At 72.9% G+C, this 115,027-nt stretch carries 105 protein-coding genes (2 of these 105 running past the window's edge); 44 read left to right on the forward strand and 61 right to left on the reverse strand.

The window, feature by feature from the left end; genetic code table 11:
- On the forward strand, nt 1-61 hold the end of the coding sequence (glpX, locus tag DB033_RS10750) for a class II fructose-bisphosphatase (protein ID WP_111766666.1). It extends 938 nt beyond the left edge of the window; only the last 61 of its 999 coding nucleotides appear in the window; its start codon lies off the left edge, out of view; it ends in the stop codon at nt 59-61.
- An 800-nt stretch (nt 62-861) separates the two neighbouring features.
- On the opposite strand, the gene DB033_RS10755 is transcribed toward glpX, so the two are convergent.
- The 3 genes from DB033_RS10755 to DB033_RS10765 are packed head-to-tail and all read right to left on the reverse strand — an operon-like array spanning nt 862 to nt 4,458.
- Complete coding sequence (locus tag DB033_RS10755; RefSeq protein WP_111766667.1) at nt 862-1,527, reverse strand: pentapeptide repeat-containing protein; 666 nt, start codon at nt 1,525-1,527, stop codon at nt 862-864.
- Nucleotides 1,527-2,771: an MFS transporter gene (locus tag DB033_RS10760; RefSeq protein ID WP_111766668.1), complete on the reverse strand. Its 1,245-nt coding sequence runs from the start codon at nt 2,769-2,771 to the stop codon at nt 1,527-1,529. Before DB033_RS10760 ends, DB033_RS10755 begins: the two co-directional genes overlap by 1 nt.
- A gap of 46 nt (nt 2,772-2,817) precedes the next feature.
- Entirely contained in the window at nt 2,818-4,458 is a 1,641-nt protein-coding gene (locus DB033_RS10765) for a glycoside hydrolase family 13 protein (protein ID WP_240615833.1), read from the reverse strand.
- 247 nt (nt 4,459-4,705) lie between these two features.
- On the opposite strand from DB033_RS10765, the gene DB033_RS10770 reads away from it, so the two are divergent.
- Together DB033_RS10770 and DB033_RS10775 are read left to right on the forward strand one after the other, a co-directional pair.
- Nucleotides 4,706-5,773: a LacI family DNA-binding transcriptional regulator gene (locus tag DB033_RS10770; RefSeq protein WP_111766670.1), complete on the forward strand. Its 1,068-nt coding sequence runs from the start codon at nt 4,706-4,708 to the stop codon at nt 5,771-5,773.
- Nucleotides 5,774-5,816: 43 nt separating this feature from the next.
- A complete protein-coding gene (locus tag DB033_RS10775) occupies nt 5,817-6,401 on the forward strand; it encodes a DinB family protein (protein ID WP_111766671.1) in 585 nt (194 codons plus the stop codon).
- A gap of 18 nt (nt 6,402-6,419) precedes the next feature.
- On the opposite strand, the gene DB033_RS10780 is transcribed toward DB033_RS10775, so the two are convergent.
- Complete coding sequence (locus tag DB033_RS10780) at nt 6,420-6,794, reverse strand: VOC family protein (protein WP_111766672.1); 375 nt, start codon at nt 6,792-6,794, stop codon at nt 6,420-6,422.
- A gap of 41 nt (nt 6,795-6,835) precedes the next feature.
- Complete coding sequence (locus DB033_RS10785; RefSeq protein ID WP_205843755.1) at nt 6,836-8,098, reverse strand: DUF445 domain-containing protein; 1,263 nt, start codon at nt 8,096-8,098, stop codon at nt 6,836-6,838.
- Nucleotides 8,099-8,190: 92 nt separating this feature from the next.
- Between DB033_RS10785 and DB033_RS10790 the strand changes: the two genes are divergently transcribed.
- Nucleotides 8,191-9,369, forward strand: a complete 1,179-nt coding sequence (locus tag DB033_RS10790) for a pyridoxal phosphate-dependent aminotransferase (RefSeq protein ID WP_111766673.1) — start codon at nt 8,191-8,193, stop codon at nt 9,367-9,369.
- A 26-nt stretch (nt 9,370-9,395) separates the two neighbouring features.
- Entirely contained in the window at nt 9,396-10,565 is a 1,170-nt protein-coding gene (locus DB033_RS10795) for a dipeptidase (RefSeq protein WP_111766674.1), read from the forward strand.
- Here DB033_RS10795 and DB033_RS10800 read toward each other — a convergent pair.
- Nucleotides 10,562-10,849 carry a hypothetical protein gene (locus DB033_RS10800; RefSeq protein ID WP_157970626.1) on the reverse strand — a complete coding sequence of 96 codons (288 nt, stop codon included), beginning with the start codon at nt 10,847-10,849 and terminating at the stop codon, nt 10,562-10,564. The two genes, DB033_RS10795 and DB033_RS10800, sit on opposite strands and share 4 nt — an antisense overlap.
- A gap of 567 nt (nt 10,850-11,416) precedes the next feature.
- On the opposite strand from DB033_RS10800, the gene DB033_RS10805 reads away from it, so the two are divergent.
- Nucleotides 11,417-11,878, forward strand: a complete 462-nt coding sequence (locus DB033_RS10805) for an Hsp20/alpha crystallin family protein (RefSeq protein ID WP_111766676.1) — start codon at nt 11,417-11,419, stop codon at nt 11,876-11,878.
- Between the two features lie 297 nt (nt 11,879-12,175).
- On the opposite strand, the gene dhaM is transcribed toward DB033_RS10805, so the two are convergent.
- The 6 genes from dhaM to DB033_RS10835 form a co-directional block, all read right to left on the reverse strand.
- Nucleotides 12,176-12,874, reverse strand: coding sequence for a dihydroxyacetone kinase phosphoryl donor subunit DhaM (dhaM, locus tag DB033_RS10810; RefSeq protein WP_111766677.1), 699 nt, complete (start codon nt 12,872-12,874; stop codon nt 12,176-12,178).
- Entirely contained in the window at nt 12,871-13,503 is a 633-nt protein-coding gene (dhaL, locus tag DB033_RS10815; protein WP_111766678.1) for a dihydroxyacetone kinase subunit DhaL, read from the reverse strand. Before dhaL ends, dhaM begins: the two co-directional genes overlap by 4 nt.
- 2 nt (nt 13,504-13,505) lie before the next feature.
- Nucleotides 13,506-14,507: a dihydroxyacetone kinase subunit DhaK gene (gene dhaK, locus DB033_RS10820; RefSeq protein WP_111766679.1), complete on the reverse strand. Its 1,002-nt coding sequence runs from the start codon at nt 14,505-14,507 to the stop codon at nt 13,506-13,508.
- A 132-nt stretch (nt 14,508-14,639) separates the two neighbouring features.
- Nucleotides 14,640-14,993, reverse strand: a complete 354-nt coding sequence (locus DB033_RS10825) for an MmcQ/YjbR family DNA-binding protein (protein ID WP_111766680.1) — start codon at nt 14,991-14,993, stop codon at nt 14,640-14,642.
- A 13-nt stretch (nt 14,994-15,006) separates the two neighbouring features.
- Complete coding sequence (locus DB033_RS10830; RefSeq protein ID WP_111766681.1) at nt 15,007-16,305, reverse strand: aspartate aminotransferase type Ic; 1,299 nt, start codon at nt 16,303-16,305, stop codon at nt 15,007-15,009.
- A gap of 53 nt (nt 16,306-16,358) precedes the next feature.
- Nucleotides 16,359-17,300 carry a DNA-formamidopyrimidine glycosylase family protein gene (locus tag DB033_RS10835; RefSeq protein WP_111766682.1) on the reverse strand — a complete coding sequence of 314 codons (942 nt, stop codon included), beginning with the start codon at nt 17,298-17,300 and terminating at the stop codon, nt 16,359-16,361.
- Nucleotides 17,301-17,384: 84 nt separating this feature from the next.
- Between DB033_RS10835 and DB033_RS10840 the strand changes: the two genes are divergently transcribed.
- Nucleotides 17,385-18,248, forward strand: a complete 864-nt coding sequence (locus DB033_RS10840) for a helix-turn-helix domain-containing protein (RefSeq protein WP_111766683.1) — start codon at nt 17,385-17,387, stop codon at nt 18,246-18,248.
- Nucleotides 18,245-18,679 (forward strand): VOC family protein, encoded by a 435-nt coding sequence (locus DB033_RS10845; RefSeq protein WP_111767415.1) that lies wholly within the window; start codon nt 18,245-18,247, stop codon nt 18,677-18,679. The genes DB033_RS10840 and DB033_RS10845 overlap by 4 nt, the downstream gene beginning before the upstream one ends.
- A 13-nt stretch (nt 18,680-18,692) precedes the next feature.
- On the opposite strand, the gene DB033_RS10850 is transcribed toward DB033_RS10845, so the two are convergent.
- From DB033_RS10850 to DB033_RS10870, 5 genes are all read right to left on the reverse strand, one after another.
- Nucleotides 18,693-19,562, reverse strand: a complete 870-nt coding sequence (locus DB033_RS10850; protein WP_111766684.1) for an HAD family hydrolase — start codon at nt 19,560-19,562, stop codon at nt 18,693-18,695.
- A gap of 368 nt (nt 19,563-19,930) precedes the next feature.
- Nucleotides 19,931-21,232 carry a CHAP domain-containing protein gene (locus DB033_RS21115; protein ID WP_205843756.1) on the reverse strand — a complete coding sequence of 434 codons (1,302 nt, stop codon included), beginning with the start codon at nt 21,230-21,232 and terminating at the stop codon, nt 19,931-19,933.
- 909 nt (nt 21,233-22,141) lie between these two features.
- Complete coding sequence (locus DB033_RS10860; RefSeq protein ID WP_111767416.1) at nt 22,142-26,917, reverse strand: ATP-dependent helicase; 4,776 nt, start codon at nt 26,915-26,917, stop codon at nt 22,142-22,144.
- A 46-nt stretch (nt 26,918-26,963) separates the two neighbouring features.
- Entirely contained in the window at nt 26,964-27,614 is a 651-nt protein-coding gene (locus DB033_RS10865; RefSeq protein ID WP_111766685.1) for a hypothetical protein, read from the reverse strand.
- 39 nt (nt 27,615-27,653) lie between these two features.
- Entirely contained in the window at nt 27,654-28,583 is a 930-nt protein-coding gene (locus DB033_RS10870; RefSeq protein ID WP_111767417.1) for an EamA family transporter, read from the reverse strand.
- A 69-nt stretch (nt 28,584-28,652) separates the two neighbouring features.
- On the opposite strand from DB033_RS10870, the gene DB033_RS10875 reads away from it, so the two are divergent.
- The 5 genes from DB033_RS10875 (at nt 28,653) to DB033_RS10895 (ending at nt 37,219) form a co-directional block, all read left to right on the forward strand.
- Nucleotides 28,653-29,513 (forward strand): LysR family transcriptional regulator, encoded by an 861-nt coding sequence (locus DB033_RS10875; RefSeq protein ID WP_111766686.1) that lies wholly within the window; start codon nt 28,653-28,655, stop codon nt 29,511-29,513.
- 77 nt (nt 29,514-29,590) lie between these two features.
- Complete coding sequence (locus DB033_RS10880) at nt 29,591-31,135, forward strand: amino acid permease (protein WP_111766687.1); 1,545 nt, start codon at nt 29,591-29,593, stop codon at nt 31,133-31,135.
- Between the two features lie 82 nt (nt 31,136-31,217).
- Nucleotides 31,218-32,951 (forward strand): ABC transporter ATP-binding protein, encoded by a 1,734-nt coding sequence (locus tag DB033_RS10885; protein WP_111767418.1) that lies wholly within the window; start codon nt 31,218-31,220, stop codon nt 32,949-32,951.
- Nucleotides 32,948-34,966, forward strand: a complete 2,019-nt coding sequence (locus tag DB033_RS10890) for an ABC transporter ATP-binding protein (RefSeq protein ID WP_111766688.1) — start codon at nt 32,948-32,950, stop codon at nt 34,964-34,966. Before DB033_RS10885 ends, DB033_RS10890 begins: the two co-directional genes overlap by 4 nt.
- Nucleotides 34,967-35,608: 642 nt before the next feature.
- Complete coding sequence (locus DB033_RS10895; RefSeq protein ID WP_111766689.1) at nt 35,609-37,219, forward strand: DEAD/DEAH box helicase; 1,611 nt, start codon at nt 35,609-35,611, stop codon at nt 37,217-37,219.
- Nucleotides 37,220-37,894: 675 nt separating this feature from the next.
- On the opposite strand, the gene DB033_RS10900 is transcribed toward DB033_RS10895, so the two are convergent.
- Nucleotides 37,895-38,575: a TetR/AcrR family transcriptional regulator gene (locus DB033_RS10900; protein ID WP_111766690.1), complete on the reverse strand. Its 681-nt coding sequence runs from the start codon at nt 38,573-38,575 to the stop codon at nt 37,895-37,897.
- A gap of 129 nt (nt 38,576-38,704) precedes the next feature.
- Here DB033_RS10900 and DB033_RS10905 point away from each other — a divergent pair, with 129 nt between their 5' ends.
- Nucleotides 38,705-39,643: an NAD-dependent epimerase/dehydratase family protein gene (locus DB033_RS10905; protein WP_111766691.1), complete on the forward strand. Its 939-nt coding sequence runs from the start codon at nt 38,705-38,707 to the stop codon at nt 39,641-39,643.
- A gap of 3 nt (nt 39,644-39,646) precedes the next feature.
- Here DB033_RS10905 and arfB read toward each other — a convergent pair whose 3' ends face one another.
- From arfB to efeU, 8 genes are all read right to left on the reverse strand, one after another.
- Nucleotides 39,647-40,075: an alternative ribosome rescue aminoacyl-tRNA hydrolase ArfB gene (gene arfB / locus DB033_RS10910; protein WP_240615834.1), complete on the reverse strand. Its 429-nt coding sequence runs from the start codon at nt 40,073-40,075 to the stop codon at nt 39,647-39,649.
- Between the two features lie 528 nt (nt 40,076-40,603).
- Nucleotides 40,604-41,608, reverse strand: coding sequence for a M48 family metallopeptidase (locus DB033_RS10915; protein ID WP_420814059.1), 1,005 nt, complete (start codon nt 41,606-41,608; stop codon nt 40,604-40,606).
- A gap of 214 nt (nt 41,609-41,822) precedes the next feature.
- On the reverse strand, nt 41,823-42,827 hold the full coding sequence (locus DB033_RS10920; RefSeq protein WP_111766694.1) for a 3-hydroxyisobutyryl-CoA hydrolase: 1,005 nt from the start codon (nt 42,825-42,827) through the stop codon (nt 41,823-41,825).
- Between the two features lie 35 nt (nt 42,828-42,862).
- Nucleotides 42,863-44,812 (reverse strand): VanW family protein, encoded by a 1,950-nt coding sequence (locus DB033_RS10925; protein WP_111766695.1) that lies wholly within the window; start codon nt 44,810-44,812, stop codon nt 42,863-42,865.
- 213 nt (nt 44,813-45,025) lie between these two features.
- A complete protein-coding gene (locus DB033_RS10930; protein ID WP_157970627.1) occupies nt 45,026-45,541 on the reverse strand; it encodes a helix-turn-helix domain-containing protein in 516 nt (171 codons plus the stop codon).
- Between the two features lie 701 nt (nt 45,542-46,242).
- Entirely contained in the window at nt 46,243-47,634 is a 1,392-nt protein-coding gene (gene efeB / locus DB033_RS10935) for an iron uptake transporter deferrochelatase/peroxidase subunit (protein ID WP_111766697.1), read from the reverse strand.
- Between the two features lie 71 nt (nt 47,635-47,705).
- Complete coding sequence (gene efeO / locus DB033_RS10940) at nt 47,706-48,971, reverse strand: iron uptake system protein EfeO (RefSeq protein ID WP_111766698.1); 1,266 nt, start codon at nt 48,969-48,971, stop codon at nt 47,706-47,708.
- A gap of 63 nt (nt 48,972-49,034) precedes the next feature.
- Entirely contained in the window at nt 49,035-50,693 is a 1,659-nt protein-coding gene (efeU, locus tag DB033_RS10945) for an iron uptake transporter permease EfeU (protein WP_111766699.1), read from the reverse strand.
- 232 nt (nt 50,694-50,925) lie between these two features.
- Here efeU and DB033_RS10950 point away from each other — a divergent pair, with 232 nt between their 5' ends.
- Both DB033_RS10950 and DB033_RS10955 read left to right on the forward strand, forming a co-directional pair.
- The gene (locus tag DB033_RS10950; RefSeq protein ID WP_111766700.1) at nt 50,926-51,498 is read left to right on the forward strand and encodes a peptide deformylase; all 573 of its coding nucleotides are present in this window, start codon (nt 50,926-50,928) and stop codon (nt 51,496-51,498) included.
- Nucleotides 51,499-51,601: 103 nt separating this feature from the next.
- A complete protein-coding gene (locus DB033_RS10955) occupies nt 51,602-53,914 on the forward strand; it encodes a bifunctional alpha,alpha-trehalose-phosphate synthase (UDP-forming)/trehalose-phosphatase (RefSeq protein WP_420814032.1) in 2,313 nt (770 codons plus the stop codon).
- Between the two features lie 380 nt (nt 53,915-54,294).
- Here the strand turns inward: DB033_RS10955 and DB033_RS10965 are convergent, their stop codons facing one another.
- Together DB033_RS10965 and DB033_RS10970 are read right to left on the reverse strand one after the other, a co-directional pair.
- Nucleotides 54,295-54,483 (reverse strand): hypothetical protein, encoded by a 189-nt coding sequence (locus DB033_RS10965; RefSeq protein ID WP_111766701.1) that lies wholly within the window; start codon nt 54,481-54,483, stop codon nt 54,295-54,297.
- A gap of 16 nt (nt 54,484-54,499) precedes the next feature.
- Nucleotides 54,500-55,576 carry a LacI family DNA-binding transcriptional regulator gene (locus DB033_RS10970; RefSeq protein ID WP_111766702.1) on the reverse strand — a complete coding sequence of 359 codons (1,077 nt, stop codon included), beginning with the start codon at nt 55,574-55,576 and terminating at the stop codon, nt 54,500-54,502.
- A gap of 272 nt (nt 55,577-55,848) precedes the next feature.
- Here DB033_RS10970 and DB033_RS10975 point away from each other — a divergent pair, with 272 nt between their 5' ends.
- The 5 genes from DB033_RS10975 to DB033_RS10995 all read left to right on the forward strand — a co-directional run bounded on the left by DB033_RS10975 (nt 55,849) and on the right by DB033_RS10995 (nt 60,476).
- The gene (locus DB033_RS10975) at nt 55,849-56,946 is read left to right on the forward strand and encodes an ABC transporter ATP-binding protein (RefSeq protein WP_111766703.1); all 1,098 of its coding nucleotides are present in this window, start codon (nt 55,849-55,851) and stop codon (nt 56,944-56,946) included.
- 168 nt (nt 56,947-57,114) lie between these two features.
- Nucleotides 57,115-58,071 carry a metal ABC transporter solute-binding protein, Zn/Mn family gene (locus tag DB033_RS20670; RefSeq protein ID WP_157970628.1) on the forward strand — a complete coding sequence of 319 codons (957 nt, stop codon included), beginning with the start codon at nt 57,115-57,117 and terminating at the stop codon, nt 58,069-58,071.
- Between the two features lie 128 nt (nt 58,072-58,199).
- A complete protein-coding gene (locus DB033_RS10985; RefSeq protein WP_111767420.1) occupies nt 58,200-59,036 on the forward strand; it encodes a metal ABC transporter ATP-binding protein in 837 nt (278 codons plus the stop codon).
- An 11-nt stretch (nt 59,037-59,047) separates the two neighbouring features.
- Nucleotides 59,048-59,917, forward strand: coding sequence for a metal ABC transporter permease (locus DB033_RS10990; protein ID WP_420814060.1), 870 nt, complete (start codon nt 59,048-59,050; stop codon nt 59,915-59,917).
- 43 nt (nt 59,918-59,960) lie between these two features.
- A complete protein-coding gene (locus DB033_RS10995; RefSeq protein WP_111766704.1) occupies nt 59,961-60,476 on the forward strand; it encodes a GNAT family N-acetyltransferase in 516 nt (171 codons plus the stop codon).
- A 22-nt stretch (nt 60,477-60,498) separates the two neighbouring features.
- On the opposite strand, the gene DB033_RS11000 is transcribed toward DB033_RS10995, so the two are convergent.
- The 6 genes from DB033_RS11000 to DB033_RS11025 form a co-directional block, all read right to left on the reverse strand.
- Nucleotides 60,499-60,906 (reverse strand): DUF3224 domain-containing protein, encoded by a 408-nt coding sequence (locus tag DB033_RS11000; protein ID WP_111766705.1) that lies wholly within the window; start codon nt 60,904-60,906, stop codon nt 60,499-60,501.
- A 65-nt stretch (nt 60,907-60,971) separates the two neighbouring features.
- The gene (locus tag DB033_RS11005; RefSeq protein ID WP_111766706.1) at nt 60,972-62,444 is read right to left on the reverse strand and encodes an AAA family ATPase; all 1,473 of its coding nucleotides are present in this window, start codon (nt 62,442-62,444) and stop codon (nt 60,972-60,974) included.
- A 72-nt stretch (nt 62,445-62,516) separates the two neighbouring features.
- Nucleotides 62,517-63,284, reverse strand: coding sequence for a lipoate--protein ligase family protein (locus DB033_RS20675; RefSeq protein WP_157970629.1), 768 nt, complete (start codon nt 63,282-63,284; stop codon nt 62,517-62,519).
- 35 nt (nt 63,285-63,319) lie between these two features.
- Nucleotides 63,320-64,291 (reverse strand): 23S rRNA (guanosine(2251)-2'-O)-methyltransferase RlmB, encoded by a 972-nt coding sequence (gene rlmB / locus DB033_RS11015; RefSeq protein WP_111766707.1) that lies wholly within the window; start codon nt 64,289-64,291, stop codon nt 63,320-63,322.
- 44 nt (nt 64,292-64,335) lie between these two features.
- Nucleotides 64,336-65,724: a cysteine--tRNA ligase gene (gene cysS, locus DB033_RS11020; protein WP_111766708.1), complete on the reverse strand. Its 1,389-nt coding sequence runs from the start codon at nt 65,722-65,724 to the stop codon at nt 64,336-64,338.
- A 58-nt stretch (nt 65,725-65,782) separates the two neighbouring features.
- Complete coding sequence (locus DB033_RS11025; protein ID WP_111766709.1) at nt 65,783-66,004, reverse strand: hypothetical protein; 222 nt, start codon at nt 66,002-66,004, stop codon at nt 65,783-65,785.
- A gap of 402 nt (nt 66,005-66,406) precedes the next feature.
- Between DB033_RS11025 and DB033_RS20680 the strand changes: the two genes are divergently transcribed.
- Together DB033_RS20680 and DB033_RS11030 are read left to right on the forward strand one after the other, a co-directional pair.
- Nucleotides 66,407-66,631 (forward strand): hypothetical protein, encoded by a 225-nt coding sequence (locus DB033_RS20680; protein ID WP_157970630.1) that lies wholly within the window; start codon nt 66,407-66,409, stop codon nt 66,629-66,631.
- A 61-nt stretch (nt 66,632-66,692) separates the two neighbouring features.
- Nucleotides 66,693-67,184, forward strand: coding sequence for a ribonuclease H family protein (locus DB033_RS11030; RefSeq protein WP_157970631.1), 492 nt, complete (start codon nt 66,693-66,695; stop codon nt 67,182-67,184).
- Between the two features lie 3 nt (nt 67,185-67,187).
- Here DB033_RS11030 and DB033_RS11035 read toward each other — a convergent pair whose 3' ends face one another.
- From DB033_RS11035 to DB033_RS11055, 5 genes are all read right to left on the reverse strand, one after another.
- Nucleotides 67,188-67,991 (reverse strand): sugar phosphate isomerase/epimerase family protein, encoded by an 804-nt coding sequence (locus DB033_RS11035; RefSeq protein ID WP_111767423.1) that lies wholly within the window; start codon nt 67,989-67,991, stop codon nt 67,188-67,190.
- A 58-nt stretch (nt 67,992-68,049) separates the two neighbouring features.
- Nucleotides 68,050-68,730 (reverse strand): response regulator transcription factor, encoded by a 681-nt coding sequence (locus tag DB033_RS11040; protein ID WP_111766711.1) that lies wholly within the window; start codon nt 68,728-68,730, stop codon nt 68,050-68,052.
- Nucleotides 68,727-69,977 (reverse strand): sensor histidine kinase, encoded by a 1,251-nt coding sequence (locus tag DB033_RS11045; protein WP_111766712.1) that lies wholly within the window; start codon nt 69,975-69,977, stop codon nt 68,727-68,729. Before DB033_RS11045 ends, DB033_RS11040 begins: the two co-directional genes overlap by 4 nt.
- A gap of 156 nt (nt 69,978-70,133) precedes the next feature.
- On the reverse strand, nt 70,134-70,877 hold the full coding sequence (locus tag DB033_RS11050) for a phosphoglyceromutase (protein ID WP_111766713.1): 744 nt from the start codon (nt 70,875-70,877) through the stop codon (nt 70,134-70,136).
- Nucleotides 70,878-70,928: 51 nt separating this feature from the next.
- Entirely contained in the window at nt 70,929-71,954 is a 1,026-nt protein-coding gene (locus tag DB033_RS11055; RefSeq protein ID WP_111766714.1) for a DUF4349 domain-containing protein, read from the reverse strand.
- Between the two features lie 147 nt (nt 71,955-72,101).
- Here DB033_RS11055 and DB033_RS11060 point away from each other — a divergent pair, with 147 nt between their 5' ends.
- On the forward strand, nt 72,102-72,671 hold the full coding sequence (locus DB033_RS11060) for a TIGR03086 family metal-binding protein (protein WP_157970632.1): 570 nt from the start codon (nt 72,102-72,104) through the stop codon (nt 72,669-72,671).
- Nucleotides 72,672-72,677: 6 nt separating this feature from the next.
- On the opposite strand, the gene DB033_RS11065 is transcribed toward DB033_RS11060, so the two are convergent.
- The 3 genes from DB033_RS11065 to DB033_RS20945 form a co-directional block, all read right to left on the reverse strand.
- Entirely contained in the window at nt 72,678-73,319 is a 642-nt protein-coding gene (locus tag DB033_RS11065; protein WP_111766716.1) for a trimeric intracellular cation channel family protein, read from the reverse strand.
- A gap of 67 nt (nt 73,320-73,386) precedes the next feature.
- The gene (locus DB033_RS11070) at nt 73,387-74,172 is read right to left on the reverse strand and encodes a DUF2199 domain-containing protein (RefSeq protein ID WP_111766717.1); all 786 of its coding nucleotides are present in this window, start codon (nt 74,170-74,172) and stop codon (nt 73,387-73,389) included.
- Between the two features lie 85 nt (nt 74,173-74,257).
- Nucleotides 74,258-74,398: a hypothetical protein gene (locus tag DB033_RS20945; protein ID WP_170315516.1), complete on the reverse strand. Its 141-nt coding sequence runs from the start codon at nt 74,396-74,398 to the stop codon at nt 74,258-74,260.
- Between the two features lie 72 nt (nt 74,399-74,470).
- Here DB033_RS20945 and DB033_RS20950 point away from each other — a divergent pair, with 72 nt between their 5' ends.
- Nucleotides 74,471-75,418: a LysR family transcriptional regulator gene (locus DB033_RS20950; RefSeq protein ID WP_170315517.1), complete on the forward strand. Its 948-nt coding sequence runs from the start codon at nt 74,471-74,473 to the stop codon at nt 75,416-75,418.
- 28 nt (nt 75,419-75,446) lie between these two features.
- Here DB033_RS20950 and DB033_RS11085 read toward each other — a convergent pair whose 3' ends face one another.
- The 5 genes from DB033_RS11085 to DB033_RS11105 form a co-directional block, all read right to left on the reverse strand.
- Complete coding sequence (locus DB033_RS11085) at nt 75,447-75,998, reverse strand: DUF6328 family protein (RefSeq protein ID WP_240615836.1); 552 nt, start codon at nt 75,996-75,998, stop codon at nt 75,447-75,449.
- Nucleotides 75,995-76,492, reverse strand: coding sequence for a type III secretion system chaperone family protein (locus DB033_RS11090; RefSeq protein WP_111766719.1), 498 nt, complete (start codon nt 76,490-76,492; stop codon nt 75,995-75,997). The genes DB033_RS11085 and DB033_RS11090 overlap by 4 nt, the downstream gene beginning before the upstream one ends.
- Nucleotides 76,489-77,739, reverse strand: coding sequence for a D-inositol-3-phosphate glycosyltransferase (gene mshA / locus DB033_RS11095; RefSeq protein WP_111766720.1), 1,251 nt, complete (start codon nt 77,737-77,739; stop codon nt 76,489-76,491). Before mshA ends, DB033_RS11090 begins: the two co-directional genes overlap by 4 nt.
- Before the next feature lie 39 nt (nt 77,740-77,778).
- Nucleotides 77,779-79,074, reverse strand: coding sequence for a L,D-transpeptidase (locus tag DB033_RS11100; protein WP_157970635.1), 1,296 nt, complete (start codon nt 79,072-79,074; stop codon nt 77,779-77,781).
- 154 nt (nt 79,075-79,228) lie between these two features.
- Nucleotides 79,229-80,278 (reverse strand): UDP-N-acetylmuramate dehydrogenase, encoded by a 1,050-nt coding sequence (locus tag DB033_RS11105; protein ID WP_111766722.1) that lies wholly within the window; start codon nt 80,276-80,278, stop codon nt 79,229-79,231.
- A 605-nt stretch (nt 80,279-80,883) separates the two neighbouring features.
- Between DB033_RS11105 and DB033_RS20690 the strand changes: the two genes are divergently transcribed.
- From DB033_RS20690 to DB033_RS11135, 6 genes are all read left to right on the forward strand, one after another.
- Entirely contained in the window at nt 80,884-81,384 is a 501-nt protein-coding gene (locus DB033_RS20690; RefSeq protein WP_157970636.1) for a DUF2505 domain-containing protein, read from the forward strand.
- On the forward strand, nt 81,381-82,208 hold the full coding sequence (locus DB033_RS11115) for a hypothetical protein (protein WP_240615837.1): 828 nt from the start codon (nt 81,381-81,383) through the stop codon (nt 82,206-82,208). Before DB033_RS20690 ends, DB033_RS11115 begins: the two co-directional genes overlap by 4 nt.
- A 59-nt stretch (nt 82,209-82,267) precedes the next feature.
- Nucleotides 82,268-82,615, forward strand: coding sequence for a hypothetical protein (locus tag DB033_RS11120; protein ID WP_157970637.1), 348 nt, complete (start codon nt 82,268-82,270; stop codon nt 82,613-82,615).
- A gap of 22 nt (nt 82,616-82,637) precedes the next feature.
- Complete coding sequence (gene purU / locus DB033_RS11125; RefSeq protein WP_111766725.1) at nt 82,638-83,519, forward strand: formyltetrahydrofolate deformylase; 882 nt, start codon at nt 82,638-82,640, stop codon at nt 83,517-83,519.
- 718 nt (nt 83,520-84,237) lie between these two features.
- Nucleotides 84,238-85,437 (forward strand): AI-2E family transporter, encoded by a 1,200-nt coding sequence (locus DB033_RS11130; protein WP_111766726.1) that lies wholly within the window; start codon nt 84,238-84,240, stop codon nt 85,435-85,437.
- 141 nt (nt 85,438-85,578) lie between these two features.
- Entirely contained in the window at nt 85,579-86,481 is a 903-nt protein-coding gene (locus DB033_RS11135) for a PAC2 family protein (protein WP_111766727.1), read from the forward strand.
- Nucleotides 86,482-87,692: 1,211 nt separating this feature from the next.
- Here the strand turns inward: DB033_RS11135 and DB033_RS11140 are convergent.
- Nucleotides 87,693-88,637 carry a hypothetical protein gene (locus DB033_RS11140; RefSeq protein ID WP_157970638.1) on the reverse strand — a complete coding sequence of 315 codons (945 nt, stop codon included), beginning with the start codon at nt 88,635-88,637 and terminating at the stop codon, nt 87,693-87,695.
- 526 nt (nt 88,638-89,163) lie between these two features.
- Entirely contained in the window at nt 89,164-90,402 is a 1,239-nt protein-coding gene (locus DB033_RS11145; RefSeq protein WP_111766729.1) for a hypothetical protein, read from the reverse strand.
- Nucleotides 90,403-91,012: 610 nt separating this feature from the next.
- Here DB033_RS11145 and DB033_RS11150 point away from each other — a divergent pair.
- The gene (locus tag DB033_RS11150; RefSeq protein WP_240615838.1) at nt 91,013-92,161 is read left to right on the forward strand and encodes a potassium channel family protein; all 1,149 of its coding nucleotides are present in this window, start codon (nt 91,013-91,015) and stop codon (nt 92,159-92,161) included.
- 14 nt (nt 92,162-92,175) lie between these two features.
- Here DB033_RS11150 and DB033_RS11155 read toward each other — a convergent pair whose 3' ends face one another.
- Nucleotides 92,176-92,388, reverse strand: coding sequence for a hypothetical protein (locus DB033_RS11155; RefSeq protein WP_111766730.1), 213 nt, complete (start codon nt 92,386-92,388; stop codon nt 92,176-92,178).
- 63 nt (nt 92,389-92,451) lie between these two features.
- Here DB033_RS11155 and DB033_RS11160 point away from each other — a divergent pair, with 63 nt between their 5' ends.
- Nucleotides 92,452-92,973, forward strand: a complete 522-nt coding sequence (locus tag DB033_RS11160; RefSeq protein WP_111766731.1) for a SixA phosphatase family protein — start codon at nt 92,452-92,454, stop codon at nt 92,971-92,973.
- 18 nt (nt 92,974-92,991) lie between these two features.
- Here the strand turns inward: DB033_RS11160 and DB033_RS11165 are convergent, their stop codons facing one another.
- Entirely contained in the window at nt 92,992-93,531 is a 540-nt protein-coding gene (locus DB033_RS11165; RefSeq protein ID WP_157970639.1) for a hypothetical protein, read from the reverse strand.
- Between the two features lie 304 nt (nt 93,532-93,835).
- Here DB033_RS11165 and DB033_RS11170 point away from each other — a divergent pair, with 304 nt between their 5' ends.
- The gene (locus tag DB033_RS11170; RefSeq protein ID WP_205843758.1) at nt 93,836-95,173 is read left to right on the forward strand and encodes a glycoside hydrolase family 1 protein; all 1,338 of its coding nucleotides are present in this window, start codon (nt 93,836-93,838) and stop codon (nt 95,171-95,173) included.
- Nucleotides 95,174-95,264: 91 nt separating this feature from the next.
- Here DB033_RS11170 and DB033_RS11175 read toward each other — a convergent pair whose 3' ends face one another.
- From DB033_RS11175 to DB033_RS11185, 3 genes are all read right to left on the reverse strand, one after another.
- Entirely contained in the window at nt 95,265-97,622 is a 2,358-nt protein-coding gene (locus DB033_RS11175; RefSeq protein ID WP_205843759.1) for a bifunctional metallophosphatase/5'-nucleotidase, read from the reverse strand.
- 161 nt (nt 97,623-97,783) lie between these two features.
- Nucleotides 97,784-98,584 (reverse strand): inositol monophosphatase family protein, encoded by an 801-nt coding sequence (locus DB033_RS11180; RefSeq protein ID WP_240615839.1) that lies wholly within the window; start codon nt 98,582-98,584, stop codon nt 97,784-97,786.
- Between the two features lie 46 nt (nt 98,585-98,630).
- A complete protein-coding gene (locus DB033_RS11185) occupies nt 98,631-99,176 on the reverse strand; it encodes a YbaK/EbsC family protein (RefSeq protein ID WP_111766736.1) in 546 nt (181 codons plus the stop codon).
- 69 nt (nt 99,177-99,245) lie between these two features.
- Between DB033_RS11185 and dusB the strand changes: the two genes are divergently transcribed.
- The 10 genes from dusB (at nt 99,246) to DB033_RS11235 (ending at nt 109,338) form a co-directional block, all read left to right on the forward strand.
- On the forward strand, nt 99,246-100,490 hold the full coding sequence (gene dusB, locus DB033_RS11190; protein ID WP_111766737.1) for a tRNA dihydrouridine synthase DusB: 1,245 nt from the start codon (nt 99,246-99,248) through the stop codon (nt 100,488-100,490).
- Nucleotides 100,483-101,001 carry a hypothetical protein gene (locus DB033_RS11195; RefSeq protein WP_111766738.1) on the forward strand — a complete coding sequence of 173 codons (519 nt, stop codon included), beginning with the start codon at nt 100,483-100,485 and terminating at the stop codon, nt 100,999-101,001. Before dusB ends, DB033_RS11195 begins: the two co-directional genes overlap by 8 nt.
- A 402-nt stretch (nt 101,002-101,403) precedes the next feature.
- Nucleotides 101,404-103,074: an LCP family protein gene (locus tag DB033_RS11200; RefSeq protein WP_170315518.1), complete on the forward strand. Its 1,671-nt coding sequence runs from the start codon at nt 101,404-101,406 to the stop codon at nt 103,072-103,074.
- Nucleotides 103,075-103,215: 141 nt separating this feature from the next.
- The gene (gene phoU / locus DB033_RS11205; protein WP_111766740.1) at nt 103,216-103,899 is read left to right on the forward strand and encodes a phosphate signaling complex protein PhoU; all 684 of its coding nucleotides are present in this window, start codon (nt 103,216-103,218) and stop codon (nt 103,897-103,899) included.
- A 125-nt stretch (nt 103,900-104,024) separates the two neighbouring features.
- Nucleotides 104,025-104,777 carry a pyrimidine reductase family protein gene (locus DB033_RS11210; protein ID WP_111766741.1) on the forward strand — a complete coding sequence of 251 codons (753 nt, stop codon included), beginning with the start codon at nt 104,025-104,027 and terminating at the stop codon, nt 104,775-104,777.
- 59 nt (nt 104,778-104,836) lie between these two features.
- Nucleotides 104,837-105,658 (forward strand): dihydropteroate synthase, encoded by an 822-nt coding sequence (gene folP / locus DB033_RS11215; RefSeq protein ID WP_111767427.1) that lies wholly within the window; start codon nt 104,837-104,839, stop codon nt 105,656-105,658.
- Nucleotides 105,659-105,794: 136 nt separating this feature from the next.
- Complete coding sequence (locus tag DB033_RS11220; RefSeq protein WP_205843760.1) at nt 105,795-106,166, forward strand: DUF7793 family protein; 372 nt, start codon at nt 105,795-105,797, stop codon at nt 106,164-106,166.
- Entirely contained in the window at nt 106,163-107,728 is a 1,566-nt protein-coding gene (locus DB033_RS11225; protein WP_111766743.1) for a bifunctional diguanylate cyclase/phosphodiesterase, read from the forward strand. Before DB033_RS11220 ends, DB033_RS11225 begins: the two co-directional genes overlap by 4 nt.
- Before the next feature lie 18 nt (nt 107,729-107,746).
- Nucleotides 107,747-108,613: a class I SAM-dependent methyltransferase gene (locus DB033_RS11230; RefSeq protein ID WP_111766744.1), complete on the forward strand. Its 867-nt coding sequence runs from the start codon at nt 107,747-107,749 to the stop codon at nt 108,611-108,613.
- 185 nt (nt 108,614-108,798) lie between these two features.
- The gene (locus tag DB033_RS11235) at nt 108,799-109,338 is read left to right on the forward strand and encodes a hypothetical protein (protein ID WP_157970640.1); all 540 of its coding nucleotides are present in this window, start codon (nt 108,799-108,801) and stop codon (nt 109,336-109,338) included.
- A gap of 4 nt (nt 109,339-109,342) precedes the next feature.
- Here DB033_RS11235 and DB033_RS11240 read toward each other — a convergent pair whose 3' ends face one another.
- The 7 genes from DB033_RS11240 to DB033_RS11270 all read right to left on the reverse strand — a co-directional run.
- Nucleotides 109,343-109,690, reverse strand: coding sequence for a hypothetical protein (locus DB033_RS11240; protein WP_111766746.1), 348 nt, complete (start codon nt 109,688-109,690; stop codon nt 109,343-109,345).
- A 135-nt stretch (nt 109,691-109,825) separates the two neighbouring features.
- Complete coding sequence (pstB, locus tag DB033_RS11245; protein ID WP_111766747.1) at nt 109,826-110,605, reverse strand: phosphate ABC transporter ATP-binding protein PstB; 780 nt, start codon at nt 110,603-110,605, stop codon at nt 109,826-109,828.
- Between the two features lie 49 nt (nt 110,606-110,654).
- Nucleotides 110,655-111,740, reverse strand: coding sequence for a phosphate ABC transporter permease PstA (pstA, locus tag DB033_RS11250; protein ID WP_111766748.1), 1,086 nt, complete (start codon nt 111,738-111,740; stop codon nt 110,655-110,657).
- Nucleotides 111,740-112,729, reverse strand: coding sequence for a phosphate ABC transporter permease subunit PstC (gene pstC, locus DB033_RS11255; RefSeq protein WP_420814061.1), 990 nt, complete (start codon nt 112,727-112,729; stop codon nt 111,740-111,742). Before pstC ends, pstA begins: the two co-directional genes overlap by 1 nt.
- Before the next feature lie 270 nt (nt 112,730-112,999).
- Entirely contained in the window at nt 113,000-114,223 is a 1,224-nt protein-coding gene (gene pstS / locus DB033_RS11260; RefSeq protein ID WP_111766749.1) for a phosphate ABC transporter substrate-binding protein PstS, read from the reverse strand.
- A gap of 323 nt (nt 114,224-114,546) precedes the next feature.
- Nucleotides 114,547-114,858 (reverse strand): hypothetical protein, encoded by a 312-nt coding sequence (locus tag DB033_RS11265; protein WP_111766750.1) that lies wholly within the window; start codon nt 114,856-114,858, stop codon nt 114,547-114,549.
- Between the two features lie 149 nt (nt 114,859-115,007).
- Nucleotides 115,008-115,027: the end of a hypothetical protein gene (locus DB033_RS11270; RefSeq protein ID WP_111766751.1), read on the reverse strand. The gene runs 211 nt beyond the window's last position; only the last 20 of its 231 coding nucleotides appear in the window; its start codon lies off the right edge, out of view — the gene reads right to left on this strand; its stop codon occupies nt 115,008-115,010.

Genomic DNA, 115,027 nt, shown 5'->3' on the forward strand with positions numbered 1-115,027 from the left:
CGTCCGGTCGATCACCGGTGAGCACTCGCTGAAGAAGATCGCCAAGGTCACCCAGGGATAGGTCGCCGGCCCGTCGTTCTGCCGACGGGCGGCCCCTGACGCGCAGGCCCCGCTGGCGCCGGTCGCCCGGCTGTCGCGGTCAGCGGACCAGCTCCGCACCCACGGCCGGCTGAGCTGGCGCGGAGCCGCAGCTGCGCGGGCCAGCGCGCCAACTCCGCGACAGGTCCCACGTCTTCGCGACACGTCCAGCCACACGGAGCTGTCGCGAAGCAGACGAAGATGTCGCGAAGTCAACTGCGGATCAGGCCGAGTTCGCATCACCTTCGTCACCGGCGCACCCGTTGCAACTGACGCGCGGATTACGGAATCGACGCGGAGGTGGGGCTGCGCGGGCCACCCCGGCAACTCCGCGACAGGTTCGGCGACTCCGCGACATGTTCAGGCAGACGGAGCTGTCGCGAAGTGGGCGGAGTTGTTGCGAAGTCAGTTGCGGAATGAGCAGGCCGCCTGCGCACCGTCTCTGTCACCGGCGCATCCGTTGCAACCGGTGCGCGAACGACGTCGATGCGGAGCTGAAGCGGCGCCGCCGGGCCCGCTCCGCGGCAGCTTCCACCGCATTAACTCCGCGACAGGTTCGGCAACTTCGCGACGAGTCCGACCAGACGGAGCTGTCGCAAAGCCGGCCATGCTGTCGCTGAGCCGGCCGTGCCGTCCGAGCAGACGGAGCTGTCGTACCGCCCGCCAGCCTGTCGCTGAGCCCGCCGTGCCACCGCGAACCAGACGCAGCTGTCGCGACCGGCGAAGCTGTCGCGAAGTCGGCCGAGCACCGCCGGACTCGGCCAGCGGGACCGCCCCGGTCCGCTACTCGACGCGCAGTCCGAGGCCGACGGCGAGGGCGGGTGCCAGGTCGGCGAGCTGCGCGGCGTCGACGACGGCCCCGCGGAGCGACGTGACGTCACCGGTGACGTCGAGGCTGCGCGCCCCGCGGAAGTCGACGTCGGTCAGCGTGGTGTCGTTGAGGCGCAACCGCGACACGGTCGATCCGGGGAACCGCACGCGCGTCGCCTTCAGCCCGCCGAAGTCGACGTCGGTCAGCTCGCACCGGTCGAAGAGGACATCGGTGAGCGTGGCGAACTTCAGGTTGACGGACTCTATCCGGCACTCCACGAGGTGCACCCGCCGCCAGGTCGCTCCCGACATGCCGGTGGCGGTCAGCGCGCAACCGACCACGGTGACGTCGCGGAGGTCGACCTGGGTGAGATCGGTGCCGATCCAGCGGGACCGCCCGATCCAGCTGTCGTGCCAGCGGCTGCGGCCGAAGTCGCCGCCGGTGACGGTCATCCCCGACACCGCCGTGTCGGCGAAGCGGGTGCCGCCGGCGTCGACGCGGTCCCACGAGCCGCCCTCCCACGACGCGTGTTCGTGGTCGTCGCCGTCCAGGGGATCACGGTCCTGCGCGGTGAGCGCCCGCGCGTACGGCAGGTCGGCGAGGGCGGTGACGGCGGGGCCCGGCGCCCAGGCGGGCATCAGCGCGCCGGGTCGGCGACCGGCCGGCCGGCCGGGGTCACGACCGTCTTCGGCTCGCGCGCCCCACCCGAGATCAGGCCGGCGACGACGATCAACGCCACCACCACGAGCAGGGCGTTGAGCAGGCCGAAGTGATCGCCGAGGAAGCCCAGCAACGGCGGCCCGACGAGGAAGGCGACGTAGCCGATGGTGGCGACGGCGCTCACCCGGGCACCGGCGGTGGCCGGATCGTCCGCGGCGGCGCTCATCCCGACCGGGAAGCCCAGCGAGGCCCCGAGTCCCCAGAGCACGACGCCGACGACGGCGATCGGGGTGGGCGCGAAGATGACCACCAGCAGCCCCACCACGGCCAGCGCCGCGGTGGCCCGCAGCACCGGGACGCGGCCGTACCGGTCGAGCACCTTGACCCCGGCGATCCGGCCGATGGTCATCGCGGTGAGGAAGACACCGAGGATGAGGGCCCCGGAGGCGTTGCTGACCCCGTGACCGTCGACCATGGCCAGCGCGAGCCAGTCGTTGGCCGACCCTTCGGCGAAGGCCATGCCCAGCACGATGAGTCCGATCAGGATGGTCCGGCGGTCGCGCCAGATGGCCATCCGCTCCCGCCAGCCCGACGGCACCGCGGTGTCTCCGGAGATGACGTCCTGGTGCGGCTGCAGCCGGGTCACCGCGAACAACGCCCCACCGACAAGCGCCACCGCGACGACCAGGATGTGCACGAGCACCGACACCCCGAGCTTCTCGGCGAGCGCGCCCAGCCCGGCGCCGGCCATGGTCCCGCCGGAGAACGCGGCGTGGAACAGCGGCATCACGGTGCGGCCGAGCGCGCGCTCGTTGGCGGCGCCCTCGACGTTCATCGACACGTCGGCGGCACCGTTGCTGGCACCGAAGACCACCAGTCCGGCGATGACCACGACAGGGTTCTCCAGGGCGGTGGCCCCGATCCCGGCGATCACCAGCCCGACCGCGGCCCCGCTGAGGGTCACCGCGATCGTGCGCCGCGGCCCGAACCGCGCCAGGACCGAGCTCGACAGCAGCAGGCCGATGATCGAACCCACCGCGATGCCGAAGACGATCCACCCCATCTGGGCCGTGGTCGCTCCGAGCAGGTCGCGGATGTTCGGCGTCCGCGACAACCACGTCGAGATGGCCAGCCCGCACAGCGCGAAGATGACGAACACCGCGTTGCGCCAACGGGTCAGGTCCCGACGGGTCAACGTCGTCGGCTGGGCCTGGTCGCTCATGGTGTTCCTCGTGCTCGGGTGACGCGGGTGGACGGTGCCGGCCGGTTCAGGCGGTGGTGAACCAGGTGGTGGTGTTCGCGGGGATCACGCCGGGCGCGCCCGGGGTGCTGGTGACGAGCACGGTGGCACCGACCAGCGCGGCCGGCACCGGCTCCTCGGCGTCGGTGAAGTTCGTGACGCTGACGAAGTGGTCGCCGCGGCGCAGGGCGAGGACGCCCGGGTCGGTGTCGAGCCAGCCCATCGGCCCGTCCCCGAGCCCCGCGGACCGCCGGGCGGCCAGCGCCGCCCGGTACAGGTTCAGCGTCGACGACGGGTCGGCGTCCTGGACCTCGGCGGTCTGGGTGGCCCAGTCGGCCGGCTGCGGCAGCCACGGGGTGCCGCCCGGGCCGAAGCCGAACGGCGCCTCGGTACCCGACCACGGCAGCGGCACACGGCAACCGTCGCGGCCGATCCGCTCGCCGTTCGTCCGGGCGAAGATCGGGTCCTGCCGGAGCGCGCCGGGGATGTCCTCGACCTCCTCCAGTCCCAGCTCCTCACCCTGGTAGACGTAGGCGCCGCCGGGCAGCGCCAGCGTCAGCAGGGTGCCGGCCGTGGCGCGGGCCAGGCCGACGTCGCCGCCGCCGAAGCGGGTGCGGTGCCGGGTGACGTCGTGGTTGGACAGCACCCAGGTCGCCGGCGCACCGACGCTGCGAAGCTCCTCGAGGGTCTTGTCCACGACCTTCCGGACGGCGTCGGCGTCCCAGCCGGCCACCAGGTAGTCGAAGTTGAACGCGGTGTGCAGCTCGTCGGGCCGCAGGTACTGGGCGAAGCGGTCGGGGTTGGGCACCCACGCCTCGCCGCAGAACACCCGGTCGCCGGCGTATTCGTCCAGGACCTTGCGCCAGCCGCGGTAGATGTCGTGCACGCCGTCGCGGTCCCAGTGCGGGTGGTCGCCCACGTTCTCCGCGGTCAGCAGGTGGCCGCCCGGCATGTCCGGCAGGTCCGGGTCCTTGACCATGCCGTGGGCGACGTCGATGCGGAAGCCGTCGACGCCGAGGTCGAGCCAGAACCGCAGGATGTCGTGGAACTCGGCGACGACCTCATCGTTGGTCCAGTCCAGGTCGGGCTGCTCCGGGGCGAACAGGTGCAGGTACCAGCTGCCGTCCTCGACGCGGGTCCACGCCGGACCGCCGAAGTTGGACTCCCAGTTGTTCGGCGGCAGCTCGCCGTGCTCGCCGCGGCCGTCCCGGAAGATGTAGCGCGCCCGCTCCGGACTGCCCGGACCGGCGGCCAACGCCGCCTGGAACCAGACGTGCCGGTACGACGTGTGGTTGGGGACGAGGTCGACGACGACCCGCAGGCCGGCGTCGTGCGCCTCGGTGATCATGGCCGTCGCGTCGGCCAGGGTGCCGAAGACGGGATCGACGTCGCGGTAGTCGGCGACGTCGTAGCCGGCGTCGGCCTGCGGCGACGGGTAGAACGGGCTCAGCCAGATCGCGTCGACACCCAGGTCGGCGAGGTAGCCGATCTTGCCGCGCACCCCGTTCAGGTCGCCCATGCCGTCGCCGTCGGAGTCGGCGAAGCTGCGCGGATAGATCTGGTAGATCACCGCGGAGCGCCACCACGGGGCGGTCGGGCCGCCCGTGGGCTGTGCGTCGGCGGTCGTCCGGGAGTCGGCCGGGGCGGGCGCGGTGGTGGTGACGGACACGGAGCGGTCCTCTCGTCCTCGGGTGGGGCTCAGGCGGGCGGATGGTCGACGAGCCGGGGCAGTGGTCGGCCGCACCGCACCGGTCGGGCGCACGATGCTGGTCTCTCGATTAAAACGGTTCACAGCTCGACCGGTCAAGTCCATCCGCGCAGGCTTGTCAAGCCCCTCCAGGCCGTCGTAAAGTCGATTTAACGGTTAACCCCGCGATCGCTCCGCATCCGTCCCGACCTCAGGAACGCCACTCCCCATGCCCCGCCGGATCACCGCACGCGCCTCGCTGACCACCGTCGCCGCCGAGCTCGGGGTGTCCACCGCCACGGTGTCCAACGTCTACAACCGCCCGGAGAAGGTCTCTCCGGAGCTACGCCGGCGCGTGCTGGCCGCCGCCGAACGGCAGGGCTACGCCGGACCCGACCCGGCGGCCCGCCAACTCAGCCGCGGCCGTACCGACACCCTGGGACTGCTGTTCACCGGCGAGCTGTCCTACGCGTTCAAGGACCCCGCCGCGGTCGCGTTCCTCGAGGGGCTGTCGTCCAGCTGCCAGACCGCCGAACTGAACCTGCTGATCATCTCGGCCGAGTCGACCAGTCACCGCAGCGGCGCCGTGGGCAACGCCATCGTGGACGGCTTCGTGGTCTACGCGGTCGGCGACGACGACCCCCACTTCCGCCAGATCATCGACCGTCAGCTGCCGACGGTCGTGGTGGACTCCCCCCGCCACACCCCGGGCGTCGACTGGGTCGGGCCCGACGACCGGGCCGGCGCGCGGGCGCTCGGGGAGGTGCTGGTCAGGATGGGCCACCGCCGCATCGGCGCGATCGCCGCCGGCACCGGTGGACAGTCGTTCAGCGGCCCCGCCGACGACGTCGCCTTCGGCCCGGCGGCCGCCTCGGTGTTCCAGGACCGGGCGCGCGGGCTGCGGGACGCCCTGGCCGTCGTCGGAGTCACCGACCTGCCGGTGGAGCTGCGGCCGGCGAACACCGTCGCCGACGGCGTCAGTGCCTGCCACGCCCTGTTGGACCGGCGCCCGGACCTGACCGCGGTGTGCGCCCTGATGGACGTGATGGCCCTCGGGGCGCTGGAGGCGGCGGCCGCCCGCGGCCTGTCGGTCCCCGGCGATCTGACCGTCACCGGCTACGACGACATCCCCCGGGCGGCCGCCATCGGCCTGACCACGGTCAGCCAGCCGCTGGTGGACAAGGGACGCATCGCCGGGGAGCTGTACCTGAGCCACCGGCGGGGCGCGGCACCACGCCGCCGTGTGCTGCCCACGCACGTGCAGCTGCGCGCGTCCAGCGGCCCGGCCCGCGCCTGACCATCCGCGTGCGTCACCACGGGCCACCTGCCAGGCTCGGTGGATGAGCGACGCCAAGGACGATCTGCACCACTATCTCCTCGCAGGACGGGAGGCGCTGCTGTGGAAGCTGGACGGCCTGTCCGACTACGACGTCCGGCGGCCGATCACGCCGACCGGCACCAACCTGCTGGGCCTGGTCAAGCACGTGGCAGGCACCTCGGTGGACTACCTGGGCCTGGTCTTCGGCCGGCCGTTCGGTGAGCCCTCACGGGGACTGGGCGAGGACGACGAGGACAACGCCGACATGTGGGCGACGGCGGACGAGTCTCGGGCGGACCTGCTGGCGTACTGGCACCGGGCGTGGGCGCACGCGGACGCGACCGTGGCCGCCCTCGATCTCGACGCCACCGGCACCGTGCCGTGGTGGCCGCCGGACCGGGCGACGGTGACGCTGCACCGGGTGCTGGTGCACGTGGCGACCGAGGTGCACCGGCACGCCGGCCACGCCGACATCGTCCGCGAGACGATCGACGGCACCGCCGGTCTGCGGGACAGCGCGTCGAACCTGCCCGACCGGCAACCGGACTGGTGGGAGCGCTACCGGAACCGGCTCGAGGACACCGCCCGCCGCTTCCGCGACCAGTAGCTCACCGCAGGCACCGGCTCACTGCACGCACAGGCAGAACGGATGTCCGGCCGGGTCCAGGAACGCCCGGAAGCCCGCGCCCTCGGCGCCGTGCACGCGGGTGGCTCCGAGCCGCACCGCGAACGCCTCGGACTCGTCCAGGTCGTCGACGTCGAAGTCGATGTGCAGCTGCTGCGGGACCGCGGGATCGGGCCAGGTCGGTGCAACCAGGTCGGGCGCGAGCTGGAAGGCCAGGCCCGGGCCGCCGGGGCCCCGCACGGTCACCCAGTCGTCCTCGGAGCGCACGACGTCCCAGCCGAGCAGCTCTGCGTAGAAGGTCGCCGACGCCATCGGGTCGGGCGTGTCGAGCACGGTGAGGTCGAAGCCGACGCGGGGCTTCCGGGGAGCGTTCATGCCGGAATCCTGCCCACCCCCGACGGTCCCGGCAACCGGGTTCAGCCCAGGAAGTTGTGCGCGACCGTGTAGATGACCAGGCCGGCGAGTGAGCCGACGACGGTGCCGTTGATCCGGATGAACTGCAGGTCCCGGCCGACGAGCAGTTCGAGTTTGCGGCTGGTGGCCTCGCCGTCCCAGTTCGCGACGGTGTCGTTGATGATCGCGGCCACTTCGTGGGCGTAGTGCCGGGCGCCGTAGCCCGCGGCATCGCCGATCCAGCGGTCGATCTTGCCGGCCAGCTCGGCGTCGTCGAGCAGCTTCCGCCCGAAGTCGCCGATGGTCGCCGCGGCCCGCACCCGGAGCGTGGACGTGGGGTCGTTCGCGGCGTCGAGCAGGGTGGCCTTCACCGAGCCCCACGCCGACCGGACCAGTTTCTGCACCTCCGGGTTGTCGACGATGCGCTGCTTGACGGTCTCGGCGCGGGCCCGGGTGATCTCGTCGTGCTGCAGGTCGTCGGCGAGCTCGGCGAGGAAACGGTCGACGGCGATCCGCAGCTGATGGTTCTTGTCGTCGCGGACGCCCCGGACGAACCGCTCGACCTCGTTGAACAGCCGGTCGGTGACGATGACGTCGAGGAACTTCGGCGTCCACGACGGCGCCCGGTTCAGCACCGCCCCGCTGACCAGGTGCTCGTTGCGCAGCACCCACTCGTGGATGCGCTCGACGAGCACGTCGACGAGGTCGAGGTGGTCGCCGCGGGAGACGACGTCGCCCAGCACGCGTCCCAGCGGCGGCCCGACCTCGAAGTCGGTGGCCCGGCGCTGGATCATCGACGCCATCACGTCGCTCACGTCGTCGTCGTCGAGGACGTTGCCGATGCCGTTGAGAGCCGCCCCCAGCTCCGCCGAGACGCGTTCCGCGGACTCGGGTCTGGACAACCACTGACCCGCCCGGTGGGCCACCGAGAAACGGGCCAGCTTGGCACGCACCACGTCCTCGTTCAGGAAGTTGTCGGCGACGAATGACGTCAACGACTCCCCGATGGCGTCCTTGCGCTCCGGGATGATCGCGGTGTGCGGGATGGGCAGCCCGAGCGGACGCCGGAACAGCGCGGTGACCGCGAACCAGTCCGCGAGCGCGCCGACCATGCCGGCCTCCGACATCGCCCGCACGTACCCCCAGGCCGGGTGGGTGTCCTGCAGCGTCCACGCGATCACGAAGACGACCGCCATCAGCCCCAGCAGGCTGGTGGCGACGACCTTCATCCGGCGCAACGCCACGGCCCGCGCCCGGTCGGCGGGCGACTCCATCGTGATGCTCATCCGTCCAGTCTGGCCGACGGGCGGCCCGGTCGGCGCCGGCGGCCCGCGGTCCGCCGCGGGCGGGTCGGCCGCCGCCCGGGTAGGAAGGAGCCATGACTGCGTCCCGGGCGGCACTGGTGCCGCGGATGGCCCCGTTCACCACGACGATCTTCGCCGAGATGAGCGCGCTGGCCGCGGCCACCGGCGCGGTGAACCTGGGCCAGGGCTTCCCCGACTCCGACGGGCCGGCCGCGATGCTGCGGGTGGCGCAGGAGGCCATCGGGTCGGGACTCAACCAGTACCCGCCGGGACCGGGACTCCCGGTGCTGCGCAACGCGATCGCCCACGCCCGGTCGCGCGACCACGACCAGGAGTTCGACCCGGACACCGAGATCCTGGTGACGGTGGGGGCCACCGAGGCGATCGCCGCGGCGGTCCTGGCGTTCTGCGAACCCGGCGACGAGGTGCTGACCCTGGACCCGTTCTACGACTCGTACCCGGCCGTGGCGGCGATGGCCCACGCGCGGCACGTCGCGGTCCCGCTGCGCCGGGACGGCACCGGCCGGCTCGCTCTGGACGTGGAGGAGTTCGCCGCCGCCGTCACCGACCGCACCCGGATCGTGCTGCTCAACTCCCCGCACAACCCGACCGGGACGGTGCTCACCCGCGAGGAACTGACCGGGATCGCGACGGTCTGCCGGGAGCGGGACCTGCTCGTCGTCACCGACGAGGTCTACGAGTACCTGACCTTGGACGGGGTCGCCCACGTCCCGATCGGCACGCTGCCGGGGATGGCCGAACGGACGCTGACCGTGTCCAGCGGTGGCAAGACGTTCTCGGCGACGGGCTGGAAGATCGGCTGGGTGTGCGGCCCGGCGCCGCTGGTCGCCGCGGTGCGGGCGGTCAAGCAGTTCCTGACCTTCGTCGCCGGGCCGGCGTTCCAGGTCGCCGTCGCGCACGGCCTACGGCACGAGAAGTCCTGGGTGGACGCCCTCGCCGTCGACCTGGGGCGCAAGCGCGACCGGCTCTGCGCGGGGCTGGTTGCCGCCGGCTTCGAGGTGTTCCGGCCGCAGGGCACGTACTTCGTGCTGGCCGACATCACCCCCCTCGGCGGTACCGACGGGGTGGGGTTCTGCCTTGAGCTGCCCTCCCGGGCGGGGGTGGTCGCCATCCCCGCGCAGGTGTTCTCCGCCGACGCCGACCGCTGGCGGACCATCGTCCGGTTCGCCTTCTGCAAGGCCGATGCGGTCATCGACGACGCCTGCGCCCGGTTGTCCCGGCTGTCGGCCTGACCTGAACCGCCTGCGATGCTGGACCGATGACGGAAACCGCGGACCGCATCCGCACCCTGCTCGCCGACCACCCCGTGTTCGACGGGCACAACGACCTGCCCTGGGCCCTGCGCACCAAGGCCGGCTACGACCTCGAGGCGATGGACATCGCCGAGCCGCAGCCGACCCTGCACACCGACATCCCCCGACTGCGCGCCGGCGGCGTCGGCGCCCAGTTCTGGTCGGTGTACGTGCCCAGCGACATGCCGGGATCCAGCGCGGTGACCGCCACACTGGAGCAGATCGACTGCGTGCGGCGGATGGTCGCGAAGTACCCGCAGACCTTCGCACTCGCCCGGACGGCCACCGAGGTCCGCGACATCATGGGCGGCGGCCGGATCGCTTCCCTGCTGGGCGCGGAAGGCGGGCACAGCATCGACAGCTCGCTCGGGACGCTGCGGATGCTCCGGGCGCTGGGCGTCGCCTACATGACGCTCACCCACAACCACAACACGCCGTGGGCGGACTCGGCCACCGACGAGCCGCGCTCGGGCGGGCTCAGCGACGTCGGCCGGGACATCGTCCGGGAGATGAACCGGATCGGGATGCTCGTCGACATCTCGCACGTCGCCCCCGCCACCATGCGCGACGCGCTGGCGACATCGTCGGCGCCGCTGATCTTCTCGCACTCGTCGTGCCGCGCGCTGTGCGACCACGTGCGGGACGCCCCGGACGACGTGCTCACCGGGCTCAAGGACAACGGCGGCGTCATCATGGTGACGTTCGTGCCGCAGTTCGTCTCGCAGGAATGCGCCGACCACGACGCCGCCGAAAAGGCCGAGCACGCCCGACTGGGCCTCACCCCCCACACCGTGTACAGCCTCGACGCTCCCGCCGGCGACCCGGCGGCCCTCGCCGAGATCGACCGGTGGCGCGCCGAGAACCCGGTCCCGCGGGCGACTCTCGCCCAGGTCGCCGACCATGTGGAGCACGCCCGCGAGGTCGCCGGGGTCGAGCACATCGGCCTCGGCGGCGACTTCGACGGCGTCGCGGTGCTGCCCGACGGGCTCGAGGACGTGGCGAGCTACCCGCGGCTGCTCGGCGAGCTCGCCGGCCGGGGGTGGTCGGACACCGAGCTGGCCGGGCTCACCTCCGGCAACGTGCTGCGGGTGCTCGGCCGCGCCGAGGAGATCGCCGATCCGGGCTTCGGGATCTAGATCGCGGCGTCGTGCCGGGCGGTGACGCCGGTGCCGGTGGACTGCAGTCGCCAGATCCGGACGTCGCGCCCCTCGTGGTCCGGGTCCTTCTGGTAGAAGCGCACGTCCGTGCCGCCGGCGTCGAGCACCCCGGTGCCGCAGACCAGCGAGTGCCGGCCCGCCTGGTGCACCAGGAACGCGGTGTCGCCGACGAACTCCAGGACCGCGCCGGCGGGGCTGCCGTCGGCCCGGGTGACGGCGTAGGGCACGCCGGAGACGACGGAATCGGTCGCGAGGTCGGTCATGGTGGGTCCGTCCATCCGGTGTCGGGGGCGGGCGGCGACGGTCGTCGCGGCTCCGTCGATGCGGGGGAACTCCGGCGATCGGCGTCGTCGACGACCGGCCGGCCCGCGGTGCTGCCGCCGGGCCGACACGTCGAGTCTGGACCGGCCCCCGCGCCCTGCGCCACCCCCCGGAGGGTGGGAAAACGGTACGGGCCGGCGGCACGGACCGCCGACCGGTCGTGCCTCCACCGCAGTGGCCCGGAACCGACGCTCCCCGTGATCGTGTCCCGGCTGCCGGCCCCGGCGACGTGTCGACGGCGTACCGGCGACGGCGCACCGGCGACGGCGACGGCGGTACGCCGTCGAGCGGCTCCGGCGCACCGTCTGTCGGCACCGCGACCGGTGTCCGTGACGATGGGCGGAAAATTTTCCGGGAAGCCCTTGGCACTCAGCGGTGCCGAGTGCTAAAAAAGTGACTGTAGCTGTACCGCAGGGGTTCTCGGACCGACTGGAGCGGCGACCGGGGCGCCTGCGGCTCACACCACGTCCCCGGACGGTCCGGGGACGGACCGTGAGGAGGTGGTTGGTGTGGCTACCCGATTCGATCCCTTCCGCGAGTTCGAGCGCCTCTTCGACACGGCGCAGGCCACGAACCGCGCCGCGTCGGCGATGCCGATGGACCTGTTCCGGACCGGTGATCACTTCGTCATCCGGGTGGATCTGCCCGGCGCCGATCCCGGGTCGATCGACGTCAGCGTCGACGACCGCATGCTCACCATCCGCGCCGAGCGCACGCCGTCGGACCAGGGCGAGGCGCAGTGGCTCGTCCACGAGCGTCCGACCGGCACCTACGCCCGGCAGATCGCCCTCGGCCGTGGGGTCGCGCTGGACGACATCTCGGCGACCTACACCGACGGTGTGCTCACGCTGACCATCCCGGTGGCCGCCGAGGCGAAGCCACGGCGCATCGAGGTGGCGCACAGCGGCCAGCAGCGCCAGGTCGGCGACGGTACGACCGCTGACGACAGCCGCGTGGTCACGTCCGGCTGAGGCACCACGGATCCACGGGTTCACCGGGCGGAGGGAGGTCCGATCGCGCGACACGCACGTAACAGTCAGCGGTCCCGGCACCCTGCGGGGGGCGGGACCACCGCGGTGAGCCGACGGAGGGAGACCTGATCGACTGACAGCACATCCTGTATCGACGACGACGTGAGCCCGCGCCGCCCGACGGCGCGGGCTCACGCGCGCGTCCGGGGGCTCGGTCGAGCCTGCACAGCGTGGGCTCGGCCCCGTGTCCGAGGCTCGGTCGCGCCCGGACGGCGGAGGTTCAGCCCCGTCCGGGACTCAGTCGAGGCCGGCGTCGATCATCCGGGCCAGCGTGGCCGCCGCATCCTCGGAACCGTCGCCGCCGGCCGTGAACTCGACCGTCTCCCCCTGCCGGAGCCCCAGACCGATCAGCTGCAGCACATCCGTCACCGGGACCGGCGATTCCCCGGGGCGGCCCAGCCTGACGGTGGCACCGGGCCAGCGTCCCGCCTCCCGGGCCAGCAGCGACGCCGGCCGGGCGTGGACGCCGTCGGCGTCCGCGACCGTCGCGGTGCGACGGACCGCACCTGCGGTGTCCGGCGCCGGGTCGGTGCCGGTCTCACCGGAGCCGTCCCAGCTCGCACCGGCCCGCCGTGCCGCGGTCGCCACGGACGCGAGGTCGGTGCCGCTCTGGGCGGCCACGGCGGCGGCCACCGCCCCCTCGACCAGCGGGGCGTCGACGACCGTGATGCGCCCGGCCGCGTCGGGATCGCTGAACTCCAGGGCGGTCTCGGTGGTCAGCAGCGCGCTGCCGAGGTCGTAGAGCACCACCACCCCGTCGCCGCTGTCGGCGTCGGCGAGGGCGGCGGTGACCAGGTCGAAGGACGTCCCGACGCCGCCGTCGTCGGTGCCGCCGGCGACGGCGATGGTCACCTCCGGTGCCATCTGGGCCGCGAGCTCCCGGACGCCGGCGGCCAGCGCCGCGCTGTGCGAGACGATGACCAGACCGACGGTCATGCCGCCCCGGGCGTCAGCGCGCCGAGCAGGTGGCCGACGCTCGTCGCGCCCGGGTCGGCGTGCCCGATCGAGCGTTCGCCGAGGTAGCTGGCCCGTCCCTTGCGTGCCCGCAACGGCACGGTGTCCGCCGCGCCGGTCACCGCAGCGGCCGCGGCCGCGGCCAGCACCGCGGCCACATCACCGCCCCCGTCGGCCGTCGCGGTCGCCGCGGCGACCGCGGGCGTCAGCGCGTCGACCATCGTCTTGTCCCCGGGCTCAGCCTTGCCGCGGGCCACCACCCCGGTGCGAGCGGCCTCCAGCGCACTGGCGACCGCCGGGCCGTCCAGCTCTGCGGCATCCCCGACGGACGTCGCCGCCCGCAGGAACGCGGTGCCGAACAGCGGCCCGGACGCGCCGCCCACCGTCGAGATGAGCGTCGTGGCAACCAGTTTGAGCACCGCTCCCGGCGTCTCGGGGGTGGCCGCGTCCAGCTTGGTCAGCACCGCCGCGAACCCCTTGGCCAAGTTCTCGCCGTGGTCGCCGTCACCGATCTCGCGGTCGAGGTGGGTGAGTTCGGTCTTGTGCTCGGCGACGGCGGCGGCCATCGCACGGACCGCCGCGACGACGTCGGACGCGGTGCAGCCGGCCATCGTCAGACCCCCCACCGCAGGGCGGCGGTGTGCACCGGGGCGTCCCACAGCGACACCATCTCGTCGTCGAGCTTGAGCAGGGTGATGGAGCAGCCCTGCATCTCCAACGAGGTGATGTAGTTGCCGACCAGCGACCGCTCGACCTCGATTCCCTTACCGGCGAGGTACTTCCGGGCCGCGTTGTAGGCCAGGTACAGCTCGACCTGCGGGGTGCCGCCGAGGCCGTTGACGAACAGCAGCGTCCGGTCGCCGGCCGCGAACGGCAGGTCCTCGGTCACCGAGCTGAGCAGGATCTCGACGATGTCGTCGGCGGGGACCAGCTTCATCCGCTCCCGGCCGGGCTCACCGTGGATACCGACGCCCATCTCGATCTCGTCGTCGGCCAGGGTGAACGAGGGCTCCCCCGAGTGCGGCACCGTGCACGGGGTCAGCGCGACGCCCATCGTGCGGACTCCGGCGACCACCCGCTCGGCGATGGCGGCCACCGCGTCGAGGTCGTCGCCCCGGGCCGCGGCCGCGCCGGCGATCTTCTCCACCAGCACGGTGCCGCCGACGCCGCGGCGGCCGGCCGTCCAGGTCGAGTCCTCCACGGCGACGTCGTCGTCGACCAGCACCGTATGTACCGGGGTGCCCTCGGCGTCCATCAGCTCGGCGGCGGTCTCGAAGTTCAGCACGTCGCCGGTGTAGTTCTTCACGATCAGCAGCACCCCGGCGCCGCCGTCGACGGCGGCCGCGGCGGCCGAGACCTGGTCGGGGGTGGGCGAGGTGAACATCGCCCCGGGGCAGGCGGCGGCGAGCATGCCGGCGCCGACGAAGCCGCCGTGCAGTGGTTCGTGACCGGAGCCGCCGCCCGAGACCAGCGCCACCTGCCCGGTGGCCGGGGCGTCGGCCCGGGTGATGAACATCGGGTCGTAGGACACCTTCAACAGGTCCGGGTGGGCCGCGGCCATCCCGGCCAACGCCTCCTCGACCACCGTCGCGGGGTCGTTGATGATCTTCTTCACGGGGGTTCCTCCGCTCGACACTGAACGACGTGGGGGTCGCCGGGACTGACGGGCCCCCGGCGACAGGCCGAGCCTGTCACGGCTCCCGCAGGGCCGCGAGCGGCGTCGTTCGGGATTGTCGAACCGCGGTCGTCAGCGCGGCGGGTGGTCCTCGTCGAAGGCCCGGACCCGGGCGGCCGGCGCGATCCGCCGCCAGGCGGCGGTGAGGATCTCGGTCAGTTCCGCCTCGTCCAGGCGCGGCAGCCGCGCCCGGGCGAAGTGGTAGCGGTCGTCGTGCCCAGGCTCGAGGAAGTAGGTGTCCGGGTCGGAGGCGATCAACCCGGTGCGTTCGTCCCGGTCGATCGAGAATCCCAGCACCTGGTCGCCGTCGTCCAGGGACGCGAAGATCCGGTCGCGCACCCGGAAGCAGGGCTGTCCCCAGGCCGCCTTCTCGGCGGCACCCGGCAGGGTGCCGACGATGCGGCGGACGTCCTCGGCGGTGGCCATCCCGGTCGGAGGGTCAGGCGGCGGCGAGCCGCTGCTCGGTGGCCGCCAGCAGCACGCACAGCGTAAGTGCCTCGGTGGCCGTCGCGACGTCGTCCGGTGACGGGAAGGTCGGCGCGATCCGGATGTTGCGGTCCTGCGGGTCCCGGCCGTAGGGGAAGGTCGCACCGGCCGGGGTCAACGCCACGCCGGCGCCCTTGGCCAGCGCGACGACCCGGGACGCGGTGTTCGGCAGCACGTCGAGGCTGATGAAGTAACCGCCGGTGGGTGTCGTCCAGACCGCGGTGCCGGTGCCGGTCAACCGTTCGTCGAGGATCTCCAGCACCCGGGCGAACTTCGGCGCGATGATCTCGCGGTGCCGGCGCATCAGCTCCTGCACGTGCAGGTGATCGGGCAGGAAGCGGAAGTGGCGGAGCTCGTTGAGCTTGTCCGGGCCGATCGTCCGGCGGGACAGGAACTTCTGCATCCACGCCACGTTCGCCGGCGAGCCGCCGAAGAAGGACATACCCGAGCCGGCGGTGGTGATCTTGGAGGTGGAGCCGAAGACGACGGCCCGGTCCGGGTGGCCGGCCTCGGCGGTCAGGGTGAGGATGTCGGGCACCCTGGGCTCGGCCTCGGTGAGGTGGTGCACGGCGTAGGCGTTGTCCCACAGGATACGGAAATCGTCGGCGGCGGTGGGCATCTCGGCCAGCCGGCGGGCGACGTCGGTGGTGTAGGAGACGCCGGTCGGGTTGCTGTAGGACGGCATCCCCCAGATCCCGCGGATCGACGCGTCCCCGGCGACGAGGGACGCCACGACCTCCATGTCGGGGCCGGTGGCGGTCATCGGCACGTTGATCATCCGGATGCCGAGGCCTTCCAGGATGGTGAAGTGGCGGTCGTAGCCCGGCACGGGGCAGAGGACCGCGACGCCGCCCTCGACCTGTCCCCACGGGGTGGCGCCGGCGCCCGTGCCGTTGAGGACGAAGTTGGTCAGGCAGTCGTGCATCAGGGCGAGGCTGGAGTTGCCGGCCTCCAGGACCTGGTCGGTCGGGATGTCGAAGATCTGGCCCCACAGCTCGCGGATCTCCTCGATACCGGCGAGGCCGCCGTAGTTGCGGCAGTCGGTGCCGTCCTTGGCGGTGAAGTCGCCCTCCCCCGGCAGCGACAGCAGCGGGTCGGACAGCGACAGCTGAGCCGACGACGGCTTGCCCCGGGTCAGGTCCAGCCGCAGGCCGCGGTCGACGAGCCGGTCGTAGTCCGCCTGCAGGTCCGCGTGCAGCGCGGCGAGGGTCTCACGGTCGGCGGTGGTCACGTCGATGCTGGGTGCAGACATGGGCCAGACGTTACCGTCCGGGCCGGAACGGTCGCGAACGCCGCAGCGACCGGTCAACCCTTCCGGTACGAGCCGCCGCGCCCACCGGACGTACCCAGCGGGGCCTGGGCACGGCCGTCGTCGGTCGGCGTGGGACCCACCTGGCAGCGCGGGCAGTAGAACGCGGTGCGCTCGATGCCCGCGGTCTGACCGGGACTGCGGCGGTGCACCTCGATCATCGCCACCCGCACCGGGATCCCGCAGCGCCGGCACGGCTGCCCGGACCGGGCGTGCACGTACTGCCGCTGACCGTTGCGCAGGTCACCGGTGGTGCTGGGGGTGGCGCGCACGACGTTGGTCGCGAGCATCCGGCGGGCGCGGTCGACCACCGCGACCGGGTCGGAGACGTCCCCGATCGGCGTCCAGGGCGAGATGCCCTTGGAGAACAGCGCCTCGGACATGTAGAACGTGCCGATCCCGGCGAGGTTGCGCTGGTCGAGCAGGGCGGCCCCGATCGCGGTGGCGGGGTCGGTGGTGAGCCGGCGGACGGCCTCGGTGATCCCCCACGGCGAGGCCGGGTCGGCGAAGTCGTCGGCGAGGATGTCCGGTCCGAGATGCCCGACGAGCGTGGACTCCTCCGCGGTGGCCACGAGGTCGAGCATGCCCAGCGTCATCCCGACGGCGGTCCACTCGGCGTTGGCGAGCGCGGCCCGCACCCCGGGCCGGTTCGGATGCGGCCACGACGACGGGCCGGTGGCCGCCACCCGCCAGGAGCCGTCCATCCGCAGGTGGGAATGCAGCGTCAACGCCACGTCCCCGTCGGGGGCATCGGTGGTCGCGGGCGCCAGCCGGGTCAAGATGTGCTTGCCGTAGGCGAGGACCTCGGTGACGGTGCGGCCGGCCAGCTGCACCGCGCCGAGGTTCGGCCAGCGCAGCTCGGCGCGGGTCAGCTCACGGCCGGCCAGGGCCTGGTGCAGCCGTCCGGCGCTGCGCCGGACGGTGTCCCCTTCGGGCATGCTCGGCTCCCACCGGTGCGATCGGTCTTCGCGGCCACGGTACGCGGCGGGCCGCAACGGGCGGCCCGTCGTAGGGTGGGCCGCATGCCGGGGACGGGCACCGAACGCGCGTCGCGGACGCCGCTGGGTCTGCCCCTCCGACGCCCGGCACCCCCGCTCGCCCCGTACGTCACCGGGATGACCGGGTACGACATGGCCGGGGTCGACGTCGTGCACCACGGCGTGCCGTCGCCGGAGCTGACGTTCATCCTGGCGATCGGCCGACCGCTGAGTGTCGGCTGGTCGGCCGACCGGAGCCGGAGCCGCGACTTCTCCGGGATGGTCTCGGGCCTGCACGACGCACCGGCGTTCATCTTCCCGACGGCGGGACACGCCGGCGTCCAGCTGGGGCTGACGCCGCTCGGCGCGCGGGCACTGTTCGGGCTGCCGGCCGGTGCGATGGCGGCGGGGATCGTCGGGTTGGACGAGCTGTGGGGCCCGGTCGCCGACGATCTGCTGGGCCGGCTCGAGGACGGCGACGGCTGGGCGGACCGCTTCGACCGGATCGAGGCGGCGCTGATCGCGCGGCTCGCGCCGGAGTCGGCGATCCGGCCCGAGCTGGCTTGGGCCTGGCGACGGATCGTCCACGGCGGGGTCACCGCCACCGGCGGGCTGGCCGACGAGATCGGCTGGAGCCGGGGCTACTTCGCGCGCCTGTTCGCCACCGAGTTCGGGTTGAGGCCGAAGGAGACGGCCCGGGTCGCCCGGTTCACCCGGGCCCGGGCGGCCGCCGCCCGGCCGGGCACCGGCCTGGCCGCCGTCGCCGCCGCACACGGCTACGCCGACCAGGCGCACCTGACCCGGGAGTGGCGCCGCCTGGCCGGGTGCACGCCCACCGACTGGCGCGCGGAGATGTCGACATTCGTTCAAGACGACGCCGACGGAACCGGCGCAGAGTGGTCGTCATGAGCGACAACACCACGGACGACGCCCGCCCCGCACCGCAGATCTGGCCCGGGCTGCGCTACCGCGACGCCCCCGCCGCCCTGGAGTACCTGACCGGCGTGCTGGGGTTCCGGCTGGTCGCGGCCTACCGCAGCGCCGACGACGACCGCATCGTCGAGCACGCCCAGCTCAACTGGCCCGAGGGCGGCGGCATCATGATCGGCTCGCACCGCGACAGTCCGGAATGGCCCGCGCAGCCGGGGACCGGCACGAACTACGTCGTCACCGGGCACGCCGCCGAGATCGCCGAGCGGGTCCGCCGGGCACCCGGCTTCGAGGTGCTCACAGAGCTGGCCGACGATCCGTACGACGCCGGCGGCGGCGCCTCGATCGGGGTGCGCGATCCCGAGGGCAACCTGTGGAGCTTCGGGACCTACCGGGGCGAGCCGGGGTGAGCCGCCGCCGGTCTCAGGCCAGCCAGGACGCGGCGGCGGCGAGGGCGTGGGCGACCCCGTCGGCGGCGACCTCGGGGACGACCAGGTGCGCCGCCTGCTGCACCACGGCGGGCGCCTGACCCATGGCGATGGCGGTGCCGGCGACGGTGAGCATCGACAGGTCGTTGGGGCCGTCGCCGACGGCGACCACGTTCTCGATCCCGATCCCGAGGTACCCGGCGGCCCACCGCACGGCCCGGCCCTTGTCGGCCTGCGGGCTGGTGACGTTGATGAACTGGTCGCCGGGGAACACCGGCGAGGTGGAGGTCTCGGCGGTCAGGCCGAGCGCGCGGAGACCGGCCAGCAGCGTGTCCGCGCCGCGTCCCTGGTACGCGACGACCGTGGCCTTGATGACATCGGCGCTGCGCCAGTCGATGTCGCCCACGACGCCGTGCGGGTCGCCGCTGATCAGGTCCCAGAAGGTCTGCGCGGCGGGCTGACGCTCGGTGACGACGAACTCCTCGCCGAGGTAGAACTCGGCGTAGAGACCGCGGGCGACGCACCAGTCGACGAGCGCGGATGCGACCGGCCGATCCAGCGACCACGTGTGGATCGGCAGACCGGCTTCGCGGACCTGCGCGCCGTTGTGCACGATGTGCGGCCCGGGGACCCGCAGCTGGTCGTGCAGGTCGCGCAGACCGGCCGGCAGCCGGCCGGTGGCGAAGCCGACCCGAAGCCCGGCGGCGGTGGCGTCGGCGACCGCCGCGGCCACCCCGGGCGTGGCGGTGGACCCCTCGAGGATCAGCGTCCCGTCCACGTCGGCGACCACGTACCCGGCCGTGGGGCGCCGCCAGGTGTCGAAGCGTCCGCCCGGGCGGAGACCGGCGGGAAGAGTGTGCGGCATACCGGGCACGGTAGGGCACGGCGAGCCCCGGTCCGGCGTCGCGCCGGCCGGACGGGCGGCACCGGCGGACGGACACCACCGGCGGACGGGCAGCACCGCCGGACGGGCAGCACCGCCGGACGGGTGGCACCGCCGGACGGGTGGCACGGGCGGTCGGGCGGCACCGGCGATCGGACAGCACCGCCGGACGGGCAGCACCGGCGGACGGACAGCACCGACAGTCGGACAGCACCGACAGTCGGACAGCACCGGCGATCGGGCGGCACGGGCGGACGGGCGGCACCGGCGGCCGGACAGCACCGACAGTCGGACAGCACCGGCAGTCGGGCGGCACCGACGGTCCGGCGGCCGGGCCACCACACGCCCGGTCAGCCCAGGTGGCTCCACAGTCCGGGGCCGCCGGCGTTGTCGATGGCGACCTGGTCGACGGCGATGCTGGGCTGGGGGCCGCCGATCTGCGACCAGTCCGACACGTACACCGGGTGGCCGCCGCGGATGACGTAGACGCGACCGGTCTGGCCACCGCGGATCACGGTGCCCTCGTGCGGTCGCATGGCCACGTGGTTCCAGCGGCCACCGCCACTGCCGCGGTCCACGACGACCTGGTCGACGGTCAGCATCGGCGCCCACCCGCCGATGGCGTCGAACGTGGAGACGTACAGCGGCGCGCCGCCCGCGAAGCGGTAGACCTCGCCGTTCGGCCAGGTCGTCACGGTGGTGCCGTCGGCGGGCTGGATGCGCAGGTGGCTCCAGACACCGTCGGCGCCGGCGTTGTCGAGGGCGGCCTGGTCGACCCAGGTCACCGCCTGCGGCCCGCCGATCGCGTCGAACGTGGACAGGTACAGCGGGGCACCGCCGGTCACGCGGTACACCTCGCCGGTCTGCGCACCGGCGAGGATGGTGCCGTCCCGGACGACCGACCGCAGGCTCGCGAACTCGGCGTCGGTGAGGGTGGTCGAGGGCTGCGGTCCACCGACGGCGTCGTAGGTCGACACGTACAGCGGCGCGCCACCCACGATCTTGTAGACGTCACCCCGGAAGTCGACGAGGGCGTTCTCCCCGATGGCGCCCTGCTGCACCCGGTCGACCGGCGGCGGCGGCGCGGCCACGGCGGCGGGCTGCGCGTCGCGGACGTGGATGAAGTCGGCGTCGGCGAACATCTGGCTGCTGCGCTCGATCCGGCGGATCGTCGAGGTGCCGGACCCGCTGGAGGCGAAGTTGTCCTCGCTGACGTGGATGTAGGTGTCGGTCACCAGGTCGACGTGACCGACGTGGCCGGCGCCGTAGTCGTCCCACTGGGCGATGGAGCCGACCGTCGGGTTCTTGTCGACGAGAACGCCTGCGGCGCGGGCCTTGTCGTCCCACTCGATGCCGTTGCCGATGCGGTCGGGCCACGGCCGCGCCACGCCGGTCTGCGCGAGCCGGAAGGCGGCGTAGCTGACGCAGTTGTGGCCGGGGCCCCAGGATCCCCAGACCGACTGGCCCGAGTAGCCGGTGCTCGCGAGGCAGCCGTAGTCGGTGCTCGAGCACAGGTAGGTCACGCCGGGCGCGGCCGCCGAGGCGGGCGGGGCGACGACCACCGCGCTGGTGACGACCGAGGCCGAGGCGAGCACGCCGACCGTGGCGATCCGCCGGAGGGCGGCTGAGAACGTCTTCGAGCCCGTGCGCATGCGACACCGATCTGTGGTCGTGGGAAGGTCTGCGCGGCCCGCCCCCCACGCGTTGTCGCCGGACGCTACCCACGGTCATCGGAGCGTGGCGAGACCGAACCGTGATCTGACCTGACCCTCGACATGAGGGTGAGAGCGTCCGCCCCGGCACCGATGCGGGCCGGCCCGGCGGGTCCGTGCGTCCGTGACGCGCCGAGTGACCAGCGGGGACGGCGGCGGCCGTCGCGTCCGGGCGCCGTGGCACCGGGGTTGCGCCCGGGGGGCCGATGCGACGTACATCACGTCGACCGCGGACGCCCCACCGACGCCGGATCACCGGGCTGCGGGACGTCCCTGTGGGCGGCCTGCAGACCGGGCCGGCACCCGGGCCGGACCGGCGCAGGCGTCGGCGTCGGCGGCGGCGTCGGCGGTGCGGTAGCTCGCCGTGGCCACCGGACCGGCCGCGGGCGTCGGCGGCGGCCGGCGTCGGCGGTGCGGTAGCTCGCCCTGGCCACCGGACCGGCCGCGGGCGTCGGCGTCGGCGGTAGCTCACCCGGGCCACCGAACCGGCCGCAGGAGTCGGCAGTAGCTCACCGGGGCCACCGGACCGGCCGCAGGAGTCGGCGTCGCCGGTGCGCGGTAGCTCACCGGGGCCACCGGACCGGCCCCGGGAGTCGGCGGTAGCTCACGGGGGCCACCGGACCGGCCGCGGGCGCCGGCGGTAGCTCGCCGTGACCACCGGACCGGCCGCGGGGGTCGGCGGTGCGGGGTAGCTCGCCGTGGCCACCGGACCGGCGACAGTCGCCGGTCGCCTCCCCCACGCCGGGCCGTCGTGGCGGACCGACGGACAGCGGACCGACGGACACCGGACCGACCGCAGCAAGCCGGTGACAGCGAGCCGACGACAGCGAGCCGATGACGGTGGACCGGTCAGCGCACCGCCGGGCGCAGTCGCAGGCCGCTCGGGGTGGCCGCGAACCCGGCCTCCTCCAGCGCCGGGGTGACCGGTGAGCCGGACGCGGCCAGCGCCTCCGCCCCGTTGATGCGTTGCACGGTCATCGCGCCCAGACCGCCGCGCGTCACCGCGGCCGCGAAACCCCGGGCCGCGGACGCGAGCACGTCGGCGTCCTCGGTGAAGCTGAGCAGGGTCTTACCGCCGCGCTCGGCGTACAGAGCGATCTCGCCGTCGACCAGCGCGACCATCGCACCCGCGCGGCGGGCCGGCCGGTGCTTCTCATCGGCCATCACCTCAGGCCACGGCAGAGCGGCGCCGTAGGGGTTGGCGGGGTCGGCCGCGGCCAGCACCACGGCCGCCTCGGTCTCGTTCTGCAGGATCTCCGAGCCCGGGGTCCGCACGAAGGTGCGGAGCCGGTCGACCGCGCCGGTGGACGCGAACTGGGCGGCCCCCAGGCCCTCGATGAAGTAGCCGCGCCGGGTGCGGCCGGCTTCCTCGAACGCCGACAGCACGCGGTAGACGCCGGCGAAGTTGCCGGGGATCTCCTCGGCCACCACCGAACCGCGGGTGACGACACCGTAGCGGTCGAGCAGGATCTCGGCGGTGGCGTGCGCCCGGACCGTCGGGTCGGTGTCGACCGGTGGCACCAGTGACCAGCGACCCGCCACGGTCGCCGGGGCGGGCCGTGCGGCGGCGGCGGTCAGCGACGAGCGCGACAGGCCCATCCCCCGCAGCCGGGACCGCGGCGCCGCCGGGCGCTGCTTGTGCGTGGTCTTGCCGCCGGCGAGCCGGGCCCGGACCGGGGTCAGCGTGTCGCCGGTGATCTGGGCGGCGAAGACCAGGTCCCACATCACCTCGACCAGCTTGGCGTCGTCGATGTGGCCGACCCGCAGCGCCACCGCGTCCGACAGCGGACGGAAGAAGTAGGCACCGCCGCCGGCGAGTACCTCGAGCACCGCGCCGTGGATGTCCCCGAGCACCTGCGGGTCCGGTTCGTCGCGGGCGCCGACGGGCAGCGGCAGGGTCAGCGGGGCGGCGTCGGTCAGGTGCAGCGAGACCCAGCCGTCGTCCTTGGCCAGCGCGGCGTGCCCGGCCCAGATGACCTCACCGGCGGCCATCAGCTCGTCCAGCAGGCCCGGCGTGTAGCCGGCGAGACGGGCCGGCAGCACCAGGGTCTCCAGCGCCGAGGCCGGCACCATCACCCCGGCCAGCTGCTCGATGCAGCGCAGCAGGCCGTCGGAGCCGCGGAGCCGGTCCTCCTTGCGGGCGGACGGGCCGATGCCGTTCCAGGCGGGCAGGAAGCGGGCGAACGCGGCCGGCGGCACCGGTTCGACCTCGGCGCGCAGGCTGGCCAGCGAGCGCCGGCGCAGCAGCCGCAGGACCTCCGCATCGACGAACTCGACCGACCCCTCGACGCCGCCGGAGCCGGTGGGCCGGAACTCGCCCTGCACCAGCCGACCGCTGCCGACCAGCCGTTTGAGGACGTCACCGGCCACGGCGGGACCGAGGCCGAAACGGGCCGCCGCGTCGGCGGCCGTGAACGGCCCCCGGACCCGCGACCACCGGCCGAGCAGCGCGAGGAGCGGATCGGCCACCCGGTCCAGGAACGCCTGCGCCACCCCGAGCGGCACGTTGACCCCGAGACCGTCCCGCAGGGCGGCCACATCCCCGGGCTCGCAGTACCTCTCGTGACCGGCGACGCGGACGAGCACCACCCGGCGGGCGTCGACCAGCGCGTCCAGCCAGCCGGCGACGGACGCGGGTTCGGTGCTGCGGGCGGCGATCTCGTCGGCGCTGAGTGGCCCGAGGACGCGGACCAGGTCGACGACCTCCTCGGCGTTGCGCGCCTGCCGGCCCTCGGCGAGGCGCTGCAGCTCGAACTCGGTGCGTTCGATCGCGGCCGGGTCGAGCAGGTCGCGCAGCGCGAGTCCGTCGCCGTGCCCGAGCAGGTCGGCGAGCAGCGACGGGTCGACGGCGAGCGCGGCCGCGCGGCGCTCGGCCAGCGGCGAGTCCCCCTCGTAGAGGAACTGGGCGACGTAGCCGAACAGCAGCGACTGGGCGAACGGCGACGGGGTCTGGGTCTCGACCTCGATGACACGCACGCCCCGGCCGGCGATCTGCTTCATCAGGTCGACCAGACCGGGGACGTCGAAGACGTCCTGCAGGACCTCCCGGATCGTCTCGGCGATGATCGGGAAGGTCGGGTACCGCGACGCGACCTCCAGCAGCTGGGACGCCCGCTGCCGTTGCTGCCAGAGCGGCTGCCGGCGGCCGATCTGCCGCCGCGGCAGCAGCAGCGCCCGGGCCGCGCACTCCCGGAAGCGGGACGCGAAAATCGCCGAACCACCGAGCTCGGTGGTGATGTCGCGTTCCAGCTCGTCGGGCTCGAGCACCACCAGGTCGCCGATCTCCGGCGCGCCACCGTCGAACTCGAGGTCGGGCAGCCGGAAGACGATGCCGTCGTCGGCGTGCATGGCCTGCACGTCGATGCCGAACCGCTCCCGCATCCGGGCCGCGACGGCCAGCGCCCACGGCGCGTGCACCGCGGCGCCGAACGGTGAGTGCAGGACGACGCGCCAGTCCCCCAGCTCGTCGCGGAACCGCTCGACGATGATCGTCTTCTCGTCGGGCAGGGTGCCGGTCGCCGCGCGCTGCTCGGCCAGATAGGTCAACAGGTTGTCGGCGGCCCAGGTGTCCAGACCGGCGGCGGTCAACCGCGTCCGGGCCTCCGGATCGCTGACCTGACCGATCTCACGCAGGAAGGCGCCGTGCGCCCGGCCCAGCTCGGCGGGCCGGCCGAGGCCGTCGCCCTTCCAGAACGGCAGCCGCCCGGGCCGGCCGGGCGCGGGCAGCACCAGGACCCGGTCGTGCGTGATCTCGGTGATCATCCACGAGGTGGAGCCGAGGGCGAAGACGTCACCGACCCGCGACTCGTAGACCATCTCCTCGTCGAGCTCGCCCACCCGGCGGCCCGGGCCCTCGCCACCGGCCAGGAAGACGCCGAACATCCCGCGGTCGGGGATGGTGCCGCCGGAGGTGATGGCCAGCCGCTGGGCGCCGGGGCGGCCGCTCAGCTCACCGTTGCCGCGGTCCCAGACGAGCCGGGGGCGCAGCTCGGCGAACTCCTCCGACGGGTAGCGGCCGGACAGCATGTCCAGCACGGCCTCGAGGACGCCGCGGGACAACCCGGCGTAGGGCGCCGACCGCCGGACCAGCTCGTGCAGGTCGTCGACGGTGATCGGGTCCATCGCCACGATCGACACGATGTGCTGCGCCAGCACGTCCAACGGGTTGGCGACGACGGCCAGGGCCTCCACCGCGCCGGCGGTCATCCGCTCCGACACCACCGCCGACGACACCAGGTCACCGCGGTACTTCGGGAACATCACCCCGTGCGACACGGCGCCGACCTGGTGGCCGGCCCGACCGACCCGCTGCAGGCCACTGGCCACGCTCGGCGGCGTCTCGACCTGGATGACGAGATCGACCGCGCCCATGTCGATGCCCAGCTCCAGCGAGCTGGTCGCCACCACCGCCGGGATCAGCCCGGACTTCAGCTCGTCCTCGACGATGGCGCGCTGGCTGCGCGACACCGACCCGTGGTGGGCCTTGGCCAGGATCGGGGACGCGCCGGCCATCAGGCCGGAGCTGCCCGGCATCAGGGCCGGGAAGCCGTCGGCGGACACGGGCTCGCCCGACTCCTCGCTCGCCGCCGTCAGCAGCCGCTCGCCGTGGATCTCGTTCAGCCGGGCGGTCAGCCGCTCGGCGAGCCGGCGGGAGTTCGCGAACACGATGGTCGACCGGTGCTGGTTGATCAGGTCGACGATGCGTTCCTCGACGTGCGGCCAGATCGACGTCCGCGCGACGTCGCCGGCGGCGGTACCGGTGAGGTCGCCGGTGGGCTCGCCGAGGGCGGTCAGATCGGCCACCGGGATGATGACGTCGACGTCGATCTTCTTGCTGGCCGGCGGCTGCACCATGGTCACCGGCATGCCGCCGGTGAGGAAGCGGCCGACCTCCTCCAGGGGCCGCACGGTGGCGGACAGACCGATGCGCTGCGCCGGCTTGTCCAGCAGGGCGTCCAGCCGGGCCAGCGACAACGCGAGGTGTGCGCCCCGTTTGGTGCCGGCGACGGCGTGGACCTCGTCGATGATGACCGTCTCGACGCCGGTCAGCATCTCCCGGGCGCGGCTGGTGAGGATGAGGAACAGCGACTCCGGTGTGGTGATGAGGATGTCGGCGCCGGCCTTGCCGAACTGCCGCCGCTCCTCGGTCGAGGTGTCGCCGGAGCGGACCGCGACCTGGATGTCGGGGACCGGTTTGCCCTGCAGCTCGGCCTGCACGGCGATGCCGATCAGCGGGGCGCGCAGGTTGCGTTCGACGTCCACGGCCAGCGCCTTGAGCGGCGACAGGTAGAGCACCCGGCACCGGGAGGCGGCGGCCGCGGCGGCCTCCTCCCGCTCCGCGGTGGCCACCGCACCCCGGGCCCCGCGGCGGGGCGCGGCGGGCACCGGAGCGGCGGCCTTGGCCACCACCAGCCGGTCGATCGCGGACAGGAACGCGGCCAGCGTCTTGCCGGAGCCGGTGGGGGCGACGACGAGCGTGTGGTCGCCGTTGCGGATCGCCGACCAGGCCCCGAGCTGCGCCGAGGTGGGGGCGGCGAACGAGCCTCCGAACCAGTCCGACACGAGGTCGGAGAAGCCCGCCTCACGCAGGATGGCGCCGCCGTCGGCAGGGAGGTCCGAAGTCACCCCGCCATTGTGGACCGCGGCACCGACAGTGCCCTGCGGAGCGCGGTCAGCGGCGGTGCCGGTCGAACCATCCCCCCGCCGGCGGCTCCGGGACACCGAACACGGGCGGCTCGCCGGGTTCGACGGGTTCGGGCTCGACCCACAGCACCTCGACCCGGCCGGCCGCCTGGCGCAGCGCCGTCGCGTCGAGTTCGGTCCGGTGCTCCGGGATGTCGAGGTCGGGTGCGGCGACGACCAACGTGAGCGGCCCGTCCGGCGGGAGCGGCGTGAGGTAGAAGGTGGAGTCCGCCGTGCGACCGGACGCGCTGCCCCCGGCCCGTACCAGCGAGACGGCCCCGGATGCGGCGGTCGGCAGGAATCCGCGGGGGCCGCCCAGGTTCGAGGCCCGCCGACCGTCGGAGAACTCCACGCCCAGCATCACCTCGGTCCCCCGCAACCCCGGGAACCGTGCCCCACCGGGTCCGATCTCCCGCGGCGGCAGGTTCTGGCGGGTCCTGGTCTGCAGGGCGAGCTGCACACCGGTGCTGAAGACACGCAGGGCGCCGAGGAGGACCGCGGCGTCAGCCGTCCGCGCCAGGACGAGGGGCCCCGGCACCGGGACACCGACCTCGTTCGGTGGCATCCGGGTCGCCTTCATCAGCGCGCGCATCCGCGCCCGCTCCTCCGGGGTGTCGCCGGGGACGTGGTCACTGTGCATGGCCCACCCCACCACCGGAGCGGGGGTACGGCAACCCCGTCAGCGTGCGGGCACGACGACCCGGCGTTCCGCGGGGGCGGTGACCGCCCGTGCCGCGACGAGCACCGACGCGACGTTGGCCGTGATGATGACGCCGATCCCGGCCCACTGCCCGGCGCCGAGGTGCTGACCGAGACCGATCAGGCCGACGAGGGCGGCGAACACGGGGTGCGCGCTCATCAGGATGCCGAACACCGCGGCGGGCAGCCGGCGCAGCGCCAGCAGGTCGGCGATCTGCGGAACCACCGACGACAGCAGCCCCACCACCACGGCGGCGACGAGGGCGGTGCCGGTCGGCGGGTGGTGCACGAAGGTGACGATGCCGATCGGGATGAAGCACAGCGCCGAGAGGGTCGCCGCGGCGGCCGATCCCTGGACACCCGGCAGCCGCCGGCCGACCTCCCGGTTGAGCAGGATGTAGGCCGCCCAGCAGCCGGCCGCCAGCAGGCCGGCGCCGACGCCGATCCAGTCGGTCGTCGGTGACGGGTCGGTCAGCAGCACCACACCGGCCACGGCCAGCGCGGCGATCGCCGCCGTCCGGACCGTCCAGGCGGTGGCCAGGGCGACGGCCAGCGGACCGAGGAACTCCAGCGTCACCGCGAGACCGAGGCCGATCCGGTCGACCGCGGTGTAGAGGCCGAAGTTCATCACCCCGAAGACCAGCCCCAGCAGGATCGTCGGCCGCCACTGGAACCAGCTGAACGTCCACAGCCGCGGGCGGGCGACGACGAGCAGCGCGATCGCCGAGACGAACTGCCGCACCGCGACCACCCCGACGGGGCCGATCACCGGGAACGCGGTGCTGCCCACGGCCGCACCCACCTGCGCCGAGAGCGCGCTGCCCAGCAGCATCGCCAGGCCGCTGCGGCTCCCGCGGGTGTCGGCGGCCGTCGGGGCGGAGACGGAGGCGGCGCCGGTGGTGGTGGTCATGGCGTCCAGCTTCACGGCCGCTCTCGCATTCGCACAATGCATTCACTGCCGCAGCTATACGCTCGACGCATGGATGTGGAACCCGGGCAGTTGCGCAGTCTCGTCGCGGTGGTCGAGCAGGGCACTTTCACCGACGCCGCCATCGCGCTCGGGGTCTCCCAGGCCGCGGTGTCCCGGTCGGTGGCGCGGCTGGAGGCCGTCCTCGGCGTGCGGCTGTTCCGGCGGACCTCGCGCGAGGTGACCCTGACCACGGCCGGGACCCGGGTGCTGCCGCACGCCCGGCAGTTGCTCCGCGACCTCGACCGGCTCGTCGTCGACGCCCGTGCCGGGCAGGACCGGGTCCGGCTCGGGTACGCCTGGTCGGCGGTGGGCCGGCACACCGTGGAGTTCCAGCGGCGCTGGCACCGCGCCCACCCCGACGTCGAGCTGATCCTGACCCGGACGAACTCGCCGACCGCCGGGATGTCGGAGGGCCAGTCGGACCTGGCCATCGTGCGCAGCCCGGTCGACGCCCGCCGCTTCGAGTCGGTGGTGGTGGGCCTGGAGCGGCGCTACGGGGTGTGCGCGGCCGACGACCCGTGGGCGCGGCGGCGCTCGCTGCGGATGGCCGACTTCGTCCCCCGCCGGATGGCCGTCGACCACCGGACCGGGACCACCACCACCGCGCTGTGGCCCACCGACGCCCGGCCGACGGACGTCGTGGGGACGTCCGACATCGACGACTGGCTGGGGCTGATCGCCGCCGGCGACGTCGTCGGGATGACGTCGGAGGCGACGGTCGCGCAGTATCCGCGGCCCGGCATCGCCTACCGGGTGGTTCGCGACGCCCCGCCGATCACCGTCCAGCTGGTGTGGTGGCGTGACGAACCGCCCCCGGCGGCGGCGCCGTTGGCCGAGTTGTTGTCGGAGCTGTACCGGACCGTGCGCTGACGACCGGCCGGCCGCGCGGGGTGCGATAGCGTTCCGCTCCTGGTCAGCCGACCTCCCCGCCCGGCGAAAGGCCCTCGATGACGACCTCCCCCGCCCGCAACGGCTGGCGCCGGACCAAATCCGTCGAACAGTCCGTCCGCGACACCGACGAACCCGGCAGGAAGCTCAAGCGCACGTTGACCTCCTGGGACCTGACGGTCTTCGGTGTCGCCGTCGTCATCGGCGCCGGCATCTTCACCCTGACCGCCCGCGCGGCCGCGACGGTGGCCGGACCGGCCGTGTCGGTGGCGTTCGTGATCGCGGCGATCGCCTGCGGGCTGGCCGCGGTCTGCTACGCCGAGTTCGCCTCCACGGTGCCGGTCGCCGGGTCGGCGTACACCTTCTCCTACGCCACGCTCGGCGAGCTCGTCGCCTGGATCATCGGCTGGGACCTCGTGCTCGAGCTGGCGCTGGGCGGTGCGGTCGTGGCCAAGGGCTGGTCGCTGTACCTGGGCAACCTGTTCACCCAGTTCGGCGGGTCGCTGACCACCACGGTGGACCTGGGCGGCGTCGAGTTCGACTGGGGCGCCGTGATCATCGTCGCCGTCATCACCGTGCTGCTGATGCAGGGCGCCAAGGTGTCGGCGCGCGTGAACCTCGTCATCACCTCCATCAAGGTCGCCGTGGTCCTGCTGGTCATCGTGGTCGGCTTCTTCTACTTCAAGGCGTCGAACCTGTCGCCGTTCGTGCCGCCGAGCCGGCCGCCGGCCGAGGGCACCGTGGCGGGCCTCGAGCAGCCGCTGCTGCAGCTGATCACCGGCGGGGCGCCGTCCAGCTTCGGGGTCTTCGGGGTGCTGTCGGCGGCGTCGCTGGTCTTCTTCGCGTTCATCGGCTTCGACATCGTCGCGACCGCCGCCGAGGAGACGAAGAACCCCCGGCGGGACCTGCCGCGGGGCATCCTGGGGTCGCTGGTCATCGTCACCGTGCTCTACGTGCTGGTCACCGTCGTGCTGACCGGCATGGTCCCCTACGACCAGCTCGGGCCGCAGCTGCCGGACGGCACCCACGACGGCTCCGCCGCCACCCTGGCCACCGCGTTCAGCGCGGTCGGGGTCGGCTGGGCGGCCAACGTCATCGCCATCGGCGCGCTGGCCGGCCTCACCACGGTCGTGCTGGTGCTGCTGCTCGGCCAGAGCCGCATCATCTTCGCGATGAGCCGCGACGGGCTGCTCCCGCTGGGGATGTCCCGGGTGAGCGAGAAGTCGGGCACCCCGGCACGGATCACCCTGGGCGTCGGCGCCGTGGTCGCCGTCATCGCCGGGTTCTCCGAGATCAGCGTGCTCGAGGAGATGGTCAACGTCGGCACGTTGTTCGCCTTCGTGCTCGTGTCCATCGGCGTGGTCGTCCTGCGGCGGACCCGACCCGACCTCGAACGGTCGTTCACGGTGCCGTTCATGCCGGTGCTGCCCATCCTGTCGGTGCTCGCCTGCCTGTGGCTGATGATCAACCTGACCGCCATCACCTGGGTGCGCTTCCTGGTCTGGATGGCCCTCGGGGTCGTCGTCTATTACGCCTACGGCAGACGAAAGTCACTGGTCGGACGGCGCGCCCGGGAGCAGGATGGCGGAGGGCCGACCGGCTGACCGCGCTCCGACCGGCGGCTCCACCCCGGGACACCCCGACGTCCGCCGCCGCGGCGCCGACCCGTGCGATCCGGAGCCGCCCGTGTTGATCCGCCTGCTGCGCCTGTTCCTCGGTCGCTACCGGGGCCCGTTGACGGTCGTCGTCGTCCTGCAACTCGTCCAGACCGTGGCCACCCTCTACCTGCCCGACCTCAACGCCGACATCATCGACCACGGGGTCGCGGTCGGCGACACGGGCTACATCTGGCGCACCGGCGCGATCATGCTGGGCGTCTCGCTCATCCAGATCGCGGCGGCCATCGGCGCCGTCTACCACGGCGCCCTGACCGCCATGAGCTTCGGCCGGGACGTCCGGCTCGGCCTCTTCCGGCAGGTCGGCTCGTTCTCGGCGCGGGAGCTCAACACCTTCGGCGCACCCTCGTTGATCACCCGCAACACCAACGACGTCACCCAGGTCCAGATGCTGGTGCTGATGGTCTGCACGATGTTCGTCTCCACCCCGATCATGTGCATCGGCGGCATCGTCATGGCGCTGCGCACCGACGGCCCGCTGTCGTGGCTGCTGGTGGTGTCGGTGCCGGTGCTGGTGATCTGCATCGGGCTCATCGTCGTGCGGCTGGTCCCGCAGTTCCGGATCATGCAGGTCAAGATCGACGCCATCAACCGGGTGCTGCGCGAGCAGATCGCCGGGATGCGCGTGGTGCGCGCCTTCGTCCGGGAGGACACCGAGACGCAGCGGTTCGCCGACGCCAACACCGACGTCACCGCTACCGCCCTGAAGGTCGGCCGGCTGCTCGCGCTGATGTTCCCCACCGTGATGCTGGTGCTCAACGTGTCCAGCGTCGCCGTGCTGTGGTTCGGGTCGTTCCGGGTGGACAGCGGTCAGATGCAGGTCGGGGACCTGGTCGCCTTCCTGCAGTACCTCATGCAGATCCTCATCTCGGTCATGATGGCGACCTTCATGGCCACGATGATCCCGCGCGCCACCGTCTGCGCCGACCGCATCATGGAGGTGCTGGAGACCGACAGCTCCGTCGTCCCGCCTCCCGACCCGGTCACCGCGGTGACGGAGCACGCGACGGTCTCCCTGCGCGGCGCCGAGTTCGCCTACCCGGGCGCGGCCGAACCGGTGCTCTGCGACGTCACCTTCGACGCCCGCGCCGGTGAGACCACCGCCATCATCGGCAGCACCGGCTCCGGCAAGACCACCCTGCTGGGGCTGGTCCCCCGGCTGTTCGACGCCACCGGCGGCCGGGTCCTCGTCGACGGCGTCGACGTCCGGCGGCTGGACCCCGACCTGCTCGCCCGGCTGGTCGCCGTCGTACCGCAGAAGCCGTACCTGTTCTCCGGCACCGTCGCGACGAACCTGCGCTACGGCAATCCCGCCGCCACCGACGACGAACTGTGGGCGGCCCTGCGGGTCGCGCAGGCCGAGGACTTCGTCCGCGAGATGCCGGACGGCCTGGACACCGCGATCGCGCAGGGCGGCACGAACGTCTCCGGCGGCCAGCGGCAGCGGCTCGCCATCGCCCGCGCCCTCGTCCGGCGGCCCGAGATCTACCTCTTCGACGACTCGTTCTCCGCGCTCGACCTGGCCACCGACGCCCGGCTGCGCGCAGCGCTGCGCCCGTGGGTGCGCGATGCGGCGGTCATCGTGGTGGCGCAACGGGTGTCGACGATCATCAGCGCCGACCGCATCGTCGTACTCGAGGACGGCCGGGTGGTCGGCACCGGCACCCACGCCGAGCTGCTCGAGACCTCGCCCACCTACCGCGAGATCGTGGAGTCGCAGATGACCGTGGAGGCGTCGGCATGACCCGCAGCACCGTCGACACCACCAAGGCGCCGACCCCGCCGGCCGGACCACCCGCGGGCGGTGCCCCACCCGGCCGGCCGGCAGGTGGGCGGCCCGGCGGCGGCGGGCCGATGGGCGGGATGGGAATGCCCGTGGAGAAGGCGCTCAACTTCCGCGTCTCCGTCCGCCGGCTGCTCCGGATGCTGCGGCCGGACCTGCCGGGCGTCGTCGCCGTCGTCGTGCTGGCCGTGATCAGCGTGGCGCTCAACGTGCTCGGCCCCAAGATCCTGGGTCAGGCCACCGATCTCATCTTCGACGGCTTCATCAGCCGCAACCTGCCCCCCGGGGTGACCCAGGCCGACGCGGTCGCGGCCGCCCTCGCCGCCGGCGACCCGAACCGGGCGCAGCTGCTGTCCTCGCTGCAGCTCACCCCCGGCGTCGGCATCGACTTCCCCCGGCTCGGGGGCCTGCTGACGCTGGTGCTGGCGCTGTTCGTCGGGGCGTCGCTGTTCAGCTGGCTGCAGGGCTTCATCCTCAACGGCATCATCGCGCGGACGATGTACACGCTGCGGTCGGACGTGGAGAACAAGCTCAACCGGATGCCGCTGTCCTACTTCGACGCCCGCACCCGCGGCGAGGTGCTCAGCCGGGTCACCAACGACATCGACAACGTCTCGCAGAGCCTGCAGCAGACGATGAGTCAGCTGCTGAACTCGCTGCTGACGGTGATCGGCGTGCTGACCATGATGTTCGTGATCTCGCCGCTGCTGGCGCTGATCGGCCTGGTCACGGTGCCGCTGTCGGCGGTGGTGACCGCGCGGATCGCCAAGCGCAGCCAACCGAGGTTCATCGCCCAGTGGCGCACCACCGGCGAGCTGAACGGCCAGATCGAGGAGGCCTTCACCGGTCACTCGCTGGTGAAGGTGTTCGGCCGGCAGCGGGAGGTCGAGGAGCAGTTCACCGGCAAGAACGAGGAGCTGTTCCGCGCGAGCTTCGGCGCGCAGTTCGTCAGCGGCGTCATCATGCCGGCGATGATGTTCATCGGGAACCTCAACTACGTGCTGATCGCCGTGGTCGGAGGGCTGCGCATCGCCTCCGGTTCGATGACCGTCGGCGACGTGCAGGCCTTCATCCAGTACTCCCGGCAGTTCACCCAGCCGTTGACCCAGCTGGCGTCCATGGCCAACGTGCTGCAGTCCGGTGTCGCGTCGGCCGAGCGGGTGTTCGAGCTGCTCGACGCGGAGGAGCAGACCCCCGACACGGTGAACACCGCGGCGCCGGCCGTGACCCGCGGCGAGGTGCGCTTCGAACACGTCGACTTCTCCTACCGCGCCGACTCCCCGCTGATCACCGACCTGTCGCTGGTCGCCGAGCCCGGCCAGACCGTGGCCATCGTCGGGCCGACCGGCGCCGGCAAGACCACGCTGGTCAACCTCGTCATGCGGTTCTACGAGATCGACGGCGGCCGGATCACCCTGGACGGGGTGGACGTCCGGTCGATGTCGCGCCACCAGTTGCGCTCCGAGATCGGCATGGTGCTGCAGGACACCTGGCTGTTCGGCGGCACCATCTACGACAACATCCACTACGGGAATCCGCGGGCCACCCGGGAGGACGTCCTGGCCGCCGCGGAGGCGACGTTCGTCGACCGGTTCGTGCACTCGCTGCCCGACGGCTACGAGACCGTCATCGACGACGAGGGCGGCAACGTCAGCGCCGGTGAGAAACAGCTGATCACCATCGCGCGGGCGTTCCTCGCCGATCCGGCCCTGCTGATCCTGGACGAGGCGACCAGCTCGGTCGACACCCGTACCGAGCTGCTGGTGCAGCGGGCGATGGCGGCGCTGCGGTCGGAGCGGACGAGCTTCGTGATCGCGCACCGGCTCTCGACCATCCGTGACGCCGACCTGATCCTGGTGATGGAGGCGGGCGCGATCGTCGAGCAGGGCACGCACGACGAGCTGCTCGCCGCCGGCGGCACCTACGCCCGGCTGTACCGGTCACAGTTCGCCGGGAGCTCCGCCGAGGACGGGTGACCGCTCGGCCGGGCCGGCGGTGCGGGCGGGCCGGTGACGCCGGCGGTGCGGGTCGGCCCGGTGGTGACGAGATGTGTTGCCGGAACGGTGATCCGGTCCTGCGGATCACGGTCGGGCGGTGCGGTCCGGCCCGGCCCGGTCACCAGACGTGGTGCCGGGCCGGGGACCCGATGCCCGGGACCACGGCCGACGTGAATCCGACCCGGGCGTGGTGTCGGCTCGCCGGTGACGAAACCTCCTGCCGCGCCACTGCTTCCGGCCGACGGCACCACCCTCGGGGCGAGACGGGCTGTGCTGCCGCATCTCCCGGCGCACACCGGTTCGGCGGCGGACCCCGGGAGGCCCGAACACCGACCGACATCCGGGGACGGCCACCGGCCGGAGCTGACGCCGCCCCCGCACCACGTCGCCGGCCGCGCTCCGGCGTGCGTCGCGCGCCCCGGGAGCGACATGCCCGGCGGGGACAGTGGGTGATCTCTCACGCGACCGGACGCAGGTCCGATCGTCGGAGCGGTATCGTGATGAGCGTAGGTGCACCCACGATGGGTCCCTGCGGTCGTTGCTGAGTGTGGCCAGCACAGCGGCCAACCCAGCCAGGGCGGTTCTGTGCCGCCCGTTTCCGCAGAGGAATGTCCCCCTTTCATGTCTTCTCCCCGTTCCGGCTCGTCCTCGTCCGGTCGTCGTTCCGACACCGCCCCGGCGCGCCAGAGTTCGTACTCCACCGAGTCCTTCCGCACCGCCAACGGTGACCGGGTGGTGACCACCACCGACAACACGTCCGGCGGCGGCGCCCGCGGTGGCCGTGGCGGCGCCGCCCGCTCCGGCGGCCAGGGCCAGTCCCGCGGCGCCGGCCGCAGTGCCCAGCCGACCCAGGGCGGCCCGTCCGGTCAGGGCGGCCGCGGTCGCGGCCAGTCCACCGGCACCGCGACCCGCTCCGGCGGTCAGGGCCCGAAGTCCCGTGGCTCCGAGGCGATCAAGACCCGCCAGGACCTCGACCGCGCCGACCGTCGCAGCGAGAAGGGCCAGGGCGGCCGCCCGCAGTCGGTCTCCGCGAGGCTGTCGACGCAGGCGCTGTTCGCCAACGAGCAGAAGGTCACCACCGCCGACGGTCGCTCGTTCGCCGAGTTGGGCGTGCCGGCTCCGTTGATCCCCGCGCTGACCGCGCTGGGTGCGGCGTCGCCGTTCCCGATCCAGTCCGCCACCCTCGAGGCCACCCTCGCGGGCAAGGACGTGCTGGGCCGCGGCCGTACCGGCTCCGGCAAGACCATCGCCTTCGCCATCCCGCTCGTCGCCCGCCTGATGGGCGGCCGCAGCAAGCCGGGCCACCCCCGCGGCCTGGTCCTGGTGCCGACCCGTGAGCTCGCGCTGCAGGTCGAGAAGACCATCGCCGCGCTGGCCCGGCCGGCCGGCCTGAAGACCATGGTCGTCTTCGGCGGCGTGGGCTACGGCGGTCAGACCTCGGCCCTGCGTGCCGGTGCCGACATCGTCATCGCCTGCCCCGGCCGCCTCGAGGACCTGATCCACACGGGCAGCGCCGACCTCGGCTCCGTCGAGGTCACCGTGCTCGACGAGGCCGACCACATGGCCGATCTCGGCTTCCTGCCGGGCGTGCGCCGACTGCTCAAGGCAACCGACCCGAACGGTCAGCGCCTGCTGTTCTCCGCGACGCTGGACAACGGCATCTCGGTCCTGGTGAACGACTTCCTGACCGACCCGGCCGTGTTCTCCGTCGACGACGCGCAGTCCAAGGTCGAGACCCTGGAGCACCACGTGTTCGCCGTCAGCCGTGACCACCGCAACCAGGTGGTGCGCGAGCTGGCCGATTCCGGCGACCGCCGACTGCTGTTCACCCGGACCAAGCACTCCGCGCGCAAGTGGGCCGAGCAGCTGACGAAGTCCGGCATCAACGCCGTCGACCTGCACGGCAACCTGAGCCAGAACGCCCGTGAGCGCAACCTCGCCGCGTTCGCCGACGGCTCGGCGAAGGTGCTCGTCGCGACCGACATCGCCGCCCGCGGCATCCACGTCGACGACATCGCGCTCGTCGTGCACATCGATCCGCCGACCGAGCACAAGGCCTACCTGCACCGCTCGGGCCGCACCGCCCGGGCCGGCGCGGCCGGCACCGTCGTCACGATCATGCTCCCGGAGCAGCGGGGCGACGTGCAGCAGTTGATGCGCCAGGCCGGCATCACCCCGACCACCTCCGTGGTCACCCCCGGCGCGACGATCATCGGTCAGCTCTCCAACTGACCCCGCTCGACCCGAACGCTCCCCCGGCCCACGGCCGGCGGGAGCGTTCGTCGTTTCGGGCCACCGGGCGGTCGAATGTCATGAGAGCTCCCGGCCGTTCGCGGGACACCGGGCGATCCGGTCGTCGCCGGCCCCAGGGCCCGCCAGCGGGCCACCGGCCACCGGGTTGCCGGCGGAACACCGGGCCGTCGCCGGCCCTGAGGATCCTCGTCGTTGCACCGGGTCGTCGCCAGAGCTCCGGGCCGATTGCGACACCCGGGCAGCAGGACCGTCGGCTGACCCCGGACCGGCGGCGGAACACCGGGCCGCCGACGGAACACCGGGCCGGCAGCGGGCGACCGGGCCGCCGGCGGGCCACCGGGCTGGCGGCGGAACACCGGGCCGACGGCGAAACACCGGGCCGACGGCGAAACACCGGGCCGACGGCGAAACACCGGGCCGCCGGCGGAACACCAGGCCGCCGGCGGAACACCAAGCCGCCGACGGAACACCGGGCCGCCGACGGAACACCAGGCCGCCGACGGGCGATCGGGTCGTCGGCGTCTCACCGGGCCGGGCGGGTCGTCATCGGGCCACGAGGAGGCCGTCGAACCACGACGTCGTCGCCGACGGGTGGCCGGCCCGGAAGCGCAGGATCTCGGCGCAGCCCCCGGGTCGTGGTCGAGAACCCGGCGCTCAGCGCAGCCCGACGACCTCGACCAGGCCGGCCAGCTGCACCGCGAACAACGCGTCGAAATCATCGGTGATGCCGACCGAGTGGCCGAACAGTTCGAAGCTCACCACGCCGAACAGCGACGCCCACGCGGTGAACCCGCGGGCGAACAGGGCCGGGTCCACTCCGGCGCGGTCGACGACCGCCAAGCCGGCGACGATGTCCCTGCGGAGCCGCTCGGGCACCTCGACCGGCGCCGGTCGCAGCCCGAGACCCGCAGCGTCGACGAGAATCTCGACCAGGATGCGGGTCATCCGCAGCACCGGCGCCACCGTTTCCGCGGGCGCCGCGTACCCCGGAACCGGGCTGCCGTAGAGCAGCGCGTACTCGGCGCGGTGCGCACGGGCCCAGTCGCGCACCGCGTGCCCGACGGCGGTGAACCGCTCGGCCGGCCGGTCCCGGGGCACCGCCCCCTCCTGCGCCTCGACCCGATCGGCCAGTGCGGTGTAGCCGTCGACGATGAGGGCGGTGAGCAGCTCGTCGCGGCCGGCGAAGTAGCGGTAGATCGCCGACGACACCATGCCCAGCTCGCGGGCGATGGCCCGCAGCGACAGGTCGGCTCCGTCGACGGCCAGCTGACGCCGCGCGCAGGCCTTGATGCCGTCGATGGTCTCGGCGCGGACGCGGTCGCGGACGGTGCTCATACCGCGAGTATGCCGCATTCGAGAGCACCTGTCGTCGATGTGAGCACCGCTCTTGACAGTGCGGCTCGACGCGTCCACGATGGAGGCACCCCGAGAGCAGTGCTCTCCTTCTGGAGCAGGAGTAACGTCATGGCCCTTCACGTCGTTCTGGGAGCCGGCCCGGTCGGGACCGCGATCGCCGAGGACCTGCTGACCCGCGGCGAGACCGTCCGTGTCCTCACCCGCCGCGGCACCGGGCCCGACGGCACCGAGCGGATCGCCCTCGACGTCACCGACGTCGACGCACTGGTGCGAAACACCGCGGGCGCCGCCGTCATCTACAACGCGGTCAACCCGCCCTACGACCGGTGGACCACCGACTGGCCGCCGCTGGCAGCGGCGATGCTCACCGCCGCCGAGGCGGCCGGCGCGGTGCTCGCCGTCGTGGACAACCTCTACCCCTACGGGCCGGTCGACGGTCCCATGAGCGCAGCCCTCCCCGACCGGCCGAGCAGTGTGAAAGGTGCCGTCCGGCAACGGATGTGGGAGGACGCACTGGCCGCCGCCGCGGCCGGGCGGATCCGGGCCGCGGTAGCCGTCCGCGGGTCGGACTACGTCGGCCCCGGACCGTCGTTGCTGACCATCCTGATCATGGACAAGCTGCGCGCCGGCCGGACCGCGCTGGTACCGGCCGATCTCGACGCACCGCACGCCTGGACCAATCCGGCCGACGCCGGCCGGTTGCTGGTCGCCGCAGTTCTGGACCCGCGGGGCTGGAACCGGTACTGGCTGGTGCCCGGCCCGCCCGCGGTGTCGCTGCGGGAGCTGGTGGACCGGGCCGCGCGGATCGAGCACACGCCGGCGCCCCGGCTGCGCTCGATGCCGGTCTGGATGCTCCGCCTGGCGGGCCTGTTCGACCGCACGGTGCGGGAATTGGTGGAGATGAACTACCAGTTCCGTCGCCCGTTCACCCTCGACACCGCCGACACCGTGGCCGTGTTCGGTGACCACCACACCCCGTTGGACGAGGGCATCCGGCAGACGCTGGGTAGTCCGGCGGGCAACTGGACGGTCACCCGGGCGTACTGACCGTCAGCTCCAGCCGCCGGCCCGACCGCGTTTGACGTCGCTGCGCACCTTCTTGGCCGCCAGCCGACGTTCCTTCGACCCGCGGGTCGGCCGGGTGGCCCGGCGGGTGGCCGGCGGCGGCGCAGCGGCGGCGCGAAGCAGCGCGGCGAGTCGCAGCCGGGCGGCGCGGCGGTTGGCCAGTTGGGTGCGGTGCTCGCTCGCGGCGATGGTGAGCACCCCGTCGACCAGCCGCCCGGCCAGGGCCGCCAGGACCCGGTCCCGCGCCCCGGCCGCGGCCAGCGCCGGCGACGCCGCCGCGTCCCACGACAACTCGACCCGGCTGTCGGCGGTGTTCACGCCCTGGCCACCTGGCCCACCGGAGCGCGAGAAGCGTTCGGACAGCTCCGCACCCGGGATCACCAGGGTGCGGCTGACGGGCAGGTCGTCGGGCACCGGTCCAGTGTGGCCCGGTCCCCGCGGTCCGTGGGTTCGGACCGCTCCCGTCGGGCATCCGTGCCCACCGGCCGCCGGGTCCGCGGCCACGGCCACGGCCACGGCCACGGCCCGTCGCGCGCTGCGCGGGCCGCCGGAGTCCAGCACAGCCCGTCTGACATCCGTGTCCACCAGCTGCCGGGTCCGCGGCCACGGCCACGGCCACATCCCGTCGCGCGCTGCGCGGGCCGCCGGGGTCCAGCACAGGCCCGCCGGGCATCCGTGTCCACCGGCAGCCGGGTCCGCGGCCACGGACGGGTCCCGTCGGGTGCGCGGGCCGCCGGGGTCCAGCACAGGCCCGTCGGATCCACGCACAGGCCCGTCGGACGTCCGCCGACGGCCGGGTCCACGGGCACGGCCACGAGACACGGACAGCCCGTCGGGAGTACAGCCCGACCACCGGGTCAGCGACCACGGACGGATCCCGTCGGGCGGAAGCGTCCACCCGACGCCGATCACCGTGCCCGGCGAGCCCGGTCGGCACCGCGGTCAGCGGGTGTCGGGACCCCGGTTGAACATCCGTCCCGCCGCCTCGCCGATCTTCGAGCCGGCCTTGGCCAACTGCTCCCCCAGCGAGGTCAGCGTCGTCACGATCGGGTCGGTGGAGTCCGCTGCGGCGTTCACGTACGACGTCGCCGCCGAGCCGAGGTCGTCGCCGAGGTCGCCGGCCGGCCTGTCCTGGTCGCGCCGCTGGTAGGTACCGCCCAGGATGGCGCGGTAGTCCTCCGACGCCGCCCAGCGCTGCAGCTGCGCGGCGCGGACGACCGCCATCGGGTGGCTCATCCCTTCCACGGCCCGGAACTTGTGGATGGAGTCGCGGATGTCGCCGATGTTCTCGTACTCGGTGGCCTGCTGCAGGAACGAGGGGATGTCGATCTCGTCGGTGTCGGTCCCGCCGGCCAGGAACAGATGGGTGCGCAGGGCGGCACCCGGGTCCTGGCTGCACAGCAGCCCCGCACGGTCGGCGGTCAACTCGGCCTTGCGGAACCACTCGCGCAGCGCGGCGATCACCGCACGCAGGCCCAGCGCCCCGGCCGGCACCCAGGACACGGTGTGCTGCAGGCTGAGCAGCCGCAGCAGCAACGTCCGCAGCACCGCGTGACCGGACAGCACGTGCCCCATCTCGTGGCCGATGACGAACCGCAGGCTGTCGTCGTCGAGCGCCTCGACCAGTCCGGTGGTGAGCACGATGAACGGCTCGTCGATGCCGACCGTCATGGCGTGGGCGACCGGATTGCGGTCGATGAAGACGTGCGGGACGGCTTCGAGATCCAGGGTCGCCGCGCACTCCTGGCGCATCGCCTCGATCCGCGGATACTGCTTCTCGCCCACCCGGATGGAGGAGGCCAGCGCCATCAGCCGCTCACCGCGTTCGGGAAAGATGCCGGACAGTGTGCGCAGGATGTCCGACAGCCCGGGGACCGCGCGCATCGTGGCCAGCACGCCGCGGTCGGCCGGGTGCTCGTAGGCCCGTGGGCTGATCCGCGGGAACATCACGGTGCCGGGCCGCGGGGTGATGCCCGTCGGCCGCCGCCCGCCCGTCGCGTCGCCGGTGCCCGTGTCGTTCGCGTCGTTGTGGTCGGTCATGCGATTCCCCCCGGTCGCGCAGCCCTGTCGGCCACGACCCGAGAGTCACTGTAGGGCGGCCGGTCCCCGACCGGGTCGGTTCCGCCGGATCGCGACCGCCCGGAAGGGACCGGGCGCCGCCTCAGGTGAAGAACGCGGCGACCGTCGCGTCGGACACGTCCTCCCACCGGTCGGGTGTCCACCGGGGCGTGCGGTCCCTGTCGATGAGCGCGGCCCGGATGCCCTCGGGGAGATCGGGGTGCCGGGTGAACTCGCTGCTGACCCGGAGGTCCTGCGCGAGCACCTCGGCCACCGTGGTCAGCGTCGCGGCGCGCCGGACCGCCGCCAGGGTCACCTTGACCGCGGTCGGCGACATCGCGCGCAGCAGGGCCAGCGACGCCTCGGCGGCCGGCTCGGGCCGGGCGGCCAGGGCCGCCGCGATGTCGTCCACGGTGTCGCGGGTGTAGGCGTCGTCGATCCACGCCCGATCGGCATCGGTCACCGAGGCCGCCGGCGCCGCCACCCCGTCGACCGGGCGCGGCACCCACCCGGTGCGCATCCGGGACACCAGCTCGGCGTGCCCGTCGACCGGCCAGCACAGATCGGCCAGTCCCGCCGCCAGGGCGTCACCGGCGCCGAGCCGCGCACCGGTGAGCGCGGCCCAGGTGCCCAGACCGCCGGGCATCCGGGCGTACCAGTACAGCGCCCCGACGTCCGGGGCGAGTCCGATCGCGGTCTCCGGCATCGCCAACGACGACCGCGCCGTCACGAGCCGGACGCTGCCGTGCACCGAGACACCCATCCCGCCGCCGAACACGATCCCGTCCATGTAGGCCACGAACGGCTTCGGGAACGCGGCGATGGCGGCGTTCATCCGGTACTCGTGCGTCCAGAACTCCAGCGGCACCACCGAGTCGCCGCGGATCCCGGCGTACAGCAGCTTGATGTCGCCGCCCGCGCACAGGCCGCGGTCGCCGGCCCCGTCGATCAGCACGGCCGACACCGCCGGGTCGTCCGCCCAGTCCCGCAGCGCGGCGTGCAGATCGCCGATCATCGTCGGGGTCAGCGCGTTCAGGCTGCGCGGCCGGTTCAGCGTGAGGTGCCCGAGGGCACCCTCCACCCTGGCCAGCACCTCGGGTTCGCTCATCGGGCCCACGGTAGTGCGGGTGGTCCGAGCCGGCGTCAGCCCCCCGCGGGAGGCGCCTCGGGGGCCGGCGGAGTGGACGGCGCGGCCGGCGGAGTGGACGGCGCGGGCGGCGGCTGGCAGCTGATCCTGACCTGCCCGTTGTAGACGGTGGTGGTGGTCTCGCGGGACAGCTCGACGCCGGCGAGGTCGCGGATCACCCGGGTGTTGTCGATGGAGAACCCCTGGGTGCCGTTCGTGGCGCGGCAGGTCTGGCCGTAGGGGATGGTCTTGGTGGGCGCGGAGGTGAAGTTGTAGCGCTCACCCGAGATGGACTCCACCTCGACCGACTTCGTCCCCCAGAACCGGACGGTGATGTCGTCCGGCGTCCACACCGTCTGGACCAGCACCGCCGTCGCCGTCGGGTTGCTGAACTTGACGTCGATGATGCTGGTGCCGTCCTCCGCCTCGAAGACGGTGGCCTCCCGCCCCGGGGGGTAGCGCGAGATGTAGTACGAGTGCGCCTTGTGCTCAACGTCGGTGAACCCGGCGAAGTAGCTGGCGTTGTACAGGGTGGTGGCGAACTGGGAGATGCCCCCGCCGACGGCCCGCGACGCGACGCCGTCCTGGATGATGCCGGCCTCCACGTACCCCTGGGCCGCGCTGCGTTGCCCGGTGTACCCGTTGAGCGAGAACGTCTCCCCCGGCCGGATGATCGCGCCCTGCACCTGCTCCGCGACCCGCCGGACGTTCTGCCCGGAGTCGCTGGCGAAACCGCCGGTGGTGAACTCGCTGACGACCTCCTTGATGCCGAGCGCCTCGATGTCGGCGGTGGTGACCGCCGGCGGGGTGGTCGCGTACGCGACGGTCAGGGTGCGGTCGGGTGCGCGCAGGGCGGCGTCGAGGGCGGCGTCGGTCGCCGCCGCGTCGAGGGTCCGGCCGTCCACCGCGGGGGTGATGACCGGCGCGTTGTCGACGATGCCGATGGACGCGTCGACGGGCGGGGTCTGCGCGGCCTCGGCCTGCGGCAGGAAGGCCGCCCCGACGGCGGCCCGGTCGACGGCCACGGTGAAGCCGTCGGCGGCGTCGGGCGTGACCGACAGCGCGGCGGCGATGGTCTCGACCGGGACGGTGACGGTGGTGTCGGCGGCGACGACGGTCAGTGGACCGGCCAGCACGGCCCGGGCGTCGGCCGCGGCGGCGGCCAGCGCTCCGGGCGACACCCGGACGGGCTGCTCAGTCACCGGCAGCGTCAGACCGCGGGCCGCGGCCGGGTCTCCGCTGGTCCAGGCGTCGGCGACGAGCGTGGTGGCGGCGGCGACGTCGAGCTGCTCGCCGGGCACGGGCTCGACGGTGGTGACCTCGGTACCGGTCACCGTCAGCTGCCCCTCGACCGCGGCGACGTCGGAGGTCAGGCCGATGTAGCGGAGGGCACCGCCGAGGGTGGCCTCGTCGGCGGTGGCGATCAGCGGGACCTCCGTGGTCCGGCCGAAGAGCGAGCCGATCCGGGTGAACGGGTTGGCCGATCGGGTCCCGGCCGCGGCGACGGTCGCCGCCGTGTCGGTGGACAACCCCGACGCGGTGGGGTCGAGGGTGATGTCCGCACCGTGGGACGACATCGGGATCGGTGCCCGCAGGGTGTCGAGCTCGCGCTCCAGCCGGGCCTGCGCCTGCTCGGGGCTGAGGCCGCCGACGTCGACGCCGGCGATGGTGGTGCCGCGCTCCAGGTCGTTCTTGGTGAGCAGCCAGTCGACGAGGTACACCCCGCCGAGCAGCAGCACGACCGCGGCGACGACGAGCGCCGTCGTCCTCCCCCGCCGAGCGGGGGCCGGCTCGGGCTCCTCCTGCTCGAGCGGCAGCACGTCCGCCGCCTCGTCGTCCGCGGCCCGGGCGTCGACCGCGGGCGACACCCTGGTCGGGGTCGCGTCGGCCGCCGGCACCACGGTCGTCGGTGTCTCGTCGGCGGTCGGGGTCTCGGAACCCGGAGAGGGACGGACGTCGTCAGGCACGGAGTGGATCCTCAGGTCGCAACGGAGGGCGTCCGCACCGGCATAGCGGCCGGGCAGCACGCGACCACCGCCGAGAGGCGGTGGGTCTCCATTGTGGCTGACGATCGCGTCACGTCACCCCAGTGAGGGGATCACCACGCGGACGCAACCTCGGACCGACGTGCGGTCGTGGCGCCGGGCGCCGGGCGCCGGACACCGCCCGGCGCCCGGCGGTCAGGAGTGCTCGGTGAGCATCCGGCGGAGGTCGGCCGGGCTCACCTGCATGAGGTCGGCGAGAGCGCGCAGGGCGTCGTTGTCGAGGTTGACGACCTCGTCCTCGGTGGCCTCGGCGGCGCTCCCACGGCGCAGCCCGAACCAGCGGCGCACCGGATCCAGCCGCGGATCGGTGCCACGCATCAGCTGGGCGACCCGGACACCGATCGCGTCCGGGGCCTCGTCGGTGACGGCCCCGGCGACCTCGTGCTCGACCAGGGTCAACAGGTGGCCCAGGTCCTCCCCGAGCGCCCGGGCGATGACCCACAGGACGTCGATCCGCAACGAGCGGTGACCGGTCTCGTAGTTGGCCAGCGCGGCCTTGGAGACCAGACCCTTGGTCCGGTTGGCCACGTCGGCCTGGGTGAGCTTCTGGCGGCGCCGCGACTCGCGCAGCTTCTCCGTCACGACCTGCGCGAATCGCTGCTGGTCGTTGTTGGACAACCCCGGATGGCTCGTCATCACCTGCTGCGTCATGGCGACTCTTCCCCTGCGCTGACGATCAGCTGTTCGACGTTGACATCCACCGGTGGTTCCCCTTGTTCTCGCGCTGTGCACTGAGCCGACTGCAGAACCGACGACCGGTGTCGAGGACGCTCCGATGCCGGCGCCACCGGACCAACCACCTCCGGGAGCACCCCGCGGAACCCGCGGTCGGGCGGGACACGGTCCCGTCCACAGCATCACTCCGCCGAACACCTGCGATCGACTCGTTGATTGCTATCACACTATCGGACCTATAGTAGCGGGGCCGATGTCCGATATTCACTCACTTCGCCGAGTTTTTCTCCGCGTTTGACTCCTTCAGCTCGCCCGAGGCACCCGAATGCCATGAATTCGCTGTGGCATCTCACTATGAGTAACCAGCATAGGGGGCCGGACCGCCCGTGACGAGGGGGTGAAGGATGCGCACGCATGAGCGAGGTGCCGCATCGGTGACGCAACGCAGGCGGTGGTGTCACGCGGATCGTCCGAACGGTGAGAGGCACCCACCCGGAGTTCGCGTCTCGACACCGACGACAAAACCGGGCGGAGGGACCGGTCTCCGGCGACGACCGGCACAGCAGGTCGCCGGGACATCGGGACGTCGGGACACCCGAACGCCGCAGCCCGGTGGGCGGCTCTCCGGACGGACGGGCGGTTCGTCGGGACGTCGTGGCCCGCGCGGCGGCGGCCCGTCAGAGGTCGAAGAGCGCCTTGCCGTACCAGTCACCGGGACCGGTCAACCCGGGCGGCACGGCGAACAGCGCGCTGCTGACGTGCGCGACGTACTCGTTCATCAGGTCCGACGATCCCAGCCTGGTCTGCACCACGGAGAACTGTTCGTGGGCGTCGCGCTGGAAGCAGATGAAGAAGAGTCCGGCGTCGAGCAGCCCGGTTCGGCTGTCCTGACCGTCGGTGTAGTTGTAGCCGCGGCGCAGCATCCGGACGCCGCCGTTCTCCTCCGGGGAGGCGAGCCGCGCGTGGGCGGCGACGTCGATCGCCGGGCCGCTGCCGGTGCCGGCCACGGCGGCGAGGTCCAGCGGGGTGAACTCGGTGCCGCCCGACAGCGGGGCGCCGGTCGTCTTGACCCGACCGAAGGTGCGTTCCTGGTCGGCCAGCGGCGCCGCGTCCCAGGACTGGATCTCCATCCGGATCTTGCGGGCCACCAGGTAGCTCCCGCCGACCATCCACGGTTGGTCGGTCGAGGCGTCGACCCAGACGTGCGCGGCGGTGGCCGCGGTGTCGTCGGCGTGGATGTTGTTGGTGCCGTCCTTGAAACCGAACAGGTTGCGCGGGGTGGACTGGCCGGCACCGGTGGACGACGCCCGGCCGAACCCGAGCTGGGACCAGCGCATGGTGGCCACCCCGCGGGCCGCCCGCGCGAAGTTGCGGATCGCGTGGAACACCACCTGCGGGTCGTCCGCGCAGGCCTGCACGCACAGGTCACCGCCGGAGATCTCGGGCCGCAGTACGGAGTCGCCCGGCAGCTGGTCGAGCGGGCGCAACGCCGCGGGCATCTTGGCGGCCAACCCGAACCGCTCGTCGAACATCCCGGGGCCGAAGCCGACCGTGACGGTGAGCGAGTAGGGGCCCAGATCGGAGGCCTCGCCGGTGTCGGGCGGCGGCTGCTCCGGCCGCACGTCACCGGAGCGGACGGGCTGACCGGCGGTGAACCGGGCGGCCATGGCCGCCCAGGTGCCGAGCAGATGGGCCACGGCGACCGGGTCCCCGGTGACCAGGTCGAAGGAGGCGAACATCAGCCGGTCCTGCTGCGCGGTGGTGATACCGGCCTGGTGCTCCCCGTAGAACGGCACGGTGGCCTGGGCGCGCAACGCGTCGAGGTCGGCCAGGGTCAGCGGCGCCGCGGTGGCCACCGGCGACGGACCCCGCAGCGCCGTCGACGCCGCGACACCTGCGGCGGCGCCGGCCGCCGTCAGGGCGGCGCCACCGAGGAAGCGACGGCGGCTGGCGCGGCGGGGATCCGACGCGCCCCCGGCGGTGCCGCCCCCGCCGGCCGGATGACCCACCGGACATCCGGTCGGCTCCGGTCCGGCGGCGGGGGTCGGCGTCCCGTGCTCGCTGGTCATGCTCACATCCTCGTCGGGTGGTGCGGTGGCGCCCCCGGGGAGACGTCCCGCGGGGAACCGGACCGGGTCGGTCAGGCGGTGGCGATCTTGGACGGCACCACCGACAGCGGCTCGATGACCGTCGACAGCGCGTTGGACAGCTCGGTGATCTGGGCGTCGGTGAGGTCGTCGTAGAGGGTGAACCCGCCGACGGCGGCCGGGTCGCGGTGGGTGTCCAGCAGCGCGAGCAGGGTGTCGAACCGGGTGCCGACGTCGGTCACCAGGGCCGGGTCGATCTCGTTCAACGCCGGCTTGAGGGCGGCGAAGGCCTGCAGCGAGCCCTCGACGTTGGCCTGGAAGTCCAACAGGTCGATCTTGGAGTAGAACTCCTCCTCGCCGGTGATCTTGCTGGCCTGCACCTCGCCGAGCAGCGCCACGGCGCCGTTGGCGACCTCGTCGACCAGGTAGCGGTCGCCGTCGGCGGCGTCGGCGCGGGTGTTGGCCGACAGCTCCGCGGTGCGTGACTGCAGCTCACCGATGTCGGTGACGAGGGTGGCGGCGAGCTTCTCCGCACCCACCGTGGTCCCGCCCTCGAACAGCAGCTGCTCGATGGGGTGGAAGCCGGTCCAGGCGGCGGGGTCCCCGACGTCGCCGATGCGCAGGTCGATGGCCGGGTCGAGGTCGCCGAAGGACTCGGCGACGGGCTCGATCCGCTCGTAGTACGGGCGGGCGGCGGCGTAGGCGTTCTGCGCCGCGGTCAGGTCACCGGCGTCGATCGCGGTCTGCAGAGCGGCGACCGCCTCGGTGAGGAACCCGACCTGGGAGTCGATGTAGTCGGCGTAGTCCACGGTGGCCTGCTGCAGCAGCGCGGCGGTGTCCCCGGAGCTCACGGCGGCCTCGCCGGTCACGGTGAACGGCGTCCGGTCGGTGCTCGCGCCCGGGCAGTACAACTCGTAGCTGCCGCCGTCGAGGGTGGCGGTGAAGGTGGCGTCGAAGCCGGGGGCCAGGTTCTCGCGCTCGCCGCGGATGCGCTGGTCCGACAGCAGTTCGACCTCGCTCACGCCGACCGCGTCGACGTTGGTCACGTTGAACGTGACCGCTCCGGCCGGGACCGTGTCGGGGGTGGCGACGCACCCACCGGCGTCGGTGACGGCGACGGCCACCACGGCCTCCCCGGCCGGACCGGTGGCCGCCGGAGCCGCGGACGTCGTGGCGTCGGTACTCGTCGCAGCGGCGGGCGCGGGGGACGCTCCGGACGCGGCGGAACCACACCCGGCGAGCACGACGCCGGCGAGGGCGACGGCGGTGGCGGTACGCAGGCGGGGTGCGCGGCGGCGGGTCGACGTTGCGGAGGACATGGCGGGACTCTTTCTGCAGGGTTCAGGGCGGAGCGGGGCGGCGCCGGGCGCGCGCCCGGGGGGTCAGCGGGTGCCGGCGGGTTCCGGCCGGCGGACCGGCGGCGGTGCGGCCGGCGCGGCGGGTCGGCGGAGCGCGAGCCGCAGGCCGGCGGCGAACAGCACCAGGGCGGCGACGCCGAGCAGGGCGGGGACGACCTGTCCCCAGACCTCGGCCCGCTGCCGGGCGGCGTCACCCGCCGCCGCGGCGGCGAGCCGCCCGGCGGCCACGGCCGGGGTGGCGGCGGTGGTGACGTCGGCGACGACACCGACCGAGACGGAGACCCCGGTGGAGTTGACCACCTGCAGGGAGCGGACCAGCCGCGTCTGCGCGTCGAGCACGACACCGGACGCGGGATCGACGCTCACCGTCACCCGCCAGGAGTCGAGCCAGGTGGCCGGCAGGTCCGCGGAGCTGTCGGCACCGGTCAGGCCGATGGGTAACCGCCCGCCGGTGAGGGCGGTGATGTCGGCGCCGGAGACCGTGACCGGCAGCGCGCCACCGGCGCCCCCGGTCGACGGTGCGGCGGCCTCGTACCGGTTGACGGTCACGCCGTCGACGACGGCGGCGCCGGCCAGCGTCATCGTCACGTCGCCACCGACCGCGAAGGACGCGTCGGAACCGGCGTCGGCGGTCGCGGTGACCGTGGCCTGCAGACTCGCACCGGTGAGCTGCCGCACGGTCACGGCGGTGACCCCGCTGTAGCTGCGGTCGGCGTCCGCGCCGCGGCCGGCGCCGACACCGACCACGTCCAGGTCCACCGCCGAGGTACCGACGGGGCCGGCGGGGACCAGCGCGACGAGGAGCACCGCCACCGCGGCCAGCCCGGCACCGGCACCCAGGACGAGCTTCGCGGCGGCCGGCCGGCGCAGTCGGCGGGTGCGCGGCCACAGCACGATCGCCAGCATCGGCACCACGTAGAGCAGCCAGGCGACGACCTGCACGACGACCGGCTGTGGCTGGACGCCCAGCACCCCACCGAGGAGCGACGCCTGGATCGAGCCCGGCCGCACGAGCCGGCCGAGATCGGCGACCGGCTGCTGGCCGACGGTGAGCCAGGCCGCCTCGTGGGCGGCCTGCAGCGCCGACATCACCAGCCCTCCGGCGACCAGCACCAGCACGACGCCGGTGACGCGGAAGAAGCGGGACAGGTCGAGGCGGGTGCCGCCGCGGTAGACGAGGTATCCGAGCACGACGGCCACGGCCAGGCCCAGCACGACGCCGCCGGCCGCGGCGACCGGCGACACCGCCGCCCCGAACGCCGCCAGCAGGAACACCGAGGTCTCGAAGCCCTCGCGCAGCACGGCCAGGAAGGCCATCGACACCAGCGCCCAGGACGAGCCGCGGGCCAGCGCCCCCGCGGCGGCCGTCTCGAGCTCGCCCTTCAGCCCCCGGGAGTGGCTGTTCATCCACAGGATCATGTAGGTGACCATCACCACGGCGACGACCGCGACGATGCACTCGAGCATCTCCTGCTGGCGCTGCGGCAGGTGCGCGTTGACCGCCGACAATGCGATGCCCCCGGCGAGGCAGATGGCGACGGCGGCGCCGACACCGACCCACATCCGGCGCAGTGCCCGGGAGGCGTCGGCACCCGCGTTGCGACGCAGGAACGCGGCCACGATGCCGACGATGAGGGAGGCCTCGAGGCCTTCGCGCAGCCCGATGACGAACGTGGTGAGCACGGGTTCCCTGCTTCCGCTACGACCGGGGGCATCCGGTCGGGTCGCGCTCCGGCCGGGGCACCCGGGGCCGGTCAGCGGACCTTAGGCAGCCCTAACTGAGCTGAGGCTAACACAACACTGAGCTGAGGCTAACACAACCTTTCACGCCCACCGAGGCCCCGGGAAGGTGGCGCGGACCACCCTGTTGCGGTGTCGCCGGACCCCTGCCGGACCGGGCGATAAGCTCCCGGGAATGACCATCCGGCCCATCGTGATCTGCGGTGAACCCGTCCTGCACCGCCCGACGACCCCGGTGACGGTGTTCGACGACGAGTTGAAGACCTTCGTCGACGACCTGTTCGAGACCAACACCGCCGCGCACGGCGCGGGGCTCGCCGCCAACCAGGTCGGCGACCCCCGGCGGGTGTTCATCTACGACTGCCCCGACGACGAGGGGGTGCGCCACCGCGGGTACGTCGTCAATCCGTCGATCACCACGTCGCCGGTACCGGAGACCATGCCCGACCCGGACGACGACTGGGAGGGCTGCCTGTCGGTGCCCGGCGAGAACTACCCCACGGGCCGGGCGACCTGGGCCAGGGTCACCGGCGTCGACACCGACAACCAGCCCGTCGAGGTCGAGGGCACCGGGTTCTTCGCGCGCTGCCTGCAACACGAGGTCGACCACCTCGACGGCTTCCTCTACACCGACCGCCTCATCGGCCGGCACCTGCGCGCGGCTCGCAAGATGATCAAGGCCAACGGCTGGACCCGACCCGGACTGACCTGGATGCCCGGGGTGGACGAGGACCCGTTCGGCCACTGAGCAGGCGCGACGCCGCCGCCACGGCCGGCACCACCGGACCGGCGATCCGTCGCCGGGACGTCTCGCCGACCGCCGGATCGGTTGCGCCGTCCCGGGTTTGCCCGTGGCCGATCCGGACGGGCGGCCGACCCGTCGGGGGCACGACGATAGGGTTGCGGTCGTGACGGCCACCGAGAGTCCTGCCCGGTCCACCGCGTCGATGGTGGTGGTGGCGAACCGGCTGCCGTTCGACATCGAGAAGCACGCCGACGGGACGACCACCACGCACCAGTCTCCCGGCGGCCTCGTCACCGCCCTCGAACCGATCCTGAGCCGGCGCGCCGGTGCCTGGATCGGCTGGACCGGGACGGCCGACCACGACCTCGAACCCGTCCTCGCCGACCAGCTGACCCTGGAGCCGGTGACGCTCTCGGCCGACGAGGTGCAGCAGTACTACGAGGGCTTCTCCAACGGCACGCTGTGGCCGCTCTACCACGACGCGGTCGCCGGGTCGGAGTTCCACCGGGACTGGTGGGAGCGCTACGTCGAGGTGAACCAGCGCTTCGCCGACCGGGCGGCCGAGGTGGCCGCGCCCGGCGCGACGGTGTGGGTGCACGACTACCAGCTGCAGCTGGTGCCGGCGATGCTGCGCGCGCTGCGCAGCGACGTCCGGATCGGCTTCTTCCTGCACATCCCGTTCCCGCCCGCCGAGCTGTTCAACCGGTTGCCGTGGCGCACCCAGATCATCAGGGGCCTCCTCGGGGCCGACCTCATCGGCTTCCAGCTGCCCGGCGGCGCCCGCAACTTCGCGCGGCTCGCCCGCACGTTGGTGGACGTCACCGGCAAGGGACACCGGCTGTTCTACGAGGGACGCACCGTCCGGGTGGACGCGTTCCCCATCTCCATCGACTCGTCGGCGCTGGCCGACCTGGCCGCCGAGCCGGAGGTGCTGGAGCGGGCCAAGCAGCTGCGCGCCGAGCTGGGCAACCCCCGGCGGATCATCCTCGGCGTCGACCGGCTCGACTACACCAAGGGCATCAACGTCCGGCTGCAGGCGTTCCAGGAGCTGCTCGCCGAGAAGGACCCGTCGGTCGAGGGCACCGTGATGGTGCAGATCGCGACGCCCAGCCGGGAGCGGCTGGAGTCCTACATCCGGATGCGCGAGGAGATCGAGCGCCAGGTCGGGGCGATCAACGGCAACTACGGCCGGATCGGCGCCCCCGCCGTGCACTACCTGCACCAGTCCCTCCCCCGCGAGGACCTGTCGGCGTTCTACGCGGCCGCCGACGTGATGACCGTGACGCCGCTGCGCGACGGGATGAACCTGGTGGCCAAGGAGTACGTCGCGGCCCGGGTGAACGGCGGCGGGGTGCTGCTGCTCAGCGAGTTCACCGGTGCCGCCAAGGAACTCAAGACCGCATTGATGGTCAACCCCTACGACACCGACGGGGTCAAGGAGGCGCTGCGGACGGCGCTGACGATGCCGCCGGCCGAGGCCCGCCGCCGGATGCGCTCGATGCGGCGCCATGTCCTGGTCAACGACGTCGACAAGTGGGCGCGCCGCTACCTCACGGTGCTGGAGGGCCAGCCCGACCAGCTCACCGACGCCGCCGGCCGGTTGCCCGCCGACGTGCTCACGGCCATGCACGACGTCGCGGGCACCACCCGGCTGCTGGTGGCCGTGGACTTCGACGGCACGTTGGCGCCGATCGTCGACGACCCGGCGGCGGCGCGGCCGCTGCCGCGGTCCATGGAGGCACTGCACCAGTTGGCCTCGGTGACCGGCACCGAGGTGTGCGTCATCTCCGGCCGGGCCCGCGCGCTGCTGCCGGAGCTGCTGGACGACGACGTCAGCGACCTGCACCTGGTCGGCAGTCACGGCGCCGAGGGCGTCGACGCCGATGTGGCCGCCGAGGGCACGCTGGAGTTGACCCCGACCGCCCGCAAGCGGCTCGGCGAGCTGCTGCGGTCGCTGCAGCAGATCGCCGCCGAACACCACGGGGTGACGCTGGAGATCAAGCCGACCGGCGTGGCGGTGCACCTGCGCGGCGCCACCGAACGCGCCGCCGCCGCGGTCGCGGCCGAGGTGGAGGACGGCCCGGCCACCTGGCCCGGCGTGCACCTGCTGCGCGGCAAGCAGGTGCTCGAGCTCACCGTCATCTCCACCGACAAGGGCCGGGCCGTGGAGGCGCTGCGCAAGCAGTACCACGCGACCGCGGTGATCTACGTCGGCGACGACATCACCGACGAGAACGCGTTCGGGGCGCTGCGTCCCGGCGATCTCGGGATCAAGGTCGGCGGCGGCACCACGTCGGCCGACGTGCGGGTCGCCGACCCGGGAGCGGTCGCCGACCTGCTCACCGTGCTGACGTCCATCCGGCAACGGGTCAGCCGCCGGCTGGCCGCGAACGCGGCCGACGTCGACGACGAGGACTGACGCCTCCGCGGAGGTCGACCTCCGCCGGCCCCGGGATCGCGGCGGGGCCGTAGCAGCATCTGACCGGCGGGGTCGGACCGGCGACGGTCGCCCGGCGGAGTCTGGCCGGCGACGGTCAGCCGGCGCGGGTTCGTCCGGGGCGGGTCGGGACGGCGCGGGTCGGACCGGCGCGGTGGGGACGGCGACGGTCAGCCGGCGCGGGAGTCGACCCGGGGCAGGTCGGGCCGGCGCGGCTCGGGCCGGCGCGGCTCGGGCCGGCGCGGGTCGGGCCGGCCTGGGTCGGACCGCCGGGGCCGCCTGCGGGGCGTCGGGCCGGCGAGGGGAACCCGGGGGTGGTGTCCGCCCCGGGTGATGCCGGCCGAGGATGACCGGGCCGGCCTTCAGACCGGCGGCGGCCCGTCCGTCCGGTCCGCGCCGGCGTCCCGGGCCCGGTGCCGGTCGGCCTCCCGGCGGGTGTGTCGGCGCGCGAGCCAGAGCGCCGCCAGGCCCAGGACCAGCGCCAGCACGGCGATGACCAGCATCGTCCCCAAGGCCGGCACCCCGGCCGCCACCACCACGGCCCCACCCATCGTCGGTCGCCGCCGCTCAGGTCCGCGGAGCCGCGGTCGTCGAGCCCGGCAGGAACTCCGTCGGCAGCACGACCCGGCGGCCGCCCGGCTGTGGGTTCTTCTCCAGCAGCAGCTGACCGGCGCGGCGCCCCTTCTCCACGAACGGCTGGTGGACCGTGGTGAGGCCGCGGGCCACCGCGTCCTTGACGCCGTCGAAACCGGTGACGGCGACGTCCTGCGGAACCCGCTGGTGTCGCCGCTCGAGCTCCTGCAACACCCCGAACGCCAGCACGTCCGACGTGGTGATGATGGCGGTCAACCCCGAGTCCAGACCGAGCAGCTCGGCGGCCGCCGAGGCACCCGCCTCGACCGAGTTGTCGAACCGTTCGACGACCGGGATCCGGTCCCACGCCACCCCGGCCTCGACGAACGCGCTCCGCAGCCCGGCGAGCCGGTTGCGCTGCGCGTGGTAGCGGGCCCGCAGCTGGCGTTCCAGATCGACGGGACCGTCCCGGTGCGCGCGGCCGAGCCGCATGCAGGCCACCCCGATCCGCCGGTGCCCGAGAGCGAGGAGGTGCTCGGCGACGGCGCGCATCGCCTGCTCGTCGTCGATGCCGACCGAGTCGACGCCGGGGACGACCGGCTGATCGCAGATCACCGTGGGCACGCCGCGGGCCAGCACCGCTTCCAGGTGCGGGTCCTCGTCCGCCATCGCGAAGGCCACGAAGCCGTCGATGGAGGCCGAGGCGACGGCGGCGACGTCCTCGGCGTCGGGATCGGCCGGCACGAGCAGCAGCCCGACCCGGGCCCGGTCACACTCCTCGGTGAGTCCCTCGAGGAACGCGATCGCGACCGGGTCACGCACGGCGTAGGACACCTTGTCCGCCAGCACCAGGCCGATGGCCCCGGCCCGTTTGGTCCGCAGCGACCGCGCGACGGGGTCGGGTCCGGGGTAGCCCAGGGCGCGGGCCGCCTCCAGGATCCGGGTCCGGAGCTGCGCGGACAGCTGTTCGGGCCGGTTGTAGGCGTTGGAGACGGTGGTCCGGGAGATCCCCAGTTCGGCCGCGAGTGACGCCAGGGTCGCGGGCGGCCGCCGCCGGGGTGAACGGTCCATGGCGCCACGCTATCGCCCGGCGGGGCCCGTTCCTGCGGTGAGCCGTTCGGGTGGACCGCCGCGCTTTCGGGTTGGTCCGCGGCCGTCGGGCGCGGAGCTGCGAGAAATCGTTTTCTCGGATCCCTTGGCAACCCGCCCCGGGGCCGCTACCGTGGCCTGGACGGCAGCGGGCTGTGGGCGACGGCACACAGCGCAGGGTGTCCGTGCAGTGCCGCCCCCCGCGTGGGCACCGGGACACCGGACCGCTTTCAACGACGAAGGAGAACCACCCGATGGCCAACGTGACCTACGAGAACGCTTCCCGGATCTACCCGGGCAACCCGCCGGTGAAGGCGGTCAACCGGGTCAACCTCGACATCGCCGACGGCGAGTTCCTCGTCCTCGTCGGCCCGTCGGGCTCCGGCAAGTCCACCGCGCTGCGGATGCTCGCGGGCCTCGAGGAGGTCAACGAGGGCCGCATCCTCATCGGCGGCCGCGACGTCACGAACCTGCCGCCGAAGAACCGCGACATCGCGATGGTGTTCCAGTCCTACGCGCTGTACCCGCACATGTCCGTCGCCGACAACATGGGCTTCGCGCTCAAGCTCCGCGGCGTCGCCAAGGACGAGATCGCCAAGAAGGTCAAGGAGGCCGCCGGCCTGCTCGACCTGGTCCAGTACCTCGACCGCAAGCCCAAGGCCCTCTCCGGTGGTCAGCGTCAGCGCGTCGCGATGGGCCGCGCCATCGTGCGCGAGCCCTCCGTGTTCCTCATGGACGAGCCGCTGTCGAACCTGGACGCGAAGCTGCGCGTCGAGACCCGCGCGAACATCGCCGAGCTGCAGGCCCGCCTGGGCACCACCACCGTCTACGTCACCCATGACCAGGTCGAGGCCATGACCATGGGTCACCGGGTCGCCGTCCTGCAGGCCGGTGGCTTCCTCCAGCAGGTCGACACCCCCCGCAACCTGTACGACCGCCCGGCCAACGTCTTCGTCGCCGGCTTCATGGGCTCTCCCTCGATGAACCTCTGCAAGGCCAGGCTCGTCGAGGGTGGCGTGCAGTTCGGCAGCGAGGTCGTGCCGCTCAAGGCCGAGGTGTGGAACGAGGCCAAGGCCGCGAACCTGACCGAGGTCACCTTCGGCGTCCGTCCCGAGGCCGTCACGCTGTCCTCCGAGGGCATGCCGGTGATCGTCGATCTGGTCGAGGAGCTGGGCGCCGACGCGTTCGTCCACGGCCACACGCCCGACGGCGACCGGATGGTGGTCCGGGCCGACGCCCGCGTGCAACTGACCGGCGGCGCGACCGTCAAGGCGCACGTCACCGACCTGAACAACATCCACGTCTTCCACCCGGAGACGGGCGAGCGTCTGGGTGCGGCCGCCGGACACTGATCCGCGGCGGTCGACCGCGACCACGCCGCCGACCTGACAGGGCCGGGCCCCGGAGCCATCCGGGACCCGGCCCTGTGCCGTTCTCCGGTGTCTCCGGCACCGCACCGGAACGCGGAGTTGCCCCGACCGGCGACCGCCTGATCTAATGGGAACCGTTCCCATTATTGATTGAAGGCTTCCGTGATCCGACTGCGTTCCGCCCTGCCCGCCGCCCTGCTGACCGGCGCGCTGTTCCTCACCGCCTGCGGGTCGTCGTCCGACGAACCCGCCGCGTCGTCCACCTCCGGCGGCGCGGGGACCGCCGCAGCGGCCGGCCTGTCCGTGGTCGCCTCGACGAACGTCTGGGCCTCGGTCGCCCGCGCGGTCGGCGGCGACGCCGTCACCGTCACCTCGGTGCTCGACGACCCCAGCGCCGACCCGCACTCCTTCGAGGCGAGCCCGAAGGTCAAGCTGGCCATGAGCCAGGCCGCCGTGGTCATCGTCAACGGCGGCGGCTACGACGACTGGGCGGTCAGCACCGCCGACTCGCTCGACCCGGTACCGACGATGATCGACGCGACCGAGGCCTCCGGCCTCGACACCTCGGTCGAGGGCTTCAACGAGCACGTCTTCTACGATCTGGACGCGGTGGGCACCGTCGCCGACGCGATTGCCGCCCGGCTCGGTGAGGCCGATCCGGCGCAGGCCGCGACCTTCACCGCCAATGCCGCCACCTTCACCGGCGAGCTGGCCACGCTCGAGGACGAGGTCGCCGCCCTGGGCGCCCAGCACCCGGGCACGGAGGTCGTCGTCACCGAGCCGGTGCCGGGCTACCTGATCCAGACCCTGGGCTTCACCGATGTCACCCCGCCGTCGTTCTCCGAGGCCGTCGAGGCCGAGTCCGAGGTCTCGGTCAAGGACCTCGCCGACACCGAGGCGCTGATCACGTCCAAGACCGCCACCCTGCTGTTCAACAACACCCAGACCGGCGGTCCGGTCACCGACCAGCTGGTGGCCGCGGCCGAGTCGGCCGGGGTGGGCGTCGTCGGGGTCACCGAGACGCTGCCGGCGGGCGTCGACGACTACCTGACCTGGATGCGCGACAACCTGGCGGAGGTCGCGACCGCGCTCGGCGGCTCGGCGTGAGCCGTGCCGGGCTGCGCACCGGTGCGGTGCGTGGGCCCGGCGACCGGGCCGACGGCGGGCTCGTCCGGGCCGGCCTCGCCCACGGCGGCGGTGACCGGAACGGCAGGGTGGTAGAAACAGTGACCGAGATGACTGCGACGACGGACCGGCCGCCGAGCGGCCCGCCGGGTACGTCCGCGGTGTCGCTGCGGGGCGCTCGACTGGCCTACGGCGACCACGTGCTGTGGGACGGCCTGGACCTGGACGTCTCCCCCGGCGAGTTCGTCGCCGTCCTCGGCCCCAACGGCGCGGGGAAGACGTCGCTGTTGCGGGTGCTGCTCGGGCAGACCGCCCTGGCCGGTGGCTCCGTCGAGGTCGGCGGACGCCAGGTCCGTCGCGGCTCGCCGCGGATCGGCTACGTCCCGCAGCAGAAGAGTTTCGATCCGGGGCTGCCGCTGCGTGCCCGCGACCTCGTCGGTTTCGGGATCGACGGGCACCGGTGGGGCGTCGCCTGGCCGACCCGGAGCCGGAAGGCCCGGGTGGACCGGGCGCTGGCAGAGGTCGGTGCGCTGTCCTACGCCGACGCCCCCGTCGGGCTGCTCTCCGGTGGTGAGCAGCAACGGCTGCGCATCGCCCAGGCCCTCATCACCGATCCGGACGTGCTGCTCTGCGACGAACCGCTGCTGTCGCTGGACCTGTCGCACCAGCGGTCGGTCAGCGAGCTGATCGACGAACGCCGGCGGGCCACCCGCACGGCCGTGCTGTTCGTGACCCACGAGATCAACCCGATCATGGACAAGGTCGACCGGGTGCTGTACCTGGCCAACGGCCGCTTCCGCATCGGCACCCCCGCCGAGGTCATGTGCACCGAGGTGCTCAGTGACCTCTACCAGGCGCACGTCGAGGTGGTCACCGTCGCCGGCCGGTTGATGGTGCTCGGCGTCGAACAGGAACCGCACCACCACGACCACGGGGACGCCGCGTGACCGGCGACGCCGTGGGCCTCGGCCGGTTCCTCTCCTTCACCGACTTCTGGGATCTGCTCCCGCTCGTGACCCTGTCCCTGGCGGCGGCGGTGCTGATGGGCATCATGGCCGGCGTCGTCGGGCCGATGGTGCAGGCCCGGGACCTGGCCTTCGCCGTCCACGGCATCGCCGAACTGTCGTTCACCGGCGCGGCCGCGGCGCTGCTGCTGGGGGTCTCGGTGGTCGGCGGGTCGCTGGTCGGCTCGCTCATCGCCGCGATGACCTTCGGCCTGCTCGGGGTGCGCGCCCGTGAGCGGAACTCCGCGATCGGCGTCGTGATGGCGTTCGGGTTGGGTCTCGGCGTGCTGTTCGCCTCGCTGTACAGCGGGCGGACGGCGAACAAGTTCGGAGCCCTCGTCGGGCAGCCGAGCGCGGTCACCGGCGAGGCCCTCGGGGTGCTCGCCGTCGTCGCGGTGCTGGTCATCGGGGCCATGACGCTGCTGTGGCGGCCGCTGTTCTTCGGGTCCGTCGACCCGGACGTGGCGGTCGCCCGCGGCGTACGGATGGGATTGCTCGGACCGGCGTTCATGGTGGTGCTCGGGTTGACCGTGGCGATGGCGGTGCAGATCATCGGGGCGCTGCTGGTGCTGTCGCTGCTCATCACGCCGACCGCGGCGGCGTCCCGGGTCACGGCGTCCCCGCTCCGGGTGACGCTGCTGTCCGTCCTCTTCGCGACCACCTCCGCCGTCGGCGGCGTGCTGCTGGCGCTGTCGCCGGGACTGCCGATCAGCCCGTACGTCACGACCCTGTCGTTCCTCATCTACCTGGTGTGCCGGCTGATCGGCCGTCGCCGGACCCGGCGCGGCTGGGGTGCCCGGGCGCGCGTGGCCGTCCCGGCCTGAGAGACTGCTGTCCCTTCTCCTCGGTACCGGACGGCGGTCGACGATGGACATCCGCGTGGCCCGGCCGGACGACGCCGCGGCGATCCTGGAGATCCACAACGCCGCGGTGACCCGGTCGACGGCCATCTTCACCGACCGGCTGGAGACCCTGGCCGAACGGCAGGCCTACCTGGCCGACCACGCGGCCGCCGGGCACACGGTGCTGGTGGCCGAGGTGGACGACCGGGTCGTCGGGTACGCGAGCTTCGGGACCTGGCGGAAGAAGAACGGCTACCGGCTGACCGTGGACGACTCGGTCTACGTGCGCGACGGCCACCAGGGCGCCGGCATCGGGTCGGCCCTGCTGACCGCTCTCGTCGCGCGGGCGCGGGCGGCCGGCTTCCACGTGATGGTCGCCGACATCGAGGCCGGCAACGCCGGCTCGATCCGACTGCACGAGCGGCTGGGGTTCGAGGTCTGCGGCAGCGTGCGGCAGGTCGGCACCAAATACGGACGCTGGCTGGACATCACCATCATGCAGCTGCTGCTCGACCCCGGCCAGGACGCGCCCGCGGGCTGACGGCCGTGCCCGGCGGCGTCGCTCAGCCGACGGTGTAGTCCAGCCGGAACCGCTCGGTGTCGCCGTCGATCACGAGCGCCCCGCCACCGGTCATTCCGGCCAGCTCTCCGGTACCGCTGCCCGGCACGATGAGGAAGAACTCATTGCTCCGGGTCACCCCGTCCGTGGTCGCCGAGTGCGCCAGGTTGAGGGTGCCGCGACGCCCGTCGACGCTGCCCTCGAACGACTCCAGAGCCACGTAGGTGCCGGTGCCCGTCTCCTCGGAGAAGGCGTAACTGAACTGCGTCTCCGACCGCCCCTCGACCGCTCCGGTGAAGGTCTTCACCATGTGGGCGTGGCCGACCCCGAGGGCCGTGACGATCCCGGGGACGTGGTCGGTCGGGACGAACTGCGAGACGGTGAACGTGCCCTCGGCACTGGCGGTTGTCATGTCGTCGAACCCTAGGTCCGGGCACCGACAGTGCCCGGCGGGACCTGCGGTCGGACGCCCGCCGGTCAGCCGCTCCAGGCCGGCGGCGCGAGACCGGGCACGGGTCCGAAGCCACCGTGACCCTGAGCTGTCCGGTCGCCTCCGGGCCGACCGGACAGCAGCGCCCGGGTGACCTCCTGGGTGGCGTCCAGCATGTCGTCCAGCGCCGCGTCGAGGTCGGCGCCGTGCACCACGGCCGCCCCGGGTTCCCCGTCGGTGCGGGTGAGCGACTCCAGCACGGCCCGGCGCAGCAGCTCCTTCACGAACGACGCCGTCATCCCCCCGGTCCGCTCGACCACCCGGTCGACGTCGGCGTCGGACACACGCATCGGCACCCGTGCCCCGTACACCGCGAACAACCGGCGACGGGCGTCGGCGTCGGGCAGGCCGATCTCCACGGCGACGTCGACCCGGCCGGGCCGGGCGGCGAGGGCCGGCTCGAGCAGGTCCGCGCGGTTGGTGGTCAGCAGGAAGACGAGGTCCGCGTCGGCGGCGGCCCCGTCCATCACGTCGAGCAGCTCGAACAGCACCGGGCTGGGGCCGGGTCCGTATCCGCGGTCCTCGGCGACGAGGTCGACGTCCTCCAGCACCACCGCCGCCGGCTGCAGCGTCCGGGCCAACGGGGCCACCGACCCGATGAGGTGCAGGGACCGACCGGACAGCAGCAGCACCGTGTAGCCCGTCAGCCGACCGACGACATAGCGCACCGTGTGTGTCTTGCCGGTACCCGGCGGCCCGTACAGCAGCAGCCCCCGCTTCAGGTGCTGGCCGGCGGCCCGCATCCGGTCGCGCAGGCCCGCCATGTCGACGGTGTGCCGTTCCACGCGGCGCAGCACCGCTTCGGGGAGCACCACGTCCTCCCGTCGGGTCTCCGGTAGCGACACGAAGGCGATCGACAGCCCGCCCTGGTTGTCGGCCACGAGTTCCAGCACGTGTCCGCGGTACACGTTGAGCGCGGTCGCCAGCTCGACGAGCTCCTGCTGCACAGCCTGCGCCGCGGCCACCGACAGCCCCACCACCTCCAGGGTCAGGGTGGGTTGCTGGTGCGGCTCGGGTCCGCGGACCATCAGCACGTAGGGCCCGCGGCTGTCGGTGACGAGCAGCAGGCCGGTGCGCAGGCACGCGAGCGTGCTGCCGGGTCCGTTCGGCAGGTCGACGAGGTCGGGCGCGGACAGTCGCAGCGGCGGCAGACCCTCCCCGCTGAGCAGCTGGCTGAGGGTGACGCCGCCGTAGTGCGGCGGCAGAGCCAGCCCGTGCACCGCCACCGTGCGGCCCGGTGACGTCGTCCAGGCATCCAGTGCGGTCTGGACGTTGACCTGTTCGTACGGCGGGAGGTCGCGGGCGACGACCGAGGCGTGTCGACGCTCCTCGCCCAGGTGACCGACCAGCAACTCGGTGACCCGGCGGCCGACGCCGGGGTCGGCCGCCTGGTGCACCCACTCGAGGAAGGCGACGTAGCGACGGGCGAACGCGCGTGCGTCGTCCTCGGATGCGGTCATCTGCGGGCCCCCTCGATGCGCGATGGCGCTCACCGTACCGGTGACCGGTGACCGCTCACCTTCCAAGACCGGTCAGCCGGGTTCGGGGGTGCGGTGCCGGTCGACGGCGGCCTCCGCGGCGAGGGGCACCGCGGCGGGCACCGTCCCGGCGACCAGGTCGTAGCGCGCGCCGTAGGCCGCGACGACGGCGTCCGCGACGGCCTCCACCGGCGTGCCGGACACGGTGTCCTCGACGGCGCCGACGGTCTCCGGCCGCCAGCTCAGGCCCAGGTGGCGGTAGGCCGGCTCCAGGACGTCGCGGACGGCAGCCGCGTCGGTCACCACGATCATCGAGCTGAAGAGCCAGCCACCGGGAACCAGCCGCTGGGCGGTGCCGACGAGCTTGCGGCCGCCGCCGTCGTGCACGCTGAACTCACCGGGGCAGTACTCGCCCGGCACCTCGCCCACGCCGGCCGGCACGCCGAGCTGCCGCAGGGCACCGGCGAGGAGCTCCCCGAAGTCGGCGAACCGGGCCCGGATGTCGATGGCTCCGCGCGGCGCGGCCGACACGTGGTCCAGGCCGAGGCACCCCGGGTGGTAGGCCGTCGCCCGGCCGCCGGGGCCACGGCGCACCGCGGCGAAGCCGGCCGCCCGGACGGTGCGGACCGCCTCGCCGATCCCGGGTGTGAGGCAGTCACGGGCGCTGAAGGCCACCGTCGGCCGCGGCCGGTAGAGCCGCAGCGTGGCACCCTCGCCCCGTTCGGCGACCAGCCGCATCCACGCCGGCCCGAGGGCGATGTCACGCAACGGATCACGCGACACCGGATCGCGGACCAGGGTCAGCGGATCGGGTGTGGTCACCGCACGTCTGCGAAGTCGGTCCCCGACCGGTCCGGTCAGTCCTGCCGACGTCGGCGGGCGACCTCGGCGAGGACCACCCCGGCGGCGACGGAGGCGTTGAGGGACTCCACCGCACGGGCCATCGGGATCGAGATGGTGGCGTCGCAGGCGCTGATGGTGAGCCGGGCCAGTCCGCGGCCCTCTGAGCCGACGACGATCACCAGCGGGCCGGTGGCCAGTTCGAAGTCGTCGGTGGTGGTGGTGCCGTCGGCGTCCAGACCGACGATCATCGCGCCGGTGGCGGCGAAGTCCTTGAGGGTGCGCACCAGGTTGGTGCAGCGCGCCACCGGGATCCGGGCCGCGGTGCCCGCCGAGGTCCGCCAGGCCGACGCCGTCATACCGGCCGAGCGCCGCTCGGGCACCACGACCCCCTGGGCGCCGAACGCCGCCGCCGACCGGACGATGGCGCCCAGGTTGCGGGGGTCGGTGACGCCGTCCACGGCCACCAGCAGCAGCGGGGTGCCGGACGCGGCCGCCGCGGCCACGAGATCCTCCGGGTGGGCGTAGTCGTACGGCGGCACCTTCAGCGCGAGCCCCTGGTGGATGCCGTTGCCGGTCAACCGGTCCATCTCGCCGCGGCTGATCTCCAGCAGCGCGATACCGCGGTCGGCGGCCTCGTGCACCGCCTCGGTGACCCGCTCGTCGGCCGACAGCCCCTGCGCGACGTACAGCGCCGTCGCGGGCACCCCGGCCCGGAGCGCCTCCACCACCGGGTTGCGGCCGATGACGGTCTCCGGCAGTTCGCCCTTGCCGGTGCGGGCGGCGCGGCGGGTGCCGCCGCCGCGGGCCTCGGCCTTGGCGGCGCGGACGGCGCGCTTGGCCGCCGGGTGGTACGAGCGTTCCTCGGCCGGCGGCGTCGGGCCGCGGCCCTTCAGGCCACGACGGGCCTGGCCGCCGGAGCCGACGACCATGCCCTTCTTGCTGCCGGACTTGCGGACAGCGCCCTTGCGCTGCGAATTGCCTGCCATGTCAGTTCTTCCGTCGGTGCTGCGACTACGTGTGGGAGTGCGGGTCAGTGGCCGACGAGCGACCAGGTGGCGCCGTCACGGCTGTCCTGGACGACGAACCCGGCCGCCGCGAGCTGGTCGCGGATGCGGTCGGAGGTGGCGAAGTCCCTGACGGCGCGGGCCGCGGCGCGCTGCGCGAGCAGACCGTTGACCAGCGCGTCGGTCGCCGCCAGCAGCCCCTGGTCGGTGCCGCCGGCCGCCCACTGGGCGTCGAACGGGTCGGTGCCGAGGACGGCCAGCATCGACCGGACCGCCACCGCGTGCTGCAGCGCCGCCGCCCGGTCACCGGCCTCCAGCGCGGTGTTGCCCCGCCGGGTGTGCTCGTGCACCACCGCCAGCGCACGCGGCACGTGCAGGTCGTCGTCCATCGCGGTGACGAAGTCGGCCGGCAGCTCATCGAGCCCCACCTCGCCGACCCGGTCGGCGACCCGCCGCAGGAAGGCCTCGATGCGGTCGAACGAGGTGACCGAGTCGTCGAGGGCGTCCTGTGAGTACTCGATGGGCGACCGGTAGTGGGCGCTGATCAGATAGAAGCGCAACGCGATCGCCCGGGTGTGGGCGGTGATCGCCGGAACCGTCTCGGTGTTGCCGAGCGACTTGCTCATCTTCTCGCCGGCCAGGGTGACCCAGTGGTGGTGCATCCAGAAGTTGGCGAAGTCGTCACCGGCCCCGACGGACTGGGCCCGCTCGTTCTCGTGGTGGGGGAACACCAGGTCCAGCCCGCCACCGTGGATGTCGAACCGCGGACCCAGGTACGTGCGGGCCATCGCCGAGCACTCGATGTGCCAGCCCGGCCGGCCCGGGCCCCACGGTGAGTCCCAGAACGGCTCGCCCGGTTTGGCGGCCTTCCACAGTGTGAAGTCGGACGCGTCGCGCTTGCCCGTGGCCGCGGACTCCCCCTGGCTGAGTTCGTCGAGCTTCTGGCCGGAGAGCGCGCCGTAGCTGTCCAGCGTCCGGACGGCGAAGTAGACGTCGCCGTCGGCGGCGTAGGCGTGGCCGTCGGCGACCAGCTCGCCGATCATCGCGATCATCTGCGGGATGTGCCCGGTGGCCCGCGGCTCCACCGACGGCTTGCGGCACCCCAGGGTGTCGTACGCGTCGTTGAAGACCCGCTCGTACGTGGTGGCCCACTCCCACCACGGCCGGCCGGCGGCGGCGGCCTTGGTGAGGATCTTGTCGTCGATGTCGGTGACGTTGCGGACGTAGACGACGTTTAGCCCACGGTGCGTCAGCCACCGCGCCAGTACGTCGAAGACCAGGCTCGAGCGGGTGTGCCCGATGTGCGGGGCGCTCTGCACGGTGGCCCCGCACACGTACATCGAGACGGTGCCGGGGACGAGCGGCTCGAAGGTCCGCACCGACCGGGTCGCGGTGTCGTAGAGGGAAAGGGGCACGTGGGAACCTTACCGGCTCACCCCGTCGCCCCCGGGGGGTCGAGCATCGTCGGGCCGCTCAGCCGGCGCCCTTGACACGGGTGATCTCGGCGCGCACCTCGGCCCGGAACACCGGCACGTGGGAAGAACCGGTGGTGCCGGCGGCCGCGTGCAGTGCCCGCAGCTCGACGAGCACCTCCGGCGGCTCCCGCATCCCCGAGTCCACCGCGGCCCGGAGTCGGAAGAAGTCGCCCCAGAGCCGGTCGAGGGCGTCGTCGGCGGCGGCAGCTGCGGCGGTCACGGCGGTCCTCCCACGGGGACGGGGGCCGATGTGAACGGCCGGTTAATTGTGTCCGGATCGGTGGGCACTGCGTAACGACCGCCCGGGCGGATGCGACGCACTCCACGGCAGGGCCGAACGGACACCGCCCGCACCGCCCGATACGTGACCGTGCGTGACGGAAACCCGCTCCGACTTCACCCTGTGCAATTGATGTGTCCCGCGTTACAGTCAGTGCATCAGGTTGCCGGGTCGACCGCACGCCCCGGAGCCGAGACCGACGGTCCGTCGTCGACCACCGTGGTGCCTGCGGACGCTGCACCGGACTCCGTCACGGGCGCTCCGTCCGTCCCTGATCCTGCCGTTCCCACCACCCGCCCCTTCCACCCTTCACACCCCTCGGGGAGCGAGCCGGAGGCCTCCATGACCACCTCACCGTTCGTCGCACCACACCACCCGGCCGCCGGGAACCTGCAGCCGCATGACGCCGCGATCCCGGCCCGCCGGCCGCACCGTCCGTTCGTGCCGGCCCCGGTGCACACCGGCGTCGTCCGGCCGCCCGAGGTGGAATCGGACCAGCTCGTGGTCGCCGACGCCGTCCTCGAACTGCTCCGGACGGTCAACCAGAACGCCGTACGCCGGGCCTGAACCCGGCCGCACCCCGCCGGGGCGGGCCGATCGCCGCGACAGAGCCACTACCCTGACCCGGGTGTCGTCCCGCATCGTCCTGGCCACCGACGGATCCTGCCTGTCCAATCCCGGGGGGCCCGGCGGCTGGGCCTGGGTGGTGTCACCGACCTGCTGGGCGGCCGGCGGCAACCCGAGCACCACCAACCAGCGGATGGAGCTGCAGGCCGTCGGCGAGGCCGTCCGCGCCTTCCCGGCCGACCGCCCGCTGCACATCCAGAGCGACAGCCTCTACGCGATCAAGTGCCTCACCGAATGGCTGCCGGCCTGGAAACGCAACAACTGGGTCAACTCGGCCAAGAAGCCGGTCAGCAACCGCGATCTCATCGAGTACATCGCGTTCCTGATGACCGACCGCGACATCACCTTCGAGCACGTCCGCGGCCACCGCGGTCACGTCCTCAACGAGCTGGCCGACGTCAAGTGCGGTGCGGCCGCGGCCGCCACCCGTGACGGCTCCGCCGTGGACACCGGCCCGGCCGGCTGCATCGACCGGCTGCTCACCACCGTCTGACGGTCAGCCCGGGACGACCGGACCCGGCGCCCAGTGCAGCCGGGCGAAACCCAGCGCCTCCGCGAGGTCGAGTTCGCGTGCCGCCGGCGTCGCCTTGCGGGTACTGATCTCCACCACCACGGTGCCGTCGAAACCGGTGCGGGCCAACCGCTCCAGCAACTCGCCGCACGGCTGGCCACCGCGCCCCGGCACGAGATGCTCGTCCAGCGCGGAACCGGTGCCGTCGGTCAGGTGCAGGTGGGTCATCCGCTCCCCCATCCGGTCAGCCATCGTCAACGCGTCCACCCCGGCGGTCGCGGTGTGCGACAGATCGAGGGTGTACCAGGCGTGCCCGGTTCCGACGGACGGGTCCCAGTGCGGCCGGTACGTCGACACCTCCTGCCCCCGGACGCGGGCCGGGAACATGTTCTCCACGGCGATGCGGACGTCGGTGCGGGACTGCAGCTCCGCCACGATCGCGGAGAAGTCGGCACCGGCCTGGCGCTGCCAGACGAACGGCGGGTGCGTGACGACGACCGACGCGCCGAGCGTCTCGGCCAGGTCGACGGACCGCGCGAGCTTGGCGACCGGGTCGGTGCTCCACACCCGGCTGGTCATCAGCACACACGGCGAGTGCACCGAGATGACCGGCAGCTGGTAGGTCTGCATCAGCGCGTCCAGCTCGTCGGCGGACCGGCTCGTGGAGTCGGTCCAGACGAACACCTCGACGCCGTCGTAACCGAGCTCGGCGGCCCGCCGGAACGCCGTCGCCGTCGACTCCGGGTAGACCGATGCGGTGGACAGACCGATGGGGACCGTGCCGTTCACCCGTGCCACCCCCTGATCCACGCCCGGCTGCCCAGGCTAGCCGGAACGGGAGCGGGCCTCAGGTCTCGAACTTGTAGCCGAGCCCGCGGATGGTGAGCAGGTGCCGGGGGTTGGTCGGGTCCGGCTCGATCTTCGTCCGCAGCCGTTTCACGTGCACGTCGAGGGTCTTGGTGTCGCCGACGTAGTCCGCACCCCACACCCGGTCGATCAACTGGCCGCGGGTCAGTACCCGTCCCGAGTTGCGCAGCAGGTACTCCAGCAGGTCGAACTCCTTGAGCGGCAGCAGCACCTGCCGGCCGTCGACGGCGACCACGTGGCGTTCGACGTCCATCCGCACCGGGCCGGCCGCGAGGACCATCGACTCGGGCTCCTCGGCGTCGGTGCCTCGTCGCAGGACGGCACGGATGCGGGCGATCAGCTCCCGCGCGGAGTAGGGCTTGGTGACGTAGTCGTCGGCGCCGAGCTCCAGGCCGACCACCTTGTCGATCTCGCTGTCCCGGGCGGTGACCATGATGACCGGCACCGCGGACCGGGTCCGCAGCGAGCGGCACACCTCGGTGCCGCTCATCCCGGGGAGCATCAGGTCGAGCAGCACGATGTCGGCGCCGTTGCGGTCGAACTCGGTGAGGGCGTCCGGGCCGTTGGTCGCGGTGGCGGTGCTGAACCCCTCCTTGCGGAGCAGGAAGGCCAGCGGATCGGCCATCGACTCCTCGTCCTCGACGATCAGAACGCGGGTCATGAGCGGGTCGCCGGGCTCGAGCCGGTAAGGGGATCCACGCTGCTCGGTATAACAGCCGAAGGTGAACCCGAGGTGGACGACGGGCGAACGGGGTCGACGCCCACCGCGTCCAGCCCGGCCAGCGTGTGCGAGGTCGCCGGGCCGCGGTGGGTCGCGGGCAACCGGATGGTGAACGTCGAGCCGGTGCCGACCCGCGACCACAGCGTCACCTCGCCGCCGTGGTTGGCGGCGACGTGCTTGACGATGGCCAGTCCCAGGCCGGTCCCCCCGGTCTGGCGGGAGCGGGCCGGGTCGGCCCGGAAGAACCGCTCGAAGACGCGCTCCTGCTGCGAGGCGGGGATGCCGGCGCCGCGGTCGGTGACCGCGAGCTCGACGGTGTCGTCGCGGACCACCCGGTTGATCGTCACGGGGGTGCCGGCCGGTGAGTAGTGCACCGCGTTGTCGACCAGGTTGGTCAGCGCGGTGATCAGCAGGGTCCGGTCACCACGCACGAAGATGCCCGGGGTGCCGCCGACGCCGACGGTGATCCCGGCCGCGTCGGCGATCGTGGCGGTGCGGCTGATGACCTCGTCGATGACGCCGTCGAGCCCGACGAGGGTCTGCTCCAACGACTCGTCGCCGCCGCCCTGCAGCTTCGACAGCGAGATCAGTTCCGAGACCAGCATTCCCAGCCGGGTGGACTCCTTGGCGATCTTGCTGGTGAAGTGCCGCACCGTGTCCGGGTCGTCCGCACCGTCCAGCACGGCCTCGGCGAGCAGCGAGATGGCACCGATCGGGGTCTTCAGCTCGTGCGAGACGTTGGCCACGAAATCGCGCCGGACCGCCTCGGTGCGGACCGCCGCCGACTCGTCCGCACCGATCACCAGCACGGTGTCCTCGTCGATCCGGCGGACCTCGGCGTGGACCTGGCGGGGCGCGCCGCGACCGGTCTTCTCGGTCAGGTCGACGTCGACCGGCTCCCCGGAGATCAGCGTCCGCTCGGCCGCCTCCACGATCCGCGCGTCGGCGAAACCGGCTCGGACGACACCGAGTTCGGTGGCCCGGGCGTTGGCCAGCAGCACGTGCTGCTGGTGGTCCAGGATCGCGTAACCGCTCTTGGTGCCGGCCAGCACGGCGCGGGCCAGGGGGTCGCCGTCGCCCGTGCGGTCCCGTTCGTCCTCCTGGTTGCGACGCAGGACCAGGACGGCGGCGAGCCATCCGAGGAGGCCGGCGGCGACGGCGACGGCCACGACGGCGGCGGTGTTCATGCAGTCATCGTAGGAAGTTCCGCGGCACCGCCGCTGACATGCGGGTGGACGGGCCGCGCACGTCACGTGACGCCGCACCGAACAGCCGGCGACCGCCCGGCGAACGGCGACGCCCCCGCTCCCGGGGCGGGGAGCGGGGGCGTCGGGAGATCCGGCTCAGCGGCCCTGGTTGGCCACCGCGGCGATGGCGTCCTTGGCGGCCTCGGGATCGAGGTACTCGCCACCCGGGGTGAGGGGCTTGAGGTCGTCGTCGAGCTCGTAGCGCAACGGGATGCCGGTGGGGATGTTGAGCCCGGCGATGTCGGCGTCGCTGACCCCGTCCAGCAGCTTGACCACGGCGCGCAGCGAGTTGCCGTGCGCGGCGACCATCACCACCTTGCCGGCCTTCAGGTCGTCGGCGATCTCGCCGTACAGGTACGGCTGGAGCCGGTCCACCACATCGGCCAGGCACTCGGTCTTCGGGGCGGCGTCACCGAGGTCGGCGTACCGCGGGTCGCCGGCCTGGGAGTACTCGTTGCTGTCGCTGATGGCCGGCGGCGGGGTGTCGTACGAGCGGCGCCACAGCATGAACTGCTCCTCGCCGTAGGTCTGCAGGGTGGACTTCTTGTCCTTGCCCTGCAGGTCGCCGTAGTGCCGTTCGTTGAGCTTCCAGGACCGGCGGACCGGGATCCAGTGCCGGTCCGCGGCGTCCAGCGCCAGCTGGGCGGTCATGATCGCCCGGCGCAGCAGCGAGGTGTGCAGCACGTCGGGGAGCACCCCGGCGTCCTTGAGCAGCACCCCGGCGTGCTGGGCCTCGGCGGTGCCCTTCTCGGACAACGGCACGTCCACCCAACCGGTGAACAGGCCGAGATCGTTCCACGTGCTCTCGCCGTGGCGGACCAGGATCAGTGTCGACGTCATGGGAGGGAAGTCTGCCTCACGGCCCCGCGCCGAACCATTCGGGCACCGGCGTCAGGCGGGGGTGGGATCGTCCGCGCGCGGCGCGCTGACCGGCTGCTCGCGGTGCCGGCGGGCGGTCCGGCGCACCCACCACCCGAGCAGCGCGACGACCGCGACCAGCGGCAGGAACGGCAGCACCGCACCGACCACGACCCCGACGCCGGTGAGGAACGACTTCAGTCCTCTCCAGCCGTCGGCCAGCCCGCCGAGGAAGCCGCTGCGGTCCTCCTCCGCCGGGGCCACCGGCGCGGTCTCGGCGGCGGCCCGCACCGCGGTCAGCGTCATGCTGACGGTGCCCAGCGCCACCTGGTCGGCCAGCACCTGACGGCGACCCTCGAGGGAGTCGAGATCGGCCTCCCGGCGGGACAATTCGCCCTCGATGGCGATGATGTCGGCGACCACCGTGGCCTGCGCGAGCAGGGTGCGCATCCGGTCCACGCTGACCTTCATGCTGGCGATCCGGCTCTCGACGTCGGTGAACTCCTCGGTGACGTCCTGGGCGGCCTCGGTGCTCGACGTGACCTCGCCGAGCTTCTGCGCGCCGGTGCGGAACGCCTCGTAGTTCTCGGCCGGCACCCGCAGCACCAGCGAGGCGCTGTTGCCGGCCTGCTGCAGGTCGGCGACGAAGCCGCCCAGCGCGAGGAGTTGGGCCCGGGCGTTGTTGACCGCCTTGTCCAGCTCCTCCTGCTGCGTCTGCTCGAGCGTCTCGTCGGGGGTGTCGGCGGGGACGGTCAACCGGATCTGCAGGTCCGCGGTCCGGATGATCTGCCGGTTGTCCAGTGCCAGCGGGGCCGCGGCGGGGGCAGCGCCTTGGGCGTCCGCGGCATCCACCGCCGCACCGCCCGCGGATTCCGCAGCCGCCGCGCTCGCCGGCGCCGACGCCATGGCCTCGGTGGGGAACCCCGCCGCGGAGGACGTGGAGCCGGCCGCGTCCGAGGTGCCGCTGCAGGACGCCAGCAGCAGCACCGCCGCCCCGGCCGCGGCCACCACGTGCAGCCACCGTCGCCCCACCCGTGCCGTCGTACGTGTGTCTGTCATCGCCGTCCCCGTTCCGCCTCGACGCTGCTGATGCGCCACAGACGGCACCGCCACGGCCCGGGGTTGCGCCGTGGAGCGCAGCGACGGTTGCGATCCGGTAACGGCCGCCGGTTGCCGCGGGGCCCCGGAGGGTGGTCCGATGGAGGGATGGACCTGCTCACCGCACACCGCGCCGCGACCCGTCAGTTCGACAACCGCCTCCGGGTGATCCGCGACGCCCAGTGGGACAACGCCACCCCGTGCACCGACTGGGACGTCCGGCAGCTGGTGGCGCACGTCGTGGAGGGTCAGCGCCAGGCGGTGGCGCTGCTCACCGGTGAGCCGCCGGTCGCCGTCGGGGCCGACCTGCTGCCGGACTGGGAATCCGCGGCCGCGGCCGCGGCGGACGCCTGGAACGCGCCGGGTGCGCTGGACCGCACGGTGGCACTGCCGGTCGGGCCGATGCCGGCGGCGGCGTACCTGGAGCGGCGGGTCGTCGAGTTGACGGTTCACGCCTGGGATCTCGCCCGCGCGATCGGCGACGACGACGACGTGCCCAACGACCTGGCGGCGGTGGCGCTGGAGATCGTGCAGCGCCGCGAGGACGAGCTGACCGCGTCCGGTCGGTTCGGCACCTCGATGCTGACCGTGATGTGCGCCGACGACCTCACCGAGCTGCTCGCCCGGCTGGGGCGCGCCCGCTGGAAGAGCTTCACCCCGACGACGCTGGTGCGCTGAGGACGGTCACTCCCCCTGGCTGTCGAACATCCGGGGCACCGGGGCGGTCCAGCCGCGCCACAGGGCCAGACCGCGCAACAGCACGATGACCAGCGCCCCGGCCGCCTGCACCCCGATGTCGACCGGGCCGAACGCCGACGCCACCGCGACGATCGCGCAGCCGACCACGGCGGGCACGACGTAGAGCCGGGAATCCTTGCGCAGCACGGCCGGGGTGACGCCGGCGAGCACGTCGCGGATCAGGCCACCGCCGACCCCGGTGATGCAGCCGAGCAGCACCGACGCGAGCGGGTGCACGCCGTACTCGATGGCCTTGACCGTCGCGGTCGCGCAGAACACCCCCAGTCCGACCGCGTCGAACAGCTCCACGGCCCGGTGCATCCGGCGCACCTGCGGGTGCCAGCGGAACGTCAGCAGGGTGGCGACCAGCGGCAGCACCAGCCAGGACGGGTTGTTCAGTGCCGCGGGCGGCACCGCGCCGATCATCACGTCGCGGATGATGCCGCCGCCGATCGCGGTGACCGTGGCGAGCACCGCCATCCCGACGATGTCGAACTGCCGGCGCACCCCGAGCAGGGCTCCGGAGAGCGCGAACGCCAGGATGCCCACGAGGTTCAGCGCCGTCTCGACGCCGTGGGTGCTCAGCACCGGTCACCGCCCCGCCCGTCCACGCCGGTCAGTGCACCACAGCCGCGGGCCCCGGTGCGAGCGCCGGTCAGAGCCCGACCGCGCCCAGCACGAAGTCGTGGTCGAACTCGCCGGCCAGCACCGTGCGCAGCTCGGGATCGGTGGACGCGACGCACACCGGCAGCTCGTCGGGATCGGGCACCGCGAGCTGCACCGGGGCGTCGAGCAGCCCCCACGGCGGGATGGCGTTGGCCAGCGTGCCGGCCAGCCGCAGGTCGGCGTACTCCGGCTCGGTCCAGGCCTCGGAGGCGCGCTCCAGCGCCAATGGGCTGATCGCCACCCACAGGCCGTACTCGACGGTCAGGCCGCCGACGAGCCGCACCGGCAGCGTCGCGCGGATGAAGCCCTCGTGCTCGGTCTTGAGCAGCACGGAGTCCTCGGCGGTCTCGCCGGTCATCGCGATGCCCGGGGTGTACTCCCGGTCGGGCAGCGCGGCGATGCGGTCGGGCAGCACGAACCGCGGGTCCTGTCCGTGCGCGGCCGCCGACCGGCCGCAGAGGGCGCACGGCTCCCCCGGCTCGGCGCGCGTCCACGGCTCGCCCGGGGCTTCGCGTTCGGCGGTCTCCTGCGGCTGCAGGTCCACGATGTCGCCGAGCGAGGGGTCCGCGGTGAGGACCTCTCCGACGGGGGCCGTGACGACCTCGTGCGGACCGTGGTCGCCGGCGCCGCAGGAGAACATCCAGTCGGGCCCGTCCTCGGGGTCGAGCTCGTCGTACAGCCGAGACACCACCAGCACCGGCAGTTCACCTTCGCGGACGTGGGTACACACGAAGCCCTGCAGGGTGGGGTCGAGGGAGTCGGGCACGGCCGTCACGCGGTCACCTGTCGTCGGGCCGCCGACGCCCGGCGGGCACCGGTCAGCATCCAGCAGCGTAGCCAGCCGCGGGGACCCGGCCGGGTCAGTGCGGTGTCGCCCACCCGCCGGCGCCCGACTGCGGTGGGTCCCATTCCCACTGCCGCGAGGCACGGGTGTCGGCGCCCCAGCGGCGGGCGGCGGCGTAGAGGAGCAGGGCCAGGAGGAAGAACACGAGGATCGTCATGAATCGATGGTCGACCTCTCCAATGCCCACGTCCATCTGTTTGTTCTGCACGGTAACGCTAAGCTCAGCTGCATGATCGATCTGCGCCGACTGGAGATCCTGCGTGAACTCGCCCGCTGCGGCACGGTGGCCGCCACCGCGGCCGCGGTGCACCTGACGCCGTCCGCGGTCAGTCAGCAGCTGGCGTCGCTGTCCCGCGAGGTCGGCACCCCGATGATCGAGCCGGACGGGCGCCGGGTGCGGCTGACCGCCGCGGCCGAGCTGCTGCTGCGGCACGCGCACGAGATCTTCACCCACCTCGAGCACGCCGAGTCCGACCTCGCCCGGTTCCGCGACGGCGAGGCGGGAACCGTGCGGGTCGGCGCCTTCGCCACCGCCATCCGCGGGCTCGCCGCGCCGCTGCTGCGCCGGATCGAGACGAGCTCGGGACTGCGGGTGGAGATCATCCAGATCGACCCCGAGGACACCGTCGACGCGCTGCTCGCCCGGCGCGTCGACGTGGCGCTGACCCTGACCGCAGGCGCGTCGGTGGCGGGCGCCGAGGACGCCCGGCTGGAGCACTGGCACGTGGTGGACGACATCCTCGACGTGGTGCTGCCGCTGGACCATCCGCTGGCCGACCGGTCCGAGGTCGAGCTGGCCGACCTGGCCGGCGACGACTGGATCCTCGGGATGAGCGCGTCCGCGTGCCTGGTCATCGCCCAGGACGCCTGCGCGCGGGCCGGCTTCTCGCCCCGCACCCGCCACCAGGCCGAGGACTACACCGGCTTCGTCGCGCTGATCGCCGCCGGCGCCGCGGTCGGGCTGCTGCCCCGGCTCGCGCAGGGTCCGTTCCGGCACGAGCCGGTGGCCATCCTGCCGATCGCCGGGCCGCCGATCGCGCGCCGGATCGAGGTGCAGTACCGGGCCGGCACCGGCAACCAGCCGCACATCGCGCCGGTGCTCGCGGTGCTGCGCGAGGTGGCGGCGTCCGGGGTGGCCCCCCTCGACGATCTGCGGGCACTGCCGGTCCTGGTCTGACCGGCGGGCCGCGGGTCCGGCGTGGCCGTCAGCGTCGGCGGCGCAGCGACAACGGCAGCACGCACCACAGCGCCAGCAGCATCACCGCGGCCACCGACGCCGCGACGATGCCGGGGGTGCGGCCGAACACGACGTCGAAGACCAGCAGCACCACCCCGATCATCGCGACACCGAGGAAGGTGGTGCCGGCGACGGCGAGCCGGTGCGCGGCGCTGACCATGGTGTGCCGGGCGTGCCGGCGGAACAGCAGCCGGTGGATCATCACCGGCGCCACCAGCAGACCGGTGGCCAGCACGGACGCTGCGACGGTGATGATGTAGAGCACCCGGCCGAAGGTGCTCAGTTCGGTGAACCGTTGCTGGAACGGCAGCGTCAGCAGGAAGCCGGTGAGCAGCTGCACACCGGTCTGCACCACGCGCAGCTCCTGCAGCAGGTCGACCCAGTTGCGGTCCAGCCGCTCGGTGGTCGTCTCGTTGCGCGCGTCGCGGTCCCACTCCTCGTCGGGCATCCGGACGCCGCGCGCCGGACCGTCGAGGTCGGCGCTGTGCCGTCCGCTGCCGCCGGTCGGCGCGTCGCTCATGACCCGGTGTCCCCGGACTCGATGAGCCGCCGGAAGGCCTGCAGGTTCTTGACCGACTGTCCGGTCTCGGTCCGCCACGCCCACTCCCGCCGGATCGACGAGGCGAAGCCGCGTTCCAGGATGGGGTTGAAGTCGGCGTCGGATGCGGTGAGCAGCACCCCCAGGGTGGTGTCGATCTCGGCCGCCGTGAGCGTGGTCAACCCGAGCCGGCCGACCAGGTGGATGTCCCCCAGGGCGTCCAGGCAGTAGGCGACCGTGCGCAGCTTGGCGTTGCGCTGCAACAGGTACCGGTAGACGCCTTCGTGGTTCTCGTCGGGCTGGCGGCAGACGAACGACTCCACCAGCAGCTCGTGGTCGCCGATCAGCAGCCAGACCAGCGTCCGGTGGCGGCGCTCACCCGGCAGCGTCAGCAGGAACGCCCCGGGCTCCGGCTCGGTGAACGGCACCTCGGCCTCGGTCAGCGCGGCGGTCACCAGCGCGCGGTGATCGGTCACCGGACCACCGCCCGCAGCTGGTCCTCGGCCCGTTCGTAGCTGCCCAGCAGGCCCTCGGCGGTGGCGTCCCAGGAGAACTTCTCGGCCTGGGCCCGCGCCGCGCCGGCCAGGTGGTCGCGGCGGCCGGGGTCGCGCACCACCCCGGCCAGCGCCGTCGCCCAGTCGTCGGCGTCGTGGCCGTCCACGAGGACCCCGGTCACGCCGTCCTGCACGGCCACCCGCAGGCCACCGACCGCCGCGGCCACCACCGGCGTGCCGCAGGCCTGGGCCTCCAGCGCGACCAACCCGAAGGATTCGTTGTAGCTGGGCACCGCGACCGCATCCGCGGCCCGGAACACCTCGGCCAACTGCTCCCGCGGCTGCGGCGGGAGGAAGGTCACCAGGTCGGCGATGCCCAGGCCGGCCGCCATCCCGGCGAGCCCGTGCGGTCCGACGCGGCCCACTCCCGACAGGCCGCCGACGACGACGATCCGCCACCGCTCGTCCGGATACCGCTGCCGGAGCACCGCGGCCGCCCGCAGCAGCACGTCGGGTCCCTTGAGCGGCTGGATGCGGCCGGCGAACACCACCACCCGCTCGTCGGTGCCGAGCCCCAGCCGGACACGCGCGGCCCGCCGGTCGCCGGGGGCGAAGACGTCGGTGTCGACCCCGGGCGGCACCACGTCGACCCGGGCCGGATCGGCGCCGTAGAGCTGCACCAACTCGTCGCGCTCCACCTCGGTGTTGGCGACCAGCCGGTCGGCCTCGGCCACCACCTGGTCCTCGCCGATCAGCCGACCGGGCGGCTCGGGGCTGTCACCGTCGGCCAGCTGGGCGTTCTTGACCCGGGCCAGCGTGTGCGCGGTGTGCACCAGCGGCACCGCCCAGCGGTCCTTGGCCAGGAAGCCCACCTGCCCCGACAGCCAGTAGTGCGAGTGGATGACGTCGTACCAACCGGGGTCGCGGCGGGCCTCGGCGCGCATCACCCCGGCGGCGAACGAGCACAGCTGACCGGGCAGGTCGTTCTTCTCCAGCCCTTCGAAGGGGCCGGCGACGATGTGCCGCACGGTGACGCCGGGCACCAGCTCGGCGACGGGGGCGTCGGCCGACGAGGTGGCGCGGGTGAAGATCTCCACCTCGACCCCGCGGGCGGCGAGCCGGCGGGCGGTGGCCTCGATGTAGACGTTCATGCCGCCGGCGTCACCGGTGCCGGGTTGGGCCAGGGGTGAGGTGTGCAGAGAGATCGCAGCCAGCCGGCGGATGGTCATCCCTGCACTATGCCCCGGCGCGGCGGAACTCTCGACGCGCTACAGCGCGGACAGGCCCTTCCAGCGGTCGTAGCTGTAGATCCAGTCGTAGATGAAGTCCTGCTCGCTCATGTCCACGCCGGTGCCGGAGACGATCACCGGGTCGCCGATGATCGCCATGTCGTAGAAGTCCTTGGCGTTGGCGGTGCTCATGTTCACGCAGCCGTGGCTGACGTTGGCGATGCCCTGGTACGGGATCGTGCTGTCGTTCTCGTGGATGAACTCGCCGTTGTTGTTGATCCGGACGGCCCAGGTGACCTTGACGCCGCAGTAGTTGAACCGGGCGTTGCACATGTCGTAGTCGGGGTACTTGCGCTGCACCAGGTGGATGCCGCTGCGGGTGGCGCGGTCGTCGTCGCCCTTGCCGTAGGAGACCGGGTAGTCGCGGATCTGCACGCCGTCCTGCTCGACCTTGAGCCGGAAGGAGTTCACGTCGGCGGTGACGACCAGCGACCGGCCGATGGTGAAGTTGCGGGTGACGTCGGTTCCGCCCCACGAGCCGTTGCCGAAGTCCACGCCGTACATGTCGGCCTGCACGGTGACCTTGGTGTTGGCCGGCCAGAACTCCTTGGGCCGCCAGTGCACCTGGGACTGCAGGCCCTTGCCCTGGATGTCCTCGTCCTGCAGCCACCCCCACGACCCGACGATGTCGCCCTTGTCGGTGGTGACCGTGAGCGCCTTCTCTGCGGCGGCCTGATTGGACACCTGACCGTCGAAGACGACGATGATCGGCTGTCCCACGCCGTAGGTACCCGCCTCCTCGACCACCCAGTTCAGGCCCATCGTCGACGACGGGTTCACCGTGGTCAGCGTCCCGTCGATCGGGACCTGGGTGCCGGCGGTGTCGGTGGCGGTGCCGGCGAAGGTGTACACGGTGTTGAACTTCAGCCGGTCCGACAGCGTCCACGTCGCGCCGCCGGAGTCGAGGGCGCCGTTGACCACCGCACCGTCCGAGCCGGTCACGGTGAGCTCGTCGATCGTGGCGTTGAAGGTGGTGATCGTGACCCCGGCGGTCGGGGCCATGTCGGCGGTGCCGAACTTCGGCGAGGCGATGATCCGGGCGTTGGTGACGGGGGTGGTTCCCGCCGCGGGTGCACCGGGGGTCGTCCCCCCGGCCGGCGGGACGGTGACCCCGCCGGAGGACGTCGGCTGGCCCGGGGTCACGGTCTGGGTGATGACGACCGGACCGGTGGACGAACACGCCGCCGTCGCCAGCACGGCCGACATCGCGCCGGCCTGGCCGAGGAACTTCCGGCGGTTGACGGTGCTCTCCCGCAGCCAACGTGACACAGACACTCTGACGACTCCTCTTCCGGTCCCGGCGGCATCCCCCTGGCGGGCCGCACCGGTCGTGGTTCCGTCCTCCACGGTAACGGCAGTCGCGCCGGCAGGGCGGTCGGCGACGGCACGACCGGGGCTACGAAACGACGGCGGAACGGGAACGGAACGGCTACAGCGCGACCCCGACCAGGATCGGCTCGGCGTGCAGCCGCACCGCGAACGCCGCCTGCACCCCGTCCCGGACGTGCCGGGCCAGGGCGAGCAGGTCCTCGGTGCTGCCACCCCGGTTGGTCAGCGCCAACGTGTGCTTGGACGAGATCGCGGCGCCGCCGCGGGGCAGCGCGAACCCCTTGCCGAAGCCCGCCCGCTCGATCAGCCAGGCCGCCGAGAGCTTGGTGGCGGGTCCCGCCGGATAGCGCGGGTAGCGCACGTCGGCGCCGAGCCGGCCGGTGATCGCGGTGTGCGCGGCGGCGAGGGCGTCGTCGTCCAGCAGCGGGTTGGTGAAGAACGACCCGACGCTGCGGGTGTCGGGGTCGGCCGGGTCGAGCACCATCCCCTTGCCTCGACGCAGTGACAGCACCGCCTGCCGGACCTCGGCCGGCGGCGCGGTGTGCCCGGGCGCGACACCGAGGGTGGCGGCGAGCTCGGCGTAGCGGATGGCGTGGTGGCTGCGGGTGAGGCGCATCCGGACCCGCAGCACCACCAGATCGGTCGACCCACGGAGCACGCTGCTGCGGTAGCCCAGGCCCAGGTCGGCGGCGGGCAGCGTCCGGACCGTCCGGGTGGTGCGGTCGTAAACGTCCACGTCGACGAGGATGTCGCTCAGCTCGACGCCGTACGCACCGACGTTCTGGATGGGGGTCGCCCCGGTGGAACCGGGGATGCCGGAGAGCATCTCCAGGCCCGACCAGCCGTCGGCGGTGAACTGCTCGACGACCCGCTCCCAGTTCTCGCCCGCCGCGGCGGTCACCACGAGATCGTCGCCGTCGCGATCGGCGGACACGCCGGTGGTGGCGATCCGCAGCACGGGGTGGTCGACCCCGGCGTCGGCGACCACGAGATTCGAGCCGCCCGCCACCAGCAACACCGGGGCGCCGCGGTCGGCCAGGCCGTCCAGGGCGGAGATGACGGTCGCGTCGGTGTCGCCGACGATCAGTTCGGTGGCGGGGCCGCCGAGACCGAGGGTGGTCAGGTCGGACAACTCCACCGGCGCGGTCACGGCTCCAACCTAGTGGGCGCGCGCGCCGGGGCGGCCGTGACGGCTCACGCAGGACGGCGGGCCGTGCCGCACCGCCCTTTCTCCGGCCCGGGCCCCCGGCAGCGAGGCCCGTGCGCCTGGTGCACCGGCCTACGCCGGCCCGGGGCCGCGGGATGGGCGACGCCCGTGCGCCTGGTGCGCCGGCCTACGCCGGCCCGGGGCCGCGGGAGGGGCGGCGCCCGCGCGTCGGGTCCACCGGCCCACGCCGGCCCGGGGCCGCGGGAGGGGCGGCGCCCGCGCGTGCGATGCACCGCCCTTCGCGGGCCCGAGACCGCAGGCGAAGCGACGCCCGCGCGTCGGTTGCACCGCCCTTCGCCGGCCCGAGGCCGCAGGCGAAGCGACGCCCGCGCGTCGGGTGCACCGGCCTACGCCGGCCCGAGGCCGCCAACAGCGGCGCCCGCCCGCACGTCGGGTGCACCGCCCTACGCCGGCCTGCGCCGGCCCGGGGCCGCTGGCGAGGCGACGCCCGCGCGTCGGTTGCACCGGCCGCGCGGCGGCGGCGAGGATGTCGGGGCTGTCCGCGCTCCCGACCGGAGCACCCGTCCCCACGCCCCGGAGGTTGCCCCGTGCCGACCACGTTCACCGCCACCCAGCGCTACCCCGCCCCGGCCACCGCCGTCTACGCGCTGTTCAGCGACCGCGGCTTCCTCGAGGCACGACTGGCGGCGACCGGCGGCCTGGACCCGCAGGTGATGTCGCTGGACCTCAGCGACGACGGCGGCGTGGTCGTCGTGACCCGGCAGGGCATCCCGGCGTCGAAGCTGCCCTCGGTGGTGGCGTCGTTCATCAACGGCGACCTGTCGACGCAGCGCACCGAGAGCTGGCGTCCCGCGGCCGACGGTTACACCGCCGACCTGAAGGTCACCATCCACGGCGCCCCGGCCTCGATGAAGGGCACCATGACGCTGTCCGACGACCCGACCGGCGGTTCGGTGCTGACGGTGCTGGCCGACGCCACGGTGCCGATCCCGATGTTCGGCGGGAAGGTCGAGAAGGTCGTCGTCGAACAGGTCGGTGAGCTGCTCGACCGCGAGGAGGCGTTCACCCGGGAGCAGCTCGCCGGGTGAGCCCGGCTCCGCCGCCGCCGCGGATCCGCCGGTACGCGGCCGGCCGGGCCCGCACCCTCGGTGCGCCCACCCGCGGCACCACCAACCCGAACCGGTTGCGCCGCAACGACAACTGGATCGTCGCGCACGAACGCGTCGCCGCCGTCCTGGGCGACCCGGACGCGCTGGCGGTCGACCTCGGGTACGGGGCGACGCCGGTGACGACGGTCGAGCTGGCCGACCGGCTGCAGGCGCGGTTCCCGCGCACCCGGATGCTCGGCCTGGAGATCGACCCCGACCGGGTCGCGGCCGGGGTCGCCGTCGCCGACCCGCCGCGGCTGGACTTCGCCCGTGGGGGGTTCGAGCTCGCCGGCCGGCGGCCGCAGCTGGTGCGGGCGATGAACGTGCTGCGCCAGTACGACGAGGCCGCCGCGACCACCGCCTGGACGGAGCTGTGCGGACGGCTCGCGCCCGGTGGGCTGCTGGTCGAGGGAACCTGCGACGAGGTCGGGCGGCTCGGCAGCTGGGTGCTGCTGGACGGCGCCGGGCCGGTCAGCCTCACCCTGTCGTGCTCGGTGCAGCACCTGGACCACCCCCGGTCGATCGCCGAGCGGCTGCCGAAGGCCCTCATCCACCACAACGTCCCGGGCCGGCCGGTGCACGCCCTGCTGGCGGCGCTCGGCGCGGCGTGGGACACCGCCGCGCCGCTCGCCGTGTTCGGCCCGCGGCAGCGCTGGACGGCGGCGGCCGCGGCGCTGGCACCGTCCTGGCCGGTGCTGTCCACCCCGCGCCGGCACCGTTTCGGCGAGCTGACCGTCGCCTGGTCGGCGGTCGCGTCCGGATGAGCGGGGGTCCGTGGTCGACGACCGACGGGGCCCGCGACCGGAGCCCGCGGACGCGTCCGGTGTGGGGCCCGGTCCGGCGGGCGGTGCAGGCCGTGCTCTGGGTGGCCGTCAGCGGCTACGCCGGCTGGTGGGCGGTGCCCGGCACGCTGCTCGCCGTCCTGCTGCTGGACAGCGTCGGCCACGGTGACGAGCCGGGACCGGTGCTGTCGGCGGTGGGCGCAGCCGCCGCGGTCGGCGCGGTCGTGCTGGCGGGGACCGTGGTCAACGCCGGTCTGCGGCGACTGGTGCCGGACCTGTCGCGGCGTCGGTTCGTGTGGGGGTCGGTGCTGTCGTTCGCCGTCCCGCACCTGTACTTCCTCGCGGTGGTGGCCGGACTCCCGCTGCCGTGGCGGACGCCCTTCGGCTGAGGCCGTGGGACGATGTCGGATCGTGTCTGCTCCCGCGCTGCCCGACCGCCGCTACGTGCTCACTCTCGCCTGCCCGGACGGCACCGGCATCATCGCCGGTATCACGAGCTTCCTGGCCGAGATCGGCGGCTGGATCGTCGACGCCGCCTACCACTCCGACGAGGAGAGCGGACGGTTCTTCACCCGCCAGGAGATCCGCGCCGACTCGCTGGACTTCGGTGTCGACGAGCTCCGCGACCGGTTCGCAGCCGTCGCCGACCGGCTCGCCGCCGACCACGTGCAGGTGGTGGACACCGCGGTTCGCAAGCGGATGGTGCTGCTGGTCAGCCGCGAGGGTCACTGCCTGTACGACATCCTCGGCCGCTGGCACTCCGGCGAGCTCGACGTCGACATCCCGCTCGTCATCGGCAACCACGCCGATCTCGAGCCGGTGGCGACGATGTTCGGCATCCCGTTCGTGCACGTCCCGGTGCCGTCCGACGCCGACGGCAAGCAGGCCGCGTTCGCCGAGATCCGCCGGCTGGCCGAGGCGGCCACCCCCGACGCCATCGTGCTGGCCCGGTTCATGCAGGTCGTCCCGGCCGACCTCTGCGCAGCGTGGGACGGGCTGCTGATCAACATCCACCACGGGTTCCTGCCGTCGTTCCGCGGGGCGCGCCCGTACCACCAGGCCTACGCCCGCGGCGTGAAACTCATCGGGGCGACCTGCCACTACGTGACCGCCGAGCTCGACGCCGGCCCGATCATCGAGCAGGACGTCATCCACGTCGACCACACCGACTCCCCCGCGGTGATGATCCGCCGTGGGCGCGACATCGAACGTTCGGTGCTGTTCAACGGGCTGGTGGCGCACCTGCAGGACCGGGTGTTCCGCGACGGGCTGCGGACGGTCGTCTTCCGTTGAGCGTCCGGCGTCGACGCCGGCCGCCCGGCGGTGTGGGCGGCGGTGACCGCCCGCGTCCGCACGCGGCGGCAGTGTGGGCGGCCGTGACCTCCCGCGTCCGGAGCCGACGGCGGTGTGGGCGGCTATGACCTCCCGCGTCCGCACCCGACGGCGGTGTGGGCGGCCGTGACCTTCCGCGTCCGGACCCGGCGGCGGTGTGGGCGGCCGTGAGACGGTCGCAGCCGGGGCCGCAGCTCCCGGCCACGGCGTTCCCGGTGGCGAATCCTCCCCGCAGCGGGCCCTTCCGGCGGCGGGGCCCCTCCCCGCGGCAGGGCCCCTTCCCGGTGCCGTCCCTCCGGTGGCCCCGCTGCCCGCGAGACGGTCGGACCCGGGGCCGCAGTTTCCGGCCACGGGATTCCCGGTGGCGAACCCTCCCCCGCAGCCTTCCCGCGGCGGGGCACCTTCCTCCAGCGGAGGCCCTTCCCGCAGTGGAGGTGTCTTCTCCCCTGCGGGCCCCTGCCCGCAGTGGGCCCTTCCCGCGGCAGGGCCCCCTTCCCGGCGCTGTCGAGCCGGGTCGGGTGGTGCGGTCGACGGGCGGTGTGCGCCGGGGATCGACGGCGGCCCGACCGGCTGCGATGATCGGCCGCAGCCGCCCGTCACGGGCCCGCGGGTCCACCGGCCGGCTGGGCGGTCACGCCACACCGCGGCGTTCCGGCCGCCGCCGGCCACGGGAGTGGACATGGCTGCAGACGACGAGGGTCGCCCCGAGAACGCTGTCGGGGTCGCCCCCTCCGGACACAACCGGCTGATCGGCCAGCCCCACGACGCCGCGGCGGAGGGGCCGATCGCCGAGGCGGAGGCCGCCGCCGCGCGGATGCTGTCGGGTGAGCACCCGCTGGGCCTGCCCGGGCGGCCGGTGGACCGGCGCTCGCCGTTCATGGTGGCCGTGGTGGGCACGGTGGGTGTCGTCCTCACCTATGGGGTGTTGCAGCTGATCGGGGCCGCGGCGCAGGTGCTGGTGCTGCTGGCCTTCGCGCTGTTCCTGGCGGTCGGACTGGAGCCCGCCGTCTCCTGGCTGGTCAACCACCGCTGGCGTCGGGGGGCGGCCGTGACGGCGGTGCTGCTGACGGTGTTCGGAGTGGTCGCCGGGTTCCTCGCGCTGGCGGTGCCGCCGCTGATCGCCCAGATCGGCAACCTGGTCTCCAACATCCCCGACCTGATCCGGCGGATCCAGGACAACAGTGACGTCATCGGCCGGCTGAGCCAACAGGTCGACCTGCAGCAGAACGTGCAGCGGCTGCTGTCGGAGGCCGGGCCCGCGCTGGCCGGTGGCGTCCTCGGCGTGGGGATCAAGATCCTCAGCGGCATCGGCAGTCTCGTCGTGGTGCTGGCGTTCACCGCCTACCTGCTCAGCGACATGCCACGGCTTCGCCGCACCTTCTACCGGATGTTCCCGGCCGGCCGCCGGCCACGGGCGATCCTCATCGGTGACCAGATCTTCGTCAAGGTCGGCGCGTACGTCCTCGGCAACCTGGCCATCTCCGCCGTGGCGGGTCTGGTGACGTTCGTCTGGCTGCTGATCTTCGACGTTCCCTACCCGTTGCTGCTGGCCGCGTTCGTGGCCCTGACCGATCTGATCCCGGTGGTGGGGGCGACGCTCGGCGGGATCGGCGTCGCCCTGGTGTCCCTGACCGTGTCGTGGCCGGTGGGCCTGGCCACGCTGGGTTTCTACGTCGTCTACCAGTCCATCGAGGGGTACGTGCTGATCCCGCCGATCATCGGCCGGGCGGTCCGGGTGCCGGCCGTGCTGACCGCCGCGGCGGTGCTAATCGGCGGGGCGATGCTGGGCCTGTTCGGCGCGCTGGTGGCGGTGCCGGTGGCGGCCGGGGTGGTGCTCGTGGTGCAACAGGTGGTCTATCCGGCTCTGGACCGACGGTGACGCGTTCGGGCGACGCGGGCGCCGGGCCACCCTCCCCGCCACGGAATGGGCGATGATTGATGGGAATGGGTCCGACCACCACCGGCGTTGGTCAGAGAGAGCCGTTCCGTTCACCCCCTCGACCCGAAGGATCTGCACACCGTGTCCATCGAGCCCGGCGACCTGTACGAACTCCATCTGGAGGACGACCGGGTCGCGCTCATCGCCGAACCGGTGCTGGTGCACGCCCTGGAGGGCTTCGTCGACGCCGGTTCCGCGGTCCGGCTGGCTGTGGAGAACATCCTGGCCACCCGCGAGCACTTCACGCTGGCGACGTTCGACGCCGACCTGCTGATCGACTACCGGGCCCGCCGCCCCGTGCTGACCTTCGAGCAGGACCGCTTCACCGCGGTCGACCCGCCCGAGATCAAGCTGTTCCAGGTGATGGACGCCGACGGCACGCCGTTCCTGCTGCTCGTCGGCCTGGAGCCGGACGTGTACTGGGAGCGGTTCATCGAGGCCGTGGGGCAGATCGCCGACCGGTTCGGCGTCCGGATGACCATCGGGCTGAACGCGATCCCGCTCGGGGTGCCGCACACCCGGCCGACCGGGATGACCGCGCACGCCACCCGCGACGGCCTGGTCAGCGAACGGCCGTTCTGGGCCGGCTCGATGCAGGTCCCCGGCTACATCGGTGGGCTGCTGGAGCTGCGGTTCGGCGAGAAGGGCCGCGACGCGGTCGGTTTCAGCGCGCACGTGCCGCACTACCTGGCGCGTTCGGAGTTCCCGGACGCGTCGCTGGAGCTGATGGACGCGCTGACCAAGACGACCGGCCTGACGCTGCCGACCACCGAGCTGACCGAGACCGCGGCGTCGGTGCGCAACGACATCGACGCGCAGGTCGCCGGGTCCGAGGAGGTCGCCGGGGTGGTGCACGCGCTGGAGGAGCAGTACGACAGCTTCATCGCCGCCCGCGGCCGTGGGCTGCTCGCCGAGGACGCCCCGCTGCCCACCGCCGACGAGCTGGGGGCGGAGTTCGAGGCGTTCCTGCGCCGCAACTCCTGACGGCGGCGCGCACGGCGCTGTGGCGTCTGCCGGGTGCGCTGTGACGCGGCCTGGGGGCCCTGTCGCGCTGTGACCCGGGTGCCGTGTCCTGCCGTGGCCCGGTTTTCGCGCCGTAGTCAGGTCAATCAGTCACGACAGGTGAATCAGTCGCGACGAGAGATCTGCCCACTGAACTCGGCCGTGCCCACCCTGCAGGGTGGGCAGACCCGCATTCTTGCGGCAGATCGGCTTCCTACGCCTGACGTCGCCCCGGCCGGGTCCGCACGGTTTCATCCCCGCTCAGCTGCCTGCCCCGTCGCGGCTCTCGCCCACGTGCTCAACGAATCCGACGAGGCCCACCCTGCAGCGTGGGCAGACCCGCATTCGTGCGGCAGATCCGCACAGGTCGGTAACTTCAGCCCGATGCCGCCCCCGCCGGGTCCGCGCCCGCACGATGCTTCGCCCACTCACCTGCCTGCCCCGTCTCGGCTCTCGCCCACGTGCCCAACGAATCCGGCGAGGCCCACCCTGCAGGATGGGCAGACCCACATTCGTGCGGCAGATCCGCAAAGGCCGGCACCTTAGCCCGATGCCGCCCCCGCCGGCTCCGAGCCCGCACGATGCATCGCCCACTCATGCTTGCCCCGTCTCGGCTCTCGCCCATGTGCCCAACGAATCCGGCGAGGCCCACCCTGCAGGGTGGGCAGACCCACCTTCATGGTCGTCTCGGCGTGCCCCGCCTGACGCTGCCCCCGCCGGGTCCGCGTCCGCACGATGCCCGCCTCACGGGCCTGCGCCTCTTCGCTCTCGCCCATACCCCCAACGAATGCGGCGGTGCCCACCCTGCAGGGTCGGCAGACCCACATTCGTGCGGCAGATCCGCACAGGTCGGCGCCTCAGCCTGACGCCGCCCCCGCCGGGTCCGCGTCCGCACGATGCCCGCCTCACGGGCCTGCGCCCCTTGGCTATCGCCCATACGCCCAACGCATGCGGCGGTGCCACCCTGCAGGATCGGCTGACCCACATTCGTGCGGCAGATCCGCACAGATGTGGACCTCCGTCCCGACGCCGCGCCGCCGGATCCGCACGATGTCGGCTCCGCTCACCTGCCAGCCGCCGGCCCGCTGCTCGTCTCGACTCTCGCCCGTGTGTGCCCAACGAACCCGGCGAGGCCCACCCTGCAGGGTGGGCAGACCCGCATTCGTGCAACAGATCCGCACAGGTCGGCACCTTCAGCCCGACGCCGCCCGTCGTCCGGAGCGTTCGACAGCCGCGCGGATGCGGGAGTAGAGCCGGTCGGGTTCGGTGAGGTCCGCCCAGCCCCAACGGATCATGTCGAATCCGAGGTCGCGCAGTCCGTCCTCACGACGCTTCTCGCGTACGACGGCGTCGCCTGCCGTTTCACCGGGCCGCAGCAGTCGGCCGTACTTCACCGCTCCGTCGAACTCGCCGAGCAGCCGGCTCCACCGGAAGTCCGGCCGACCGGCCACGCTGCCGTCCGGCCGGTACACCGCCGCCTGCAGGTCCGGCGCGGGCACTCCGGCGAGGTGCATCCCCACCCTGCTCCGGGATTCCCCGACACTCTCGCTGCGCCCGTCCGCGAACGTGACGGCCACGCGGGCGGCGGGACGCCCGGTGCGTCCACGCCCCCGCTCGACCTGGACCAACAGGTCCGCGGGCGAGGTCGACCCGGCGTGCAGCGCGGCGTCGGCCACCACGACCGCCGCCTCGAACCGGATCGAACACGCCAGGTCGAAGACCGTGCGCGCCGGTGTGGTGACTGCGATTCCCTCGATCAGACACTGCTCGTCGGGGGCGACAGGCGCGGTGTGGACGTGCACCAGACGCGAACGACGACCGGCATTACGACGTCGGGTGGTCAGGTGCACCACGTCCAGCGGCGTGCCCCACACCGGCAGTCCATGGAGCACCGCCGCGGACTGGTGGCTGACCACGGCGTCGACGCTGTGTGCCGCGACGGCCGCCCGGACCGCGACCGCGTGCCGTTGCTCGGCGGACAGGGCACCGTGCGCGGCGGAGGCCAGGTAGACGTTGCGCCGGACCCGTGTCAGCACCCGGCCGGCCACGAGCCTGCGGAGGTCGTCGTCGGTCATGCCGCGACGCGCGGCATCGGCCCGGGACAGCGTGCTGGACAGGGGAAGGCCGGTGGCGTCCATGCCGCCAGCGTCGCAGGAGCCCGGTTGCCCATGAGCCCTCCGTCCACACGGGAGGCACAACCCAGCTCAAGTCCCGCCGATCTGCCCACCGAATCCGGTGGTGCCCACCCTGCAGGCTCGGCAGACCCACATCCGTGCGGCAGATCCACGCCGCTGACACGTCACGCCATGGCCCGGCAACGCCCAAGCCCCGGACGGCACTCCGTCCACACCGAGGGCACAACCGAGCTCAAATCCCGCCGGTCTGCCCACCAGATCCGGCGGTGCCCACCCTGCAGGCTCGGCACACCCACATCCGTGCGGCAGATCCACGCCGCTGACACGTCACGACGGGCTGACCCGGCAACGCCCAGGCGCCGGACGCCACTCCGTCCCAGCTCAGGTCCGCCGATCTGCCCACCGAATCCGGCGGTGCCCACCCTGCAGGCTCGGCAGACCCACATCCGTGCGGCAGATCCACGCGCCGCCACCTCCGGACCGGACGCGTCGCGCGCCCTCGTCCCGTCCCGTTCTGGGGCGCCGCGCGTCAGGCTCCGACGTAGTAGCCGGCGACGTCCACGATGAGCTGGACCCGTCCGACGTTGTGACTCAGCACCGTGATCGACCGGTCCGCCCCCAGCGGCACGATGGCCAGGTTCGCCACCGACCGGCCCACCGCGACGTTGACGTTGGACGTCGACGGCTCGCGGGTCCCGGTCGCCCACGCGACCACCGACCCGGGAGCGGTGGCCTCGGTCGTGGTGAGGTTGACGACCACGGCGGTGGCGTTCGCCGGCAGCCCGGTCGGCTGCACCCGGAACGACCCGTCGGAGGCCACCGGACCGGGCGCGCCCAGGTTGATGCGGGTGTCGACCAGCCGCGCCGTCGGCACCGACACGAACCGGCCGTCGTAGAGCGGCACCCCGGCCTCGCGCGGCGCGTTGTTGGCGTAGAACTCGCCCGCGATGTCGACGACGAGGTCGATGGGGCCGGTGCTCCGGTTGTACAGCGTCACCGTCCGGCCGTTCTGGATGGGCAGGTAGGCGAGGTTGGCCACGGTGTCGCCGGTCGTGTAGTTGACCACCGACGTGCGGTCCTGCGCGTCGGCGGTGACGTGCCCCGGAGCCCTCGCGTCCACCACCGTGACGTTGGCCAGCGCGGTGCCGAGGTTGGCGTCGGCGATGCCGGCGACCGCCACCGTCACCGACCCGTTGGCCGGCACGCTGCCGCTCCGCCGGGTGTCGAGCACCCGGCCGAACGACGCCGTCGTGCGGGGCGCCATCATGCCCGGGCTGACCTCCGACGTCCCGAAGCTGTAGTAGCCCAGCACGTCCACCACCACCTGCGTGGCACCGACGCTGCGGTTGACGACGGCGAGCCGCATGTCGCGCAGATCCGTCCACGCGGTCGCCAGGTTGGCCACCGTGCGGCCGGCGACGAAGTTCACCGCGGACGACTTCGACGGGCCCGCGTTCGGACCGGCCCACGGGGCCAGTTCGATGTTGCCCGGGGCGCTCGGGTCCACCACGGTGACGTTGACGACGTAGGCGTTGGCCAGGAACAGGTCCGGTGCGACCACCCTCGGGTCGATCACCGCCGCCTCGTTGGACGCCAACGGTCCGGTGTGACCGAGGTTGATCCGGGTGTCGACGATGCGGGTCGGGGCGGTGAGGTGGAACTCGCCGATGTCCTGGGAGGCCGCGAACGCCTGCACCGGCGACCACCCGCCCACCAGTGAGGTCGTGAGGATGGCCAGAACGGTGGCGATGGCGCCGAGTCGTCGCACGGTGGGGTTCCTCCTTCGGGCGCCCTCCGGACCGACGACCCACCCGGGTCGGCGACCCGGCGGTGGGCGCGCACACGACGGGCGCTGGGCCGCCCGTTCCTGACGGCGATCCTCCCATCGATCGGGGTCCGCGGTCCGGGGAACGGACGACCCGCCCGCAGCCGATCACCACCGCACCGATCGGCGACCACACCATCCCCGGTCCCGGGAACGGACGACCCGCCCCCGACCGATCCGCCACCGCACCGGTCCGCACCCACACCGGACGACCCCCGGTCAGGAGAACGGACGACCCGCCCCCGGCCGATCCGCTACCGCACCGATCGGCGACCACACCACCCCCCCGGCCCCGGGAACGGACGACCCGCCCCCGACCGATCCGCGACCACACCGGACGACCCCCGGCCAGGAGAACGGACGTCCCACCCCCCGGCCGTTCCGCTACCGCACCGATCGGCGACCACACCACCTCCAGGGTCCCGGGAACGGGCGTCTCACCCCCGACCGATCCGCTGCCGCACCCTCCGGCGACCACCCCGGACCCCCGGCTCCGGCACCGCGCGCGCCCGGCGGCGCCGACCCGCCACGACCGGGTCGTAGGGTGACGGTCGTGGCCCGAGACAAGTTCCCCCGCATGCAGGCGCAGGACGAGGCCGCGCGCATCATGCTGCCCGAGCGCGTCCGCGGGCCGGTCCGCGCGATCCTGGTCCGCATCCTCATCGCGGCGGCGTGCCTGTTCGTCACCGCGACCGTGGTGTACTCCGAGCGGGCCGGGTACCGCGACCTCGACGACCAGCTCGACTCGTGGCTGGACGCGCTCTACTACGCCACCGTCACGCTCTCCACCACCGGCTACGGCGACATCACGCCCGTGTCGGAGTCCGCCCGTCTGACCAACATCCTGCTCGTCACCCCGCTCCGGTTCCTCTTCCTCATCGTGCTCATCGGCACGACGATCGAGGTCCTCACCGAACGCAGCCGACAGCAGTTCCGCTACGCGCTCTGGAGGAGACGGGTGAAGAAGCACACCGTCGTCATCGGCTACGGCATGAAGGGCCGCTCGGCAGTGGCGGCCCTCAAGGACCAGGGGCACGACCCCGCCAAGATCGTCGTCGTCGACACCAACGGCACCAACATCAAGGCGGCCACCTCCGACGGCTGCGCCGGCATCCTCGGCGACGCCCGCCGGGAGGAGGTGTTGCGCCGGGCCGAGGTCCAGCACGCGCACAAGGTCATCGTCGCCACCGACCGTGACGACGTCTCCGTGCTGGTGACGTTGACCGCGCGCCGGCTGGCCCCGGACGCGACCATCGCCGCCGCGGCCCGGGAGGAGCAGAACATCCCGGTCCTGCGGCAGTCCGGCGCCGACGTGGTCATCCCGACCGCGGAGTCCGCGGGCCGGTTGCTCGGGCTGTCGATCCAGGCGCCGGGCGCTGGCGAGCTCATCGAGGACCTGCTGGAACCGGTCGCCGGTCTGCAGATCAAGGAGCGCGAGATCACCCCCGCCGAGGTCGGGCTGTCGCCGGCCCGGCTCACCGCGCAGGGCGAGATCGTGCTCACCGTGATCCGCAACGGCATGTCGCACCGTTTCGACTCCGGCGGGGTCCGCGTCTTCCAGCCCGGCGACCAGATCGTGGTGATCACGTCCAGCGAGACGCCCCACACGTCGATGAACCGGGTCCGCGCGGCACCGGACGCCCGGCATCCCCGGGTGGGCCCCGACAAGCGCCGCGGGGCCGACTCGGAGTGGGTCGACTGAGCGGCGGCCCGCGGTCAGCGCAGGACGGAGACCCCGGCCCGGGCGGCCCGGAGCTGGTGGATGCCCTCCAGGGCCATCAGCAGGCCGACGGCGGCCACGAACAGATTCGCCACCAGGTCCACGACGTCGGTGGGATCGAGCAACGAGTACACCGCCGTGATGACGAGGACGGCGGCGACGGCGAGGCGCGTCGCGGGCGAGATGCGGAAGGACGGGGAGACGGTCATGATGGTGACTATAAGTAGCCACGCGACTACCGAGGAGCGTTTCCGGGAAATGAGGAGCACGTCATGAGCACCACCGGCGCGCCGCGCACACTCATCCTGTTGCGCCACGGAAAGGCCGACTATCCCGGCGGCACCAGGGACGTGGACCGGCCGTTGGCCGACCGCGGTGAGATCGACGCGGCCGCCGCGGGGCGCTGGTTGCGGGAACACCAACCGCCCGTCGACGCGGTGCTGTGCTCGTCGTCCCTGCGGACCCGGCAGACGCTCGCGGCCACCGGCATCACGGCGGACGTCCGGTACGCGGACGAGATCTACGAGGCGTCTCCCGGCGAGGTACTGGCCGAGATCCAGCGCACCGGCGACGGCGTCCGGACCCTGCTGGTCGTCGGTCACTCCCCCGGGATGCCCGGTCTCGCGCACCGGCTCACCGGACGGACCACCGACCCGGCGGCGGCCGAGCAGGTGGCCGCCCACTTCCCGACGTCCGGGATGGCGGTCCTCACCGTCGACGCCTGGAGCACCCTGGGGCCGGGCGACGCGACGCTGGTCGCGTTCCACGTCGCCCGCGGAGCCGGCCGGGACTGAGCCCGGCCGGCCGGATGGTCAGTGCGGGTAGTTCTTCGCGACCCGTCGTCCGTGCTGGGCCATGTGGTAGGCCAGCACCTCGAGCAGCTTGCGGGCGCCGGCACTGTCCCGGGTGACCACGTAGTCAAGCACCAGACCGTCCAGGGTGGCCAGCATCAGCCGGGCCAGCTGCCGGACCGGCAGCTCCCAGGTGATGCTGTGGATCCGCTCGACCTCGTTGAGCCAGTTCTCGGCGAAGGCGAGGAAGTCGTCGTACAGCGAGCGGCTCTCCTCGCCCGGGTTCTGCGTCCGCAGGCCGGCGAGGGTGACGTACTTGGTGGCGCGGTGGTCGTCGACGCGCTTCTCGACCACGTCCCAGAAGGCGTACAGCGCCAGCTTCATCGACTCGGTCAGCGAGCGTCGGCGCAGCATCGTCGCGTCGATCTTCTCGGTGTGGGTCGACACCAGCGACCCGGCGACGTCGAGGAAGACCGCGTCCACCGAGGCGTAGTACTCCGCGAACTCACCGTCCCGGAGACCGGCGGCGGCGCTGATGTTGGGGATCGTGGCGTGCGACATCCCGCCCTCATTGAGGAGGTCCACCGCGGCGCGTCGGATGCTGTCGCTGGTGTCGGAGATGGCACGGGAACCCGGTTGGGTGTTGGTGTCCGGGAGGGGGCTGAGAGCCTGTTCCACCGTGTACTGCCCTTCGCGTCGCACGCGTTCAGTGCGACAGATTCCGCCGTGAGGTCCGCCGTTGTTTGATGGACCGGAAAAGCTGGAATCACCCGTTCGGAGGTGATTTTCGTACATTACATCGTTTACCTGCGTAGTGACGACTCCCCACCCCGGGTGAGCGTGACCACACCGCACAATGGAACGGATGGTGAGCCACGTACCCCTCCGCCGCCGACTCGACGCACGACCGGGCGGCTTCCGCTTCGGTGTGAGCACCGCCGCCACGTGTGTGGAGTCCCGTGAACCCGCCGCTGACGGTGTCTCGATCTGGGACGTCTTCGCCGCCGCTCCGGGTCGGGTGACCGACGGCTCGGGTCCCCGGGAGGGTCCCGACCATTTCACCCACTGGAGCTCCGACGTAGGCCTGCTGGCCGACCTCGGTGTCGACTCCTACCGTCTGTCGTTGTCCTGGTCCGCGCTCGGGGAGGACGCCCCCGGCCGCCCCGCCATGTCGTTCTACCAGCGGCTCGTCGACGCGCTGGTCGCCGCCGGCATCCGGCCGGTGGTGACGTTGACGCACTACGACATGCCGTTGACCGCGATGGAGGCGGGTGGGTGGCTCGTCTCCGACACGGCGGAGATCTTCGCCGATCACGCCACCGATGCGGTGGCGGCGCTCGGCGACCGGGTCGATGCGTGGGTGACGATGAACGCGCCGTTCATCCACACGGCACTGGGCTACGGGGTCGGTATCGAGGCTCCGGGGCTCACGCTGCTCGGTGGTGCCCTGATCGGCGCGCAGCACCAACTGGTGGGTCACGGGCGTGCCGTGCAGGCGCTGCGGGCCGGGGGCGCCCGCCTGGTCGGCATCGCCAACGCCCACACCGACGTGCGCCCCGCCGGACCGGAGGAGACCGACATCACGGCAGCGGCCCTCTACGACGCGCTGCACAACCACGTGTTCACCGACCCGCTGCTCGGACTCGGCTGGCCCGAGCGGTTGGCGGGCCTCGGCGGAGCCGAGGAGTTCGACCCGACCGACGCCGACCGCGCCGCCATCGCCGCCCCGCTGGACTTCTACGGCGTGAACTACTACCACCCGCAGTGGATCGCGGCCGAGCCGGAGAACCGCACAATCCCCTTCGCCATCACCGAGCCGCCACCGGACGTGCCCGTCGACGCGTTCGGCTGGCCCGCCGACCCGGCCGCCCTGACCGGCACGCTGCTGACGCTGACCCGCGATCACCCGGAACTGCCGCCGTTGTGGGTCACCGAGAACGGCACCCAGGACACCGGGGGCGACGACGACGGGCACCGGGCCCGCTACCTGGTGTCGCACCTGTCCGCGGTGGCCGACGCGGTGGACGCAGGCGCCGACGTGGGTGGCTACTTCCACTGGTCGCTGCTGGACGGTTGGGAGTTCGCCGAGGGGCTCGGGCGACGGTTCGGGCTGGTCTCGGTGGACCCGGTGACACGGGCGCGGACGCCCAAGCGCAGCTTCGGTGTGTACCGGGACCTGCTCGCCGGCCACCGCACCGCCTGACCCGGGCGGCCGTACTCCGGACACACCTCCGGCCGGGCGCGACGTGCACGCCCGGCCGGAGGAACGACCCCGTTCGGGGGGTCGGCCGCGGTCAGCCCTGGTGGCGGCCCGGCAGCTCCCGACGACGACCGGCGATGACGAGCCCGGCTCCGAGGGCGATGAGGAGGGTGGCGAGCAGCGTCGCCGTGGTGGTGTCCTCGTCCGAGATGCCGGTGCTGGCCAGCTGGCCCTTGCCCGGCTTCGTCGTCGGTTTCGCGGTGCTCTTCGTCGTGGTCGCGGCCACCGGTGCCGTCGTGCTAGTGCTGGTCGCGGTGGTGCTCGTCGCGGTGGTCGGCGTCGTCGTGGTGGAGGGCGGGGTCGTCTGCTCACCCAGCACCAGGATCGGCACGGTGACGACGGTGTTCGACGGGGCGGCGGTCATCTCCAGGTAGTAGGCGCCGGCGGCGGGGACGGTGAACGGCACGGTCGCCGCTCCGCCCTGCACGGGCACCGATCCGAGATCGGTCGCGACCGGCTCACCGCCGCCTTCCGGCAGCGCGAGCAGCCGCGTCGCCAGCGAGGTGTTGGCCGGCGCACCGAGGCTGGTCAGATCCAGCGAGCCCACGGTCAGCGTGGTGGTACCACCCGGCCCGGGCAGGTCGGCCAGCCCGGTGACGGCGACCGCGTGCTTGTCGAACTCCGGGGCCAGCCCGGGGTTGGCCTGCAGGTAGGCGATCCACGCGTCCCGGTCGATGAGACCGGAGTCGCGGGTGTCGGTGCCGTCGGCGAACGCGGTGAAGTTGTCGCCGCCCTGCAGCAGGAAGGAGAACGAGCCCACGCGGTACACGGCGTCGGCGGTGACCGGCTCGCCGTTCACCACCACCGTCCGGATGTGCCGGCCCTGGTCGTCGAGGTCGCCGACCGTGACGCCGTCACCGTCGGGATCCGGGTCGAAGGTGTAGCTCATGTTGTCCGACAGGCCCAGCTGCAGGTACGGCCGGGACGGCACCTCGACGGCACCGGTCTCGGCGTTGACGACCGTCTGCCACTGCTGCTCGAGCACGGCGAGGAGCTGGGTGCCGGTGAGGTCGGTGGTGAACAGGTTGTTCACGAACGGCAGCACCGCGTTGGCCTCGGCGTAGGTGATGACCCCGTCGTCGCCGCGGAGCAGCTCCGCCCGCAGCCCTCCCGGGTTGACCAGCGAGATCTCGGCGGCGCCGCGCTCCTCCGACGACATCGAGTCGAGCAGGGCGTCGGCCACCAGGTTGCCCAGCGACGACTCCGCGCCACGGTTGTCCCGGGTGGCGGCCTCACCGCCGTAGCCGTCGGGACCGTACGTGCCGCCGCTGAAGGCGGTGGTGATGTCGGCGGTGACCGAACCGACCGGCTGGCTGCCGACCTCCTCGGCATAGGCCAGGGCGGCGTCGACGATGCCGGTGATCTCGCCGATCGAGGCGGGCGTGCCGAGCTCGGGGTCGAAGGTGACGTCCTCCTGGGCGGCCACGTTGCCGACGGTGTAGGAGAGCACGGCGTTGGTGTCCGCGTCGACGGTCAGCTGGATCTGGCCGACGTTGTCGCCGTAGTTGCCGGTCTGGATGATCGGGCGGGTCGCGCCGTCGCCGCCCGGAACCGAACCGTCCCACGCGTAGGTCTGGTGGGTGTGCCCGTTGAGGATGGCCGCCACCTTGGCCGAGGTGCCGTTGACGATGGACGAGAAGACCGCGCTGGCCGCGACCTGGCTCTCCAGGGTGGCGCCTGCGTTCTCCCCCGCCGGGGCGCCCTCGTGGACCGAGGCGACGAGCACGTCGGCCTCGCCGTTGGCGGGGTCGCCGTCGGTGAGCTGATCGGCCACCCGGTTGATCGCGGCCACCGGATCACCGAAGTCCAGGGTCGCGATGCCGGCCGGGGACACCAGCGTCGGCGTCTCCTGGGTGACGACGCCGATGACGGCGACCTCGAGCCCGTTGACGGTGGTCACGCTGTACTCCGGCAGTGCCGGGGTGGTGGTGCCCTTCTCGTACACGTTGGCGCCCAAGTACTCCCAGGACGCGTTGGTCCCGTCGGCGATGACCCGGTCGGTCAGGTCGGCGAAGCCCTGGTCGAACTCGTGGTTGCCCACCGAGGAGGTGGCCATCCCGAGGGCGTTCATCACGTCGATCGTGGGCTGGTCCTGCGCGACCGCGGACGCGAAGTCCGACGCCCCGATCAGGTCCCCGGCGCCGACGAGCAGGGTGTTGTCCACGCCGTCGTTGGCGATGAGCGCGTCCTGCCGGAGCTTCTCGACCGTCTCGGCGAAGTCCACGGTGGCGTCGTTGATGCGCCCGTGGAAATCGTTGATGCTGAGCAGGTTGATCACGGTGGGGGTCAGCGCGTGCGCCGGGAGGGTCACGCCGACCGTGAGCGAGCCGGCCGCCAGCGCGCTGACCGCCGCTCCGCCTGCCAGTCGTCGCCACCGGTGAGAGTCAGTCAACGCCACAGTTACCCCTAGGTCGGAACCGGATCGCGGTACGGAACGTCGGACCGGGACACGCTCGTCAGGAGTAGTCACCGCCCGTAGAGGTCTGAACCTAGATGACCCGCTGTACCAGGTAAAGACCGCATGGGGGACGCCCGGACACCGCCGGGTGAACGTCAGTGTCCGGCGTGCGCGTGCAGCAACCGGAAGAGCTCCTCGTGCAGGCCCGGGGCGGCGGCGAGCTTGCCGCTCGGCACCCCCAGCGGGGTGCATTCGGAGAAGACCCCGCCCGCCTCGGTCACGATGAGTCCGCCGGCGGCGACGTCCCAGGGGTTGGTGCCCTCCTCGTAGTAGGCGTCCATCGATCCGGCGGCCACGTAACACAGGTCCAGGGCCGCACTGCCGATCCGGCGGATGTCGCGCACCTCGGGCAGCATCGCCGCGATCAGCGCGCCCTGCCGCCGGCGCCGTTCCGGGTCGTAGCCGAAGCCGGTGCCCAGCAGCGCGCGGGCGGCGGGCACCGCCGCGTTCACCTGCAGGGCGACCCCGTTGCGGTGCGCCCCACGGCCGCGGGCGGCCGTGTAGATGACGTCACGCACCGGCTCGTAGACGACACCGACGAGGCCCGCACCCGCGTCGTCGACCGCGGCGACGCTGACCGAGAAGGTGTCCAGCTCGTACAGGTAGTTCACGGTGCCGTCCAGCGGGTCCACGACCCAGGTGATGCCGGTACCCGAGGGCCGGCTCGCACCCTCCTCGCCGAGCAGGCCGTCGTCGGGCCGGGACTCGTCGATCAGCCGCACCAGGAGCGTCTCGGCGGCGCGGTCGGCGTCGGAGACGGGATCGGTGGCACTGGACTTGGAGTCCAGGCCCTCCACGTGCCCGTAGCGGGCCATGAGTTCGGCGCCGGCGGCCCGGGCGGCCCGGACGGCGAGCTCGAGCAGGGCGGGGATGAGGTCCTCGGAGGTGTCGGTCACCCGCTGATCTTCGGTCATCGGCGGGTGGCGATCACACCGCGACCCGTCACACCGGGATCGGCGTCGCCATCGACGCGACCACCTGCGCGGTCGGCAGCGAGCCCAGCAGCGCACCGTCGAGCACCATCTTGGAGCGTCGGAGGCCACTCCCGACGACCACCGGTCCCGCCGCGGCGACCGCCCCGTCCACCAGCACCGGCCAGTCCGCGGGCAGCCCCAGCGGAGTGATGCCGCCGTACTCCATACCGGTCAGCTCGACGGCCACGTCCATCGGCGCCAAGGAGATCTTGCGGACGTCGAGCAGCCGCCGGATCACACCGTTGACGTCGGCCCGGGTGGTGGCGAGCACCACCGCCGCCGCGTACCGCACGGTTCCCTCACGCTTGCCAATGAGTACGACACAGTTGGCCGAGGCGGCGGCGGGCACCCCGTGGGCGGCGCAGAAGGCGGCGGTGTCGGCGAGGTCCGGATCGATCTCGGCCACCCCGACGTCGGCTCCCAACAGCCGGAGGGCGGCCGGTACCGACGGCGCCAGCAGGTCGGGACGGTCGAGGGCGGGGACGGTGTGCAGGGATCCGAGGGTCGGGGTCATGTGCACAGGCTCTCACCGCCGGGAGGCCGGATCGCCCGGTGGCGGGGCCGCGTCGGGGACAATGGGACGATGACCGCCGCTTCCTCCCTGCTCGACGACGCCCCGGCGGCGGCCGCGGCCCGGACCGCCCCCGCCCCGGCGCCGGCCACCACCCCGGTGGCCGCGGCGCTGGCGATCGGCCCGTTCCAGGTGTGGCCCCCGGTCGTCCTCGCACCGATGGCCGGCATCACCAACTCGTCGTTCCGCCGGCTCTGCCGGGAGAACGGCGCCGCGGTCGACCCGACCGCCACCACCCATGCCGGTCTGTACGTCTGCGAGATGATCACGACCAGGGCGATGGTCGAGCGCGACCGCAAGACCATGGAGATGATCCGCTTCGCCCCCGACGAGCAGCCGCGGTCGCTGCAGCTCTACGGCGTCGACCCCGAGATCGTCGGCCGCGCCGTGCGGATGGTGGTGGACGAGGACCTCGCCGACCACATCGATCTCAACTTCGGCTGCCCCGTCCCCAAGGTCACCCGCCGGGGCGGCGGATCGGCCCTGCCGTTCAAACGCCGGCTGTTCGAGGCGATCGTCACCACGGCGGTCCGCACCGCCGCACCGGCCGGCATCCCGGTCACGGTAAAGATGCGCGTCGGCATCGATCCCGACCACATCACCTACCTCGACGCCGGCCGCATCGCCCAGGACGCGGGGGTCGCCGCGGTCGCGCTGCACGGCCGTACCGCGGTGCAGCACTACTCCGGGACGGCCGACTGGTCGACGATCGCCCGCCTCAAGGAGGTCGTCACCGAGGTGCCCGTGCTCGGCAACGGCGACATCTTCGCCGCGGACGACGCGCTGGAGATGATGGCCCGGACCGGCTGCGACGGCGTGGTGGTCGGACGCGGCTGCCAGGGCCGGCCGTGGCTGTTCGCCGAGCTCGCCGCCGCGTTCGCCGGCCGCCCGTCGCCGACCCCGCCCGACCTGGGCTCGGTGGCGCGGATCGTCCGCCGGCACGCCGAGCTGCTCGTCGAGGAGCTCGGACCCGACCGCGGACCGCGCGACCTGCGCAAGCACATGGCCTGGTACTTCAAGGGATTCTCGGTCGGCTCGCAGCTGCGGGCCGCGCTGGCCACCGTCAGCACCCTCGACGAACTCGACGAGCTGCTGGCCGTGCTCGACCACCACCAGCCGTTCCCGGCCGCGGCCGAGGGCCCGCGCGGCCGGCAGGGCACCCCGCAGAAGAAGGTGCACCTCCCCGACGGATGGCTCGACGACCCGGACGAGCTCGTCGTGCCGGCGGACGGTGAGCTCGACAGCAGCGGTGGCTGAGCCGACCCGACGCCGGCGGTGGTCCACCGTCGCGACCGTCGTCGTGCTGACCGGCGCCGCCTGCACCGCCGGCCCGGAGCCGACCGCCCCGACCGCGGCTTCCGCTGCGGCCCCGGACCGCACCGATGCCGTGCGCCGGGCCGTGCAGGCCACGGTCGACGCCGTCAACGCCGCCGCCGCCGGAGACGTGGCCGCTCAGCAGGCGGTACTCGCCCGCGTCGTCGACCCCGCCCGGGCCGCCGAGCAGACCGCCTGCGCCCCGGCCACCATCACCATCCGGATCGACCCGGCGCTGGACGCTCTCACACCGCTACCGGGTCCCGAGGACGCCGGCGGGAACGGGTCGGCCACCGCCGGGCCGGACCGGTCGGCGGCGACCACCGCGCACCTGCGGCTCCCCGCGCTGCTCGAGGTCTACACCGGCCCGATCCGCACGGGCACCGATCTGACCGGACTGGAGTTCACCCTCGTCGACGGGGTCGCCCACACCGCGCCGCTCTGCCTGCGCTGACCCACACCGCGGCGCCCCGTCCGCGCTGACCCACACCGCGCCGCCCCGTCCGCGCTGACCCACACCGCGCCGCCCCGTCCGCGCTGACCCACACCGCGCCGTCCGCGCCGACCCGGGCCACGCGGACGCGGCCGGCACCGGCCCTCGCCGGACCCGGATGCGCGCCGGCAGCGGCGTCCGTGCAGGTTGTGCGCGCCCCTTGTGTTTCTTCCGACAAGCCGCCGCGCCACGATGCGGTGAATAATGGCGGAGATCACGTCAGCCGTCGGCGAGGCGCACACAGTCCCGACACGACCGGTCACCCTGGGCCCCACCCCCGCACCGAGACGTCCTCACCGCGGTCCGGCGCGGCCTTCCGCCCGCGCGCTGGCGTCAGCGCCGGTGAACAGCGAGGAGCAGCGCGTGACGGGTCGGCATGCCGGCAACCACGGTGCCGACGGCGACCGCCGGGCGGCCCACCTCGCGGGTGCCGCCACCACCGCCCCGCGCCACCGTCACCCCTGGTTCAACTACACCTGGCACATCGTCATCGCCGTGTTCTCGGTGTTCGTGCTCGCCGTCACCGGCATCTACTGGAACATCGTCCGGGTCGGCAACGCCGGCCTGGACAGCGGCTCGGTCGACGCCGGCATCGGCGGCGGCAACTCCCTGGTCACGCGGCAGCCGACCGCCGGCGGCGGGACCGGCACGACCTCCACCGCGGCGACGGTCTACGCACCCGAGAACTTCCTGCTGGTCGGCTCCGACACCCGTGCCGGCGACAACAACATCGACGGCGGGGAGGCCGAGCTCGAGGGCGTGGCCAACACCGACTCGATGATGCTGCTGCACATCAGCGGCGACCGGCAGCACATCTACGCGGTGTCGCTCCCCCGCGACATGTGGGCGCCGAACGTGCCCTGCGAGCGGTACGACCAGAACACCGACACCTACAGCGGCGTCGCCGACGGCGCCGACCTGTCCCGGCAGCACATGAACTCGTTCTACGGCGTCGGCGGGCCCAAGTGCCTGGTCGACGCGGTGGAGAACCTGACGCAGCTGCCCGTCGACCACTACATCCAGATCGACTTCGCCGGCTTCCAGTCGATGGTCGACGCCCTCGGCGGGGTGGCGATCAACGCCTGCGGGCCGATCGTCGACGAGACCCTCCAGACGATCCTGCCCACGGGCGGGCAGCAGGTCATCAACGGCGCCCAGGCGCTGAACCTGGCCCGGGCCCGCAAGGTCGTCGGCGACCCGAGCTCGGACCTCTCCCGCATCCACCGCCAGCAGCTCATCCTGTCGGCGATCCTGCGGGAGGTGAAGTCGGCCGGCACGCTGCTCGACCCGGGCAAGCTCACCGCCTTCGTCAACGCGTTCACCCAGAACACCACCACCGGCAACGTCACCTTCCAGTCGCTGATGGACCTGGCCGAGTCGATCGGCAACCTGGACCCGGCGCTGGTCAACTTCTTCACCATGCCGACGACCCCCGACCCGAACGACACCGGACGCGGCTCGATGTTCATCGACGAGGCGGCCGCCGCCCCGCTGCTGGACGCCCTGCGCAACGACACCCCGGTGCCCGGTACCGAGACCACGCCGGTCGAGACCCCCGCGCCGACCACCGCCGCCGAGATCACCACCCTGACGCTGGCGCCCGACGCGGTGGATCTGCAGATCGTCAACGCCGCCGGTGTCGCCGGCATCGCCACGCGCGCCTCCGAGGCGCTCGACGCCCTGGGCTTCGCCACCACCGAGGACGACCTCGACTCCGACGAGACCACCCAGACCGGCGTCACCGTCCGCTACTCGGCCGGCAACGAGGCGGCCGCCCTGACCGTCGCCGCCGCCGTCCCCGGCGCGGTCCTGGAGACCGCGGAGGGTCTCGGCAGCCGGGTGGCACTGCGCCTGGGCTCGGACTGGGACGAGTCGGTCGCCGCGGTGGCGGTCGGCGACCCGATCGCGGCGGATCTGCTCGCCCAGGTCCCCGCGGGATCGGCGGGCAACGTCGTCGCCCCGACGACCAGCGAGCCGACCGGCACCACGACCACCACCACCGTCGTCAACGCAGCCGACGCCTCGTGCCTGTGAGGACCCCGGCGCGGCGCTACGACCAGCGGTGACAGGGTAGGAGACAGCACAGGACGGGCTTCATCTGCGCCACGCCTGGCCTTCACACTCCGTTCACCTCACGAGCGGTTGATTACCCGGACCGCGTCCTAAGGTGGGAGCATGCGCCAGGCTTATCAGATCCGTCTCGCCGACCTGGGCGAGCACGGTGCCCGAATGTGTCAGGTCACCAGCGACGCCATGCGCGACGCCACCCGGGCCCTGCTCGACGCCGACCTCTCGCTCGCCGAGCAGGTCATCGCGCGCGACGTCGTCATCGACGAGATGCGCGCCTCGGCCGAGGAGGTCGCCCTGGAGCTGCTCGCCCTGCAGGCACCGGTCGCCTCCGACCTGCGGGTCGTGGTCTCCGCCCTGTGGATCGTCGCCGATCTGCAGCGGATGGGCGCGCTGGCCATCCATGTCGCCAAGGCGGCCCGCCGCCGCCACCCCAACGCCGTCATCCCGTCCGAGATGCGCCCGGTGTTCGAGCGGATGGGCCGCGTCGGCGTCCATCTCGCCGACCAGGCCGGCAAGGTGCTGCTCGGCCGCGACCTGCAGGTGGCCCGGACGCTGGAGACCGACGACGACCTGATGGACGACCTGCACCGCGAGATGTTCGCCCAGCTCAACAATCCCGGCTGGAGCCACGGCGCCGGCACCGCGGTCGACATCGCCCTGCTCGGCCGCTTCTACGAGCGTTTCGCCGACCACGCGGTGTCGATCTCGCGGCGCGTCATCTTCCTGGTCACCGGCGAGAACGTCGGCGGCGACACCACTCCCGCGTCGCTGGAGTTCGTCGACAGCTGATCGGCGACGACACCGGCCGGGAGCTACGCGCACCCGCCCGCCGTTGTCCGTACCGTCGACATGGCCCCACCGGCGGGCGGTCGAGGAGGACAGGTGTCAGCAACGCGCGCGACCGGCCGCACCCGATGAGGTGGCTGCACCCGCTCCCCGCCCCGGGCAACGCCGACGACCGGGTCGATCTCGACGCCGCCTACTGGATCGACGAGCCGGGTCGGCAGGTGGTGACCGGGATGATGGTCAGCACCGCCGACGGCGCCGCCCAGCTGGACGGCCGCTCGGGCGGGCTCGGGAACGCCGCCGACAGTGCGCTCTTCGCCCTGCTGCGTGCCCAGGCCGACGTCCTGCTGGTCGGTGCGGCGACCGCCCGCGCCGAGGGCTACGCCGGTGACCACCCGTCGCCGGAGTTGCGGGAACTGCGGGCCCGGCGCGGCCTCTCCAGGGCCCCGCGGATGGCTGTGGTGACCAACCGGCTGGAACTCACCCCGGCCGATCCGCTCTTCACCGACACGGAGGTCCGGCCGCTGGTCGTCACCAGCGAGGCATCGCCGCGGGCCGCCCGTGACGCGCTGGCCGACGTCGCCGACGTGGTCGTGGCCGGCACCGGGCGGGTGGACGTCGGGCGGGCCCTGGACGCGCTGGCCGACCGGGGTCTGCGCCGGGTGAGTTGTGAGGGCGGCCCCAGCCTGCTGGCCCAGGTGATCGCCACGGACCGGCTCGACGAGCTGCGGTTGACGCTGGCGCCGCTGCTCACCGCGGGCGACGCGCACCGGATCACCGCCGGCCCGGTGATCGCGCCCCGCGGGATGGAGCTGGTGCACCTGCTGGCCGACGGCGACCACCTGTTCCTGCGGTACCGCGTCACCGGGGTGCGCCGGTGACCGCTCCCGGCCCACTACGGCTGGGCACCCGCACCTTCGCCCCCACCGACCTCGTGGTGATGGCCATCGTCAACCGCACGCCGGACTCGTTCTACGACCAGGGGGCGACGTTCGCCCAGGACCGTGCGGTCGAGGCCGCGGTGACGGCACTGGACGCCGGCGCGGCGATCGTCGACATCGGCGGCGTGAAGGCCGGTGTCGGGGAGTTCGTCTCGGCAGCGCAGGAGATCGACCGGGTGGTGCCCGTCGTCGCGGAGGTGCGGCGGCTGCGCCCGGACGCCGTGATCAGCGTCGACACCTGGCGCGCGGAGGTCGGCCGGGCGGTCGTGGCGGCCGGCGCCGACCTGCTCAACGACGCGTGGGAGGGACACGACCCCGCGCTGGCGGCGGTGGCCGGTGCCACCGGCGCCGGACTGGTCTGCATGCACGCCGGCCATCTGCCGCCCCGGACGGATCCGCACAACCCGGTCTACGACGACGTCGTCACCGACGTGGTGCGCACCGTCGACCGGTTGGCCGCCGCGGCCCTGGCGGCGGGGGTCCGCCCGGACGGCATCCTCGTCGACCCGGGACACGACTTCGGCAAGACGACCGTCCAGTCCCTCGAGGTCACCCGCCGGCTGCCGGAACTGGTCGCCACCGGCCGACCGGTGCTCGTGGCGTTGTCGAACAAGGACTTCATCGGCGAGACCCTGGACCTGCCGACCGGTGACCGCCTCACCGGGACGATGGCGGCGGCCGCGGTCAGCGCGTGGCTCGGCGCCCGGGTGTTCCGGGTGCACAACGTGGTGCCGATCCGCCAGGTGCTCGACATGGTCTCCGCCATCCGCGGTGACCGGCCACCGGCGGTGGCCCGGCGCGGCATCTATCCGGAGGGCTGACCGCATTCTTCGCTTCGAGGACAGGACGCGGCGGGAGGGCTGCGCCGATCGGGGTGGACCACCCGATCAGCCACGTTCGTGCATACCTTGCGTCATCATGCCGCACGAACGGCCCGGTCCCGGAACAATGAACACCATGACGTCCACCGCGAACGACGACGTGATCGTCACCGTGGTCGACGACATCATCCTGCTGAAATGGACCGAGGGCATCACCATCACCGAGGACGCCGCCCGCACCGCCGCCGCCTTCGTCAACCGGATCAGCGCCGACCGGCGGCGACCGATGATCGTGGACATGACCCGGACGGCGGCCGTCACCCGGCAGGCGCGCACGGTGTTCCTGGAACCCGGCGCCGCCTCGCGCATCGCACTGCTCGGCACCTCACCGGTCGACCGTGTGATCGCCAACTTCGTCCTCGGGGTCAGCAACCTGCCCTGCCCCACCCGGTTCTTCACCTCCGAGACGGCTGCCCGGTCCTGGCTCCGCGGCGTCGTGTCGGCATGACGGACCCGGCCGAGGATCCGCGCCTGGCGCAGCTGGTGGACGTGATCGTCCAGCTGGCGTCGGGTGATCTCACCGTGCGTGTCCCGCCGTCGCCGGCCCGGGACACCATCGACGCCGTCATCACCGGCATCAACCTGCTCGCCGAGGAGCTGGACGCGGTCTACCAGCACCTGGAGGCCCGCGTCGCCGAACGGACGCGCGAGCTGGCCACCGCAGAGGAGTCCCTCCGCCGGCTCGCGCTGACCGACGCCCTGACCGGGCTGGCCAACCGCACCCTGCTCGCCGACCGGATCAGCCAGGCGGTGGCCCGCGCCGACCGGGGCGGTCTGCCGCCCGCCGTCATCCTCATCGACCTCGACGAGTTCAAGGTCATCAACGACAGCCTCGGACACAGTGCGGGCGACACCGTGCTGATCGTCATCGCCGACCGGCTGCGCGGCGTGGTCCGTGCCTCGGACACGATCGGCCGGCTCGGCGGCGACGAGTTCGCCATCGTGCTGCCCGACACCACCGAGGAGGAGGCGTTGCAGGTCGCCCGGCGGGCGCTGTCGGCCCTGCAGCTGCCGGTGCCGATCGGGGGCCGGCAGGTCGCGATCTCGGCCAGTCTGGGGCTGCGGCTGGGCATGGCCGGCCAGGACGGCGAGATGCTGCTGCGGGACGCCGACATCGCCATGTACCGGGCCAAGGCCCAGGGGCGCAGCAACGTGCAGGTCTTCGAGCCGTCGATGCAGGTGGCCGCGCAACGGCGGATGGAGCTGCTCGCCGAACTCGGCGAGGCCATCCAGCGCGACGAGCTGTGCCTGGTCTACCAGCCCGTCGTCGGGCTCGCCGACGGGCGGGTGCGCGGCGCCGAGGCGTTGCTGCGCTGGCGCCACGCCCGCGAGGGGACCATCCTGCCCGGCGCCTTCCTGGCGCTGGCCGAGGAGAGCGGCATCATCGCCGACCTGGGCCGGTGGATCCTCGGCAGCGCGATCGACACGCTGCGCAGCTGGACGCCCGACCTGGCGGCCGACGCGCCCTTCGTCGCCGCGGTGAACGTCTCGGCGGTGGAGCTCCGGCGGCCCGGGCTGGCGGGATTCGTCCGCGACACGTTGGCCGCCGCCGGCGTCCCGGCCGGTCGCCTCGCCCTGGAGGTGCCCGAGTCGGCCCTGATGGGCGACGACCCGGCCGTCCTGCGGACCCTCACGGAGCTGCGCGGGATCGGCGTCGGCGTGCACATCGACGACTTCGGGGCGGGTGCGTCACCGCTCGCGGCGCTGCGGGACCTCCCGGTCGACACGGTCAAGCTCGACCGGGCGGTCGTCGCGCGGATCGGTGACGCCGGCACCCGCTGCCGGTTCGCCCGCGCGGTGCTGGACATGGTCGCCGCGGTGGGCCTGGCGGTCGTCGTGCAGGGGGTGGAGACGGCCGGGCAACTGGCCGAGATCCGGGACTGGGGCGCGGACCGCGCTCAGGGATACTTCTTCGGCCGGCCGGTTCCGCCGGACACCTTCCGCACCCTCCTGCGCGCGGGATCCGCCGATGGCGCCGTGGCGACGGACTCCCCCGACGGGCCGGGCTGACCAGAACGGACCGCACCGATGGACGTCCCCCGCCGGCTGGGCCGCCGTTCGACCGCCTGGCGCGGATCGCTGCGACGCGGCCTGCTGGTGCCGCGCGTCGCGGTGCTCGGGTCCCGGGCCCCGCGCGATCCGCTGCTGGCCTGGCAACGCTACTGGGCCGGGATCAGCACGACCGGGTCGGGCGGCGAGGTGCTCTGGGACGTCGACGAGGACGACGAGTTCGACCGGTACCGGGAGCTGCTGCTGCGCCACACCGACGTCTCGTTGCCGGTGGTGGACCTGGGGTGCGGCAACGGACGCTTCACCCGCCGGCTGGCGACCGTCTACCCCCGCGCGATCGGCGTCGACGTCGCCGCGGCCGCAGTCGACCGGGCCCGGGCGGAGACCGCCGCGGATCCGCGGGTGGAGTTCCGCACCGTCGACGTGACGGCGGCCGGAGCGGTCGCCGCACTGGCGGCGGAACTCGGCCCGGTCAACCTCTTCGTCCGCGGGGTGCTGCACGTGCTCGACCGACCGGCGCAGCGCCGGCTGGCCGCCGGCGCCCGGCAGCTGGTGGGAGGTGACGGCCGGCTGCTGCTGGCCGAGACCGCCTTCCGCGGCAGTGGCCTGCAGTACCTCGAATCGCTGGGAGCCGGCCCACGCGCCATTCCGATGCCGCTGGCTCGCGCGATCGGCGGCCTTCCGCGGCCCGGGGCCTTCGGCGCCGCCGAACGGGCGGCCGCCTTTCCCTCGTCGGACTGGACGGTGCTCGTCGAGGGCGACACGCACATCCGGGCGGTGCCGATGCGCACGACGTCGGTACCCGAGGAGATCCCGGGGTACCTGGCGGTGCTGGCCGCACGGACGCCCCCGTCCGGTGCCCCCGCTACGCACTCCCCGGCCTGACCGTCGTCGTGAGACCGGCCGGCGCCCGACGGCCGGGTGGTGCCCGTCGCCGGCGACACCGGCTCCGCGCCGGTCACCCTGGACATGGCCCCACCGACCGTCGACGCGCGCGGTGCAACCCGCCGCCCGGCCCGGTCCGTCCGGTCTGCAGGCCCGTCCGGGCCGCGGACGGACGGGGTGGGCGGATGGGATGGCGAGCTGTCGTCGCGGCAGTCGGGGCGGCCGCGTGCTGCATGGCGTGTCAGCCGGCGGCGGCGGTGCCCGAGCCGACCCGCACCACCACCGCCACGGTCGCGACGATCACGCCCGCCGCTCCGACGGCGACCGCAGCGCCGACGACGCCCGCCGCCCCGTCCGCCGTCACCGCACCGACGGTCGACCGGGCCGACGCCTGCGGACCGGTCGAGTTGCCGTCCCGGCCGTTGACCGATGCCGATGTCGTGGTCGACCTGGTGGCCTGCGGGGCGGCCGGCGCCCCCGTCCCCTGGCGGGAGGGCGAACGGGCGGAAGCGGAGGCGGCGCTGCGCATCCCCGGACTCCCGGCGGAGAGCTTCGCCGGCATCACCTGTGCGGGACCGATGGTGCCGGACCTGACCTTCGTCGCGCTGCTCGGCACCGGGCAGGTCATCCTGGTCGAGACGCCGGCCGTCTCCGGTCCGTGCCCGGTCCTCGCGCCCGCCGTCGCCGAACTCGTCGACCGGCTCGCCGAGCGGGACCGCGGCTGAGCCGTCAGTACCGCAGCTGCCCCGTCCGTTTGGCCGCTTCGATCTGGGCGGCCGTCGCGGGCGTGAGGATGCGTCCTGGCACAAGGTGGCTCTGGTCGATGAAGTGGGTGCCCGTCAGGTGCAGCCGGTAGGTGCAGGAACCCAGCCAACCGGCGTCGCAGAGCACCCAGGCCTGCAGGTAGCCGACGACCACGGCCAGCGGAGCGATGGCGGACACGGTCGCCGGCGGCACGAAGTGCGGCGTCCGCCCGTACAGGGCCGGCAGGTCGATGGCGACGTGGCGCGGCGGCGACACCGACCGGATCAGCCGAGCCCGGTAGGCGGCGTCCTGAGGGGTACGGCTCTCCGACATCGCGTTCGATCATACGTTCGACACAGGGCCCCGGGTTCCGTCCCCGGACAGACCACGGCGCCGGTGGCGGTCCTGCTGCCACCGGCGCCGCCGGTACCGCGTGAGGCTCCCGGACCGGGGCCCGAAAGGGACGACTCAGCCGAAGCGGCCGGAGATGTAGTCCTCGGTGGCCTTCTGGCTGGGGTTGGAGAAGATCTTCGCGGTCTCGTCGTACTCGATGAGCTTGCCGGGCTGGCCGACGCCGGCCAGGTTGAAGAACGCGGTGCGGTCGCTGACCCGGGCGGCCTGCTGCATGTTGTGGGTGACGATGACGATCGTGTAGCTCTGCTTGAGCTCGCTGATCAGGTCCTCGATGGCCAGCGTGGAGATCGGGTCCAGCGCCGAGCAGGGCTCGTCCATCAGCAGTACCTCGGGCTCGACCGCGATGGCGCGGGCGATGCACAGCCGCTGCTGCTGGCCGCCGGACAGGCCGGCGCCCGGCCGGTTCAGCCGGGTCTTGACCTCTTCCCACAGGTTCGCGCCGCGCAACGAGCGCTCGACGATGTCGTCGTACTCCTTCTTCGACTTCTTCGACCCGGCCAGCTTGTAGCCGGCGATGACGTTGTCGTAGATGGACATCGACGGGAAGGGGTTGGCCTTCTGGAAGACCATCCCGACGGTGCGGCGGACGTTGACCGGGTCGACGCCGGGGCCGTAGAGGTCCTCCCCGTCGAGCAGCACCTTGCCGGTGACCTTGCCGGACGGGATCACCTCGTGCATCCGGTTCAGGGTCCGCAGGAAGGTGGACTTGCCGCAGCCGGACGGCCCGATGAAGGCGGTGACGGTGAGCGGGGCGATGTTGATCGAGGCGCCTTCCACCGCGAGGAAGTCCCCGTAGTAGACGTTGAGGTCCTCGACGTCGATGCGCTTGGCCATGTCAGTGGTTCTCTCTCAGGATGGTGGGGCCGCTGGCCGGGAAGCAGTGTCAGCGTGACTTGGGCTGGGTGAGCTTGGCGATGAGCCGGGCGACGATGTTGAGGATCAGGATGATCAGCACCAGCACCAGCGCCGCACCCCAGGCGCGCTCGATGGTGAACTGGGTGACCGAGCCGCCGCGCTTGCCCAGCTGGTCCCAGATCATCATCGGCAGCGTCGCCTGGTCGTCACCGAACAGGTCGGCGTTGATCCGCGGGGCGTAGCCGACGAGCAGGATCAGCGGCGCGGTCTCGCCGGCGACGCGGGCGATGGCCAGCAGCGCCGAGGTGATGAGGCCCGACAGCGCCGTGGGCAGCACGACCTTGAGGATGGTGCGCCACTTCGGCACACCGAGCGCGTAGGAGGACTCCCGCAGCTCGCGGGGCACCAGCTTGAGCATCTCCTCCGACGACCGCACCGCGACCGGCAGCATCAGGATCGCCAGCGCGATCGATCCGGCGGCCCCGAAGGGGCGCAGCCCGAAGCCCAGCAGCAGGAAGGTGAAGACGAACAGGCCGGCGACGATCGACGGCACACCCGTCATCACGTCGACGAAGAAGGTGACGGCCTTGGCGAACCGGCCCTTGCCGTACTCGACGAGGTAGATGGCGGTCAGGATGCCGACCGGCAGCGCGATGAGCGAGGCCAGGCCGACCTGCAGCAGGGTGCCGAGGATGGCGGCGTAGACGCCACCGCCTCCTACCCGGGTGCTGACGCCGTTCATGGAGTGGGTGAGGAAGTTCCAGTCCAGCGCCCCGGCGCCCTTGACGACGATGAAACCGAGGATGAGCGTCAGCGGCACCAGCGCGGCCACGAAGGACGCGTAGATGAGGGTCGAGGCGAACCGGTCCTTGGCCCGGCGCTTGCCCTCGACCGAGAACGACCAGGCGGTGAGCACGATGATGAAGAGCGCGGCCGCGGTGAAGAACGCGGTGCCCCAGCCCTCCCAGCCGATGCCGAACTTCGCGGCCAGGGCCAGACCCACCGCGATCGCCGCGCTGGCCGGGACCGCCCAGCTCGGGATGCGGTTGCCGACCAGGGCGGACGGCGCCTTCTTCAGCGGCGACCGGTTGTCGGAGTAGCTCAGCGTCGCCATCAGACGAAGTCCTTCCTGCGGGCGATCACGAGACGCGCGGCGGAGTTGACCACCAGGGTGATCACGAAGAGGAACAAGCCGGACAGGATCAGCGCCGGGATGCCCAGCTCCGAACCGGCGGCCTCGCCGAACTTGTTGGCGATGTTGGCCGAGATGGTGTCGCCGCCGGGCTCGGTGAGGTGCCAGTTGATCTTGAAACCGGAGTTGAGGACGAGCGCCACGGCGATGGTCTCGCCCAGCGCCCGGCCCAGGCCCAGCATCGCGGCGGAGATCATGCCGGGGCGGCCGAACGGCAGTACCGCGGTCTGGATCGACTCCCACTTGGTGGCGCCGAGAGCGAGTGCGGCGTCGATGGTCTCGCGCGGGGTCTGCAGGAACACCTCGCGGCTGACGGCCGAGACGATCGGGATGATCATGATCGCCAGCACGACGCCGGCGATGAGCAGGCTCTTGCCGTACTGGTTGACGGTGAGCGGGGTGGAGGTCGCGAACAGCGGGATCCAACCGAAGTAGTCGGTCAACCACTTCTGGAAGCCGGTGGTCTCCGGCACCAGGAAGTACAGGCCCCACATGCCGAAGATCAGTGACGGGACGGCGGCCAGCAGGTCGACGACGCCGCCCAGCACGGTGGCGAGCCGACGGCGGGCGTACTGCGAGATGAACAGCGCGATGCCGATGGCCACCGGCACGCCGATGATCATCGCGATCACCGAGCTGACGATGGTGCCGAAGAGCAGCGCGGCCATGCCGAAGAGCGGCGGGTTGGCGCCGGGGCTCCAGACCTGGGTGGTGAGGAGATTGCCGGAGTTGCCGCTGAAGGCCGGGATCGCCTTCCAGATCAGGAAGAACGCGATGGCCGCCATGATGACCAGCAGCAGGCCGCCGGAACCGGCGGCCAGACCCTTGAACACCTGGTCGCCGAGACGGACGGACCGACCCGTGATCGGGACGGGCTCCCGGGGGTGGGTGACGTCCTTGGCGGTGTCGATGACCGCGACCGGACCGAGTGAGGTCGGCTTCCCCGGATCGGCGTCGATGTGGACGCCCGCGTCGGCCGGCGCACCGGCCGGTGGACGCGGGGACTTCTCGGGATCGACGTCGCTCACGTCTTCCATCATCAGGTCTGCCCTGTCCGAGCCGTTCGTGCTTTCCATTGTCCCTCAACCACTCGTCGTGGATCGGCTGTCAGATGCGTGACGTGCAGGTGCCCGCGTCGCGGTCCCGGGCGGGACCGACGACGCGGGCATCGGCGGGGGTACTTAGCTCAGCGCCTGGATGGAGGCGATGACCTTCTCCTGGATCTCGGCGGGAAGCGGGGCGGCGCCCAGCTCCTCGAGGCCTTCCTGGCCCTCGGTGGCGGTGTAGCCGAGGAACGCCTTGAGGATGTCGAGCTTGTCGCCGTTGTTGGCCGAGCAGACGATCTCGTAGGTGACGAGGACGATCGGGTAGGCGCCCTCCTCGTCGGTGGCGTAGTCCAGCTTCAGCGCGACGTCGTTGCCGGTGCCGACGACCTCGGCGGCCGAGACGGCCTTGCCCGCGCTCTCGCCGGTCAGCTCGACCGCGCCGGAGCCGTTGTCGATCTTGGCGATGGCCAGGCTGTTGTCGGCGGCGTAGCCCCACTCGACGTAGCCGATGGTGCCCTCCTTGCCGACGACCTCCTGGGCCACACCGTCGGAGCCGTTGGCGGCGATACCACCGGGGGCGGCCCACGCCTTGGCGGCGTCGAACGTCCAGGCGTCACCGGCGGCGGCCTTGAGGTAGCGGGTGAAGTTCTCGGTGGTGCCCGAGTCCTCCTGGCGGTGCACGGACTGGATGGTCAGGTCCGGCAGGGTGACGCCGCTGTTGAGCTCGGCGATGGTGGCGTCGTTCCAGTTGGTGACGGTGCCGTTGAAGATGTTGGCCAGGACCGAGGCGTTGAGCGTGAGGTCGGTGACGCCGGGGACGTTGTAGGCCAGGGCGATCGGCCCGGTGACCATCGGCAGGTTGACGGCGTCGGCACCGGCGCAGCGGTCGGCCTTGGCCGCCGCGGCCTGGTCCTCCTTGAGCGCGGAGTCGGAGCCGGCGAAGTCCACCTGGTTGCCGGTGAAGTCGCTGATGCCCTTGCCCGAACCGCCACCCTGGTAGGCACCGACGTTGGCGTTGCACTTGGCGTTGAACGCCAGGATCCACTCCTCCATGACCTTGCCCTGGGCGGTCGAGCCCGAGGAGCGCAGCTCGCCCTCGGCGCACTCGAACGAGGCGGTCTCGCCGCCGCCGGCGGCGGGAGAGGAGGCGGTCGAGGACTCCGAGGAGGAGGACTCCGAACCCGTGCCCGCCGAGGAGCCGGTGGCCGAGGTCGACGTGGAGCTGGACGGCGCCGAGGTCGAGGTCGACGAGGTCGACGACGGGGCGGCGACGTTGGGCTCGTCGGAGCCACACGCGGCGAGGGTCAACGCGGTGGCGGTGAACATGCCGAGCAGGGAAAGCTTGCGCGTGATCTTCACGCAGATCCTCCGTGGTTCTGGGGCCATTCATGGATGTGCCGTGCGGCGTCGGGCCCTGACGGCCCGCTGGGACAGGACGGTAGGAGACCCGGATGGACGCTCGACCCCACGAAGATGAACCGCAGATGAACACGATCCATGCGGATTCATGCACTCGACGGCGAGCCGCATGATCGCCGCAGGTCACCGAGAGGACGACACACCGTTGACACGCGGACGTCACGTCGCGAGAGCTGCATCACGGGACGCCGACGGCCCGCCACCGCAGGGGTGGCGGGCCGTCGGGACGCGCGTGTCGGTCCGGGGCGTGAGCCCCGGACGGGTCAGGACGCCGGCTCGAACCGCCAGTGCCCCTTGAAGCGGTAGTGCGTGACGCCGTCGATGTAGCGGCGGGCCAGGATCTTGGGCCCCTTGCCCGGGACGACCTCCTCCCAGGCCTGGTCGCCGGTGGCGTACAGGGTCTCGGCGCCCACGACCGCGGCGACGGCCTCGACCTGGGAGGCGGTCAGGAAGACGCTCTTCCCGTTCGTCCAGGCCTCCATGGGCCACGGCACCAGCGAGCTCCGCACCGTCACCGGCCGTACGTAGCGGGTGATGTCGTAGATGTCGTCAACGGCAGTTCCGTCGAAATTCACAGCGGTACTCCTCGCACATCGGTGGTCGTTCAACCCGGAGTTGTACTCCATGAAAGTGAACGGACCCATCGACGGCGATCGGTTCCGGCCACCCCGGTGCGGGAGGATCCGGCGGCGCGGTGCGGGGCAACCGGTGGAACTGCGGATGATCAGTGGAACTGCGGGACGA

Origin of the sequence: Nakamurella deserti (genome assembly GCF_003260015.1) — a bacterium.
GTDB lineage: Bacteria > Actinomycetota > Actinomycetes > Mycobacteriales > Nakamurellaceae > Nakamurella > Nakamurella deserti.

What these genes read in the sequence shown, in the direction of transcription:
- DB033_RS10755 (WP_111766667.1), bottom strand. Translation starts at nt 1,527, where the DNA reads ATGCCCGCCTGGGCGCCGGGCCCCGCCGTCACCGCCCTCGCCGACCTG.
- DB033_RS10760 (WP_111766668.1), bottom strand. Translation starts at nt 2,771, where the DNA reads ATGAGCGACCAGGCCCAGCCGACGACGTTGACCCGTCGGGACCTGACC.
- DB033_RS10770 (WP_111766670.1), top strand. Translation starts at nt 4,706, where the DNA reads ATGCCCCGCCGGATCACCGCACGCGCCTCGCTGACCACCGTCGCCGCC.
- DB033_RS10775 (WP_111766671.1), top strand. Translation starts at nt 5,817, where the DNA reads ATGAGCGACGCCAAGGACGATCTGCACCACTATCTCCTCGCAGGACGG.
- DB033_RS10780 (WP_111766672.1), bottom strand. Translation starts at nt 6,794, where the DNA reads ATGAACGCTCCCCGGAAGCCCCGCGTCGGCTTCGACCTCACCGTGCTC.
- DB033_RS10785 (WP_205843755.1), bottom strand. Translation starts at nt 8,098, where the DNA reads ATGAGCATCACGATGGAGTCGCCCGCCGACCGGGCGCGGGCCGTGGCG.
- DB033_RS10790 (WP_111766673.1), top strand. Translation starts at nt 8,191, where the DNA reads ATGACTGCGTCCCGGGCGGCACTGGTGCCGCGGATGGCCCCGTTCACC.
- DB033_RS10795 (WP_111766674.1), top strand. Translation starts at nt 9,396, where the DNA reads ATGACGGAAACCGCGGACCGCATCCGCACCCTGCTCGCCGACCACCCC.
- DB033_RS10800 (WP_157970626.1), bottom strand. Translation starts at nt 10,849, where the DNA reads ATGACCGACCTCGCGACCGATTCCGTCGTCTCCGGCGTGCCCTACGCC.
- dhaM (WP_111766677.1), bottom strand. Translation starts at nt 12,874, where the DNA reads ATGACCGTCGGTCTGGTCATCGTCTCGCACAGCGCGGCGCTGGCCGCC.
- dhaL (WP_111766678.1), bottom strand. Translation starts at nt 13,503, where the DNA reads ATGGCCGGCTGCACCGCGTCCGACGTCGTCGCGGCGGTCCGTGCGATG.
- DB033_RS10825 (WP_111766680.1), bottom strand. Translation starts at nt 14,993, where the DNA reads ATGGCCACCGCCGAGGACGTCCGCCGCATCGTCGGCACCCTGCCGGGT.
- DB033_RS10830 (WP_111766681.1), bottom strand. Translation starts at nt 16,305, where the DNA reads ATGTCTGCACCCAGCATCGACGTGACCACCGCCGACCGTGAGACCCTC.
- DB033_RS10835 (WP_111766682.1), bottom strand. Translation starts at nt 17,300, where the DNA reads ATGCCCGAAGGGGACACCGTCCGGCGCAGCGCCGGACGGCTGCACCAG.
- DB033_RS10840 (WP_111766683.1), top strand. Translation starts at nt 17,385, where the DNA reads ATGCCGGGGACGGGCACCGAACGCGCGTCGCGGACGCCGCTGGGTCTG.
- DB033_RS10845 (WP_111767415.1), top strand. Translation starts at nt 18,245, where the DNA reads ATGAGCGACAACACCACGGACGACGCCCGCCCCGCACCGCAGATCTGG.
- DB033_RS10850 (WP_111766684.1), bottom strand. Translation starts at nt 19,562, where the DNA reads ATGCCGCACACTCTTCCCGCCGGTCTCCGCCCGGGCGGACGCTTCGAC.
- DB033_RS21115 (WP_205843756.1), bottom strand. Translation starts at nt 21,232, where the DNA reads ATGCGCACGGGCTCGAAGACGTTCTCAGCCGCCCTCCGGCGGATCGCC.
- DB033_RS10865 (WP_111766685.1), bottom strand. Translation starts at nt 27,614, where the DNA reads ATGCACAGTGACCACGTCCCCGGCGACACCCCGGAGGAGCGGGCGCGG.
- DB033_RS10870 (WP_111767417.1), bottom strand. Translation starts at nt 28,583, where the DNA reads ATGACCACCACCACCGGCGCCGCCTCCGTCTCCGCCCCGACGGCCGCC.
- DB033_RS10875 (WP_111766686.1), top strand. Translation starts at nt 28,653, where the DNA reads ATGGATGTGGAACCCGGGCAGTTGCGCAGTCTCGTCGCGGTGGTCGAG.
- DB033_RS10880 (WP_111766687.1), top strand. Translation starts at nt 29,591, where the DNA reads ATGACGACCTCCCCCGCCCGCAACGGCTGGCGCCGGACCAAATCCGTC.
- DB033_RS10890 (WP_111766688.1), top strand. Translation starts at nt 32,948, where the DNA reads ATGACCCGCAGCACCGTCGACACCACCAAGGCGCCGACCCCGCCGGCC.
- DB033_RS10895 (WP_111766689.1), top strand. Translation starts at nt 35,609, where the DNA reads ATGTCTTCTCCCCGTTCCGGCTCGTCCTCGTCCGGTCGTCGTTCCGAC.
- DB033_RS10900 (WP_111766690.1), bottom strand. Translation starts at nt 38,575, where the DNA reads ATGAGCACCGTCCGCGACCGCGTCCGCGCCGAGACCATCGACGGCATC.
- DB033_RS10905 (WP_111766691.1), top strand. Translation starts at nt 38,705, where the DNA reads ATGGCCCTTCACGTCGTTCTGGGAGCCGGCCCGGTCGGGACCGCGATC.
- DB033_RS10915 (WP_420814059.1), bottom strand. Translation starts at nt 41,608, where the DNA reads ATGTTCCCGCGGATCAGCCCACGGGCCTACGAGCACCCGGCCGACCGC.
- DB033_RS10920 (WP_111766694.1), bottom strand. Translation starts at nt 42,827, where the DNA reads ATGAGCGAACCCGAGGTGCTGGCCAGGGTGGAGGGTGCCCTCGGGCAC.
- DB033_RS10930 (WP_157970627.1), bottom strand. Translation starts at nt 45,541, where the DNA reads ATGACGCAGCAGGTGATGACGAGCCATCCGGGGTTGTCCAACAACGAC.
- efeB (WP_111766697.1), bottom strand. Translation starts at nt 47,634, where the DNA reads ATGACCAGCGAGCACGGGACGCCGACCCCCGCCGCCGGACCGGAGCCG.
- efeO (WP_111766698.1), bottom strand. Translation starts at nt 48,971, where the DNA reads ATGTCCTCCGCAACGTCGACCCGCCGCCGCGCACCCCGCCTGCGTACC.
- DB033_RS10950 (WP_111766700.1), top strand. Translation starts at nt 50,926, where the DNA reads ATGACCATCCGGCCCATCGTGATCTGCGGTGAACCCGTCCTGCACCGC.
- DB033_RS10965 (WP_111766701.1), bottom strand. Translation starts at nt 54,483, where the DNA reads ATGGGTGGGGCCGTGGTGGTGGCGGCCGGGGTGCCGGCCTTGGGGACG.
- DB033_RS10970 (WP_111766702.1), bottom strand. Translation starts at nt 55,576, where the DNA reads ATGGACCGTTCACCCCGGCGGCGGCCGCCCGCGACCCTGGCGTCACTC.
- DB033_RS10975 (WP_111766703.1), top strand. Translation starts at nt 55,849, where the DNA reads ATGGCCAACGTGACCTACGAGAACGCTTCCCGGATCTACCCGGGCAAC.
- DB033_RS10985 (WP_111767420.1), top strand. Translation starts at nt 58,200, where the DNA reads ATGACTGCGACGACGGACCGGCCGCCGAGCGGCCCGCCGGGTACGTCC.
- DB033_RS10995 (WP_111766704.1), top strand. Translation starts at nt 59,961, where the DNA reads ATGGACATCCGCGTGGCCCGGCCGGACGACGCCGCGGCGATCCTGGAG.
- DB033_RS11000 (WP_111766705.1), bottom strand. Translation starts at nt 60,906, where the DNA reads ATGACAACCGCCAGTGCCGAGGGCACGTTCACCGTCTCGCAGTTCGTC.
- DB033_RS11005 (WP_111766706.1), bottom strand. Translation starts at nt 62,444, where the DNA reads ATGACCGCATCCGAGGACGACGCACGCGCGTTCGCCCGTCGCTACGTC.
- rlmB (WP_111766707.1), bottom strand. Translation starts at nt 64,291, where the DNA reads ATGGCAGGCAATTCGCAGCGCAAGGGCGCTGTCCGCAAGTCCGGCAGC.
- DB033_RS20680 (WP_157970630.1), top strand. Translation starts at nt 66,407, where the DNA reads ATGACCACCTCACCGTTCGTCGCACCACACCACCCGGCCGCCGGGAAC.
- DB033_RS11040 (WP_111766711.1), bottom strand. Translation starts at nt 68,730, where the DNA reads ATGACCCGCGTTCTGATCGTCGAGGACGAGGAGTCGATGGCCGATCCG.
- DB033_RS11045 (WP_111766712.1), bottom strand. Translation starts at nt 69,977, where the DNA reads ATGAACACCGCCGCCGTCGTGGCCGTCGCCGTCGCCGCCGGCCTCCTC.
- DB033_RS11050 (WP_111766713.1), bottom strand. Translation starts at nt 70,877, where the DNA reads ATGACGTCGACACTGATCCTGGTCCGCCACGGCGAGAGCACGTGGAAC.
- DB033_RS11055 (WP_111766714.1), bottom strand. Translation starts at nt 71,954, where the DNA reads ATGACAGACACACGTACGACGGCACGGGTGGGGCGACGGTGGCTGCAC.
- DB033_RS11060 (WP_157970632.1), top strand. Translation starts at nt 72,102, where the DNA reads ATGGACCTGCTCACCGCACACCGCGCCGCGACCCGTCAGTTCGACAAC.
- DB033_RS20945 (WP_170315516.1), bottom strand. Translation starts at nt 74,398, where the DNA reads ATGACGATCCTCGTGTTCTTCCTCCTGGCCCTGCTCCTCTACGCCGCC.
- DB033_RS20950 (WP_170315517.1), top strand. Translation starts at nt 74,471, where the DNA reads ATGATCGATCTGCGCCGACTGGAGATCCTGCGTGAACTCGCCCGCTGC.
- DB033_RS11085 (WP_240615836.1), bottom strand. Translation starts at nt 75,998, where the DNA reads ATGAGCGACGCGCCGACCGGCGGCAGCGGACGGCACAGCGCCGACCTC.
- mshA (WP_111766720.1), bottom strand. Translation starts at nt 77,739, where the DNA reads ATGACCATCCGCCGGCTGGCTGCGATCTCTCTGCACACCTCACCCCTG.
- DB033_RS11130 (WP_111766726.1), top strand. Translation starts at nt 84,238, where the DNA reads ATGGCTGCAGACGACGAGGGTCGCCCCGAGAACGCTGTCGGGGTCGCC.
- DB033_RS11140 (WP_157970638.1), bottom strand. Translation starts at nt 88,637, where the DNA reads ATGGACGCCACCGGCCTTCCCCTGTCCAGCACGCTGTCCCGGGCCGAT.
- DB033_RS11155 (WP_111766730.1), bottom strand. Translation starts at nt 92,388, where the DNA reads ATGACCGTCTCCCCGTCCTTCCGCATCTCGCCCGCGACGCGCCTCGCC.
- DB033_RS11160 (WP_111766731.1), top strand. Translation starts at nt 92,452, where the DNA reads ATGAGCACCACCGGCGCGCCGCGCACACTCATCCTGTTGCGCCACGGA.
- DB033_RS11165 (WP_157970639.1), bottom strand. Translation starts at nt 93,531, where the DNA reads ATGTCGCACGCCACGATCCCCAACATCAGCGCCGCCGCCGGTCTCCGG.
- DB033_RS11170 (WP_205843758.1), top strand. Translation starts at nt 93,836, where the DNA reads ATGGTGAGCCACGTACCCCTCCGCCGCCGACTCGACGCACGACCGGGC.
- DB033_RS11185 (WP_111766736.1), bottom strand. Translation starts at nt 99,176, where the DNA reads ATGACCCCGACCCTCGGATCCCTGCACACCGTCCCCGCCCTCGACCGT.
- dusB (WP_111766737.1), top strand. Translation starts at nt 99,246, where the DNA reads ATGACCGCCGCTTCCTCCCTGCTCGACGACGCCCCGGCGGCGGCCGCG.
- phoU (WP_111766740.1), top strand. Translation starts at nt 103,216, where the DNA reads ATGCGCCAGGCTTATCAGATCCGTCTCGCCGACCTGGGCGAGCACGGT.
- DB033_RS11210 (WP_111766741.1), top strand. Translation starts at nt 104,025, where the DNA reads ATGAGGTGGCTGCACCCGCTCCCCGCCCCGGGCAACGCCGACGACCGG.
- folP (WP_111767427.1), top strand. Translation starts at nt 104,837, where the DNA reads ATGGCCATCGTCAACCGCACGCCGGACTCGTTCTACGACCAGGGGGCG.
- DB033_RS11220 (WP_205843760.1), top strand. Translation starts at nt 105,795, where the DNA reads ATGACGTCCACCGCGAACGACGACGTGATCGTCACCGTGGTCGACGAC.
- DB033_RS11225 (WP_111766743.1), top strand. Translation starts at nt 106,163, where the DNA reads ATGACGGACCCGGCCGAGGATCCGCGCCTGGCGCAGCTGGTGGACGTG.
- DB033_RS11230 (WP_111766744.1), top strand. Translation starts at nt 107,747, where the DNA reads ATGGACGTCCCCCGCCGGCTGGGCCGCCGTTCGACCGCCTGGCGCGGA.
- DB033_RS11235 (WP_157970640.1), top strand. Translation starts at nt 108,799, where the DNA reads ATGGGATGGCGAGCTGTCGTCGCGGCAGTCGGGGCGGCCGCGTGCTGC.
- DB033_RS11240 (WP_111766746.1), bottom strand. Translation starts at nt 109,690, where the DNA reads ATGTCGGAGAGCCGTACCCCTCAGGACGCCGCCTACCGGGCTCGGCTG.
- pstB (WP_111766747.1), bottom strand. Translation starts at nt 110,605, where the DNA reads ATGGCCAAGCGCATCGACGTCGAGGACCTCAACGTCTACTACGGGGAC.
- pstA (WP_111766748.1), bottom strand. Translation starts at nt 111,740, where the DNA reads ATGGCGACGCTGAGCTACTCCGACAACCGGTCGCCGCTGAAGAAGGCG.